The organism is Flavilitoribacter nigricans DSM 23189 = NBRC 102662, from assembly GCF_002646595.1.
Lineage (GTDB): Bacteria > Bacteroidota > Bacteroidia > Chitinophagales > Saprospiraceae > Flavilitoribacter > Flavilitoribacter nigricans.
In genome coordinates this window covers 1-115,343 of sequence record NZ_PDUD01000030.1, presented here as the reverse complement: position 1 = coordinate 115,343, position 115,343 = coordinate 1, and the positions used below count along the sequence as shown (strand labels likewise).

Here is a 115,343-nt window from a genome sequence, read left to right as displayed (position 1 = left end):
GCCCTGGTAATTGATCTCCCGCACGTGGTGGATGAAATTCTCCAGCGTTTCCTGCGGAACAAAGCAGTAATAACCATTTTCCAGGTTGATGTAATCGGGTTTGAGACGATAGCCGCTGCGGATCTGCGCCCAGAAAGTTTCATCCTGAGCGGCTGCGTCCGGGCTAAGATGGGCGATGCCGTCCACCAGTTCATCCAGCTTGGTAAACAGAGCCGGAGAGCCAACACTCAGGGCGGTAAATTTTTTGAGAAATGTTCGTTTATTCATACTAATCCTGATTTGTGCGCTTGCCGGGTTATACGTAGACGGAGCGACGGTAATTCACCGGCAACGCTTAATAATGTACCTGGATGGAAGATACAAATTAATCCTTTAGCCGAACGGCTTAACACGCCTGGTAGACGTCATTGCATAAGCATTTCGGTAACCGGATTAGTACGTCGAAATAGGTGGGTAATCAGAATTGAAAAGTACATAAAGAGAATGGGTGTCTGAAGACCATTAATCCAACTGCGCCTGCATTTTTAAAAACATCTCCCGGTGGGCCGGCTGGTTGCCCCCGAACCAGGGGCCGATCTTACGGATGCTCCAGGGTTTGGGAATGGCATAGCTGAAACTCAGGTTACCGTATTCGTAATAGACGGTATCTGATGCCCATTTGATCTCAGCGTGCAGCGGCCGGTTAACGGGAATCTGCAGTACCGGCCCCGTAACGAAACGACCTTCTTTGGGGTTGATGTAAGCGGTAACTTCAATGGTATTTGCTGTGGCGGCCGGACGCCATCCGAGCATCACGGAATGAGTGGAGTTACTGTTGAAAAAATTGGTCATGCCTCCGATCTTGTTCCAGTCGTAGATATCCCTTCCGCCGGTATAGTCGGTATCCTCCTGACTCCACCAACAGGAGGGTGTGAACGTCAGATCGGCGGTATAATGATCCGCCCCGAAATGAGGCGCCGGAAAATCATTCGGACGAAAATCGTGATTGCCGGCCTCCACCCGGTATTCCGTCCAGTCTTCTTCCTGGACAGGTACCAGAAACAGCAACAATAGTGCGGCTATTACTGCTGCTTCTGATCCGTACCGAATGAGGTGATGCATAATGCTTTTGATTGCTCCCCGTGGGAAAGGAATAGGAATTAAAAATTAAAAGCTGGTTAGCATTCCCGGGAAACATCAGAATATTAGTACTCATACTGTGCATCTAATTTCCGGAATCTATTCCATCTTGATCACCTTTTGAACAGTGGACTGCCGGCCCCGGTTCAACTCCAATAAATACATCCCTCCCGGTAGAGCAGAGAGGTCTAGTTGAAGGTTTGATCTGGTCAGGTGATCTTCTTCCATGATCACCCGCCCGCGCAGATCGAGCAACCGCACCTGTACTCGTTCATTGAGATGCTCATCGAAACTGACAGTCAGGAGCTGCACTACCGGATTAGGGAAAATTCGAACCCCAAAGGCTTCCGGATCAAGCGTAGGTACCAGACACTGCGCATCGCCGGCCCCAAGCACATTGAGTTGTAGCGTTCGAATGGTACGACAGGTGCCGGAATCATAAAGCGTATCGACGTATAAGCCGGCTTCGCCGTAGCCGTAGAGACTGTCTCCCGCGCAGATGGCTGTATCCACAGCAATGGTCTCCAACGGTATTCTGTGGTAGTTGACCGTAACGATAGAGTCACAGCCATTACTGGCGATAAAGGTGGAGATTTCAGTGGTCGTTTCCGGAGGGCCCTGTAGGGTTTCATCGCAAACAGTGATATCGAGCGTGCTTTGATGGACGGGGGTTAAACTCAGTACCAGTGTTCGGATAGAATCGCAGCCATTGCTCCCAATAAAAGTATCGGTATAAGTGCCGGGCGCAGCGTAACCCTCCAGGCTTTCCCCTTCACAGATCTCGCGCTCTATGGTAGTGCTGACCGGTGACAAAACGGTAAGTTGTAAGGTACGGATCGAATCGCAACCACTGGCTGCGATAAAAATATCTCTATACATTCCGGATGCATCGTATCCCTCCAGGCTTTCACCGGCACAAATTTCCCGACTGATGGTCGTGCTGATGTTGTCATTGACCGTGAGGACAAGTATTCTGGTGGAATCACATCCATTAGCTGCAGTGAAGGTATCGGTATAAGTGCCGGACGCATCGTATCCCTCGACATTCCCGCCGGCGCAGATCTCCCGACTGATGGTGGTACTGATATTTTCATTGACCGTGAGGACAAGTATTCTTGTGGAATCACATCCATTAGCTGCAGTAAAGGTATCGGTATAAGTGCCAGACGCATCGTATCCCTCGACATTCCCACCGGCGCAGATCTCCCGACTGATGGTCGTGCTGATGTTATCGTTGACCGTGAGGACAAGTATTCTTGTGGAATCACATCCATTGGCTGCAGTGAAAGTATCGGTGTAAGTACCGGACGCGTTGTATCCTTCTACGTTTCCACCGGCGCAGATCTCCCGACTGATGGTCGTGCTGACGTTATCGTTGACAATTAGGACAAGTGTTCGGGTGGAATCACATCCATTAGCTGCAGTAAAGGTATCGGTATAGGTGCCGGAAGCATCGTATCCCTCGACATTTCCACCGACACAAATTTCCCGACTGATGGTGGTACTGATATTTTCATTGACCGTGAGGACAAGTATTCTTGTGGAATCACATCCATTAGCTGCAGTAAAGGTATCGGTATAGGTGCCGGAAGCATCGTATCCCTCGACATTTCCACCGGCGCAAATTTCGCGGCTGATGGTGGTGCTGATATTATCGTTGACGGTGAGTACGAGTGTTCTGGTAGAATCACATCCATTGGCTGCAGTGAAGGTGTCGGTATAAGTACCGGAAGCGGCATATCCCTCGACGTTTCCACCGGCGCAAATTTCGCGGCTGATGGTGGTGCTGATGTTGTCATTGACGGTCAGAACAAGGGTTCTGGTAGAATCACACCCATTAGCTGCAGTAAAGGTATCTGTATAGGTACCGGACGCATCGTATCCCTCGACATTTCCACCAGCGCAGATCTCTCGATTGATAGTGGTGGTAATATTATCGTTGACAATTAGGACAAGTGTCCGGGTAGAATCACAACCATTAGCTGCAGTGAAAGTGTCGGTATAGGTGCCGGAAGCATCGTATCCCTCGACGTTTCCACCGATACATATCTCCCGATTGATGGTGGTACTGATATTATCGTTGACAGTGAGCACGAGTGTTCTGGTGGAATCGCATCCATTGACTGCGGTGAAAGTGTCAGTATACGTACCGGAAGTGTCGTATCCCTCGACGTTTTCACCAGCGCAAATCTCCCGGCTGATGGTCGTGCTGATATTATTGTTGATGGTGAGCAAGAGCGTTCTGGTTGAATCACATCCATTGGCTGCGGTGAAAGTGTCAGTATACGTTCCGGACGCATCGTATCCTTCGACGTTTCCACCGGCGCAGATTTCCCGACTGATGGTGGTGCTGATATTCTCGTTGACAGTGAGCACTAGTGTTCTGGTGGAATCACACCCATTAGCTGCAGTAAAGGTATCGGTATAAGTACCGGAAGCATCGTATCCCTCGACGTTTCCACCGGCGCAGATCTCCCGACTGATGGTCGTGCTGATGTTATCTTTGACGGTCAGCACGAGCGTTCTGATGGAATCACAGCCATTAGCTGCGGTAAAAGTGTCGATATAGGTACCGGAAACGGTATACCCTTCGATATTTCCACCAGCACAGATTTCCCGGTTAATGGTGGCGCTACTGGATTCCAAAACGGTCAGGATCAGCGTTCGGGTCGAGTCACAACCGTTGATGGTGGTGAATTGATCCACATAAGTTCCGCTGGTGGCGTATCCCTCAAAGGTTTCCCCCGCGCAGATAGTTTGTTGGATCTCCTCCCGCAGTTCGGTGCAAATGTAGGACACAAAGGTATTGATCACTTCGTTGGTCACGATGGGTTCGTTTCGATCAAAATAAATATTGGCCTGGTTGGTGATCTGGGCCCCTTCTTCCAGGTCCGCCAGCCTATTGATCCGGAACAGGACATAACCCTGACTACCTTCTAGGTTGGTGGTACTGTCCGGTAGTAAGATATCATCAAAAAAGAAGGTTAGCGTACGATCGGCGATCTCCGCGCGGTAACGATGACTGGCACTCACCACCTGGAAAGAACTAATATCCAGCAACGGATGCAATTCGTCTGTGATCCGAATATTGAAAGCCGTATCATTACCGGTATTTTGGAACCGGATCAGGTATTCCAATTCCTCTTCCTCAAAAAGCGTGAGATAATCCGGACCGTAGCCGACGGGGTCGACCTGTTTATCGTTCGGATCGAAGGAACAGCGGAGCAGAGAACGATAGTTATCCGTTTGACTGATAATATTAGCGGCATCCTGTATCCGGGCTTTAAAGGTGAGTGAATCTCCGATGAACTGAGCGGTAGGCATGTGTAGAAAAAATTCTATTTTCCTTTTTTCCAAAGGCGCCAGCCCGGAAAAATCCCAGGTTAAGGTTGGGCCGTCCATACTCGACGGAGGAATGGCCGCGGATACGAATTCGGTGCGATCGTCAATATTCAGTTCGATACTACCGTCGGTAGTGGCGTCGCCGGTGTTTTCGTAAATGAGCGAAAAACGAACCTCGTTATCACAGCGGGTGATACTACTGAACAGAGAAATGTCAAAATTTTTGGTGCCACCTGTAAAATTGAAAGCGAAGTCGACTCCGGTTAGTTGTTGTCCGTTGGCTATTTCAATAGTTTTGGGTTCCTCCTCTGCAGACTGAATATTGTTATCAAAAAAGCTGGCTTCCATTTGGTAAGTACCCACCGGTAGGGTAATCGAATAATCACCCTCTTCATTGGTGAAAACCTCAAAGTCAAAATCCGGACTGGTGATCCTCGCATTAGCTAAAGCCGGCTCCCCTGCGTCTCGTTGCTTATTACCGTTAAGATCGATAAAGGCAGTGCCCGCTACGTTGAAATCCTGGGCAAGATTTTCTATCCATGAAAATTTGCCCTGGTATTGGTAGACAATATCATCCCAACCATCATGGTCGATATCACCTTTAGAGACTTGTGATGCCTGCGTCTGATAATGTTGAAAGCTGGAGTTAAGAACATTGTTCGGGTCAAAAAAAGTGACTTCCAGAAATTCCGAATCAAAACCAAAGTTGACATGCACCTGGTCCTTAATACCATCCTTATTAAAATCGTAGAAAAAATAGTCTTCGGAAAGCGTTACAGAGGATCCGGTTACACTGGAAAGCGTACCATTTGCCAATTTATTGATGCGGTAATTCCCGGATTCCTGACCGGGAGGAATGTAGTAGCCTACGATCAGGGAATCATTGAGGAAAGTCGAATTAGGAGCAATACCTTGCTTTCGGGTGACGGAAGTTTCATTAACGAAATTTGCGTTACCATCGTTAAATCGGATAGAATAGGTGCCATCCCGATCAATTAGCATATCCGCCAGACCATCTTTATTGAGGTCCTGCATAAATATCATCGTGAATGTTAGATCCGTAAGTTCTGCTCTGATCGAAAAATTGCCGGCACCGTCGGTGTTTTCCAGTAGGATGGGGGTAGCGGTGCGACGGTAAAGAATATCTATGTCACCGTCCTGATCCATATCTTCCAGATGAAAAACCGGGTTAGAATAGACCTGGTCCCCCTCCGGGTAGTAGAAGGTATGCTGGGATTCGAATCGGTCCTGTTTCCCATTCCCCGCTTCAAAATATTTCATCCAGGTCACAAAAGCATCTTCGGAGGCCTCACTGAAAAGAATGAGGTCTTCAAGTCCGTCTCCGTCCAGATCTGCGTGTGTGATGTGCTCTATGGGAAGCTCAAAGGTGTTGGACTCTACAATTTGCCATCTATCCTTATCACTATTGAAAGGAGGGCGATTAATAAGACCAGTAAAGACAGAATCCTTTACCGTCAGTATATCATCGTTGCCATCAGCAGTAATATCGAAAAACACGAACTTTTCCGGTGAAAGCCAACTCAGGTCGAACAAGGATTGTGGTTGTCCAAACTGTTGCCCCAAAACTGGAAGTGAAAGCACCAAAGAAAACAGAGCGGTATACCCATACCGCCGGAGTGGTAAAGAAAAGGTCATATACATCAGATTAGCGCCTTCCAGTTCAGGAGGGTTTGGAGAGAAAGGCTTTATTCAAAAAATCGCTTAAATATAATATATAATTTTTCCCTAAAGCGTGGTTCTTCAATAGAATCTTCAAATTCAGGCTTGAATAATCATTAGCACCGAAACATCACTTGATCACCGGATTTTTATGATTTTGCTAAGCGTGGAACGATCTTCCATAACAATATGCAAAAAGTACATACCGGGATCAATATCGGGCCATTCCAATGAGATCTTCGGACTTACCAGTCGTTTTTCCTCAGCCAAAATACGCCCCTGCACATCCAGCAATTGCAGACGAACCGGTTCGTTGAGATGATCATCAAAACGAACCGTAAGTTGCCGGTAGAATGGGTTGGGAAAAATGGAGATCCCTAGTTCTGCCGGTTCGTACGTAGGTACCAGACACTGTGCGTCGCCGGCATCGAGAAAACCAAGCTGTAGGGTTCGGATGGTACCGCAGATGCCGGAATTATAAAGCGTATCGACGTATAAGCCGGCTTCGCCGTAACCGTAGAGACTGTCACCCGCGCAAATGGCCGTATCCACGGCAATGGTCGCCAGCGGAATTCTGTGGTAGTTGATCGTGACGATGGAATCACAGCCGTTAGTGGCGACGAGCGTGGACGTTTCGGTGGTCGTTATCGGAGGCCCCTGCAGGGTTTCATCGCAAATCGTGATATTGAGTGTGCTCTGATAAACGGGTAGTAATCGCAGTACCAGGGTTCGGGTTGAATCGCAGCCATTGCTGCCGGTAAAAGTATCGGTGTAGGTTCCGGGTACAGCGTACCCCTCCAAGCTTTCCCCTTCGCAGATCTCGCTTTCAATGGTAGTGCTGACCGGTGCCAAAACGGTAAGTTCTAAAGTGCGGATCGAATCGCAACCGCTGGCTGCGGTAAAGGTATCGGTGTACGTACCAGAAGCATCATAACCTTCGACATTTTCACCGGCACAAATTTCGCGGCTGATGGTGTTACTGATATTATCGTTGACGGTCAGGACAAGAGTCCTTACGGAATCACATCCATTAGCCGCAGTAAAGGTATCGGTATAGGTGCCGGACGCATCGTATCCTTCGACATTTCCACCGGCGCAGATTTCGCGGCTGATGGTGGTGCTGATATTCTCGTTGACGGTGAGCACGAGTGTTCGGGTAGAATCACATCCATTGGCTGCGGTGAAAGTATCAGTATACGTACCGGACGCATCGTATCCTTCGACATTTCCACCGGCACAAATTTCTCGACTGATAGAGGTGTTGATATTCTCGTTTACGGTCAGAACTAGCGTTCTGGTAGAATCACATCCATTAGCTGCGGTGAAAGTGTCAGTATACGTCCCAGACGCATCGTAACCTTCGACATTTCCACCGGAGCAGATTTCCCGGCTGATGGTCGTGCTGATGTTATCGTTGACGGTGAGTACGAGCGTTCGGGTGGAATCACACCTATTGGCTGCAGTGAAAGTATCAGTATAGGTACCGGAAGCATCATAGCCTTCGACATTTTCACCGGCACAGATCTCCCGGCTGATGGTGGTGCTGATGTTATCATTGACGATTAGTACGAGCGTTCGGGTGGAATCACACCCATTGGCTGCAGTGAAAGTATCAGTGTACGTACCAGCCGCATCGTAACCTTCTACATTTCCACCGGCGCAGATCTCCCGGCTGATGGTGGTGCTGATGTTATCGTTGACGATGAGTACGAGGGTTCTAGTGGAATCACACCCATTGGCTGCGGTGAAGGTATCCGTATAGGTACCCGAAGCATCGTAACCTTCGACATTTCCACCGGCGCAAATCTCCCGGCTAATGGTGGTGCTGATATTCTCGTTGACGGTCAGAACTAGCGTTCTGGTAGAATCACATCCGTTGGCCGCAGTGAAGGTATCGGTATAGGTGCCGGAAATGGAATATCCTTCTACGTTTCCACCGGCACAGATCTCCCGGTTAATGGTAGCGCTACTCGATTCCAAAACGGTCAGGATCAGCGTTCGGGTCGAGTCACAACCGTTGATGGTGGTGAATTGATCGACATAAATACCGCTGGCGGCGTATCCTTCAAAAGTTTCACCCGTGCAGATGGTCTGCTGGATCTCCGCCCGCAGTTCGGTGCAAATATAGGATACAAAGGTATTGACCACTTCGTTGGTCACGATGGCTTCGTTTCGGTCAAAGTAAATATTGGCCTGATTGGTGATCTGGGCCCCCTCTTCCAAATCCGGCAGCGCATTGATCTGGAACAGCACGTATCCCTGGCTACCCGTGAGATCAGTGGTGCTGTCCGGGAGTAAAATATCGTCAAAATAGAACGTCAGCATCCGGTCCTCAATCTCCGCGCGGTAGCGGTGACTGGCGCTCACGACCCGAAAGGTGTTTATGTCCAGTAGCGGATGTAATTCGTCGGTGATCCGGATATTGAAGGCGGTATCATTACCAGTGTTCTGAAAACGGACCAGGTATTCCAGTTCATCCTCGTCCATTAGCGTGAGATGGTCCGGGCCGTAGCCAATGGGATCAACCTGTTTATCGTTCGGGTCGAAAGAACAGCGAAGCAGTGAACGGTAGGTGTCCGTCTTACTAATGATATTAAATGCGTCTTGGATACTGGCCGAAAAGTAGAGGGAATCTCCAATGAACTGAGCCGTAGGCATGTGCAGAAAAAACTCAATTTTCCTTTTTTCCAGCGGAGCCAACCCGGAAAAATCCCACTTTAAGGTCTGGCCATCAATACTTGACGGAGGAACGGCCGCGGATACAAATTCGGTGCGATCGTCAATATTGAGTTCGATGCTACCATCGGTAGTGCCGTCACCGGTGTTTTCGTAGATGATCGAAAAACGGACCTGGTTATCGCAGCGGGTGATATTACTGAATAGCGCAAGGTCGAAATTTTGGACACCATTGACAAAGTTAAACGCAAAATCAATGCCGCTAAGCTGCTCGTTTCCGCTTATTTCTACGGTCTTGGGGCCCGCTGCTGTGGATTGAATGTTATCATCAAAATAGCTGGCTTCGAGCTGATAAGAACCCTCCGGTAAAATGATGGAATAATTGCCCGCCGCATTGGTGTACACATCAAAGTCGAAATCCGGACTGCTGATCCGGGCATTGGCTAAAGCCGGCTCGCCTTCGTCCCTTTGTCCATTCCCATTTATATCAATGTAAGCAGTGCCCGATACATTAAAATCCTCGGCCAGATTTTCGATCCAGAAAAATGCAGTGCCATCAAAGTACACGATATCGTCCCAACCATCATTATTGATGTCACCTTCCCCGGCAAGTACAGCCTGGACCTGATAGACCTGGGTGTCGGCGTGAAAGAAAAAGTTTTCCTCTTTGAATAGTCCAACTTCCAGAAATTCCGAACCAAAACCCAAATTATAATGGACCTGGTCTTTGTTCCCGTCCTTATCGAAATCGTGGTAAAAGAATTTTTCAGAAAGTATAACCTGTGATTCAAATAGCCTGGTTAGTGAATCATTCACCAGCTCGGTAATATGGTAGACGCCCGTTTCCTGCCCGGTAAAGAAATAATTTCCTACGATCAAGGTGTCATTGATAAATACGGAGTTGTCAGCAATCCAATTATCTCTGGATATGGGGGTAGGATCAATAAAGTTGGCATCGCCATCATTGAAAAATATACCGTAGTTCCCATCCCGATCGATCAATATGTCCGCCAGACCATCCTGATTAAGATCCTGCATATACATCAGCCCGAAGTCAAAATCCGTAAGTTCCGTAATCGCAAAATTGCCGGCACCATCGGTATTTTCCATGAGTTGCGGGGTGGAGTAAGGACGGTAGAGAATGTCGATATCACCGTCTTCGTCCATATCTTCAAAATGGACCAGCGGATTGGTGTACACTTCGCTTTCCAGCGAAACATAAAATGTTTCTTGAGCTTCAAAATGAGCGGTGGCACCAGTCCCCTCCTGAAAGAACTTGAGCCAGGTCAGGAATTTATATTCCCCTCCTTTTCCCAAAAGGATCAGATCCTCTACCCCATCACCATCCAGGTCGGCGTATTGTATAGCTGTTAAACTGTATTCACTGCTATTGATTTCCAGGTCGGTATTGCTAATGAGTTGCCAGCCGTTATTGGCCGGTCTGTAGATATAGGCAAAGACGGTATTACCCTGGATAGTGAACAGGTCATCATATCCGTCACCATTGGCATCGAATAAGCGGAATTGTTCCGGTGGTGAAAAACTCTGATCCAGGAGGAACTGCGGTTGCCCGAATTGACCAAGAGCGGAAATGGTAAATACAAATAAGAACAGGACAGTATGCGCATACCGTCGGAGCTGGGTAGCATATTTCATATACATCAGATTGGCGCCTTCTTTAAAAGAGGGGAAGGAAAAAGGCCTTATTAAAAAATTCAGAATAAATATAAGGCTTAGTTTCTCCTTTCCGGAAGCTTTTCCAATAGAATCCTTAAATTCAGGCTTGAATAAGCATTAGTATCATGGAAAAAGGAACCCGCCGGAGCGAACTGGCGAAATGGGTACGACTGTATACAAAAGACTTACTGCTATGGGCAATCAATAAGACCGCCGATCGTCATCTGGCGGAAGATCTGGTACAGGAAACTTTTCTGGCGGCTGCCGAAAACATGGAAGCATTTAAGGGCGACAGTCAGGTCCGCACCTGGCTGCTGGGTATCCTGAAGAATAAGATCGCCGAGTATTATACCCGCACACTGCGTAAGTACGTGGGGCGCCCCTTACCGATGGAAGACCTGAGTACCTATTTCGTAGCCGGAGGGCACTGGACAAAAGAAGCTCAGCCCAATGCCTGGGGCGCTTCTGCGGAAAACCTGACCGATATTCCGGCTTTCAACCGCATACTGGATAACTGCATAGAACATTTGCCCGAAATAATGAATGCCTGTATCCGGCTGAAATTCCTGGACGAAAAAAAAGGTGCACAAATTTGTCAGGAATTAGGAATAACTGCTACCAATTACTGGCAATTGATCCGGCGGGCCAAGCTCCAGCTGAGAGATTGTCTGGAAAATAACTGGTTTAAAGCTAAGTAATACGATCCATGATCAGAAAATTAATGCTGTCGTGCCGTGATGCCACGGCATTGATGGAAAAGAGATACCGGGAAGAGATCTCCTTTGCAGAGCGGATCCAGCTTGCTGTTCATGTGACTTTGTGCGCTGCCTGCAGACGGTATCAGAAACAAAGTGCCTGGCTCGAAGGGATCTTTCGATCCAGAGATCAGCAGATCATGGAGGAAGAGGTAGATCAGCAGGCCGGTGAGTTGGAAGAAAAGATCCTCCGGCAATTGGAGGAAAATGAATAAAATACCGTTCTTGCTGATCATTGGTAGATAACTTGTGGTTATACTATCGTTGCCCGACACAAAAGCACCGGTTATGAAAAAAAATAACACCTTTTGCGCACTGGCTTTTCTGGTGTGCTGCAGCCTGATCAATGCACCGGTTTTTGCCCAGACGGATCTACAGCAAAGAGTCTTTATCCTGGGAAATTTTGCTGATATCCCCGACAAATCCGAATTTCTTACCCAACTCGAACGGATCTTCAACACATCTTCCGCTCCCTTTACGCTGGTATTGAACGGAGACATGGTTTCCCAAAAAGTTAAGAAGGAAGGAGCTGCCGACCAGCTCGCTCCCCTGCACGCCGTGATCGACCTGGTCAATCGCCATCCGGAAGGAACATTGGTGATGGTACCCGGCGACCGCGACTGGAATGCCGGCCAACGGGGTGGAGAGAAAAGCGTAGTCCGACTGGAAGACGATATCAAAGATTACTGGGATGATATGGACGGCGACCGCTTTCACTGGGCGGGCGATAATGCCTGTCCTGGTCCCGAAGATTACGAAGTGGCCGAAGGTCTCGTGATCGCAGCCATCAATACCCAGTGGTGGAATCATCCCTACGATAAACCACAGGAAGCGGATGCGGAATGCGACGGACTTACCGCCGATAATCTCAAAGAAGCGATCGATGATATCATTGAAGAAAACAGAGATAAAAACCTGTTGATCGTCGGGCACCATCCCATCGTTTCGCTCGGCAACTACGGAGGATATTTTTCGCTCTGGGACCAGCTGAGTCCACTGCCGGTAATCGGTAGTTTTCGTACCGCTTACCACGCTAATGCGGGTAACCAGTTTGACCTGGCTAATCCTCGTCTGCAGGTCTATATCAACCTGATGGAAACGCTTTTGCACGCTCATGATAACCTGATCTATGCATCCGGGCACGAGGTGAACCAGCAGATCCTGACTTTCGGGAATAATTATCTGGTCAACAGCGGGGCACCGACCAAAGCAAAATTTGCTACCAGTAATAAGAATACCGTATACAGCGCCGCCGAAGCGGGTATTATGGAATTGGATTACGCCGCGGACGGCCAGGTGGAAGTCGTGCTGTGGACCGCTAAATCCGGGCAGGATATGCAGCGCGGTGAGGCCCGGACCTTATTTCAGTCGGCCTGCAGCCGAACGGCCGTGGAAACGGGCCTGGTCAATACCGCCTATGTACCCTGCAAGGATGTACTGGTGAAAGCGGACAGCATGGAACAGCACTACACCGAGACGGTCGAGTTTGCGGCAGGACCTGAATACAAGGCGAGTGCCTGGAAAAGACTCTGGTTCGGCGATCACTACCGCGATAGCTGGATGCAACCGGTGAAAGTGCATTATCTCGACCTGGATACGACTTTTGGTGGCCTGACCATCTACAAAAAAGGCGGTGGGCGGCAAACGACATCCCTGAAATTCAAATCCGGTAACGGCACGGAATTCACCTTCCGATCGGTCAATAAGGATCCGGTTAAGTCTCTGACCTACGATCTGCAGCAGACGATCGCCGCGGATGTCATCCGGGACCAGACCTCCAGTCAGCAACCCTACGGGGCGATGGCGGTTTCGTCGCTTCTGGATAAAGTCGACATTCTGCACGCGCATCCCAAGTTGTATCTCCTGCCGGATGATCCCAAACTGGGACCATTCCGACCAAAGTACGGTGGCCTTTTCGGCATGCTGGAAGAAAACCCGGGTAAAAAGAATAATGAGGATCAACTGTTCGGACAGGCGGACGAAATTGATAAAAGCGCGGCTATGTACCGCCATTTTTACAAGCACCAGCGGACAAAGATCGATCTGGAGGAATTCGTCCGGGCCCGCCTTTTCGATATGCTGATCGGTGACTGGAGTAAACACGAAGATAACTGGAAATGGGCGGGCTACGACCGCGATGATTTCCGGGTCTACCGCCCGATACCGCGCGATCGGGATCATGCCTTTTCCCGGCAGGACGGAATTATCAACTGGATTGCCGACCGACCTTTCGGTATTCCGACCATCCAGAATTTCGGCTATCACTTTCACGGGATCCGCAGCCTGACTTATCAGGCCCGGTATATGGATCGCTTTTTGTTGCAGGAAGCCGGCCGCGATATTTTTCTGGAACAGGCCCGATACCTGCAGGAGCATATTTCGGAAGCAGATATCGATTACGCCGTCCGGCAGATGCCGCCGGAAATTTACGAACTATCCGGAAAGGTCATTGCCGCCAAGCTGAAAAGCCGGATCGGTGAATTGGAGGAAGCTGCGCTGGTATACTACGATCAGTTGGCCGACGAAGTGGACGTAACCGGCTCCAACGACCGGGAATTCTTCGAGATAAGCTATTTACCGGAAGGTAATTTGAAAATAACCGTGTACTCCGTGGAGGATGACGAGAAAGGGAAGGCCATTCTTTACGACCGGACCTTCCTGCCGTCCGAAACCGACGAAGTACGGCTTTGGGGACTGGGTGATGACGACATCTTTTCCGCTACGGGCGGATCATCGCCGATACGGGTACGGGCTTTTGGCGGGCCGGGGGAAGATCATTTTCACGATCAGGCGCAGGCTACTACCCTGATGTACGATAAAGGAGATGGCACAGAATACGACCTGCAGGGCGGTGCCCGCAATGCCCATTTCTGGAATAAGGATATGTACGAATACAGCCGAATGCGCTTCGGGTACAACTATTCCTCACCGGTATTGGGCCTGGGATACAGCGGTGCTCTGGGCGTTGGCCTGAACCTGGGATATTTTTTCAAGATCCGCAAATTCGGGAAAGAGGATTACGCCAGTACGCATACCATTACGGTGGGAGCCACCACGGAGGGAAATAAGCGTGCCAGTTATCAGGGCCGTTTCCACCAGGTGATTCGCCGGTGGGACCTATTGTTGGGGGCGGATGTTAACGATACCAGTGTACGGAATCGCTTTTTCGGGATCGGGAACAATACGGAGAATTTCCAGAATGAATTTGGAGTGGAGTACTTTCAGCCGAAGTTGAGTAGTTTCCTGTTTTCGCTGGGATTGAGACGGGACTTCTGGCAGCAAAGCTACTTTTCCGTCCGCCTTGGTGTAGAACAGCAGGATTCCCGCGAGGTGGAAAATACGCTGCTGGCGGAAAACTTCGAAAATATTTACGGTGCACACCAGAAGTGGAAAATGATCCCGATGAGCCTGACGCTCGATCTGGATTTTCGGGATGAACCGGGGCTCCCCTACCGGGGTATTCGCGCCCTGGTCGGTTACGATCATTACAACATGCTGAACGAGGTGCCCGGCAGCAATACCTTCGGAACGGCTACGGGAGAGATTGAATACTACGTATCCAGCCGGAACCGGCATCCGGTCACGATCGGACTCCGGGTAGGTGGTGCATTTAGCTACGGAGATGTTCCCTGGTACAAACTCCCTACGCTGGGATCCACCAACGGTTTGCGGGGTTTTGTGGAAACCCGCTTTGCCGGTACTTCCAGCGCTTATTTCAATTCAGAGATCCGCTACCAACTTGCCGAAAAAACGACTTCCATCGTGCCGGTGAAGATTGGCATCAAGGCGTTTTATGATCGCGGCCGGGTATTTGTACGGGATCTGGAAGAGCGTCGGGACTGGCACGCCGGGTACGGTTTCGGGGTCTATCTGGTACCCTTGGATGAGTCTCTGGCGATCTCGCTCTCATTAGGTTTTTCCGAGGAGGAATCGGCTTATCCGATCTTTAGTATCGGTACTCCTTTGCGGTAATTTTTTAAAAAAAGTAAAATATTTTGTCAGGATTCGGAGGTGACGGTTACTAAAGGGTAAACAAAAGAATCCTGAATCATGATAAGCCTAGATTTCAATCGCGAAAACCTGTCCCCTACGATGCCCATGGTGTTCAATCAGGCCAACTGTGCGGCCCTGTTTGATAAAATGCCGGAGGAAACTTTTAAAAGAGGGAAAGTCATTTTCTGGAACAGACAGTCTTCTTTTAAGTATGTCTATCTGGTCACCGAAGGAATGGTCAAGATCTCTTCCTTACACCAACAGAAAGAGTTGTTGGAGGACTATTTTCAGGAGGGCGAGATCCTGAATTGCCAGGCCATATTCGGCGATCAGCCCACTTCGCTTTGTGCCGTGGCCATGGTCTCGAATACGACGATCAAAAAAATTCCGCTGCCTCTGTTCCGGCAGGCGATCCGATCCAACCATCATCTCTACGAGGAAGTGCTCGATAACCTTTCTGCTTCCCTGAAACGCACTCAGGATCGACTATTGCGCATGACGCTGCTCAGTGCGAATCAAAGGGTTTACCATTTCCTGGCCAGTCACGCTCTGAAATCCGGTCGTAAGGTAGGTTTCGAATACGTGATCAAGCCGGTACTAACCCATCTGGAGATCGGCAATATCGCCGGCGTGGGCCGGCAAACGGTTACCACCGTACTGAATGATCTGCGCCGTGACGGTATCATCCACTTCAATCGCCGTTACCTGATCGTGCGGGATCTGGAAGCGCTGTTGGAAAGATCCAGAGTAGAACAATAAGGAAAAGGATCGTGATCCCGGGACAGGCATAAAGGCAATGTGTTGCCATTTACTGTTTAATGGTTTTGTTTGCTCCCCACTCGGGAGCTACAGATTTCCCGGTATTCTTTGTCTCAATTGTTTCGTCGTAACGGCGGTGCCAGCTCAGCGGTCTTGCAAAATTCTGACCCGAGCGTAATACCCGGGCATCCGGATGATTTTCGAGTACATCGCCCCAGGTGGTCTGTTTCCATAATGCCTCATCGAGGACGATCATTTCGGTGCCCTTCATTTTTCCGGAAACGGCTTCGCCGATGAGGGGCCACCAGAGACTTTCCGTTTCCCGGTCCCACATAACGAACCCGTCCATACCGTCCCAAACCTTCGGATCAAAATAGGTATAGCCGCTCAGGGCAAAAGTGTATTCCCGTCCGCCGATCGTACGATCGTACATCGCCCCGAGATCCGCCAGAATACAGTAGGCGGCAAACACCGGTCTGCCGTCAATAACATCATTGACCACTTCGTGACGGGTGAGGTCTTTTATGGAGTAAGCCCGGGTGTCGTTACCGATCCGGGCCACCAGGAAGCGGTCATTTTTTTGCCAGATTGCATTGGCGGTCTCGACCGAAATAAACTCCGGTTCCAGCAATGCCGGAAAAGCCTCCCGTCCCAGACCGTAATGAAACTGTTCGATCTTCAGGTCGCAGTTGGTTACATCGAAATGCTGATCTGCCCGTTCTCCACCGAAGAGATATTTACGATCATCTTTAGTGAAAAATTTACCGTTCAGTAATGCGGAAGGGCGGTTGGGTTTGGAGGCCACGGTTTCGGTTTCACCGGGTGACTGTACCGATCCGGCCGGATTGCAGGCTATCGTCCAAAGCAGACCGCTTAGCAGGAATAGTAGAGGGTATAATTTCATCGTAACTCATCATGGTTGATGCGTGCTGTACGCAACGGTGAAGTACACTAGTTCCAGGATGAATAAATTACGAATTTTTGTGAAAGCTGCCGGGACAATGAAAGCATTATGTCCCGGCAGCTACAGATCAGCAGTCGTTATTCATATTTTAAGGCTTCTACCGGACTTCCCATCGCCGCCCGCAATGACTGAAAACCGGACGTCAGGAAAGTCATGAAAATGGCTACCAGTGCCGCCACGGCAAAGGGCAGCCAGCCGATCTGAATGCGGTAGGTGAAATCCTGCAGCCAGCCTTCCAGCAACCAGTAGGCAATTGGCGCTGAAATCACAAAGCCGATCAACAACAGCTTGGAAAATTCCCTGGTCAGCAGCAGCACTAGATTACCGGTAGTTGCTCCGAATACCCGCCGAATACCGATCTCTTTGGTGCGCTGTTCGGCCATAAAAGCGGATAGTCCCAGGATGCCCATTCCCGCAATAAAGATAGCGAGCAGCGTGAAGAAGGTAAAGATGTTGAAAAATCGTTCTTCGGTGCGGTACATATCATCGATGCGATCGTCCAGAAAGCTAAAATCGTACAATTCTTCGGGCGCGAACTGTACCCATTTTGCCTTTACATCCGCGAGGGTTTCCCGGATGTTGTTGCCGCTCAGGCGCAGGGTCATCCAGTTGAGCCAGGTTTTCGATACGTAGTAGGCGACGGGTTGCACATCGTTGTACAGCGATTCGTGGTTGTAATCCCGGATCACCCCGATCACTTTGCCGGTACGCGGCACCCAGCTTCCGGCGTTGAACTCGCTGGTCTCAAACCACTTCCCGACGGGGTCCTCCCAGCCGATAAGGTCCACAGCCGCCTGGTTGAGGACAAAAGCGCTGGTATCATCGCTGACAAATTCGCGGGAAAAATTGCGGCCTTCGGCAAAATCTACTTCCAGCGTACGCAGGAAATCGTGGTCGGTAGTGACGATCTTGATGCTGTTCCGTCCGTTGGGGTCCGGTTCGTACTGCTCCGCTTTGAAACCCAGGTTACTGCTCAGTCGGCCGGTCAGTTGCTTATTGGAGGCACCGACTTCCAGAATATCGGGGTTGGCCTTCAATTGGGTTTTTAGCGCTTCGTATTGATCCAGGTCCGGAATGGGAACCATGATCAGGTTTTCCTGATTCATCCCCAGATCTTTAGATTTCAGGAAGTCCCATTGTTTGAAGACCACTACCGTTGCGAAAATGAGGATCACGGAAATGGCGAACTGAAAGATCACCAAAAACCGCCGCAATAAACCGCTAACACCCTGCGTGAAATTTTCCCTGAACACGCCAATAGCCTGGAAAGAGGAAAGATAAAATGCCGGATAGCTGCCCGAGATCACGCCTACCAGCAGGGTGATACCCAGAAACAGCAACAGGACCTCCGGGTTGACCAGCGGATTGAGCGTCAGGCTTTTTTCCATAAAACCGTTGAAGGCCGGCAGTGCGATCAGGGCCAGCACAAAACCTACAACGAGCCCGAAAAAGGCAATGAGCACAGATTCGCTCAAAAACTGACCGATCAGTGCCGAGCGCGGTGCGCCCAGGGTTTTGCGAACGCCGATCTCCAGGGCCCGTTTGATAGAACGGGCGGTAGCCAGGTTCATATAGTTGATGCTGGCCAGCAGAATAATAAAGATGGCAATAGCCGAAGAAATATAAATGTAGCGGATGTCACTATTGGCCTGGATCTCGCCGGGTAAGTTCGAATGCAGGTGAATATCGGTCATCTTTTGCAGTTCGATCCCTACGCCTTCGGATGAACCTTCTCCCATGTTCTTTTCGATAAATTCCGGAAAGCGGGCCTCAATATGTTCGGCCGTCATGCCTTCGGGAAGCAGCAGATAGGTGTAGGAACTTCCCTCTCCCCAGTTGTTCAAGACCAGCTGGTTGAAAACCGACTTACCCGTTTCCATGGAGATAAAAATGTTGGCGGAAAGGTGGGTATTGGTCGGCGGATCTTTAAAGATACCGGTCACCTGCACGTTGTGCTGATCATCGACGATCAGGGATTTTCCAATGGGGTTTTCCTGCCCGAAGTATTTTTCGGCAATACTTTCCGAAAGTACCGCTGTAAAGGGTTCCTTCAGTGCAGTTTGTTCATCTCCCCGGATCAACTCGTAATCAAATACCTCAAAGATCTCCGCATCCGCCAGAAACATCTGATCTTCCTGAAAATCTATTTCATTGTAGGAAACCAGTGAGCCGGGAGATGCTACGAAGCGCACAACCTGTTCCAGTTCCGGAAAATCCGTTTTCAACGCAGGCTGTAAACGATACGGATTGATGGGGTGGCGTTGTCCCTGTCCGTTTTGGTTGCCCCATACCATGAGGGTCCGGTAGATGCGGTCCGCTTTAGTGTGGTGTTTGTCATAGCTCAATTCGTCCTTAACGAAAAGCATGATCAACAGGCAGATGGCCAGTCCGATAGCCAGCCCGAGAATGTTGATGGCCGAATAGAATTTCTGTTTGGAAATGTTGCGTAAGGCAACTTTTAGGTAACTGTAAAACATCGTTCGGGTGATTTTGGTAATGAAGTTATCCGTGAAACTGATCGCTTCACCGGATTCGATCTGCTGTATTCGACGTGTAGTGGTTGGATCCTCGCGGTGTTTAAGACGACAGGTCCCAAACCACGACAGGTGAATATTTTGGTTGGTTTTTTGGGATCAGAAGGCGCCGGATCATAACCAGCCGGTAGCCGAAAAATGGGGAAAGACCGCAGGTATCTGAATGAAGTACGTAACCGGGGAAGCGCTTTAGCAGAGCCTTTATACCGTGGATTATTGATCCGTTTTTTTAGGCGGTCTATCCATCAGCAAAGACTCCTGGAATTTGAAAAGGTTTCTTCCGGAAGGACAATTTTGATCGTAAAAACTTAAAAATCAATTGCTTTTTGCCTATTTGCTAGACAGTTTCGCGCATTTTATAGACAGATGAGCAAATGGTGGTATTTTTTAAATCCTACCTTTATCGAATTCAGGACGAACAAACCACCTAAGACAAGCCAATGCAAAATTTCAACATACCCTTACACCTGTTGCCTCTTCTGTTATTGTGCTTATGCCCTCCGTTATTCGGACAGCAATTGCCCGATATCGTGATCTACCTGGCCGATGATCTGTCGCGGTCGGATATCTCCGTGTACAACCCAAAAGGTATCCCCACTCCGAATCTCGAACAATTGGCCGGGGAAGGAATGGTTTTTGACCGGGCTTTTGTCGCTTCTCCGTCCTGTGCACCCAGCCGAGCAGCTCTGCTTACCGGACTGATGCCGGCACGAAACGGCGCAGAACGCAATCACTCTTATCCGCAGGCATCGACCCTCAAGCTGACTACCCTTCTGCAGGATCTGGGGTACGAAGTGCTCTCTTTCGGAAAGATCGCCCACGGCGGTAAACGGGAATTGATCGAACCCTATGGATTTGATTACATCGAGCCCAAACCAACCGGCCTGCCGGATCTGGTGAAAGCCTATTTTGATAAAAGGAAAAGTGAGCAACCAGTTTGCCTGATGGTGGGCGACCGGCGGCCGCACGTGCGCTGGACGACCGAAATGGATTTTGATCCCGCTGAACTGGACTTACCGCCCTTTTTACTGGATACTCCGGAAACCCGGGCGCACTGGGCGCGCTACGCTACGGATATTAAAGGAATGGACGAAGATCTGGGCTTGATCCGCCAGTACGCCCGGGAATGGTTCGGAGAGGATCATATTTTCCTGTTTTCCGGAGATCACGGGAGCCAGTGGCCGTTCGGAAAATGGAATCTTTACGATTACGGTATCCGGGTACCGTTCCTGATCTCCTGGCCGGAACGGATCGCTGCCGGTAGCCAGACGGACGCCATGATCTCCTGGGTGGATATTTTTCCCACATTGATCGATCTGGTCGGCGGGCAATATCCGGATACTCTGGACGGCCGGTCTTTCCGCAACATCCTTGCGGAGCCGCAACAAACCCACCGGGAAATGATCTTCACCACCCACAATGAGGACGGACAGTTCAATGTTTATCCAATCCGGTCCGTGCGCGGGGAGCGCTATAAGTATATCATCAATCTCATGCCTGCCAATTACCACAGTAATCATTCCGACATCAATCGTTTTGACGGGGCGGGAGCCTATTGGGATTCCTGGGATGCAACGGAAAAAAGCAACCCGATCGCGGCGGATCTCATTCATCGGTACTTCGTCCGGCCGCAGGAAGAATTATACGATCTGGCCACCGACCCGATGGAACAGCACAACCTGGCCGGCCAGCCGGCATACGAGGAACTGCTGGCGGAGATGCGTGCCCAACTGAACGTCTGGATGGAAGCACAACAGGATAGCCAAAAAGTAAAAGGAACGCCTTATCCGGTATCGGGGCCACGGCCAAGCCAGGCTATGGTCCGTGAGCACCGGGAATAGGAATGATCCAACGTAACTCCCCGAAAAAACATCCGTTATAAACAGGAAGAAAAAACCGTACCTATGCCCTATTATCAGTACCTGCGCAATGTATCTCCGGCAGAAAGAGTGCGGACCTGTGATGGTCTGCTGCGTCTGAAAACTGCCCTCGGACAACAGATACCCCGAAAAACCACCGCCGAAAACCTGTTGATCGCCACCTGGAATATCCGGGAGTTCGACAGCAATCGCTACGGCAAACGCATGGAAGAGGCGATCTACTACATCGCGGAGATTATCGACCATTTTGATCTGGTGGCCGTTCAGGAAGTGAATGAGGATCTGGAAGGGATCAACCGCGTGCGGCGGGTACTGGGTTCTGCCTGGAAACTGATGTTTTCGGATGTAACGGAAGGTAGTTCGGGTAACCAGGAGCGACTGGCATTTCTGTACGACAGCCGTAAACTTTCCTTTACCGGTTTGGCCGGAGAACTGGTCGTACCACCCCTGGAATTGAAAGATGAAGCGGGTAAAACCGTTTATCAGGCCCAGAATCAACTGGCCCGGACGCCCATTATCGTCGGACTGCGCACCAGCTGGTTTAAATTCATGATCGCCACGGTGCATATCCTCTACGGTAAAAAGGCCAATGAAGATCCGCTGCGAGTGGAGGAAGTGCGGGTACTTTCGGATTTTCTGGCGCAGCGCGCCGACAATGTGCACGCCCATTCGAATAACCTCATCCTGCTGGGCGATTTCAATATTTATAAACCGAATAATGAGACCTTCAGCGAGATCACCCGTAACTTTTATATCCCGCCGGCCCTGCAGAACCTACCCAGTAATGTAAGCCAGAATAAATATTACGACCAGATCGCCTTCCGCGGCTATGTGCCGAATTACCTGATCCACGGAGGGATATTCAACTATTACGACTACGTATACCGGGTAGAAGATGAAAGCGAGTATGCCGTCAACATGCCCGATACTTATCATCACAAAACGGAAGCGGAGGATAAAGCCCGCTATTTCAAAACCTACTGGCGCACCCACCAGATGTCCGATCACCTGCCGATGTGGGTCGAGTTAAAGATCGATTTTAGCGTTAGTTACCTCAATAACTTAAAAGATCAAAGCGAAGATTTCCTGAATAATGAACCGGAAGACGAGGATTAAAGACCCTAGTTACAACTTGGTGCATATTCACCCTGGGTGGTCCGAAAATAGCGCGTTCCGTTCAGATAGAGTTTTTGATCTTTGTAGGTAAGAGTATAGGAGGATGTGCTCCCGTCGTTAAACTGCAGGACCAGTTCCGGATCGCCGGCCGGGCCCACGCGAATATCCCAACTGCCGTTTCCTTTGGAGTTGGAGTTATTGTAGGCTGAAGCGCTATCACTGCCCGTGCTGATGTTACTGGATCCGTAATAGTTAAAATAACCTGCCCCGCAGAGATCGAGCTCCCGACTCAGACTGTATCCTCCACCGGTCATGCCGTCCGCTCCCGGAGAGACCGATGAATAGGATTCCATGTAGGTGAGTTTCACATTTTTCATCCAATCTTTCCATTCGTTGATGTCTTCTTTGGATTCAGGTTTAATAAAAGTTACACTCTTCATGATGCTTTTAGCGTATTCGGGATATTGGTCGCTGTATTGCTCGGAAGTGGTAATGGAGAGGATCGTGATGCCGTAGCCGTGCGGGTTACTCATGCCGATGATATAAGCTTTGGCGGGTTGCCATTCCAGTGTGCCGGTGAAGGTGCCGCCGACGGCATTTTTGCTCAATTCGGTCAGCGGTCCCGACAATTGCAGATTGGTGCCGTTGGCTTCGCTTAGGCCGGCCTGCGCCTGCTCTTTGAGCTGTTGCAGAGAGTAGGGTTGATCGTGCGGCAGTAGCATTAAGAGTCCGGGAATAGTATTGGAAGCTATCAGATAGCCCATTTCTGCTTCCTGGCCCATCCAGCCGGCAGGAACGGTGAAGGATAAACCTAAATGTTTGTAGTCTACCCGGCCGGTAGCCTGCGCGGCTAGGGAAATGGTAGCCAGAAGGGCTAAAAAGGTCAAGCAACTTTTCATGGTAACTGGTTTTAAGCGGTGCCGGAACCGTTCCGGTGAAAAACAAGATACGGTAAACCGGCCTTTTGACGTATTAATACCAGTAAGAAAGGAAAAGTTACGGACCGAAGGACCGTCAGCGCACCATCAGTACGGAATTGACATAGCCGTGCCGGTCGGTCTCCTTCAGGTGATTGGCGGGATCGGTCATCCATTCGCCGTCTACGATGAATTTATAGAGGTGCTTGCCTCCGGTCAGGTTGAGCGTGATCGTCCACATGCCATCCTGCCGGGCCATCTTCAGGTCCTGCTCATTCCATTTGTTAAAAGTGCCGGCCAGGATCACCTTGCGGGCGTCGGGGTAATCTCGCAGTCTAAAGGTGATCGCTTTCTTTACCTGTAGTACGGAATTGAAGGTATTGTGTTCGTTCCTTACCTTTTCAGGATTAGCGGGATCGTGCAGCCAGTTTCCATCGGCGATGAATTTGTATTCATAACGGCCGGGCGGAAGTTCGATACGCACCTGCCAGCCGCCCGCTACTTTCTGCATTTTGAGGTAGTGTTCGTTCCAGTTGTTGAAGCTGCCGGCGAGGATCATCTCTTCGGCCCATTCGTAGCCGTCTAGTTGAAAGAGGGTGTTACCGTTCTCATCCGGATCGATCTTATTGAAAGTGAGGTTAAAGGTTTCCTCCCAGAAGTCATTGGAAAGTACTTTTTGTTTCGCGGACCCGGGAAGCGGTTCTATCCAGTATTCACCGTTGACCAGGAATTTGAACTCCCAGGTGAAGGGATCGTCAAAACTTTCGATGGGTTTGCGTAACTGGAATTTGTAACGCCCTAGTTTTTTCATTCGCCAGCCATCTTCCGACCAATCGTTGAAGTTGCCGGAAATAACCACCTCATTGATCTTCAGATCAGCGAAATCCAGTTTGTTCAACTTGTTTTCCGCATCGGCTTTGGCATAGATCCGGCTGTCGAATTCGAAAACTACTTCGTCTTCCTCGAAGAAATAGATTTGCGCATTGGCGAGATACCCGATCGAGGAAAATGCCAATACCCAAAGAAGATGCCCAATTTTTTTAAACCAGCTTTTCATACTATCAGGGCCTTTGTTGCTGGAAAAAGAACAGCTTTTTCCGCTTGTAATTGATCAGGGTCCGGCGGGAACTGAGAAATTCATAGCCGACCACTCCGTCGATCCTGGTGCCAAAAGTAGTACACATTTCCAGTAAGTTGGTGATCAGCGTACGCATACTCTCGTCACTTTGGTTGCCGTAGGTCACGTTATGGAGTACACCGGCCAGCACTTCGATCTCGTTCTGACCGACTCCTACCATTTTTACGCGCCGGATGATCTCAAAGTCATCCAGCACCTTTCTTTTGACTTTCCGGTCCAGTAGATTGACCTCCGCGCCGCTATCCACATTAAACTTCAGTTTCCTGCCCTGCACTTCGGCTTCGATCATGATCAGGTGCCGCACGAGTTTGAAATCCATACTGTCGTAGGGAGATTCCCAGATCGCTTCCGGGTCCAGTCGGTAACCGTCTTTATCCAACCGGGTGAGAACGACCTGCTGGGATTGGAAGTCGATGAATATTTCAAAATCTTTAAACACATTGTAGCCGATGATGCCCACCAGCCGGATGTGCTTTTTTTGTTCGATATGGGTTAGGTCCACAATATTAGCCCGGACATTACTGAACGTTAGATTGTCCCAGTACAGGCTATCGACCCAGCGATTGCTCACAGATTTCACGGTGCCGGTATTGCCAATGGAAACAAACTGTTCCACCTGCCGTTCCTGGTAGTGGTTACTGTTCAGCAATAGCCGCTCCGCACCTGTATCCAGAATGAAGGTGCCATTTATAGAATCCGCCTGAGCTTCTACGGCGATCAGCCGGCCAACCAGTTTAAAGGGAATATAGATGGTGTTGGGATTGGGTTGTATGGCCAGCGGAAAATTCAGGCTGCAGGAAAAGAACCAGTCCTCCGGTGGCGGGTGCACTTCGGTGGCGCGTCCATCAGGCAAACGGATAAACAGCAAAGCCCATATCAAAAGGATTTGATACCGGTAAACAAACTTCATATTACAGTCGGGTTATCTTACGTGTTGTAAATTCACCCTAATCCCGGATTAATGCAAATTGAATAGATAGAATAGCGGCAATCAGCAGACGAAACGGCAAATTATGCACTCCTGTCGATGGATAAGATCCGGAGTTTGAGGAAGGAGTGGATGATTTTTTCGGTAAAAACCAACCGGCATTTTTACCGTTCGTATATTCGTAGAGCTAAAGTGCCGTATAATTACCGCTTATCCCCCCGTTGAGCACCAATTGTTTGACGGGTGTTGTAGTGCAAAATACCGGATCCTGAAAATGGTTCGTCCGCGACCCGGAGAATGAAAATTACCCGGCAAACTTGCCAGGGCGGAAAACCGGAATCTCGGAGGAGCACTGCAGCAAACTAAAAAGTGAAATAGGTGACTTGGCAACGACCTACTTTTGGTGCAGTGGTCGCATTGCTGGATAAGGAAAAGATGTATATTGCTAAATATGAGGAAATTATTACTTGGGGTGAGTTTGCTATGGGTGATCTGGGGCAGCATGGAGGCGCAGCAAACGGTGAGGATCAACGATATACAGATACAGGGCAACCAAAAGACCAGGGATCGCATCATTCTGCGGGAAATACTGTTCAGTAAAGGAGATATTCTGCCGGATTCTATATTTGCAAGCCAGCTGGAAAGGAGCAAACAACTGGTGATGAATACCGGACTTTTCAACGAGGCCATTTTTACCGTTGAAGAACCGGACGAAGGAGCGGTGGACATCCTGATCAAGGTTGCCGAAGCCTGGTATATTTATCCGGTGCCGGTCTTTGAGCTGATCGATCGTAACTTCAACGTTTGGTGGGTGGAGCAAAATCGCTCTCTGGACCGCATCAATTTTGGTATTGAATTTGCCCATCTGAATTTTACCGGGCAGAAGGATAAGCTCAAACTCACCGCCAAATCCGGTTATACCCAAAGCTATTCGCTCAAGTATTCCCTGCCTTTTATTGATCGGGCCCAGACGCTGGGCATTCTCACCGAGGTGGGCTATTCGCGTAACCGGGAACTGAACTATAATTCCGTAGACAACAAGCAGTTGTTTTTCCGGGATCCGGACGGGCGTTTTATTCTGCAGCGTTTCCAGGCGGTCAGTGGTCTGGTATACCGGCCGGGCCATCACCTGACGCACAGCCTGCGACTTCGATACCAGCAAAATCAAATTGATAGTCATATTGCCAATGAGCTCAATCCGGACTTTTTTCTGGATGGTAAAAAACTGCAGCGGGCCTTTTTCCTGAATTATCACTTCATCTATGACTTTCGGGACGTGCGCTCTTATCCTCTGAGCGGTAATTTATTTAGTGCAGAGATCCGCAAGGAAGGCCTGGGCATATACAAGGATCGAAATGCGCTTACGGTGAATCTGCATTATGACCACTACTGGCCGCTGAGCGATGCCTGGAGCACCGGTTTCAATATCAGCACCAAAGCATCATTGATCCGCCGCCAGCAACCTTTCAATGAATACCGGGCACTGGGTTTTGGCCGCAATGTGTTGTATGGCTACGAGTACTATGTAGTCAACGGAATGGATATGGGACTGGCCAAGGGTTTCCTGCGTTTTCGTTTGACGGAGGATGAACTGAAGTTCGGTAAATTCATTCCCATCAAGGCCTTCCGGAAAATGCCGATTAAGGTGTACCTCAATCTAAACCAGGGAGTAGGCTATGTGAACGATCCCTATACCCGGGAGATCAATCCGTTCAGCAACCGGCTGCTGTGGGGTGGCGGACTGGGAGTGGATGTGGTGCTCTACTACGATAAGGTCTTTCGCGTTCAGTACAGTTATAATCATTTGCTGGAGCATGGACTTTTCCTGCACTTTAATACGAACATTTGAGTTGGAGTTGTTTGTTGTGATGTGTTGGAGTGTTGAGGTGATCGTGTTTTGATCGTTGATCCAATACAGGTGAAAATTATCTTGAAACCTGCACACTTCCTGTTTACCACGGCCTTAAAGACCAAAGATCATGGAAACTTTTGAATTACCCACCGGACTACAAAACCGGATGATCCACCGGATCGAGAAAGACGGTGTGCATCGCTCCGAAGATCAGCTCGTGGAGGAGTCTCCGCTGGAGATCCGCCTGAAATACGGGGCGAGAGGTCAACAACGTCAGCAACCGATCGCCGTGACCATGCGCACCCCCGGAGATGATGTGGAACTGGCTTTGGGCTTTTTGTTTACGGAAGCGATCATTGGCAAAATCCAGAATGTGATCGAAACCCGGCACCGGCCGGTACAAAATCTGGTCACGATCACCCTCGACCCGGAACTGCGTATTGACCTTTCCCGCATGGATCGCCATTTCTATACGACCTCCAGTTGCGGTGTCTGTGGAAAAGGCTCCCTGGAAATGGTGGAATCCGTAAGCTGTTATTTCCCACGGCCGGGTTTGCCCCAACTGGAGGTGGAAACGCTGGCGGCGATGCCGCAACAATTGCAACGGGCACAGTCCCTTTTTGCGGCCACGGGAGGTATCCACGCGGCGGCCCTGTTCGATCCCATGGGCAAACTGCTCGTTTTGCGGGAAGATGTGGGGCGGCACAATGCCGTGGATAAACTCATCGGTTGTGCACTCCAAAAAAACAAGCTACCACTGCGCGACCAAGTACTGGTGCTAAGCGGACGGATCGGCTTCGAACTGGTACAAAAAGCTACCATGGCCGGTATTCCGATGATCGCGGCTGTAGGGGCTCCCTCCTCCCTGGCGGTGGAGCTGGCGGAGGCCAATGATATTACCCTGATCGGTTTTTTGCGCGATCATCGCATGAATGTATATTGCGGGATGGAGCGGATAATTACCATGATGGAATAAGCCCTTAAATAAGGAATGATGGGCAGATTAAAGCTGTTTCAACCGACCGATATTGCTTCGCTGGTCTTTTTTCGGGTAGCCTACGGGGTGCTCGCACTCATGGATATCCTGAGTACCTATATCTATTACCACCTTCAGAAAAACGCTTTTGATCCCAAGGCCTTTCAATTTACGTACTACGGTTTCGGCTGGGTACAACCATTACCTGAACCGCTGATGTCCGGTTTGTTTATCAGCCTTATCCTGGCGGCTGTAGCCATTATTCTTGGGCGTTGGTATCGCACGGCCACACTGTATTTCGCTGTAGGTTTCACCTATGTTTTTCTCCTGGAGAAAGCGCACTATCTGAACCACGGCTACCTCTTCTGCTGGCTCGCCTTCATTATGGTCTTTTTGCCGGCGGATCGGAACTGGAGCTGGTCGGTTTGGAAAAAACCGGAAAGGCGATTGGAGACCATACCGTTCTGGTGCCTGCTGGTCCTGCGCTTTTTGATCGGAGTGGTCTATTTTTTCGGGGGTATCGCCAAGATCAACGGGGACTGGCTCCGGGGCGTACCGCTGGTAGACTGGATGGCGTATAAATCCAGTTTGCCGATCATCGGTCCCGTGCTGGGCCTGAGCTGGACACCCTACCTGATGGCCTATGTAGGATTATTCCTGGATCTGACCATCGTCCTGTTTTTAATCAATCGCCGCACCCGTCCCTGGGCTTTTGGCATGGCCATCTGTTTCCACCTGCTCAATATGCTGATCTTCAATATTGGCATTTTTCCGTACCTGTCGGTTTCACTGACGGCTTTGTATTTCTCGCCTTCCTTCCCGCGGCGGATCGGCAACTACCTGGCCGGTCGTTTTTCCTGGCTGGCTCGCCTCTCGGAGCGCTGGCAGCAACGGATGCATCAGGCACCGGCAAATACTTCCTACACCTGGCAGGCTGATCCGCGATTTCGAAAACCAATTTTAACGGGGCTGGTAATTTTGGCAGCTTTTTATATTTTAGTCCCTTTGCGGCATCATTTGTTTCCCGGCAATGTCGCCTGGACGGAGGAAGGCCATCGGTATTCGTGGCGCATGATGCTTCGTTCCAAACAGGGACGCGGGCATTTTCGGGTGGAAGATGACCGGGGTATGAAAGAGATTGTCCGGCCGCAGGAATTTCTGAGCGACCGGCAGGAGCGCAAGTTGTATACACATCCGGATATGATCCTGCAATTTGCCCATTTCCTGCACGACCGCTACGAGCGGGAAGGTAAACCGGTAGCGGTATTTGCGGAGATCGAAGCCCGGCTGAATGATCGGCCATATCAGACTTATATCGATCCTTCGGTGGATCTGGCCAAAGAGGAATGGTCACACACCAAACCTTCGGACTGGATATTACCACTGGCAGAATAATTGGGGAACGGAGCATATTTTTAAACACGTCAGAAAAAATTGCATGAAAAGAAGAACTGCGAACCGAACGATAGCGGCCGCTCTGGGCCTGCCCCTGCTAGCCCGTAGCGGACAAACCTCACTGCCGGTAAAACCGGTGCACAAGACCGTTAAACCCAAACGACTGCGGGAAAAAGACCTCATCGGACTGATCTCCCCCGGCAGTTATGTCGATGACAAGGGCCTGGAACAGGCGGTGAGTAACCTGGAAAAAATGGGCTTCCGGGTAAAACTGGGCAACCACATCCGCATGGAGCGGGGTTATACGGCCGGTACGGATGAGCAACGGCTCAATGATCTCCACGATGCGTTCAATGACCCGGAGGTAGCGGCCGTCTGGTGTGTGCGCGGCGGATACGGCTGCAGTCGCTTGTTGCCGGCCATTGATTACCGCATGATCGCCCGCAATCCCAAGGCGCTGATCGGTTACAGTGACGTGACGGCATTGATTAACGCCATTTATTTCAAAACCGGGCTGGTCGGATTTCACGGACCGGTGGGAGCGTCCCGCTTTACCGACTTCAGTGAACTGCACCTGAAAACGGTACTGATGGAAGGCCCCGATACCTGGAAAATTACCCGTCCGGATACATTTAAGGAACAATCCGGTAAAACCTTTGACTTCAACACCATTCAGCCCGGGCAGGCGGAAGGTACGCTCCTGGGTGGTAATCTGTCCCTGCTGGCCGCCATGGCCGGTACCGGTTATTTGCCTCCGTTTGATCAGTATTTGCTTTTTGTGGAAGAAGTAGGCGAAAAACCCTACCGGGTGGATCGGATGCTGACCCAGTTGCGGCAATCCAATGCCTTGGGACAGGTAGCTGGGATCGCGCTGGGCATTTTTGCGGACTGTGAGCCGGATCCGGACGATCGCTCGCTGAGTCTGGCCCAGACCCTGGATGATCGCCTGGGCGACCTCTCGGTACCCGCTGCATACGGTTTGCCTTACGGTCATATCGGAGATCAGGGTACCCTGCCGGTTGGGATCCGGGCGCGTTTTGATGCCAACGAAGGATCGCTTACCCTGCTCGAACCCGGTGTTGTCTGATCAGCAACCTGCAATATTCACAACAATAAGTATTCACGATGGAGTTACATCTACATCCGTTCAATCTGCAGCTTCGACACACTTTTCGGATCGCCCACGGTGCCCGAACCCACCAGCCGACATTGATCGTAGAACTACGGGACGGCGAACTTTCGGGTTTCGGAGAAGCGACGGCGACTTCCTACTACGGCCAGTCGGTAGAAAAAATGCAGGAGACCCTGGAGCAATTAAGGTCCAAGATCGAAAGCAGTCAGTGGGAAAAAGCGGAGGATTTTTGGGAGATCATGCGACCGGACCTGGAAACCAATCCCTTCGTGCAGTGTGCGCTGGATGTGGCCGCTCACGATCTGGCCGCCCGGCGTGCCGGTGTGCCGCTCTACCGGCACTGGGGTCTGGAACTGACGGAACTACCGCTCACCAATTATACCATCGGCATCGCTTCGGTGGAGGAAATGGTCGCTAAAATGGAGGAAACGCCCTGGCCTGTTTATAAAATTAAGCTGGGCACCGATCACGATCTGGAGATCATCCGGGCTCTGCGTGAACACACGGATGCGGCGTTCCGCGTAGATGCCAATTGCGCCTGGACGGCGGAGCAGACCATTGCCCTCGCTCCCGAACTGAAAGCACTGAATGTAGAATTTATCGAACAACCGCTGGGCATGGATGACCGCGCCGGCATGGCCCTGGTCCATCGCGAAAGCGTGCTACCGGTGATCGCCGATGAAAGTTGCCAGCGGGAACCCGATGTGGATCGCTGTGCCGGCTTGTTTCACGGGGTCAATATCAAACTGATGAAATGCGGCGGACTTACCCCCGCCCGCCGGATGATCGAACGGGCCCGTAGCCTGAAACTGCGGGTAATGGTGGGCTGCATGACGGAATCTTCGGTAGGCATTGCGGCCATCGCACATCTGCTGCCTTTACTGGATTATGTGGATATGGACGGCGCCCTGTTATTGAAAGACGAACCGGCCACCGGCGTCTGCATTGAGAACGGGGTGGTGCATTTTGTCGACGGTCCGGGTACGGGCGCATCCCTGAGATAAAAGGCAACAGTTTCCAGCAAATGTGGGCTGGATGTCCCCATAATATCGGCAGTTGATTTTGACCGTATCGGGAATTCCGTTGCCGTAAATCATTGTTTTTGGATAATCGCCAAATTATGAAAAGCATTTCCCTCTTATTCTTACTGCTTACCGCAGCCATCTCTTTGCAGAGCCAGGAAAATCCGCTGGAAACGATCATTACCCGGCAGAAAAAGGATTTTGGCGCCTGGGCGCAGAACCCGCAACAGTATGAACTTCAGGTGATCTATACGCAGATCGACCGCGATGCGGAAGGGAAGCCTACATTCACCAGCTATACTTTTGGCATAGAGGCGGACCGGTATTTTTATCCGGCCAGTACGGTGAAAATGCCGGTGGCCATCCTGGCGCTGGAAAAGCTCAACGAACTGGGGATTGTCGGTCTGGACAAATGGACTCCCCTGAAAACGGGCGCTGCCCGCTCACCCCAAACGCCGGTAGTGACCGATACCACGGCGGAGCAATCATTACCATCCATCGCCCATTATATCCGGAAGATCTTTTTGGTGAGTGATAATGATGCTTACAATCGACTCTATGAATTTTTAGGTCAGGGGTACATCAATCGCAAATTACAGCAGAAAACCTACGTGGATACCCGACTCATTCATCGCCTGTCGGCGCCGGGATTTGATGTAGAAGAGAACCGCCACACCAATCCGGTAACCTTTTACCGTTACGATACGACCCTCTATTACCAGGGACCGGTGTACAGCCGGGCGGCCCACGAACTATCTCTGCAAAATGAACTCCGCGGCAAGGGTTTTAAAAACGGTGCCGGGGAGATCATCATGGAACCTTTTGATTTTACGCAGAAAAATTACTGCTCACTGCAGGATCTGCACGATATTCTGCAGGCGGTGATCTTTCCGAATGCCGTGCCGCCGGCCCGACGGTTCAACCTCACTACTTCCGATCATGCTTTTCTGCAACAGGCGATGTGCGAATTGCCGCGCGCCAGCCGCTATCCCGATTATTCCGACAAGGCGGACAATTACGTCAAATTCTGGATGTACGGCGATCAGAAGGAGGATACGGACATCCCGAAACACATCCGCATCTGCAACAAGGTGGGCTGGGCGTATGGCTTCCTGACGGATGTGGCCTATATCCGCGATCAAAAGAACGGAATTGAATTTATGCTGGCGGGAAGTATCCACGTCAACGATAATCAGATCTACAACGACGGGCAGTATGAGTACGAGGAGGTCGGGCTGCCGTTTTTTGGCGAGTTGGGACGGGCTATTTACGCATGGGAACAAAAACGACGTGGGAAATAGTACCTGAAATACTGCACTTTTTCGCCGGATGTCCAAAAATTACTATCCTATCCGTCCGGAGCTTTCGAGTTTTGAGCAAAAAATACGATGATCAGATCTATAATCTGTGGGTTTTTGCTCTTATCGGCCAGCGGACTGCTCGCTCAGCTCAGCGTAAAGGGCGCCGTGCAGGATGAGACCGGTAATGGCCTGCCTTTTGTGAATATCCTGGCTTACACCGCCGCCGATTCCAGTTTTGTCAAAGGCTTTTTAACCGATGAAGCCGGGCGATTCGATGTGGCGCTGCCGGACGGCACGTACCGGCTGACCATCAGTTGCCTCGGCATGCAGGAACACGAACTCACCGTTTCCCAATCCATGGAAATAGAGCCGGTACAATTACAGCCGGTAGCCGCGGAATTGGAAAAGGTGACCGTTACGGCAAGTAAGCCGATGGTGCAGCGCCTGCAGGACCGACTAGTGGTGAACGTAGAGGGAAGTATTCTCAGCAGCGGGAACAATACCCTGGAAATTTTACAAAAGTCTCCCGGGGTGATCGTCGATCAGGACGGGGGGATCTCCCTGAACGGTCGTACCGGGGTACGCGTATACATCGACGGCAAAGATACCCGCCTGGGCGGGGATCAGTTGGCCGCCATCCTGGAAGGAATGCCGGCCAATGCTATTGAACGCATCGACATCATTACCAATCCTTCGGCCAAGTACGAGGCCCAGGGGAATGCGGGCATCATCGATGTGATCACTAAAAAGGGGAAGCTGTTCGGCACCAACGGGCAGATCAATCTGAGCCCGGGCTACGGAAGATATTTTCGCTGGGATAACAATGTCAGTTTCAATCACCGGACGGAAAAAATGAACCTCTATGGTCAGTATGCTTTTGCCAAGCGCAATCAGTATATGGAGATCATCATCGACCGTATCTTTCTGGAAAACGGGCAACCGGAGGCGGTAATCGATATGCAAACCTTGTTCCGCCTGCCGATCGAAACCCATTCACCCCGCCTGGGACTGGATTATACCCTCGGTGAAAAAACGACCCTCGGCGTACTCGTCTCCGGCTTTGCGAATATTACCGGACAGGATGCGGATAATGAGATCCTGACGCGCGACGGAGAGGGCAGTTTCGTCCAGGCGCAGAACACGGATATGTACACCCGTACCAATTGGTTTCAATACACCGGCAATGTCAATCTGCGACACGAGTTTGCCAATAGCTCCTCCCTGGATGTAGATGTGGATTATGCCCGCTATGATAACAATTCGGACGAACGATTCGCCTCCGAATTTTTTAATGAAAATGGAACGTCCACCCTGGAAAATGCCCTACTAGGCGATGTTCTGGGCACTCTTAACCTGGCGGGACTGAGCATCGATTACAGTCTGCCCCTCTCCAAGCAATATACCCTGGAAACCGGTTGGAAAAATACCCTGGTGAAAACGGATAATGACCTGACCTACTACGATGAATACGACGGCAACACTACCCTGAATACCGGGCTGAGTAATCGCTTTATTTACCGGGAGGCTATCTATGCGGCTTACACCAATCTCAATATGTCCTTCGGGAAGTGGAACGGTGCGCTGGGACTGCGCGCCGAACAAACTTTCATCCAGGGTGATCAGAAAACGAGTGAGGAGTCATTTGATAATGACTATTTCAATTTATTCCCTTCGCTTTCTTTCAACTATGTGTTCAATCCGAAGCATACCCTGGGTTTCAATGTGAGCCGGCGGCTCAACCGGCCCGGTTACAACGATCTGAACCCTTTCCGGTTTTTTGTGAACAACTATACCTTTCGGGTAGGGAATCCTTTTCTGACCCCGGAGTTTACCTGGTCCGCGGAGGTGAACTATACGCACAAGCAGCGCTATTATTTTGCCCTCAATGTCGGGCACACGCAGAGCCATCTGACGCGGGCGATCTTCCAGGAAGAGAACGAGGATTACGTAGTGGTAAAACCGCTGAATGTGCGTACCCTCAATAGCCTCGGATTCACGGCCAGTCTGCCCGTAAATATTGCGCCCTGGTGGAACAGCCAGTGGAATATCAACGGCTCTTTAAATGACTTTGACGGCGAGATCGGTGGCTTCCGGTTCAATCAGCTCAACCCGGTGGTCGTATTCAACACGAACCATGTCCTGCAGCTCGGCAAGGGCTACCAATTGCAACTTAGCGGATTTTATCTGCCGAGCCATTACGGCAGCATCAGCAAGATTGAAGATATCTCGCAGATCACCTTAGGATTGCAGAAAAGGATACTGCAAAACCGGGGCTGGCTGCGCCTGAATTTTAATGACATCTTTTACAACGGTTATCCGGCGGGTAGAACCGTACACGGCAATATTGACGATAAATTCATCAGCAAGCGGGATACGCGCTATGTGACCTTTTCCTTCTCCTACTCGTTCGGTAAACAGACGGTGAAATCACAATCGCGTCGGCGTACGGGTATAGAAAATGAGCTGGACCGGGCCCGGCAAAGTAACAATTGATCTTTTGAGCCACAGTTTAAATCAAGTTAGGTAGGCAAGGGGGGCGATCATTATTGGTTGCCCCCTCTTTTAGGTGCCGGATGGTACTTCTTTCTCAGCAGTAAACTGGTCGGCGATAAGATAGGGTTGCTTCGTATCGTGATCGTGGGGAGACACATCGGTATTACCTAACAGCATCAGCCGGGCTTTCGGACGGTTATAGATTCCCTTACTTTCGCCGGAAATGACATTAGTAACTTCTATAGTCAGTCCGAATTTCCCCAAAAGTTCCCGGAAGATCTGGTAAGATCGCAGGCTCATAGAACTCTCGATCTTCGGGCGATCGTTGATGTGGTGAATTCCGGAGACCTCCCATTGCCAGTCAATCCAGCCGCCGGTCCACTTTTTGAAGGTAAGGTGGATCGCCCCGATCAGTGCGGTAACCGATTGGCAGTGACCACTGATCCGTACCTCGACCTGATCAAAGTGGTACTTCCAGAGTAAAGGGTGATCATCCAGGAGCGCAAATTTCACATAGGGCAGATAGATCGGTTGGAACAGGTTGCGCTGTTCGAGCACATCGTAGGCCGTCAGCGTCCATTGTTCTTTATGGGTAGACCCGGGAAGCGGATTAGTCTCAACGATATCCAGTTGCAGGCTCAATTGATTTTTTGCCCATTCCATAGTGCCCTGGATCGCGCTTAGTTTGAGGTCGAAATCGTGATAGAAGTCCGGGTGGTTAGTTCTGGAGATGAGCTCTTGGAGCATCAGTTAGGAATTTTTGGCAGCAGGTGCATCGGCACCTGCCGGGTTCAGTACTAAGAAGACGCCCTGGATAGAACGTCTTGGGGACAGCAATCACCGGCGTTTTTGGGCCAGATTCTGGATACACTGTTCCCGGACGGACCAGACTTCATCGAACGACATTCCGGTGTCTCCTTCCTGTAACCATGCTTTGATGAAATCCTGATGAAAACGGACCTTGAAGTCCGACACCTCTTCCGGCTGAATTTCCCGCTCGCTGATCACATCCGCACCTATGCGGGCAAATTCCGAATTTGGTCCGGTAGCATCCAGTCTTTCCCCCCGCACCTGCAGGTAGCAGTGAGCTTCGGGAATGAAATCAAGCGGATAGTCATCAAGAGCGGTGCCGATACCCGGCGTATTAACGGCATTCATCCGATACATGCCGAGGATCAGTTGCACGTCTTCCAGCTGATTTTCGTCGGCAATCTTTTTGAGTAAGGCGTGTTTGGAACTACAGGTGCCCCGGCCTTCCCGGAGTACCAGCGAAAGGTCGCCCCGTGTTTCATTCCTACCGTAGGAAAGATTACGGACGCAGTGCACCAGTTCGTCCCAGCTGGCAATTCCCCGGCTGCGGGCTAAACTACTGAAGGGCGTATCCGCATCTATCGCAATGGAGTCCGTTGTTTTTATACCCCGGACTTCGTTTAGCTTCATCGTCATGGATACGGCTCGATCGGCCACCCACTGGTCGTAATCGGAAATAGCCTGTAGCCGGGTAGCGTCATCGATATAAGCTTCCTCCACCATTTGGGTGGAACCGGCTACTTTCGACCAAATACCGACTTTGGCGGAAAAATCCGGTCGTTCCCGGTGGTAATGTTCATCTGAATTGTGCAATTCAACGGAGGAGAAACCCGCTGCCCGCAGTAAGTCCGGAAGGTCATCGGCGATACGGTTATTCATACCCGCATCGGCCCGCCAGCGCAGAAAGGACGTATAAAACTGCCGCATCGATTGCGGCGGTTCGGGCACCCATTCTATCGCTTCGTGGTTGTAATCCAGGATCGAAAGCCGGCCATTGGGCCTGAGCAGGTGTTTCATCTTCAGCAGGGCCCGCTTTGGGTCGGATAACCACTGGAGCGTGCGGGCCGAAGTAATGAGGTCGAAACGGGTATCGGTGGTGTATTCAAAAAGGTCCGCATGCACCAACTCCAGATTAGTGACAGAACCGTAAGTGTCTCTGCCGCTTTCGATGAATTTTTCCGTATTGTCAATGCCGGTCACCCGTCCCCTATCGCCTACCATCAGGGCCATTTCGCTGGAAAGCGCTCCCGTTCCGCAGCCGACATCGAGGATCCGCATGCCGGGTTGGAGTATAGACTTCAGGTGCCGATAATCGGAATCCAGGGTGCGGTTGTTGAAAATGCGGGAAGTTTCCTTCCCGTCCCTTTCGATATGTTTGTTACTTTTCATCGGCCTGTACCATCTTTTTGATCAATGCGATCTGCCCCAGGTGATAATGGGTGTGTTCAATGATACCGATGAGATTGCTGTGGTAGGTACCATATTTTTCGTCCACAAAGGCTTCTTCGAGTTTGGCGTCGGGCAATTGCTCGATCGCGGCGGCAAACTCTTCCCCTTCCTGCAGCATCTTTTCCAGCAGGTTTTGCCAGTCTTCCGCCGAGGTGATCGCGGAGTGGTCGAAACTGAATTTATCGCGAATATCCAACGGGCTACCGCGCAGTACCTGCAAAACCCCGCCTACGTAGTAGTTGATGTGGTAAGTCAGCGCCAGTATGGTATTCAGATCACCAATTTTTTGATTAGCCTGCTGCCAGCTAACGTCGGACAACTGATCCTTGAGATTGGAATCGGACCAGTTCCCTCCGAAGTGGACCCCGCGGACGTGTTTGGCCAGTTTTTCGCTTAAATTCATAGTTGGAAACGGTTGAAAAGTTTGCAGTACAGAGATACAAAACTCTGTGCGGACGGAGTTAGTTCCCTGAAATGAAAATTACCTGAAGGAGGACGGCAAGAGTCATTTTCTGCGGATTAGAGGAGTTATATGGGATAGCCTACCAGAATTTCCACCAGGCAGAATTTCCACTCTGCACCCGGTAATAAGCGGTTTCTGTGGCACCGAATTGCCGGGCCAGATCACCCGTTCCCTGGGCGTTAAAATCCAGTATGAGTGGTCGCCCGGCGTGGGAGCGCAGTAAGATGTCAAACAGATAGGGCAGCGCGGCCCGGGAGCTGCCTTCCGGGGATTGCATGGGCACCAGACTGATCACCTTTTTGTGGCTGTAGAGGTAGAAGTTGCTGGCCAGCAATTCGCCTTCCCGCGTCTGCACGCCGGAGGCAAATCCCCAACCCCGATGCAGTGCATTGTACATGATACGCTGCAGTGCGTGAAAATTCTGATCCACCCGGTGGCGATCGGTGGTGTGTTTCCGGTACATCTCGGCGACCTGCTCCGGTTTCAGGCTGGTGGTGGGTAAGAGATCTTCTTCCTCCGCCTGTTTTAGTTTTTCCTGCATTTCGGGAGCAAAACCGGCGCTCATTTTCTCGTAGCTGTCGGTCAGCAACATCTGATAATTGGGAATTTCTTCAACCTTGAAAGGCGAATCTGCCGGAAGTTTATTTTGCTCGTTGAGGTGAATGTCCATCCGGCGGTATTCAGAAGGGATGGCTTCCAGGAAGGCCCGCAGCCTTTTGGTGGACAGCACGTGGATGGAATAGATCCCCAGTTCCCGCATCAGATCGGGCTGATATAATTCCTTCCGGCCGAAGACATCTTCACGCCACACCAGCGGAAATACCGATTCGTAATCGCCCTCCACCAGGGCATCCCAGTCCTTGGCGACATAATCCAGAAACCAGATGTATCCGAATATATTACCGTTGGTGGCGTAGTGAATACAACTATTGAATTTAACCTTGTCAATTTCTGCTCTGGGGACGAATCGAATATCCATATAATCTTCTTCAAATTTTAAGCGTGTGCTGCCGGTATTACGGTTTCTTATCGCCCAGCGAAAGCCGCAGGCCGATATAAAAATTCCGTGGCAATCCGGGATAGTAGTAACGCGGAGCAGCACCGCCGAAAGATCCTGCATTTACCTGGATCATTGCGGCGTATTTTTCATCCAGCAGGTTATTGATCCCACCAAATAGATTGAGCTGTACCGGGTGTTGTGCCTTCATACCAACAGTTTTTTTGTAACCTAGTTTAAGGTTCATCGTGCCGTAGGCTTCGGAATAGGCGGTATTATCGTCCCGGATCGGCATGGCGTCCACAAAACCGTAGTTGAGGTGGCTGTAAAAACCTTCACCGGAAGGATTGTAATCCAGTCCGATGTTAAACAGGTGCGGCGGCGTACCGGTCAGCTCGTTGCCGGAATAGTCGTTCTCTCCATCCACAAAAGTCTGGAACCGGTAATGGGCATAAGTGTAATTAGCGAACACGGAGAAAGGATCGGATAACTTGTACTGAACGTAAGCCTCCACTCCCTGGTGCAGGGTTTTTCCAGCATTGATGCCCACGTACTGATCGAGGGCCGTACGACGGGCCACCAACAGGTCCCGGACCGGCATGCTGTAGGCAGTTATTTCGAAGTTCAGTCGGTAAGCCGGACTGTTCCGGCGCAGGCCCAGTTCAAAGTTCCAGCCTTTTTCCGGTTGGATCTCGGGATTGATGCTTCCTTCCGGTGTGAGGGTCTCTTCCAGCGTCGGTTGGGCGAATCCATGGCTGATATTTCCGAACAGATTGAGTTCCCGGGGGAGGCGGTAAAGCAATCCCAGCCGCGGAGAAATGATGTTCGCAAAGCGATAATCTCCGCTGATGTCAATGTTATCCACCAAAAAACGGTCGGTGAGTTCATAACGCGTCTGATTCACATTGACGCCGGCGGCAATCCGAAAACGACTGCCCAGTTGCAGGTGTGATTCCAGAAAAAGATTGTAGTAAGTACGCAGTTCGGTATTGTCGCTCAGCAGGGTATCCTGGCGGCCACCGTCGGTTCGATAGGTCTGCCAGTCGTAATTTTCGACAAAGAGTTCGGCACCGGCCTGGAGCGAAAAAGCCGGATTGGCCGATGGGTGAAAAACGAAACGCGTTCTTCCACCTACGGCTTCATTTTTTTCCGAAAGAATGTTGAAGGGTCGGCTTTCGTAATTTTCGTACCAGGTACCGAATACGCTGCTGGTATTTTCCAGCACGGACTCCTCATTGCCGTTGCGTACCAGATGGTGTTTGTGCGACACACCGACGATGAGTTTTTGGGAATCTTCAAAACCCATCACCTGCGCCCAGGTGAATGCCGCTTTGGTCGGTTCGTTCAGGTAATCGTCCCGGTTGAGCGAACTGGGAATAAAGGCTTTCAGGTCGATGTAATTAACCAGCAATGTGGTGGTGTTCTCCCGCCGGGTCTGGTGATTGGCGAGAAAGGCGAGGCCCTGCCGGTCGTACTGGCCGTTTGCCCGGTAACCGTCGCTGTGCATGTTGTGGTAGTGTAACTTAGCGTTCCACTTGGTTTCGCTTTGGGGATTGTCGGGGGTAAACTGTAGACCTGCGGCCAGCCTTCGGGTACCGAACGATCCGTAGGTGCCTTCCACCTGTCCCCGAATGCCGGTAGCCGCATAATCCGGGCTGGATTTCAGGTGGATCATGCCGCCCAGGCCCGCGCCGTAGGTACTGGCCGTCGGGCCTTTCCAGATGCTCACTTCGTCCACCAGGCTCAGGTCAATATCTTCCAGAGTCGTCTCACCCACTCCGTTCGTGAGGGGAATATCGTTGAAATAGGCCCGGATCTTGGCGGTGGAGAACGGCGAACGGTTACCGATGCCGCGAATGGTGATGCGATTGGTATTGAGCGCTCCGCTGTGCATGAGTACTCCCGGTACTCGGTTGAGCGCCGGTCGGATGGAGGTGCGGTCATCCCGCAAAAGGTCTTCCGGGTGAAGCGTCATGATGGGCGCCGGCGTATTGGCTTCTACCGGGATGCGCGCTCCCTGTACCTCGAAATCAACATCCAGCAGCGTCGGCGTGGCACTGAGCCGGATGCGCAAAGGAAGGTCCATTTCCGGCTGCCAGACCAGATCGTAGCCGGAGTAGCCGAGGAAGGAAAATCGAAGCGTATCTCCCCGGGTCGCATCTACGGAAAAACTACCTTCCGGGTCGGATACCGAACCCGCAGCCGTGCGGATATTCACCACCGTAGCGCCGATGAGGGGGGCGCCTTCTTCGGTTAGTATCTTTCCGTAAACCTGATCCGCTTGCTGGGCCAGGGAAAAGTGGGTAAAAGACAGTAAGAATGCCAGCGGGTAGATGATCTTCATCATAATTTTAGGATCGTAAGTTGTTTCCCGACAACCAATATTTGTTGTACGGTGTTCTACAGTAAATTAAATTGAAATGGAAACGCTGAAGTTTAAGACTAATATAAATTGTGGCAGTTGTATTCGCTCGGTAACCGGTTTTATCGAGGACGTAAAAGGGATTGATCACTGGGAAGTTGATACGGCAAATCCGGATAAGATACTGACGGTGAAAGGTCAGGTGACCCCTAAGGAAGTCATCGATGCCGTTGAAGATGCCGGTTTCGATATTCAGCCGGTAGCGGAGGCTTCGTAACGCCAGAAATAACAATCCATACCGGCTTCCTCAACCTGTTCGACCAGCTCGAACCCGCAATTGGTCAGTACTTTTTGGGACGGGAGATTATCAACGGGGGTAAAAGCGACCATACTGGTACATCCATCTTGTTGCAGGGCCCAGTCGCGTAATCCCGCCAGCGCTTCCGTCCCAAAACCCTGCCGGTGCTCCCTTACATCAATATGGTAGCCGACGGTCACCTGCCCGTGGCTATTGGGCGGTCCGCCCATTCCGATCCCTCCGATCGTTCGATTTTCCTCATCCAGCACGATCTCCCAGTTGGTTCCCCAATAAAAATCTTCGGGGTGCTCCCGGGTAAAATTCTGCCAGAATTCCAGCGCCTCCGCTATTTCTTCTTCCATGCCGGAACTTATCTGCAGACCTGACGGTTGTAGCCCCAAAATTTCTTCCAGTTGATCCCGCCCGTTGCCGAGCGCCTTCAGCATGGCGGCGTTTAGAGGGATGAGTCGGAGCCGGGGAGTTTTTATTGGAAACATGATAATTTTACCTTCGGATTAAAAATCGATATACCTAAATCTCTACCTTTGCCGCCAAAGCTAGCAAAAATCCGTACATGAAAGTCACTGAATATTTTGAAAAGGCTAACGGTCAGACATTGATCTCATTTGAGGTGTTACCCCCGCTTAAAGGAGGTAGCATGCAAGCCATTTTCAATACCCTTGATCCCCTGATGGAGTTCAAACCGCCTTTTATTGATGTCACGTACCACCGGGAAGAGTTCATCTATAAAAAGCGATCCAGCGGTTATTACGAAAAAACGGCCATTCGCAAACGGCCGGGAACGGTCGGGATCTGTGCGGCGATCATGCACCGCTACGGAGTAGATGCCGTCCCGCATCTGATCTGCGGCGGTTTTACTCTGGAAGATACGGAAAACGCGCTGATCGATCTCAACTTCCTCAATATAAAGAATGTGTTGGCCCTGCGGGGTGATGCCCGCAAATTTGAGGGGCGCTTCATCCCAGAGGAGGGCGGACATTCCTACGCCATTGATCTGATCCGGCAGATCAAGGAGATCAATGGGGGGAAATATCTTGACACGAACATTGAAAATGGAGAGCCGACCGATTTCTGCATCGGGATCGCCGGTTATCCGGAGAAGCATTTCGAAGCTCCGAATATGGGTACGGATCTGGAATTCACCAAAGCCAAGATCGATGCGGGGGCGAATTACATCGTTACCCAGATGTTCTTCGACAACAAGAAGTATTTTGAATACGTCAAGGCCTGCCGCGATATCGGTATCGACGTACCTATCGTGCCCGGGCTGAAGCCGATCACCAAGCTGTATCAGCTCAACTCCCTACCCCGTCTGTTCCACATCGATCTGCCGACTGATCTGGTAAAGGCACTCGAGCAGGCCAAAAATGCGGAAGCCCGTCGTCAGGTCGGTATTGAATGGTCCATCCAGCAATCAAAAGAACTGAAGGAAGCCGGGGTGCCCTGCCTGCATTATTACACCATGGGGGATTCGGATACGATCCGGCAAATCGTAGAGTCAGTTTATTAGATGATAAGAGGTACGGACGGTCAATTTCTTTTTTTCAGTAAGAAGAAATAGAAGAAACCGGCCACTACCAGCCCGAGCATTACCCACTGCCAGCGCCATTCCGCACTGAGCGATTCCATATTGCCGGTAGGGATAAAGGCCGCCCAGTATTTGGGGTGGGTACGGGCATTGTCCGGGGCATTTTCCAGATAACTCAGCTTGGCCTGACGAAGCGCTTCGTCCTTCGGCAACCCGGCACTTAGTTGCCGGTAGAATTCCGCCATCAACTGCTGGCCGGACTGGTCATTGATATTCCAGAGGGAGGTGACCAGGCTACGGGCTCCCGCGTAGCTGAAGGCGCGGGCCAGACTCATGATCCCTTCTCCTCTCACCACTTTACCCACACCGGTTTCACAGGCGCTCAGTACCACCAGATCGGCCGGAAAGGACTGGGCCAGGATCTCGTAGCTGTACAGCCGGGAAAAGCCGGCACTGCTATCCGGTGGCGATGCAAAGGCGATGTACGAGTTATTCGGAGCCGCATCGTCTACAACGGCGTGCGAAGCAATGTGGTAGATCCGGTAGCGGGAGGCCAGCGCCAGGAACTCATCTTTGGTGGCCTGTCGGTCGGCGACCAGACGACCTTCAAAAGATTGCAGCACCGCTGCTGCTTCTTCCTCATTGAACAGCAATTCGCCCAGTACCGCCCGGTCGCTGCGTTCGGCAATGGCGTTGCTGCCGGAAAAACTCGGGGCAAAGGCCAGTACTTCATCGGTGTCGTTTTTCGGTTTGATCTGCATCTCTCGGAGCATGCTGAGGGAAAAATTCTGACTGACGGCCAGTTGACGAACCAGGAACGGATAATCCCGGAAATTAGTAGATGAGGAAGGCGCTACCGCTTCGGTGAGAAGAATATCAAAAGGCAGGTAACCGAGTACGCCATCGGGAATAATAAGGATCCGGCGGAGATCATCCGCATCGGCCAATATCGGTGCCAGTAGCGCTTCGTACAGGGCGAATGACTTTTCGGCAAAAGCCTGATCGTTCTGACGGTAAATATCGTTTTTCAATTCTGCCGCCCATTGTTGCAGGTCGGCATTCCAGGGCAGTTGTAAAAGCCGGAGAACGCTGCCGCTTGCATAAACGAATGCATACAGATGCTGGTCGCCAACAAAATACTCGACCAAAAGCTGATCGTCGGACAGGTCGATATCCTGCAGATCAACGATACTTTGATCGTATTTGAGGCGGTAATAATCCGGATATTTCTGCTCAAAAGAACGGATCAGGGCGTCGTATTCCTGCTTGATCGCCAGCTTCTTTTCCCGCCGGGTGATCTGTTGTTCTTCCGTAGTGGCCTGATCCAGTTGCGCGTCGATCCTCGCCAACTGGTACTGGAGCCGGCGCACCTTTTCCAACTCCCGTTCCGGTACTTTCGCGTAGTTGCGGGCGTGCAGATCGCGTACGGCGGCGTAGAGGGCTACGGCCTTACTGCTTTCCATGACCTTGAATGCCGCTTCGGCCCGATCGCTCCCCTGCCGGTGGATAATCTCCAGCGCCAGTTCGTACAATTGATAACTGTCTTCGAGCAGATACTGCTTGTCGTAATCTGAGGTGTAACTCAACTTGATACTGTCCACCAGTTGCATACCGGTTTGGGCGGTGACCCAGGCTGCCGCCAGCCAGTCTGCTGTATTTTCCGGGGGGTGATGAAGTAGGATCCGGGTCTTTTGCGTCAGGGTATAGAGTAATTGCTGGGGAGCAGTTCCGGCGGTGACCAGGGGATTCTGTGCGGGATCTTCGGCGGTGAAATCATCGCTTAGGAAAGTCAGGGCCCGTTGGTAAGCCCTAAGGGCTTCGGCGTAGGACTGCCGGGCCGAATAGATATCTCCCTTTTCGTTGTAGAGTTGACCGAGCAGGAAATCATTGCCCCGGTTTTGGGTACCTTCTTCCAGTTTGGCAATGGCTAACTGGAGCGTATCTCGGGCTTTGGCAAACTGTCCCATCTGACGCCAGACCTTGGCTTTTTCCAATCTTATTTCCTGGGAAACCGGTTCGTCCGGCAGCGCATAGGGGGCGACGGCATCCAAAAAATACAGTGCACTGTCGGCCCGGGACAATTCCCGGTAATAGCGGCCCAGTTCCTGGCCCATATTGATCAGGCGCTTGCGTACCCGGCTTTTCCCGGCGGGGTCGGCAAGGTAAGCCTCCCGGGCCCGGCGGAAAGCCGGTCGATAAAAACTCAAAGCGCGGGCCCGTTCCCCCATCAGCCAGTAGGCGTTGGCGATCCGACTGTAGGCCAGACTTTCGTCTCCTTCCGCTTCGCCGCGGGATGCGTAGTATTGCCGCTCATAATTGAGCGCTCGGAAGGAATAGTCGATCGCTTCTTTGTAGCTTCCCCGAAGCCGGTGGATGGTCGCAAGATACTGGTAGGAAATCACGAGGCGCTGGAATTCCTCGTCACTGAGCGCTGCTTTGTCTTCCAGCGCCATAGCCAGGCTCTCGTAGATGTCCAGGGCACCGTTGTAACCACCCGTTTCCATATAATAGTCTCCCCAGTGCATGCGCAGGTCCAGGGCGATCGCTGCCTGGGTCTCGGGTGTGAGTTCAGCGCCTTTTTCCGTAAGCAGTTGTTCTGCGTTCGACAGGAATTCGTATTTCAGATCGATCTGATCGTGGTAGCCGGTACAGAGGATGCCCCATAGGTAGGCGTAGGATTCCTCTTCCGTCCAGCCCAACTCGTGGGTCTCTTCCAGCAGCAGGTCCAGGTAGTGGAGTGTGCTGTCGAGATTGGTATAGCAGTGCTGCCCGAGTTGTTGGTAGTAGCCCTCGATACGAACGGAATCGGGATCAGTTTGTTGGGCGGATAACGATCCGGTCACGAGCATAGCCAGCAGTATATACCAGTACGGTTTTGGGTTTTTCATTATGGGACGAAATGGACAGCGGCTCCCTATCCTGGAGGCCAGGTATTGCAGCCATTGTGATCTGAATGGAAAGAAGCGTAAGCAGGGCTTCCACCGCAAAATGCCGGTTTTGCGTAGCTACAGGTTGACCCGGTCGGTTTTACGGTGGAAGTTTTAGTGATTGATTATTGCAGGTATACCAATACTTCGGTTGATCCGTCACCCAGGGAAATAACTACATTAACGGCGTCGTCATTGATCTCTTTCTGGGGCAGATTAACAACGGCAAACTGGCCGCCTTCCGGGGAGTAAATGATCTCTGCGTCCGCGCTGGAACTGATGATCTCACCGTTCACGGTCTGAATGCTGATATCCGGTAAGCGCTTGTATTTTTTTACATCTACAAAGTAATTAAATACGGCCAGGCGCTCCCAGAGGCAACTACCGGTCTGGCAGGGGCAGGGCGGTGGTGGAGGTTTTATACCGCCGATCACTCCGAGGAGTAGGTCTTCCATGGCTTTTACTTCTTTCTCCGCTGCGGAGACGGCTTCCTCCAGCTCGCCGCAATTTTCCTGACAGGCATTGAGGTCCTGCTGGGCCGCAAAGTATAGCAGGTCCTGCAGACCGTTAACCCGGGTTTCCATTCCGGTAGTCAGGATCTCTTCTTCGACAAACTCCGCTTCGGTTTGCGGTTTTTTCTCGCAATCGGCAGAGGACAGGGCGATAAGGCCCAGGAGGAGCATAGGGACAATTTTTTTAGCTGTAAACATGTGCTCGGTTTTAGATTTGTGGTTTAAGTTAAGGAATTATGAGTTAATTACGCAAGAATGCTTCTGCGCTGCGGGGGAAGGAGGGGATGGAGATGTTAGCCAGGAAATACAAGGGGCGGCCGGATAAAACTGTTTTCGGAAGGCAGTCTGTATCGCTCCGAAAAAAGCACGTTTACCGGCTTGGTGTTCCCTGGTCAGAGATCGGCTAAGGCTTTTTTGTATAAGTTGAAATTCTCTTCATCAAAACAAACGAAAGTAACTGCTTCTATAGTCTGATGGGCGCTCAAAAAATCGACGGTGGTCGTTATGGCAATCCGGCAGGCTTCGGCCTTTGGGTACCCATAAATGCCGGTGCTGATATTGGGGAAGGCAATCGTCCTGATGTCCTTATCCACGGCCAGTTGCAGGGAATTGCGGTAGCAGTCGCCCAGAAGTTCGGCTTCATTTTTGTCGCCTCCCTGCCATACCGGACCGACGGTATGGATGACATAAGTGGCGGGTAGATTGCCGGCCGTAGTGATCACCGCTTCGCCGGTGGGGCACCCCCCTTGTCGCTGTCGGATCTTGTAACATTCGGCCAGGATCTCCGGGCCACCGGCACGATGAATGGCTCCATCAACGCCACCTCCTCCCAGGAGAGAGCTATTGGCTGCGTTGACTATGGCATCTACCTGGATCTTAGTAATATCTCCCTGGAGGAGTTTTAGTTTAGAATTCATGAGGTTTATTCGGTTTCTATTGTTCGACTGCTGGTCCGGGGGACCTTGGAGGTGTTTGCCGTGTTTTTCCGGTTGATCCGAATGCGTACTATGCCGTCGCAAAAGAGACTGCACCCCGGCGTGTTCAATACCGCCAGGAGTGTACCGCTTTGTGTCGGGCATAATTTACTTTGATCAATTGCCGGTTCGTTTGCTTGTGGCCATCACTTCTTTTATTCCATTTCAACCGGAAACGTTACCACCGGATGTTCATTAGGGGCAATTATTGCGTTGAGCACCCGGAATTTCAGATTGAAGGTATCCTTCAGGTCAACGGTTTTTACTTCTAAAGTAGTCTTTTCGTGTGCTTTTAAAGTAACCAGGTTGGCGTGGCGATGCAGCGTATACGGACTGAGATTTTCCAAAATCAGATCTGCATCCGAACGATTCTCGATGGTTACATCGGCAACCGTTTTATCGGTTTGGTAAGTCGCTTCTTGCAGTTTCAGGCAGCTGTGTAACAAAGGTAATAGATTTTCTTCTTTTCCGATAAGGGTATTATTAAACCAAACGGCGGTCCGTCGGGCCAGGAGCGCTTCCTTGACCGCACTTTCGCTGCGATCGGTTGCAAATACCAGGGTTACGGGCCGGTGCCCGGTGCCGTCCTGCACCTGGTAATCCCAGTCGATGAGCCCGTGAATATCCGAAGTGCCCATGATGGTCAGATCGTTTTCCAGTGCGATCTGCAGCGCCTCGGCGGAATAGGTATGTTCGTTGACCACTTCAATGCCGTGGAGCAGATTGTCCGAGATCAGTTTTTTGTGGAATGGAGTGAGGCGGGATATCCCGTCGGGCCGTTGGGAGGTCCAGTTTGGGTGATTCCAGAATACGAAAGCATTCTGCGCTTTAGCGGCCCGGAAAACCTCAAGGCTGTCGTCGACCAGCAGCTTATTGGCGTCTTCGATGAAGATGGCATTGCAGTGGCCCGGCGGCATACGCCGGGTGATCTCCGCCCCGTGGATGATCAGGATGTCATTTGCGTTCGCGAACTTTTTGACAATCTCAAAAGACCGGTTTCGGTCCGGATGGGGAATATCTTTCCCATGGGGCTGGTATTCGAGGTGTTCGGTCAGGGAAATGGCATCGATGCCGTCCCGGAGGGCTTCTTCCACCCGGATGGTAGGCCAGACGTTACCGTCGGAAAATACCGTATGCTGGTGGAGGTCGCAGACGACGGTGAGATAATCGGGAACGTCCGGAAATTCAATATGGCGGTGTGGATGCCCGTGGGCATTTTCGGTTTGAGCAATAAGGTTCAGGCTTCCGGCTAGAAGCAAGATGATAAGAGTAATTGATCGCATAATTAGTTGGTTTGTCTGCCCAACAAGGTAAGGAGTGATTGTTAAGAGCGGGTAAACTAGATGAGAATATTCCTATTTCCGGAGCGATCCGGCAGATTAAAAACCGATCCGGATGATCCAAACGATCAGCAGTCGCCAAAAAAGAGGGCATCCGTGCTACCTGCAGCACGGATGCCCTCTGACTTGCCGGATATAGCTTAAGCGGTTGGAAGCTTAAAACCGGAGCCGGCTATCAATACGCCAATCATTCCAGATCGATCGGCTCAAATTTCTTAAAGAGGGAATACTGCACGGCCTCTACCTTCTTGCGGTAATCCGCAAAATCTCCGGTCATAAAGGCATTGATCTTCTCCAGTACCTCCTGGGTTTCCTTTCGGGCCGCAGCCATCGTTACATTGGCCATCTGGCTGGGCGTACCGGATACTTCGGACAAATACCGCCGGGCGCTGCGCAGGGTATTGCTGAGGTTTTGGGCGGTGCGCTGAATCCCCTTCAGGCCCTCGGGATCCATATACAGCTTTTCGAGTTCGGCGATGCTGTCCTGCAGCGCTTTGCCGGTTTTGGCAAGTTCCTTTTTCGTGTCTTCCGGTGCGTTGACCAAGGCATCATCGACAAGTTTGATGGTTTTGCTCGCATCCTGAAGGCTTTTGAACCCATCCGTGGCGGCACCGATGACCGCTTCGAAATCCTTCATCAGGGCATCGGCCGCTATCATATCGTCCATATTAGTCTCCAGTCTTGGATCAGCTAATACTTTGACCATGCTTGAATCCTTATGCTCGCCGAAGGTGGCTACCAGCTTGTATTTGCCGGGTAGTACACTGCGCCCACCCGGAGTGTCTGAACCCGGTCGGCGTTCTCTGCGGGATGGGAAGCTTACGCCGTCCCGCTCCATAGACCAGGTAAAGCGGTTCATTCCGTCTTTCAGCGTCTCAGTGAAAGTCCGGATGGTGTCCCCCTGGCTGTCGATAACCTGGATCTTTGCTTTCGTCGGTCGCTTTTTCTTCTTTTCATCGGTGTCTTCCGAATCGGTGCTTTCTTCTTTTTTCGGTTCCGGTTTTACCCACATCGTGAGCAGGGCACCGCCGGGGCGGGTGGCTCCCTGGAATTCGGCATTGGCAATGAACCGGATACCCTGATACGAACGGTAACTGGCCAGGTAGGCATCCGGCGCTTCGAAGAATTTGAAATCAGCGGCCAGTACTTTGCCCTGTGAGCTGGCCATGGCCCTAAAGGGACGAATGTCATCCAGTACCCAGAACGAACGTCCGAAAGTGGATAGTACCAGGTCGTGCTCCCGCGGATGGATCTTCATATCGGTCACCTGAACGGAAGGGAAACCATTGTCGTATTTAGTCCAGTTCTTACCGCCGTCAATGCTGAAGTACAGGCCTGTATCGGTGCCCAGCCAGAATAGGTTAGGTTCCTCGATGTCCTGAACAATAGATAGGGCAAAACCGCCGACCTGGCGGTCGTCAACGATCCGGGTCCAGCTCTGACCGTAATTGGAAGTGCGATAGACCATCGGGGTGAAATCGTTACGACGGTAATCATTCACCACCACAAAGGCTTCACCGGCCCGGTGGGGAGAAACTTCTATGTAGGGGAACCAGCTCCCGGCCTTTACCCCCGGGAGTTTACCCGATAGTTCGGTCCAGTTTTGGCCCCGATCCCGGGTTACATGCAGTTTCCCGTCGTCCGTTCCTACCCAGATCACATTTTTATCGTGTGGGCTGGGGGCAATCGCCAGAATTGTAGTGTGGTTCTCCGCCTGGGTATTATCGATGGTAAGCCCGCCGCTGGTGGCCTGCTTTTGTTTTTCGGGATCGTTCGTGGTCAGGTCCGGGGAAAGGATCTCCCAGTTTTGGCCGCAGTCGTCGCTGTAGTGTACGTACTGACTACCGTAATAGATGCCGCAATCCGCAAACGGATCCTGCGCCATGGCTGCGTTCCAGTTGAAGCGAAGCCAGGTGCCGTCGGGGTGTACCGGGCGAATGAATTTGGTATCTCCCGTTTCGCGATCTACTTTGCCTACATTCCCGCCCTGGGACATAGCGTAGACGTAGCGGTTATTGTCGGGCTGGAACAAGACGTCAAAGCCGTCGCCAAAGAATACTTCCTGCCAGTCGTAATTCGTGATCCCGCCGGAACGCCACACATTGCTGGGGCCTACCCAGGAACCGTTATCCTGCATACCACCACCAACGTTATAAGGATAATCCATATCCACATTTACGTGGTACAACTGCGCCAGGGGCAGGTTATTGATAAAGCGCCAACTGTTGCCACCGTCGCGGGAGATGTTCAATCCACCGTCGTTGCCGTCGATCATATAATCGGGATCGTCCGGATGGATCCAGAAGGCATGGTGATCCGGGTGGACCGCCGCTCCGTAATCCAGTAACACCTTAAAGGTCTTACCGCCGTCTTCACTGCGGGATACGTAGGAATAGAGGTTGTAAATGCGGTTCTCATTCTTGGAATCCACAAAAATATCCGCGTAGTAAAAAGGCCGGTTGCCGATATTTTCTTTACTGACGAGTGACCAGGTACTTCCACCGTCGGTGGTTTTGTAGAGGCCGTTCTCTTTGGCTTCGACCAGAGCGTAAACGATGTTGGGTTTGGAGGGAGCAATGGCCAATCCGATCCGGCCCAGTTCGCCTTTCGGCAGACCGTCATCGGCACTGACTTTTTTCCAGCTGTCTCCACCGTCGTAAGTGATGTGGAGGCCGGAACCGGGACCTCCGGAATTGAAAGTCCAGGGTTTGCGACCGTATTCCCACATCGCAACAATGAGTTTATCCGGATTGGTCGGATCAACGACCATATCAGCTACGCCGGTCTCTTCGTTGGCATACAGGACCTTTTCCCAGCTTTTTCCTCCGTCGGTCGTCCGGTACAGTCCGCGCTCTTCGTTCGGCCCCCAGATCGAACCCATAGCACCGGCATAGACGATATCCGGATTGTCCCGGTGGATGATGATGCGGTGAATAGTTTTGGTATTTTCCAATCCCATCAGCTTCCAGGTCTTTCCACCGTCGAGACTTTTGTAAATGCCCCCACCGCTATTGTGAGAATTCCGTGGGTTACCTTCGCCGGTGCCGACCCAGATCACACTCGGGCTTTTCTGGTTAACGGCAACGGCCCCGATCGAAAGCGTCGGCTGATCGTCGAAGATCGGCGCCCACTGGATGCCCCCGTCGGTAGATTTCCAGACGCCGCCGGAAGCCGTACCGGCGTAAATTATTTCCGGGTCGCTCAGGTCCACATCAATGGATGTGACCCGGCCGCTCATGCCCGCAGGACCTATATTGCGCATCTTGATGTCCTTAAAATGCTCGAGGTCAACCGTCGATTGCCCCGGCAGGCTGATACTCAGCAAAATGGCTGCGAGGAGTAGTAGTGAGTTTCGCATACTAGTGAATGAATTTTGAGTTTTTTCTTAATATCGAATAAAGATAGAAATTTAGGTTTTGAACTGGTTTAAACTTATTGTCTGCCGATGAGGCCAAAGTATTGGATTTACTGGCGAAGCGCTTTTTGAGTTTCGTACTGGGAAAGTACGGAACGAGAAAAAGCTGAAGTCCAGGAGGTTCAAGACTTTAGGCCACAGTCCAGATGAATAAGTTTAAACCAGTTCTTTATTTAAAAGTTTCCTAAAATCCGAGAGCTGGGAGCGATTAGTGAGAAAAGTTGATAATTTTGAACCCCAAATTTGGGCAAAACCAAGGAGCCGGGATGTTTCGCATTTCGGATACAGGCGGTTGTTTCAGCTTGCCTTCCGGTTTTGTGCCCGCTCTGCCATCGACTTTAATCAGATAATAATTTACGGATATGTCCATTTCAAAGCTCTTCCTCGGTGCCGCTCTTTTCTGTCTATTGTGCTTTCATACCGCCTGCAAACCGGAGAGCCAAAAGATCCCACAGGAACAGATCCAGGTCAAGGTACCGGTATTTGATGCCGATGCGGCCTACGAACTGGTAAAAAAACAGCTCGAATTCGGACCGCGTTATACCAACTCTGCCGGTCACGCGCAGATCCGCGACTGGCTGCTGGAGCAGGCCAATACCTACGCGGACGAAGTGATCCGGCAGGATTTCACCGCACAGGCCTACAACGGAGAAACACTCAACGGCACCAATATCATTGCCCGCTACAAACCGGAGATCGCCGAGCGGATACTCCTCTGTGCGCATTATGATACCCGGCACATTGCCGATAAGGATACCGTAGATCAGGATCAACCCATCCTGGGGGCGGATGATGGAGCGAGTGGGGTGGCCGTGTTGCTGGAGATTGCCCGGCAACTCCAGACCAATCCCATTCCCATGGGGGTCGACCTGGTTTTTTTCGATGCGGAAGATTACGGCGCAGATACCGGAGGACAGACGGAAAGCTGGGGCCTGGGATCGCAGTACTGGGCCAATAATTTGCACGAGTCCGACTATCAGGTGAAATACGGTATTTTGCTGGATATGGTCGGTGCCCGGAATGCACGCTTTACCAAGGAGGGAAATTCGCGCGCTTCGGCCGGTCCCGTTGTGGATAAGATCTGGGAACTGGCCGCGAGGATGAACAAACAACAATATTTTGTGGACGTCAATACGGGGTCCGTGGTTGACGATCACTACTTCATCATTCGGGAAGCCGGTATTCCCATGGTGGATATTATCAATCATCCGGTAGAGAATATGTTCGGCTTTTATCACCACACTCATCAGGACAATCTGGACGTTATTGATCCGACCAGTCTGCAGGCTGCCGGTCAGGTGGTGTTGGCGGTCGTGTACAACGAATCGAACGGTAAATTGTAGGTCACCTGTGCCCGGAAGCCCTTTCGGTGCAATAAATATTGAATAAGGCAAGCTGATCATTCCGCTTAGCGAAGGGGCGATGCCGGTAAATTGCCCGCGAGCTTAAGATAAAGATGAATTACAACAATGTGTTTACGGATTGCCGTATGGGTGCTCATTTGTCAGGCAGTCAAAAATAACGCTCAACTCCGTCCCGGAATAGCTTAGCTCCCACGGACGCAAGTCACTAATAATCAATTGCGTTAAGCCCGCTAATTTTCTCAACACTTTTCAGAATATTGTGTTAAATTTGGATAAGTGCCAACATCACCAATTGAAGTATCCTCCCGGAGTGGATCAGGCGGCCACTGGCTGTACATTCGCCGTAAAGGCCCTGGGATATCCATTCTGAAAAGTAGAGCTCCTAATTCATAAAACAGTACTGACTATGACTCGACTGATCTACCCTTTCTTTACTGTGATGCTGGTTGTCAGCTGGTTCGCTTTACCGGCACAAGATCTGATCCTGGATGATTTTACCATGAGTGGGGATACTTATGTGGTCGGCGACGAATGCTACCGGCTAACCGATGAATACAATTACTCTTCGGGATCTATCTGGTACAAATATCCGGTGAGTCTTTCCAATCCGTTCGATATCGAGTTGAAGATCATGATGGGCTGTAAGGACGACGAAGGAGCCGACGGGATGGTGTTTATCTTTACTTCGCGTCCCAACCGGGTCGGCGGAGCGGGGGAAGGTATCGGTTTCGGCGGGCTGCGCCCATCGTTTGGAATAGAGATCGATACCTGGGAAAACGATCACCTGATGGATCCGGTCGATGACCATCTGGCGCTTTTGTTCAACGGACATGTCGGGCACTACAGGAGTGAGATCAAACCTACCATCATCCCGAATCTGGAAGACTGCCAGCGGCATCGCTTTGCCGTTCGCTGGGATCCGGGCTCCCAAACGATCACCATCGAAATTGACCGCAAAAGAGTCATGCGGGCCCGCTTCGATCTGATCGGCAGCGTCTTCGGGGGGAATGAAACCGTATACTGGGGTGTTTCCGCCGGTACCGGGCGCTACAATAATATCCACGAAGTATGTTTCGAGAAAATGTCCTTTTCGCCCCCTTCTAAAATGCCGGATTATTATCCCGGCGTGCTGCCGCGGCATTGGGGCGGCAGAGATTGATCCGGCTTTCGTCAGCTCGAAAAAGTAAACTTTAGTACTCTATGCACAATTACGCAAAATAGTTGCGTAGTTGTCCTCCATCTTTGTTGCATCTTCCTTATTTCGCCGTTTCGGAACTATTGACGACGCAGCGGAATTGAAACCTTCACCGGATCTCCGGTCTTGAACAAAGTGGATGTAACATGTTTTTAGAAATTTCAACAACTCACCAACCGGCAACAGATCTAGGCTTTTTACTGGGCAAACACCCGGATCGCCTGCAGTCCCGAGACCTGTCTTTTGGCAAAGCCCATATTTTCTACCCGGAGGCAACTGCCGAACGATGCAGTGTGGTCTTATTGCTGGAGATCGACGCTATCGCCCTGAGCCGGAATATGACCAAAACCTACGCAGATTCCTTCCAACTCGGACACTACGTAAACGATCGGCCCTATACCGCTTCGTCCTTTATGACGACGGCTATTTCCAAAGTATTCGGCAGTGCCCTGAACGGCAATTGCAAAGAACGTCCCGAACTCGTTGAGCAACCGCTCCCGCTGGAGGTGACGATCAGTGCCTTGTCCAGCCGGGGCGGGGAGACGCTGATCCGCCGGTTCTTCGAGCCGCTGGGTTACGAGCTGGCGCTGAGTACGCAGTTGCTCGACCCGGAGTTTCCCAATTGGGGAGATAGTCCTTACTTCCGGCTACAGTTGCGGCATCACATCAGCCTTCAGGAACTCCTGATGCAACTCTACGTGCTGATCCCGGCTCTGGATAACAACAAACATTATTTCGTGGGAAGTCCTGAGGTAAACAAATTGCTGGATAAAGCCGGCTCCTGGCTGGAAACGCATCCCGAACTACCGCAGATCGCCCGGCGATACCTGCGCCACCAGAAAAGCCTGACAACAATGGCTTTGGAAAAGCTGCAGGACGAGGACAGCGCGCCCCACAGCTTCGGCGCTACGGAACCGGAAGCCAGGCTCGAACAAAACATGAGCCTGCACCAGATCCGGCACCAGGCCGTACTCGCCGTTTTGCAGGATGCCGGCCTCAACAGTATTCTGGACCTGGGCTGCGGAGGGGGTAAGTTCTTAAAGCTCCTGCTCAGTCAAACGGCTATTCCCAAAGTCACCGGTGTGGACGTGAGTTACCGCTACCTGGAAATTGCGAAAAAACGGTTGCACTGGGATGTTATGCCGCCGATGACCAGAGCCCGTATTGAGTTACTGCACGGCGCACTGACCTACCGGGACGACCGTTTGCAGGGCTATGATGCCGCGGTGGCGATCGAAGTGATCGAGCACCTGGATCCGAACCGCCTCCGGGCTTTCGAGCAGTCCGTGTTTCTGTACGCTCAACCGGGAATGGTAGTGATCACGACCCCGAATATTGAATACAACCGCTTATTTGAAAATATGAAACCCGGCAGCCTGCGTCACAGTGACCACCGTTTTGAGTGGACGCGAGCCGAATTTGCGGACTGGACGCAAAAGGTGGCGACTACCTACAGCTATCGGGTAACCGTGGCGGGCATCGGTCCCGAAGATGCCCGGTACGGTTGTCCTTCCCAAATGGCTATTTTCCAACGCTAGATCCCTGTAGACTTTAAAGAAAAAAGAACATGAATAAAATTGAGATCCCAAACCTTTGCCTGGTCGTTTTGATGGGGGCTACTTCCTCCGGGAAGACCAGCTTTGCGAAAAAGCATTTTAAAAGCACAGAAGTGATCAGTTCGGACTTCTGCCGGGGTATTGTCGCTGATGACGAAAATGCCATGGACGCAAATGCGGATACGTTTGATCTATTGCACTATATCGTAGCCAAACGCCTGAAACGAGGCCTGCTGACGGTGGTGGATGCGACCAACGTGCAGGCGGAATCCCGAAAAAAACTGATCGCTCTGGCGCGACAATACCACGTATTCACCATTGGCATCGCCCTGAACCTGCCGGAAAATGTCCTACTGGAAAGAAATGCCCAACGGCCCAACCGGCAATTGGGAAAACACGTCATCCGGCAACACCGTCGCCTGCTGAAATCCTCTTTTCGTACACTGAAGAAAGAGGGCTTTCGTCGCTTTTATGAGCTGAGGAGCCTGGCGGAGATCGATGCGGTAAGCGTGGAACGGCGAAAAGTTTGGTCGGACAAAACCGAATTACAGGGCCCCTTCGATATCATCGGGGATGTACACGGCTGTTTTGCCGAATTGCAGGAGCTGCTTCGGACATTGGGCTACCGCATCACCAAACACCGGGATCGCCAAAAGAACTTCGGCTATACGGTAAAACCGCCGGCTAATCGCAAGGCCATTTTCGTGGGCGACCTGGTAGACCGCGGACCGGCCTCCAACGAAGTACTCCGGCTGGTGATGTCCATGCAGGAGGCCGGGAATGCGCTCGTCGTATGCGGCAACCACGATGACAAACTTCTGCGTAAACTACAGGGACGGAACGTACAGATCAAACACGGCCTGGGAGCAACGCTGGCGCAACTGGAGCAGGAAAGCCCCGAATTTCTGGAAGCGCTTCCGGTGTTCCTGAAGGGGCTGATCAGTCATTATGTGCTGGACGGTGGCCGCCTGGTGGTGGCGCACGCCGGCCTTGGTGCCGATATGCAGGGCCGTACCTCCGGAGCCGTTCGCTCATTTTGCCTGTACGGGGAGACGACGGGTGAAGTAGACGAATTCGGTTTGCCGGAGCGCTACAACTGGGCCAAGGACTACCGGGGCAGTGCCACTGTGGTCTACGGTCATACGCCCGTACCCGCAGCGGACTGGTTCAACAATACGATCGATATCGATACCGGCTGTGTTTTCGGAGGGCATTTAACGGCTTTGCAGTATCCGGAACGGGAACTGGTCAGCGTACCTGCCAGTGAGGTCTATGCCGAAACCAAACGGCCTATCAAAGTAGAGCAAATGGCCGTGGATGCCGCCGACGATCTGCCCAATATTGAAGATGTGATCGGTCGCCGGGCCATTCAGACCCGTTTGAATAAACTGATCTCCATCCGGGAAGAGAATGCCATTGCGGCCCTGGAGGTAATGAGCCGCTTCGCGGTCAACCCCAACTGGCTGATCTATCTGCCGCCCACGATGTCTCCGGTAGAGACCGCTTCCCGGAAAGATTTTCTGGAACACCCGGCGGAAACCTTTGCCTATTTCCAGCGGCAGGGGATCGATGAAGTCATTTGCCAGGAAAAACACATGGGCTCGCGGGCCGTCGTGGTACTGGGCCGTGACGAATCCGTGATCGAGCGAAGATTCGGCATCACCGGTGAGGGCTTTGGTACCATCTATACCCGTACCGGCCGGCCGTTCTTTTCCGAAAAGGAGACGGAGCAGGCGCTGCTGGCCCGGCTTCGGCAGTCACTGGATCAGACGGGATTCTGGGAAGAATTTGCTACCGACTGGGTACTGTTGGACGCGGAATTGATGCCCTGGTCGGCCAAAGCGCAGGTATTGCTCAAAGATCAGTACGCCGCGGTCGGCGCTTCCGGAGAACTGGCCCTGGCGGATAGCCGGAACGCCCTGGCCCGGGCGCAGGCCCGGGGGATCGATACGGGCAGCCTGCTGGATAAGGCGACCGGTGCTCAGGAAAGACTGGCCAAATTCCGCCAGAGTTACCGGCAGTACTGTTGGGAAGTAGATACCCTGGATCAATACCGGCTGGCGCCCTTTCATTTGCTGGCCACGGAGGGCAAAGTACATACGGACCGGCCCCACCGCTGGCATATGGAGCAGATCGCCCGGTGGTCCGCTAAAGATCCCGTTTTGCACGCCACGAATTACCGCGTGGTGAATCTGAACGAACCGGAAGCGGTGCAGGCGGCAACGGACTGGTGGTTGCAGCTCACCGGCAACGGAGGGGAAGGAATGGTGGTTAAACCCATGGATTTTGTGGCTTACCACAAAGGCCGTCCGATCCAGCCAGCGCTGAAGTGCCGGGGCCGGGAATACTTGCGTATCATTTACGGTCCGGATTATACCTTGCCGGAACAGTTGAAGAAACTGAAGAAGCGGGGACTGTCCCGCAAACGCGGTTTGGCCATCCGGGAGTTTGCGCTGGGGGTTGAAGCAATGGAGCGATTTGTGCGGAAAGATGCGCTGAGAAAGGTGCATGAGTGCGTTTTTGGCGTTCTTGCCCTGGAAAGTGAGCCGGTAGACCCCCGACTATAGTGGCAGAACCACTATATTTGGAACATGGCTCTGCAAATTCAAACTGCTTCCACAATTTCGGAAGTCATCGATCAGCTGGATCGCATCATTGACTGGTCGATCCGGGAATCTAACCGCATCGGGTATTTTGCCTGTCTGTACCGCAAAGTCACGGTAGCGGTACAGGCGGGCATCCAAAACGGCACTTTTGAAGACGGTCCGCGTATGGAACGTCTGGATGTGCTTTTCGCCAATCGCTTTCTGGAAGCTTTCCGGCAACACCAGAATCTGGAAAACTGCACGGGAGCCTGGCTCCTGGCTTTTCAGCAGGCCCGGGTGTGGAGGCCGCTGGTGCTACAACATCTGATGCTGGGTATGAATGCCCATATTAATCTGGACTTGGGCGTGGCGGCGGCAGCAACCATGCAGGGAAAACCCATCGAGAATATAAAGGATGATTTTTATAAGATCAACGATATCCTGCTGGATATGATCGATGAGGTACAGGATCAGTTATCCCTGATCTTTCCCCTGCTCAAACGCATCGATCTGATCGGACGGTTCGATGAGATACTGGCCGGTGCGGGTATCGATATCGCCCGCAGGCAGGCCTGGAAGATCGCCCAGGCATTTGCCGCTCATCCAGCCGCCGAATGGGACGACAAGATCCTGGAGCTGGATCAAAAAATACTGAAAACCGGGCAGCGGATCCTGCAACCCGGAAAAGGTGTGTGGATCAGTCTGGGACTTTTTGTGATCCGGCTGGGCGAATACCATACCGTGGGCAAAAAGATCAGTTTGCTGCGGTAGGATCATGGGGCCGGATGACTTACCTCGGCACCTCAATTTTCTGAACAATATCTTTAATGACATCTTTGGCCAGATAACCTTCCATTTCCCGCTCGGGGGTCAGGATGATCCGGTGGTTGAGGGCCGGATAAGCGACGTACTGGATGTCATCGGGTGTTACAAAATCCCGTCCCTGGATGGCAGCGTAAGCTTTAGCTGAGCGGAGGATCGCCAGAGAAGCTCTCGGCGAAGCGCCCAGATAAAGATCACCACTATTACGGGTATGGTGGACCATGGCGGCAATGTAATCGAGCAGTTCATCTTTGATGTAGACCTGTTCCACCAGTCTCCGGCATTGCTTTAATTCCTCCGGATGGAAGACCTTTTGCAGGGTTTCGGTCTGGCCCGGTTTGAAATCATTGCGGAAGCGACGCAGAATGGCCTGTTCCTCGTCCAGCGTAGGGTATTCCAGATTGATCTTAAGTAGGAAACGGTCCAGTTGGGCTTCGGGAAGTTTGTAGGTTCCCTCCTGCTCGATCGGGTTCTGGGTAGCCATCACGAAGAAAGGGAACTCCATGTGGTAGGTGTTACCATCCACCGTAACCTGCAGCTCTTCCATGACCTCAAAAAGGGCAGCCTGGGTTTTTGCCGGAGCCCGGTTGATCTCGTCGATCAGCACGATCTGGGAAAAGATCGGACCGGGATTAAAGGTAAACTCGGAACTCTGCATATTGAAGACCGTCGTACCGACTACATCACTGGGCATCAGGTCCGGAGTGAACTGTATCCGGGAAAAACCCACATCGATGGTGTGTGCGAGTAGTTTGGCCGTCAGCGTTTTCGCGATTCCCGGGACCCCTTCCACCAGTACGTGCCCACCGGCGTAAAGAGCAATGAGCAATTCATCGATGAAGGCATCCTGTCCGATGATCACTTTGTGCAGTTGCTCGCGAATGCGGTCACTGGCCATTTGTACTTTGGTCAGATCCAGGCGCGGGCGACTCCATTCCTCGTGGGAAGAGGGCACCATTTCATTTTGTTCAGATAACTGGGAAGGATCCATTTCCGGAGATGTTTGTTCTGGATCGTTATTTTCGTTCATCATTCATTATTGTTTTCCATGGATCGCAACGCAGGGCGATCATTTGCAATGCCGGTAAAATTGTTCCATCGCCTTATGAAAGTCGATCAGGGTATTCTCGGTAACTATACTGGCATTTTTAATATTGTTGTACATCAAAACGATCTTATCGATAATGGTAGCTTTCACTTCCGATCGTTGTTTGAGTTTCTGCTTAAATTCTTCGTCGAGTTCCAGACCCTGAACGTTGTATTTTTCTCTCACAAAATTGCGGAAGTACTGCATCTTTTGAATCGCCAGTTGTTTGTGATTATTCTGCAGAAAATAAAGATGTCCGATCGTGGTCAGAAACTCCAGGGACGTATTGGTATTCTTGCGCAACACGGGAATGATCCGCTGGCGTCGCCGGGAGAGGAACAGCATATACAGCAGAATGCCGGCCAGCAACAGGTACCAGGCCCAGGTCAGCGCCGGTTTGGACAGGATGAACTGTAATGGGCTTTCCGCACTCAGCAGCCGGTTGCGCGAACCGCTGGGGTTGCGGTCGTTGATGGCCTGGCCCATTCTTTCGGAAACCCGACTGTATTCGTCCCAGTAAATAGGGCCTTCCTGTAAATGGGAAAAGACCTTATCCACATATTCCAGGTTGTTTTCATCCAGCAGATGATAGTTGGTAAATACCAGTGGCGTGCTGTGCAGGTAGAAATTACCCCGGCCGTAGGGCCGCTGGGCGAAATTGATCAGTCCGTCGTTAAAAGTACCGATCGGGACCAGCCCTTCTTCCAGTCCGCAGAAGTAATAATCCTCAAAGTATTTCCACTCGTAGGGTACGGGCGTTCCCTTATCGTAAAATCGGTAGGGATAATCCCGGGAGGCGTGCAGCCCTGGATGTTCAAAATTGGCGCGGATCAGCGTATCGTATTTACTCGAAAAACCGTCCCACCATATGCTATCACACTCTTCAAAATACAGCTCGAACATCAGGTCGAAAGGCAGCACATTGGTTGCAATGACGGCCTGATTACCGTTAGCTACAAAATCCAGTAGCCGCTGGGTATCCGAGGGGCGCAGGTACATCCCGCCGCCGACGAATACGTAATTCGCCCGTGCGCTATCGCCACCCGAAAGAGGAAGGCTCATCGTGAAACTGTCGGTGAGCACCTCGTATTCTTCGTCGGGATAATAGTCCGACAACAATTCGGACATCAGAAAGGTACCATAGGGATCTTTGGAATTGCCCCGGTAACTGACGCTCCAGTCGTGCAGGTCAGAACTGAGGAAATAGGCCAGTACCAAAAGCAGTAGCAAACCGATCACAATGAGCCATATGGTGCGGTTCCCCTTCATGAGCTAAGGGCGGTTTTGGTGACGGAAAGCCGCTCGATGAACTGTTGGAAATCGGGCTCCAACTGCTCGAATGCGGCGGCCGAAAGTGTCCGGTCGCCGTACCAGCAACGCTCAAAAATGCGGGTAACCTCCCGAAATTGCGGAAAGTATTCGTTGCTGCGCATTTCCCGGAGGTATTCGTTGTTGGTTTTGTCGGTTTTCCATTTGATATCCCGCCTTAGGGAGAGTTCCTTCAGAATGGCCAGATAATACAGCCGGATCGCCAGGTTGTAATTTCCGTCGGATTTGGCCCGGCCGATGAAATCGTCCAGATCCGCCTCGTGAATATTTTCTTCTATCTTTTGAATGTCGATATTTTCTTCCGTCGTCCGTTTGATCTTTTTATTCTTGGCCCGCCCGTATCCCAGCATGGATCGCACCAACAGGGCGATGGCGATCGCTCCGATGGCGATCAGGAGAAAACGGGCAATTGCGGTGCCGACACCTTCGCCGAACATGGGGTTATTACGCTGACGATTCGGAGCGTTATTGCGGTCGGGTTGTTGCCGCTGCCGGCGTTGCCGCTCGGTATAGTCGATACCTTCCGTCAGCTCGGACCATTTGCTGCGATCGATCTGCCTTTGCTCAATTTCCGAATCCAGATACCGTTCTTCCGGCGTATTGCTCTCCTGGGCCTGCCCGGTCCATTGGACGAGCAGACTAAGTAACAGGATGGAAGCAATTTTCTTTATCAAATTGAACGGCTTTTTATTGAGCAGTTGAGTTGATTTAAACGTGTATTTTTCAAATGGATTTTCCACTTTGGGCGCTATTCTCTGGCCATTCCCCGGATCTGATTGTTCTCACCGAAGTGTTCCAGACGTTCGCGCAGGTCTCTGGCTTCCTGCACTTCCAGGCGGCTATGGTAAAACAGGGCTATGGAGGCCGTGATCATGCCCATTACCCCGTACAACAGAAATAGGTAGAGGAAAGTAAGAATGATCACGCTGATGTTATTCATCGTATCCTGATCAAAGTTAATGATCCAGCCAATAAGCTCAAAGAAAATCTGGGCCAGGGCCGTATCCGCCAGTGATACAAAGATCATTCCCGTTCCGAAAGTAAGCAGCAGGAGTCCCAGCGATTGCCAGTATCCGGCCCCGAGTAGAGAAAAGCTGCGACCCAGACCGGAGAATAAGTTCCGATCTTCCTGATAGCAGGTATACATCCAGAACAGGACGATACTAAAAACAAAAGCGAACAGCATTAAACTCAGTCCGCTGGATAGATGCAACGCCCCCGCCATCAACAGGCCACCCGCGAGGCAGGCGATCATGCCGGGCACCCGGATCTTCCGGGCTGTTTTATCGGGTTGCATGCGATCGAGTTGCCAGTAGATAAAATAGGCGATCGCCGCAAAGGCCAGGCCGTTGTAGATCCACATCCACGCCGGCTGACTTCCGGTGATCAGAGGGTCGAGTGCTCCGACGATGGCGAATGCCTGAGCGGTATAATACATGAGTTCCTGGGGAGGATCATTACTCAGTGAAAATGCGAGCAGACAGTAGGCCAGACTGAGCCCCGCTAGCAGTACCGTGAGTTTGCCAAAGGCCGTGCGGAAGATCAAAAATGAATCCGCGAAAATGGTGCCGCTGCTTTTGATGGCCCGAAAATCGATCCGCATGGCGCCTTCCGGAGGTAATTCCGTATCCCGGTTCCGGTCTTTCGGCAGCAGCTGGGCCCGTAAAGCCGGGAACCAGACAAAGTAAAGAACCACAAAGATCAAACAGATCAAAATGAAAACAGCCCGGATAAAATCCGGCGTTTCGGTATTTCTCGTCAAAAAACCTTCAATGAAACCGGCAATGATAAAGAGCGGTACGGTGCCGACCATCATTTTCACCCCCCGCCGGGCGGATCGCTGGAAAGCCTGGGTGCGGGTATAGGTGCCGGGGAATACCAGGCCGCGGCCCATGGTCGCTCCCGCCGCTCCGGCAATGATGATGGCGGAGATCTCCAGGGTGCCGTGGGTCCATATCGTCAGAAAGGAATCCCAGAATAAGCCCCGTTCGATGAAAAAATACTGGAAAGCGCCGATCATAAAGCCGTTGCGGGCAATAATGACCAGTGATCCGATGGAAAAGAACACGCCCAGCACAAAAGTGAGCAGGGCGACGAATATATTGTTGACCGTAATACCCATTGACATGCCGAAAGGCGCGAGCTGTTTGTAAACAGCCATCGGATCCCCGGATTCAATGTTGGAAAGCGTCATATCTATGTAGGACTCTCCGAGCACAACTTCGGCAAAGCCGGCGTCCAATGCCGATGAAAGGGCACCGATACTAAAAGTCAGCGCAAATACCAGAAAGGAGACCAGCAGGTCCTTCCGGGCTTCGTACATCAGCAGGGGAAGTTCATCCATCCAGAACTTCAGAAAACGCCCCCAGCGGGAGCGCCGGTGTTTATAGATGCTGATGAAGATCCGCTGTGCGAGACCGTTGAGATACACCCGTACCGATCGATTGGGATAAAATGTGCGGGAGTAGGAGAGGTCATCGGTGATCTGCACGAACAGGTCATTGAGCTTATCGGCGCGCTTGTGCTGGCCGTCGAGGAACCCTTCGAATTCCTGCCACTTTTCCTGGTTTTGCTCAATGAATTTGGTTTCGCGCATGATGGGGAAATGATAAAAAAGTATAAGTTGCGTTATTTTAGGGAAATATTTGAATAAATTCAATTCCTTTGACTTTTTTGTACGATAATTCTGCTATCGATGGCGAGTATTGAAATACGTACTACCCAGAATGTGACGATCGAATACGACGCAGCAACGCTTTGGGAGCGGCTGATCGCCAGTTTGATCGATGGCATTATCGTCCTGGCCATGTATCTGCTGCTGAGCCTGCTTGTGATCAGTGCGGGTGACAGCAATCTGATCGAAGCCGATGAGGGATGGCATATGTTTCTGGGATTGATGCCGGTGGCCGGCTTTATGCTTTACAACTTCCTTTCGGAGATCCTGAACAACGGACAAACCTGGGGCAAAAAGGCCATGGGGGTAAAGGTGATCCGGCTCGATGGAAAAGAGGCCGGACTGAGTGACAGCCTGCTGCGAGCCGTTTTCTATATCGTTGACGGCTTGTTGACGATCGGTATCCTGGGCTCTATCCTCATCGCTTCCACGGCAAAAAAACAACGGCTGGGAGATATGACGGCCAACACGACCGTCATCAAATTGAAGCCTAATCTGCGTTTCGGGCTGGAAGATATTTTACGGATCAATACCCTCGATAATTACGAGCCGCAGTACCCGGGGGTACGCCAGTACAGCGAGCAGGATATGCTTTTTATCAAAAATGTGCTTTCCCGCTATCGCAAGCACCCCAATGCCGCCCACCGTCAGGTGATCAATGAACTGGTAGCCCGGATACAACAGCAACTGGCCCTGCCGCAGATCCCGGCCGATAAACCGGAATTTCTGAAGATACTGATCCGGGATTATATCGTACTCACCCGTTAGGATACCGAAGGTGTATGAAGCGAGAATTTCTGTTAAATATCGGTTTCCTGATCGTAGTGAACCTGCTGATCAAACCCTTCTATATCTTCGGTATTGACCGAACGGTGCAAAATACCGTGGAGGCGCGGGAATACGGCCTGTATTTTACGCTGTTCAATTTTACTTTTCTCTTTCAGATCATTAACGATTTCGGACTGCAGAATTTCAACAACCGGCACTTATCCCAGCATCGGCAGTTGCTGGCGAAGTATTTTCCCTCTTTTCTTATGCTGAAATTTTTGCTGGCCATTTTGTATCTATTGGTGCTGTACGTAGCCGCCAATCTAGCCGATTATCCGGACGAATATTTCCACATGCTGTGGCTAATCGGCGTCAATTGCATTTTGCTGAGCCTGGTGCTTTATCTGCGTTCCAATGTTTCGGGCCTGGGTTGGTACCGGACGGACAGTCTGCTCTCTGTTCTCAACCGAAGCCTGATGATCGTGGTGTGTGGTATTTTGCTGTGGAACCCCGCCTGGAAAGGCGATTTTCGAATTGAATGGTTTGTGTACGCCCAGACTTTTACGCTGGTATTAACCGCCCTGGTCGCCTTCGCAGTGATCTTCCGGGAACTAAAAAACTGGGTATTCCGCCTGCGTCCGGTATACCTGCTCCTCATTCTGAAGAAAAGCTATCCCTACGCTTTGGTCATCTTCCTGATGACGGTCTACACCCGCATCGATGGCGTGATGATCGAGCGTTTGCTCGCCGATGGTACCCGGGAGGCGGGGATCTACGCCATGGCCTACCGGTTGCTGGATGCCGCCAATATGTTCGGCTTCCTGATCGCGGGCCTGTTGTTGCCGATGTTCGCCCGGATGCTGCGGGACCGTCAGTCCGTTTTTCCACTGCTGAATCTGAGTTTTCGCATCGTCTGGGTGGTAAGCATCGGGCTGGCTTTTGCTGTGTTCTTTTTTCGCGAACGCATTATGACGGGCCTGTACGTAGAAGGCGATGCCTACAGTGGAGATGTGCTGGGGTATCTGATCCTGAGCTTTATCGCAGCTAGTGGTACCTATATCCACGGTACCCTGCTTACAGCCAATGGCAGCATGTTGAAAATGAACCTCATTTTTGTGATAGGAGTCATATTGAACGTATTGCTCAACTGTTGGCTGATCCCCGAAATGCAGGCACTGGGGGCGGCGCTGGCCACCTGTATTACCCAATTTGTGGTTTGGCTGGCCCAGGTCGAATTGGTACGTCGGATATTCGGCAAACCCTTACAGTGGCGTCTGCTGGGCCAATTTGTATTGTTCGCAGTCGCCTGCCTGCTGTCTTTCCAGTGGCTGGCCGGCTTGCAGGGCAAGTGGCTGTGGTATTTTCTACTCTGTTTTCCGCTTACCGGAGCGCTGGCCTTTGTATTTGGTCTGGTGACGCGGCGGCAAATTTTGGAATTACTCTCCGGAAGGGATAATTTTGGTTGGTGAGATAAGCCCGACGCGGAGTAGTTTAGGGAAAATCCTAAACCACTTCGATCAATATGATCGCGTTCGGCCGGCAAAATCAGACTGTATGAATTTTTCCGTATGGATATCGCTTTTGGTAATGATCTTTCCTTTTTCCGGGGAACCAGTACCGTCCCACGGTTTGTACCTCGGTGTGGTGCAAATTGATCATAGCGATGCCGGAACCAATGCCCGGATCATGGTGAAGGTATTTACCAATGACCTGGAGGACGTAATCCGGGCGGCCCATCCGGAAACTTTCGAACGCGGAAGCACGGAAACTTTTTGCGATCGCAACCGCGATCCGATCGAAGCTTATTTTCGGGAAAACTTACAGTGTCAAATCAACGGTGTGCTAAAGGAGCTTAAGTTTTTGGAAGGAAGTCAGAAGAACGATGTTTTTTGGTTGCAATTTGAATTGCAGGCTCCGGAGCAATGGGAAACTATTTCCGTCAGGGCTTCTTTCTTTATGGAGATCTTTTCCGATCAGTCCAATATCGTACAGGTGATCAACGGAACCGATAAGCGATTCGCCAGATTGACAAAAGCCGCCTCCCTGGCAGAATTTACCTTCTAATCGCATTTTGTCGACGGCTCACTTCCTATTTGATGAGATACTTTGTCGGTGAGTTTTCATAAAACAACAAAGGCCCTCTCGGTGACAAAAGTGCGCACCGAGAAAGGGCCTCTGATGAAGGATTTTTGTTAATTAATTGCTCTAACAATTAAATTCCTATATGGTCTAAATTTTTTGCAACCCGTCGGAGAAAGTAGAACCAAGCGGCGCTGAGCCCGTCAATTTTCTGAAGGGCAGACTCCAATAACCGAATGAATATTTGAAGCAGTCTTTTTGCGTGCTATCTCCTCCTCTTATTATCCGGACAAGTTGCTGAACTTGAACTATAAAAATACCTAAACCTAATTCTCTGTTTTTCGTTTCGTGGTTATATTATACCGGGAAGGTAACCTGGATGGACTTAGACAGTTCGTCCAGGAGATCCGGTGAAGAAGCAGGTACGGTCAGGATCGTTGTGATATAGGAATCGTTCAACAGATTGATTTGTACCAGCTGTATTTCGTAATTATATTTCATTTTGGCCCATCCGTAGGCTTCATCGGTATATAGCTCTACCAATTCCACTTCCATGGGTTTTTCTTTGATCGTTTTGAAGTAGTTATCGAGAATACCCTCTACGGACCAGTCCATCACGTTGTAGGCACCGATAATATCGGCTTCAATGACGCCTTCCTGGGCGTACATGGTGACTCCGTCTCCGTTATCCGAGTAGACTTTTTCGGAAAAGTAGCCACTTGGATAAGTAACACAGAATTCAAATCGTTCATTACAGTATTCCTCCTGCTCTACGGGTGTGGCGAAAGTGCCGTTAAACCCCACCAGGGGAAGGATTGCGAATATTAAATTGAGGAAAAACATAACTTTGTTTTTTATTATTGAAACCCTGAATGGAGGGTTCATGTTCGTTTTTTTACTTATCCGACAGCCAGAACACCATGAATAAGAACCCGATCGGACTGCATATTCTTTTTGCTTTTTTAGGGCTAGGTATCAGTCTGTTACTGCTCGGAGTAGGTGCACAGTTTATCATTGAGATCCAGCGATATGATACCTATAACGACGATGGCGACCTCCTTGCCGGCACGGCCTTTTGCATCGGTGGGATCGTTTGTCTGATCTTCTCCATTGCGCTTATCCTGCGTCTGGACTGGGCACGCATTGCTTTTCAGGTTTTACTCATCCTCGGAGGGATTGTCTGGCTTACTTTTATGGTTTTTTTAGCGGCGGACAGCCCCCGGGCCTGGGCGGTGATAACCGGAATGGCCGCCGCCGGAGTGATGGTGGTGATTTTTGGAGTATTATTTTTAGAAAGCGCCTATTTTCAGCAAGATCTGCGCAAAGGACACCCACCGGGAAAAGATCATTGGGATATTTTGGATCAATAAATTGTAAATAACCGCGGTCTGATTGCGAACGCCCTTTTTAGTTTGTTTTGTAAGTGATTGATATATAGCATTTTGCGAAATAGCCTGCGCGAGCGTATTTTCTCCATCTTTTTACATTTTTTTGTCTGAAAGACAACAAATTACAGGAGCAATTTCCTCCTTTTCCTCCTATGTATTACCTTCGTTATTAGGATTAGTATAAAAACTCAACTAGTGAAAGCATCTGACTTGTTCCGCTGGGTGGCCTTTGGCTGCTCACTCCTACTCTCTATTTCCCTTTCTGCACAAGCTGCACTTGACCTGAGGATCAACGCAACCATCAAAGACCAACCCATCGCCAGTGTTCTGGAAGCTATTGAAGGCCGCCACCCGGTCCGTTTTTTCTTTAAAGCGGATGAACTCCCGGCGCGCAAAATCAATACCACCTTTACGGATACGCGGCTGGAAGACGCCCTGAAAGAAATGCTGAGCGGTACCCCGGTCAGCTTTTTTCTTTATCGGGACGGAGCAGTGATCATCGCTCCGGAATGGATGATCAATGAGGTCTTTTCCGCCAATTACTACAAAGCGTTGGAGGAATCCATCAGTGGCCCGGAAACGCAGGAAGCCGAACAAAAAGAAATTACCATCGGTGATATCGCCCAGTTGCGACCGTCCGGAAAAGCGACCGTCCAGGGAACGGTGGTGGATGCCGAAAGCGGTGAACCCATTATCGGCGCCACGATCCTGTGGACGGAGCTTGGCTCCGGTACCGCAACGGATGCCGACGGTTCCTTCTCGGCTGAATTGCCCACCGGCAAACTGGAAATGAAGGTCCAGTACGTCGGCTACCAGGAAATGGTCCGGCAGGTTACCGTGCTGAGTGACGGTGAACTGAACATCAAACTCAATACCGAAGCCGTCAATCTACAGGAGATACTGGTGCGAGCCGACGCTCCGGATGATAATGTGGAAAGCGCTCAGATCGGGGTTGCCCGTCTGGATGTGCAGGAGATCAAAAAGCTGCCGGCTCTGCTCGGTGAGGTGGATGTGGTCAATTCTCTGCTGCTGTATCCGGGAGTAAGCACGGTCGGTGAAGGTGCATCCGGTTTCAACGTGCGCGGTGGTGAAGTGGATCAGAACCTCATTCTGCAGGATGACGGTTTTATCTTCAACGTCTCCCACGCCCTCGGCTTTTTCAGCACCTTCAACGCGGACCTCATCAGTAGTGTGGAACTGTATAAAGGAAACATCCCGGCCCAGTTCGGTGGTCGGCTTTCTTCCGTACTGGACGTTGAGATGCGCGACGGTGATTACGAAGATTTTCACCTGAAAGGAAGTATCGGGGCCATTTCCAGTAAGATCAGTCTGGAAGGACCGGTCATCAAAGGGACCAGTTCATTTATCGGTGGTTTCCGCTCTTCCTATACCGACTGGATCCTGAAACGGATCGATGTGCCGGAAGTACAAAAGAGTTCGGCTTTCTTCTACGATGCCAACTTCCGTTACTCGCACCGCCTGAACGATAAAAATACGCTGACCCTGGCCGCTTACTCCGCGCAGGATGAATTCACTTATAATGAAGATTTCGGGTTTGAATACGGCACCCAGATGGGGCAATTCATCCTGCGTTCCATCTTCAACGATAATTTTTATTCCCGCTTTTCCTTTACGGCCAGCAAATATACCAGTAGCCAGTTCGACTTCGGCGGGCTGAACGCTTCCCGTCTGGATAATGACCTGAGCTACTTTAAATTTAAGGAACAGCTGACCCTGACGCCGAGAGAAGGCCTGAAACTGGATGCGGGGATCTCCTCCGTGCTCTATCAGGTAGATCCCGGCAGCCGTTCGCCTTATGGAGCGGAATCGCAATTGGTAGCGAGTAGCCTGGAGGATGAAAAGGGCCTCGAATCAGCGGCTTTCGCCAATGCAGAATGGGAGGTAAGTCCGGCTTTGCTGGTATCTGCCGGTCTGCGCTTCAGTCTTTACCAGTTCCTGGGACCCCAAACAGTATTCGAATACCAGAACGGCATACCGACAAACGCCGCGGCGATCATTGACAGTACCCGCTACGACGGCGGTACGATCGCCAGCTATTCCAGTCTGGAACCGAGGGTGTCCATGCGTTACCGGATCAACTCCAGCCTGTCGGTAAAAGCGGGCTACAGCCGTACTTCCCAGTTCATCAATCAGATCTTTAACTCCGCTTCCCCGACGCCAACGAGCCAGTGGCAGCTGAGTACGAATTATATCCAGCCGAACCGGTCGCACAACATGTCATTCGGCGTTTTCAAAAACTTCAACGACAATATCTGGGAAACCTCCGCCGAGGTATTCTACCGGGCGATCGATCAACTGTATGATTATAAGGATTTTGCCCAGCTGACGGTCAATGAGCATCTGGAAACGGAACTGCGCAACGGAGTCGGTCGCGCCTACGGTCTGGAACTGAGTGTCAAGAAAAAAGAGGGAACGGTCAACGGTTGGATCAGCTATACCTATTCGCGCTCCGAGCGGCAGATCGAAGGCATCAACAAGGGCGACTGGTATCCGAGCAACTTTGACATCCCACACGATCTGTCCCTGGTGGTCAATTATCAGCCCAACCAGCGAAATACCCTGACCTTCAATTTCAATTTCAGCAAAGGGCGTCCGGCAACCTTCCCGCTGGGTAATTACGAAACCCTGCGCGGTTCGGTCATTCCGATCTATTCCGAAAGGAACCAGATCCGTATCCCGGATTACCACCGGCTGGATGTAGCCTATACCCTGGGTAAGGGTTACAACAAAACGAAAAAGATCAAGACCAGTTGGACGATCTCGGTGTATAACGTTTACGGCCGCAAAAATGCATTCTCGGTTTTCTTCACGCAGGGACCATTCCAGGGCGTACAGGCCAACAAATTGTCGATTCTGGGGAGTGCGTTCCCATCGGTTACGCTTAATATCGAATTGTTGTAGGATTTTCGGGCTAACGACGGAAAAGGACCCGTTCCCATCCGCGACCGCTTATAAAAATGAATGCTATGTATTCGCGAAAAAGCAAAATATTTGGGATCTCCGGTATTTCCGGAATCCTGGCGGTATCCATTATCCTGTTAACTTCCGGATGTCTGGATACTATTGATATCGAAACGCCCGCCAGTAATGCGGAAAGTCTGGTGATCCAGGGTAAGCTGGTATTGAGCAACCCCGCTACGGTGGAGGTGAAGATCAGCCGGCTTTTCAATTTTACAGCGGAAGGTAAACGGCCGGTAAACGCCCAGTCGGTTACGCTTTTTGATGAAGACGGCAACAGTATTGATCTGGAGGATAACGGCCTGGGGGCATACCAACGGACCCTTCCGGCGAATGACCCCGGTTTCCCGGTAGATGTAGACCGCTCGTACGGTATCCGGATCCGCACCTTTGACAACCGCACCTTTGAGTCGGCTATGGAAAAAGGTAGCGCCGTGCCCGAGATAGAGGGTTTAAATTTTCGCATCGTTGAGCGGGAACTGATCAACGCCGCCGGAACCACCAATAAAGTAGACTTTCTGCAGTATTCCGTGACCACTCCCCTGCGTACTTCCGAAGCTTCGGGCAACGTTCGGCTGGGCTGGGAATACATGCATACTTTCAAAGTGAACGATACGCCCATCAGCCAGAATGTCGATCAGAAGGTTTGCTACGTGACCGAGAACCTGAATGTAACGGACATATCGGTGATCGATGCTGCGGCCCTTTCTGCCGATCGGCTCAGTGATTATGCCCTGTACGAAACGATGACCAGCCGGGTGTACGGCGAGGGGCTTTATTTTACGCTCATTCAGGAATCGTTGAGCGAAACCGCTTATGAATATTTCAGCCAGGTGGCGGAGAATACCGGACGTACCGGTAATATGTTTGAATCTCCTCCGGGAAAGGTGGTTACCAATATCAGGAACGTGAACGATGAATCGGACGAGGCTTTCGGTTTCTTTTACGTCACGCAGCAGGACACGATCCGGCAATACATCAATCCGGAACTGGTGGGTGCGCCGCCCGCTTATTGCCCGCCTCCGCAGGGACTGACCCGTGAAAATGGCAGCTGCGCGGATGCGCTGTGCTGTGATTGCCTGAGCGTACCCAATAGTACGGTGCAGAAGCCGGCTTACTGGACGGAATAATTTGAACTAATACCCCGGGAGATCTAAAAAAACTTGATATGCCCTTTTTTAAAAGATCAAAAGTGCTCTTGCGGGTACTCAAACTGGCTTCGGTCTTCATGCTGAGCTCCTTTTTTGTGGTAGCCTGCCTGGATAAAATTGAGGTCAACGTACCCTCCAGTGGCCCGGAACAATACGTTATTCAGGGAAAGGTCGTGATCGGCCAACCGACCCAGGTACACGTACGACTCAGCAAATTATTTGACTTTACGGCTAATACCCGTAGTCCGATCAAAGCCCGCTGGGTGCGATTGTACGACGAGGACGGCAATTACCTGGAAATGGAGGACGCCAGCCAGGGGAACTACCGGCTGGAGCTCGATCCGGACGATCCGGATTTTCCGATCCGTCTCGGACGCGGCTATTACATCGAACTAGCCACCTTTGATAACCGGACGTACCGATCGGATCTCGAAGAGGGTATTGCTGTACCCCGTGCCGACGAGCTGAGCTACCAACTGGTTGACCTGCCGGCTTTCGATCCGCTGGGACGGGTAGTGCCGACGGAACATGTGCAATACCGGATCAGTACTCCGCTGACGACGGGCGAAAATAACCCCAGAGCCTACCTGAACTGGCTGACGGAATGGACTTTCAAAGTGAATGATTCTCCCTACCAGGCGCATATTGAACAAAAGGTATGTTACATCACCGAGCAATTGGGGGTGACGTCTTTCAATTCGCTGGATCCCAATGCCCTGGCCAAGGACTATCTGGAAGATCAGATCATTTTTGAAAATCTGGTACTACGGAATTATTCCGAGGGGGCTTATTTCACGGTTATTCAGGAGTCCCTGACCGAAACAGCCTACGAATATTACCGGCAGATCGGTCAGAATACCGATCGCAGCGGCAGTATGTTCGACGAGCCGCCGGGATCAATTATTTCCAACATCCGAAATGTCGAGGACGAAAAGGACGAAGCCTTTGGATTCTTTTACGTTACCCAGCAGGATACCATTCGGACGTATGTCAGCCCGCAGTCGGTAGGATCACCGCCCCGCTACTGTCCGCCGCCCCAGGGGATCGTAACCCAGAGTGGAAACTGTGCGGATCTGATCTGCTGTGACTGCCTGAGCGTAGCCAATAGCACCACCAGTTTACCGCCTTTCTGGGTAGAATAAGGAAAGCGGTACGATCAGTGCTTTGTGTTTTATTAAAATGACAAAAATCAAACCAGTGTATAAAAACGGTCTCATTTTAGTGGTTGCCCTTTTGGTGAATCTGACAGCTTTCGCCACTACCTGGGCTCCGGTGAACGGTACGGCTGAAGCGGCCTACTACATTCACCTGGATAAATCCTTTTACGTCAACGGTGAAGTGATCTGGTACAAATTCACCATGCCCGCCGATCCGCAGCACCAGTCTGCCGCTATCAAGATGGTATTGACGGATCGCAACGGCCAGACCCTGTTCTATACCTTTCTGAAAAATCGGGAAGGAGCATCTGTAGCCGGTTATTACAAGATCCCGTTTGATCTGCCGGGCGGCAAATACCGGATCAGCTTTCTGGGTACGGATGCTAATACCGGTCAGCGTATCAAACTGGCCCATGCTGATCTTCCGATCTACAACGACAGTGAAAAGATCACCGCTCCACCAGCCGGCAGTGGTAACATGGGTTCGGCTCCGACCGGACTGGATGATCTGAACGTAGAGATCAGCTTTAGTAAGGATACTTTGCGGAGCCGGAGTGAAATGGAAACCACGATCATGGTGACCGATGCTAACGGCCGGCCGGTGGAAGCGGAAGTTTCCGTGGCGGTCAGTGATCAGGCATTAACGGAAATGGGAGGTAGCCGTTCGGCAACCATCGTTCCCGGATTGCCGGTCCCGATCACCGAAAAACTGGATACGAGTATAACGGTCAAGGCCCGATTGAGTGATTATTCCGGTAAACCCCTTACGGCCAATGTACTGGGGGTATTGATCCCGGACCAGAACCGCATCCAGTATACCCGTACCCTTTCGCCGGGAGTGGTGAACCTGCGACTGCCCGATTTTTACGCGCAGCAACCGATCCAGTTTCTGGGTTTTCCGGACGAAGAGGACAGCATCCGGGTGGAACTACAGGCTGATGAACAACTGGCGGCAGAAGGTACGCTCTCCTACACACCTGAAATACTGGAATACCTAGAACTAAGCCGGAAGCGTAAGAAAATCTTCCAGCTGTATACCGATCTGGAGTTCAATTTCCAACCGGAAATTCCACAGATCGCACCGCAGATGCTCAAACCGGAGCGTACGGTCCAGGTAAAAGACTACGAAGCTTTTGATAATGTCTATCTCTTCTTCAAGGAAATCCTTACCCCACTGGTATTCCGCCAGGTCACCGGTGAGATCTTTGAGGCTAAAGTATTTACCGATAAGGGGAACCGGGTTTACGAAATGTTGTCCGGATCACCGCTGTTCATCATCGATGGGCAGGCCACCCGTGACGGTAACTACGTCGCCCACATGAAAATGGATATGATCGAGACCGTAGCTATTTTCACCGACCGTGGAGAACTCCGTAAGCAGTTCAACGTAATGGGGCGCAGTGGCGTAGTGATCATCGAAACTTCTTCCTCGGATATTACCGTGCCGGAAACGGATGCGGATGATATCAAATCCATTCGGGGACTGCAGGCGCCGGTCGATTTTCCGGCTTTCTCTCCGGAGCAATTTCAGTCGGACCGCCACCGGCCGTTTTTCCGGCCGCAGTTGTACTGGAATCCCGAGTTGAAGACGAATACGGCCGGACGGGCTGAAGCCACTTTTTTCCAGTCGGATGCTACCGGTAATTTTCAGGTACGCGTGATGGTCAAAGATAAGCAGGGCCGGGTAGGTTATGCAGAAAAGACCTACTACGCAGCCTGGTAATGAATCCTTTCTCCGGAGCCGGGCGTCCTCAAGAATGCCTGGCTTCGGACTACTTCCCACTTCCCGCAATTCGTATTAATTTTTCACCTCTACCCGCTGAGTACCCAGCCATTGGCGGATATCCTGCTTTTGGATAGCCGCCGCCATCAGGTCGGGAAAAAGATCGGGCGTACAGGCAAAAGCCGGTATACCGAGGACGGCCAGATCCTGGGCGACATCCTTATTGAATACCGGCGCTCCCTCATCGTTCAGTGCCAGCAAGGCGATAAACTGACAACCGATCCGGTTGAGATGGGCTATCCGCTGCATCATCTGCTCGCTGGGGCCGCCTTCAAACAGGTCACTGATCAGTACAACGATCGTATCCTGGGGATTGGTGACCAGGTCCTGGGCATAGGCCATCGCCTGGTTGATGTCCGTACCGCCTCCCAACTGAACGCCGAACAGCAGATCCACCGGATCGTGTAATTGTTCACTCAGATCCACGACAGAGGTGTCAAAAGCGACCACCCGCGTTTTGACCGATCGTAACGAAGCCAGAATACAGGCGATCACCCCGGTATGCACCACCGATGAGGCCATCGATCCACTCTGATCCATCAGCAGAATGATGTGTTTGAGGTGCGGCCCTTTGCGGCCGTATCCGATCAGTTGTTCAGGGATGATGGTTTTCCATTTGGGTTGGTAGTGCTTGAGATTGCGCCGAATGGTCCGGGGCCAGTTAATCTCATTGTGCCGGGGGCGCCGGTTGCGTACGGCCCGGTTGATGACGCCGTTGATGGCGGTTTGCAGGGCGGGACGCAGCCGTTTTTCGAGTTGCTCGCAGACGCGCCGCACAACTTCCCGGGCCGTTTCCCGCGATTCGTCGGGCAGCACCTTATTGAGTGAAAGTAAGGTAGCCGCCAGGTGCACATCCACTTCCAGGGTGCCGAGCAATTCTGGTTCCAGCAGCAGTTTTTCCAGTCCCAATCGGTCCAGCGCATCTTTCTGGATGAGCTGGACGACCGGCCGCGGGAAATACTTGCGGATATCGCCCAGCCAGCGATTGACATTGGGCGAGGAACTGCCCAGACCACCCCGACGATCGCTGTCGTAGAGCGCGGTCAGGACGCGGTCCATACCGACTTGCTCCTCGCTCAGACTGGTTTCTTCCGCCGGATCGGCAGATTGACCAAGGATGAGCCGCCAGCGTTGAAGATGTTCTTCTGTGGATTTGTCTTTGCTCAAAATATTTTGGATAATGCTTTGATGCGGATTAAGGAAAAGCTTTTTCTCCTGTGTGATTTTAGCTTGTATGACCCAGGAGCTTATTTTTTGCCTCTAGATCTTCCCGGTTGGAGATCAGGTCATATTCACGACTGAATGCCGCAAGGCTCATTGAAAAATAGCTGGATAACTTGATCATTAGATCTTTGCTTATATTTCTTCTGTATCCGAGCACATCACTGATCAATTGCTTTGAGACCTGGATTGATTTAGCCAGTTCGCTCTGAGTTATACTACCATCTCGAATCAGAGAACGCAGCAACTCAACCGGATTTAGTTCTTCCGCTTTTGTATGCATTATCCGCTGATCATAGTCCTCAATCAATAATTCCAATAGCTCAATTTCATCTTTGAATTTCGTGTCGTCTTTCGTCATCAAGGACTCATGGATATTGCAGTACTCGGTGTATTGAGGCAAACTTTTAATGATGGTATATTTTAATTCTTTTTCCATTCAAAATATATTTACCTGACAAATATCAACTTTATCATATTCTTTGTGGGTTCCGGCAAAGCGCACATAAAGAACTACTTTACTGGTCCCGAATTTGTACCCGCATATCATCCGATATTTGTTGCCTCCGATATTGAATACCAGGCGATTAAATGATCGGCCCTCACAGTTAATGAGATCAGCGGTTCTAAAGCTTTTCATGATATCGCTGGGAATTTCCCAATCACAATATTCGAGTTGATGGTAAAAATCCTGAAATGCCTTAAGCATGATCACATCCTGACCACAGTGCTCAATCACGTTGGCCCATTTGAAGATCTTTACTTTCATGCCTAAAATTAGGGATAATTCCTGTTGTACGCAATATGCGTACTTGTTTTTCGATGAGGATCTTGATTTTAGCTCTCTCCTACATCTTTGCCTTTCGCTGTCCGGCGTACCTTTTTCAATAGAAACCAGGTTTTATCAGATGAAGGAATAATACAACCTGTAGGTTAGACTATGCCTAACAGCTTAGATTCGACTTTTTCCAATTCAGCAAATCCGGAAATCTGAGAGATGTCACTTTTTCTACTTATTACAGACTTTACGTATCAGTCTTTAAGTCAGTATCTTTTATGAAAGTAGAGGACCTACAATTTCAATTTTTTACTCAACCAGATCAAAACCAGCGCCCCAACAAAAGCAGTGAAAATAGCCCCGTAAAAACCTCCGGCCTGTACGTTGAATAACTTGAATAGCCAGCCCCCGATCAGACCCCCGAAAATACCTACAATGATATTACCTAAGATCCCAAAGCCACGCCCCTGGGTGATCAGACCACCCAACCATCCGGCAATGGCTCCCACAATGATGATGTATAACCAGTTCATGAATTAATATTTATAGTTCTATTTTTTGATTATGGTCTAAATCCCGACACCTCCGCTCAATCCCGGCTAAAAACACCCAAAACTACAAAATCTCTCCGCTGATTTGGTGCTAAAACAGTAACTTCGCTTATACGATGCAGCTATGGGAGAAAATACTACAACTGGCATTGCTCGGTAGTGAGCGTTCGCACTTGGAACCCGTGGTGGAAGAAAACCTGCGTCAGTACCGGGTAGACCCGGAAGATCCGCTGCCACAGGTCATATTATCCGGTGCGGCTGCTTTACACCAGGTGCGCCGTTTGCGCATGCCAACTTCGGCCTATACGGATCCACTGCCCGAACCTTCTGCTGACGAAACGGCCTACGAGGAATTGCCGTCTCTTTCCCTTCAACACCTAAACCAGATCCTGTCCGGCCGTTTCCGGCCGGCGCTGCCTGAGTTCGTCCGGCTTTTGGTGGACCACCGCCTGTTGTTGCCGGCGGAGTTCCTACCGGAACTACTGAGTGATTGTCTGACGGACGCGGCCTTGTGGCAGGATGTTCAGCCTTTACTGGGGGATCGTGCCGACTGGTTGATCGAACAGCATCCGCAATGGCGGATCCTGAAGCCCCGGGGACTGCCCGAACGCTGGCCGGAAGCCGGACACGAAGAGCGCCGCCTGATCCTGGGTTACCTCCGGGAGCGGGAGCCGAAAGGGGCGCTAGACCTATTGGTGGCGGACTGGGAACAAACACCCTATCGAAAGAAACTGGACTACCTGGAGATCCTGACCACCGGACTGGGATCGGAAGACGAAGTCTTTCTGGAACAGGCTCGAACGGATAGCCGGAAGGAGGTACGGATGAAGGCGGCCGATCTGCTGGCAATGATCCCGGATAGTCAGTTGATCCGGCGGATATTCAACGAGCTGGAGCCGGTTTTCACCTTAGATAAGGCCAGAAATCGACTGGATATAGCCATGCCCAAAGAGGTGTCGGAAGCAACGGCTGCCGACGGTATTCAGCCGGGAGTGAGGAAAGGTAAGCGGGGCGGTCTGAAAGCAGACTGGTTATTCCAGTGCGTCAGCCGGATCCCGGCCCGGCACTGGATGGAACGGTTCGGCTGGACGAAGGAAGAATTGATCCGCTATTTTGATACGACCGGTCGGGGCGACCTGTTGCTGGCGGCTTTGGGAAGTGCCGGTCTACGATTTCGGGATGAGGAGCTGATAACCGATCTGATCCGCTACCTGGCGTTCAAAAACGGCGTGGTGCCCGAAGATCTGGACTGGCAGGCGCTGACGAGACGTATTCCGGTGGGCGATTTTCAGGATATGGTGGAAACTTTCCTGCGACAGCAACCCGGATTACTTGAAGAAAAGCACCTCATCACACGCATGCTCGAACTGGGCAAGCAGCCCTGGACCGAAAGTATGAGTCGGCAGATCATCCACGGGCTGAAACAATGGATGGCGGAATCCAAGACTTTCCTCTGGAATCTGTGGCATTATAAGCGACTCCTGGAAACGGCCGGATACTGCAGCCCGGTAGCGCTCCTGGACGAACTGGCCGCCGACTGGCCGATGCAATCGCCGGTCTGGAATCAATGGGCGCCGGACGTCGAACGCATGCTGCGGATCATGCGGTTTAGAAAAGAAATGCGTACTCCTCTGGGAGAACTCCGCTAGAACGGGAATCGCTACTGATCGGTTATTTCGCCTAGATGCCCGGATCAGTGAACCGCAAATACACGGCGGATATCGTAAACATGCTTTTACTAATCAATTGAAGAACGTTAAGTGGCAAAGCAAAAAAAGAGTACCAAGGCGGAACAGCCTCTAAAGGCCGATCAGCTTTTACGGCTGCCGGCCGAAGAGGCTTTTGCGGATGAGTTGCGGATGATCGCCGAAACGGACGATCGGCCGAAACCGGAGAACTGGCAGCTGTCTCCCCGGGGGGTGGTAACCTATATCCTGGGGGGGAAACTCGAGAACGGAACGGAGATCCAACCCAAATACTACGGCAAGCGCCGCATCATAGAAATAGCCGTTGCAACCCTCGCTACGGACCGGGCCTTATTGCTGACCGGAATTCCCGGTACGGCCAAGACCTGGGTGTCCGAGCACCTGGCGGCGGCCATCTCGGGCAATTCCCGGCTGCTGGTGCAGGGTACGGCCGGTATGACGGAAGAAGCGCTGCGGTATGGATGGAATTACGCCAGCTTGCTGGCCGAGGGCCCTTCGGCGGCGGCGGTAGTGGCCAGTCCGGTAATGACCGCCATGCAGGAAGGAAAGATCGTACGGGTAGAAGAGCTGACCCGGATACCGTCCGATGTACAGGATGCACTGATCACCATCCTTTCCGAAAAAGTACTGCCGATACCGGAACTCAACACCGATGTGCAGGCCCGAACGGGCTTCAATCTGATCGCGACGGCAAATGATCGGGACCGGGGCATCAATGAGTTGTCGAGCGCCCTGCGCCGGCGATTCAATACGGTGGTGATGCCGCTGCCGGAAACCCTGGAAGAGGAAGTCAACATTGTTCGGAACCGGGTATCTCAGCTCGGGCAAACGCTGGCCCTGCCGGAAGAGGCTGCTCCCATCGCCGAAATTCAGCGGCTGGTAACGATTTTCCGCGAATTACGTAACGGTAAAACGGAGGACGGTCGTACGCGGGTGAAATCTCCGTCGAGTACCCTAAGTACCGCGGAAGCCATTTCGGTGGTGAATAGCGGACAGGCACTGGCTACCCATTTCGGCAATGGGGTGATCTCCGCCCGCGATCTGGCAACCGCACTCAGCGGAGCCATCGTCAAGGACCCGGTAGCGGATGAAAAAGTGTGGAGAGAATATCTGGATACCGTTGTGCGTTCCAGAGCAAATTGGCGGGACCTTTACGATGCGGTGTTGGAAGTGAGGAATGAAGAGTAAGCGTGGAACCGGACCGCTCGTTTGCTCAATATCCAAACACAACTGCGCTAATAAAATTTTACGATGAGGTGGATCTGTTTGTGTATTTGTTGGCTTAACATCGTTGGCGTTTGGGCCCAGGGCGATCTGGTATTCATCGAGCGCATCACCATGGAAGGTAACCAGCGGACGCGGGATGAGATAATCCTGCGGGAGTTGAAGTTTCAGGAGGGCGATACCGTTTCCATTGGCCAACTTGATAGATTGTTGGAAGAAAGCGAGCAACTGGTGATGAATACTGGGCTGTTCAATTCCGCCAACATCACCATCAAGAACTGGCGCGGAGCGGATAATCACGTACACTTTCATCTGGTACTGGCGGAAACCTGGTACATCTACCCGGTACCGATCTTCGAACTGGCGGACCGCAACTTCAACGTCTGGTGGGTGGAGCAAAACCATTCCCTGCAGCGGATCAATTTTGGCATCGAATTCACTCACCTCAACTTTTCGGGACAAAAGGATCGCCTGAAGCTAACGGCCAAATACGGATATACCCGCTCCTATTCGATGAATTATACGCTGCCTTTTATCAATAAAAGTCAGACGATCGGGATTGATGCCAATGTCTCTTTTGCGCGCAACCGGGAGATCAATTACGCTTCTATCGATAATAAGCAGTCCTTCTACAAGGATGAAGAAAGCAAGTTCCTCTACCAGCGATTCCAGGCGCAAACGGCGCTGACCTACCGACCGGGCTTTCACCTGTTCCACGACCTGGAATTTGGGTTCCGGCAAAACTGGATCGATCCCATTGTGGCCGAAGAGCTCAATCCTGACTTTTTTCTCAACGGGCGAAAACTACAACGGGCGCTGACCCTGACCTACCGTTTTGCCTACGACCGGCGCGACGTCCGCGCCTATCCGTTGAAAGGCTCGCATTTTACTGCCGAATTGCAAAAGACCGGTCTGGGTTTTTACGGTGATCAGGATGCCCTGACGCTGAATGCGTATTACAATCTCTACCATCCGTTCTCAGAAAAATGGAGCAGTGGGCTACGTCTGGGCAGCAAACTTTCTTTTATCCGCAAGCGCCAGCCTTTTAATGATTACAAGGCATTGGGTTATAACCAAAACAACCTCTACGGCTACGAATACTACATCGTCAATGGGATGGATATGGGGATCGGAAGGGCTTTCCTGCGGTACCGAATTCTGCAAAAGAACTGGGAGTTCGGCAAGATCGTACCGATAAAGGCTTTTCGGAAAATGCCGATAAAGGTCTACCTTAGCCTTAATCAGGGGGCCGGTTATGTCAACGATCCCTACACGAAAGACCTGAACCCGTTTGCCAATCGCTTCTTGTGGGGCGGCGGACTCGGACTGGATATCGTCCTGTATTACGATAAAGTGTTGCAAATTCAGTACAGTTATAACCACCTTTGGGAAAAGGGAGTATTTTTACATTTCAGCGCCAATATTTAAGACCCAATGCAAGTAGTCGTATTCAGTAAACTCGCAAAAGAGGAAGACCTTCCTCATATCCAGGAATTATTTGACGTACTGCACGACGAGAATATAACCAGCTACGTACATGCTCCCTTTCTGCACCAACTGCGCGATAATATCCAACTCCGGCGTGATGTCGGCGTTTTCGAAGGATACCTGGATCTGACCGTTAAAAAATTTGATTTCTTTATTACGCTGGGCGGAGATGGTACCATTCTGGAAGCCTTTACCTACGTACGGAACAGCGAAGTGCCCGTCGTGGGCATCAATCTGGGACGACTGGGCTTTCTCGCCAGCATTGAGAAAAAACGCATCCGCGAAGCCATCATTCTGCTGAAAAGGGGGATGTATACCGTGGAAGAGCGCGGGTCGATCTATCTGGAATCGAATTTCCCCCTGTTCGACGAAACGCCCTTTGCGCTCAATGACTGTACCCTGCTCAAGCGCGATACCTCCTCCATGATCACGGTGCATACTTATATCAACGGTGCCTATCTCAACTCCTATTGGGCGGACGGGATCATTGTGGCAACGCCTACGGGATCGACCGGCTATTCGCTGAGTTGCGGTGGCCCGGTTATTTTCCCGGATTCCGGTAACTTTGTTATTACACCGGTAGCGCCCCACAACCTGAATGTACGCCCCATCGTGATCTCGGACGACTCTATCGTTTCTTTTGAGATCGAAGGGCGCGCGGAGAATTTCCTCTGTACGCTGGATTCCCGTTTTGAAATGGTGACGGCGGCTCATCAACTGGCGGTGCGGAAAAATGATTTTAAACTGAAGCTCGTACAACTGTATGATATCGGTTTCCTGGAAACGATCCGGAATAAACTGGCCTGGGGGGTGGATACGCGGAATTATTGAGGTGGGAGGAGGGAGGTGCGAGGTGTCAGATGCGAGGTGTCAGAGGGCAGGTGCGAGGCGTCAGGTGTCAGGAAGACAGGGGGACTAGGAGTTTGGGAGAAGGGGAAAGGGCGTTGCTTCTCCCTTTCTCCGAAGTCTTCTGGTCTCCCCCTCCTGCTTATTTTGAAAAAAATGTCTGCTTGTGTGGTAGGGTGTTGGATTTCAGGTGGGAGGTGTCAGGTAAGAGGTGTCAGGGGACAGGTGAGAGGTGTCAGGGGAGAGAAGGTAACCTTTTGGGCGCTGAACAAATTATTCCTGATGGTGCGCGAATTTTGCCGAGGCATTCAAAAAACCATTCCTATGAGAAGTTTCCTTTTGTTGTTGATGATCTGTTTGTGCGGGGGAGCGGTCTGGTCGCAGTCCGGAACTTTTGCTTTTGCCAGTAAGGCATCCGGGCAGGCGGAAAAAGGCAAGGCTACTGATTATAAGTATACAACGGCTAAAAAAGTCTTTGACGCGCTGGTGGACGGACAGGGCGATTTTCGCCAACGACGGCCCGAACTGGTTATGAAAAACAGCGAACGCTACGTGGCCTGGGCGATGCCCGGGAAAGCCGAGATCGGATTGGAGGAACTGGCCTATGATATCTGTGCCTCTTTCGGTGCCGACTCTCTGAATGCCCTGGCGGCATTGCTGACCCACGAGCTGGTCCACTACTACGAAAAGCACGACTGGAGCCGCCACTTTGTCAAACAGAACGAGGATCTGCCTACGGCCCAAAAACTGGAAAAACTGGAAGAGGGACTTAAGCTCGAAGCTCAGGCCGATTACCTGGGAGGGTTTATGGCTTATTCCGTCGGCTTCCAGGTGCACGGCGTCATGCCGGAATTGCTGAAAAAAGTGTACGCCGAAACGGGCTACGATCTGCCCGAAGAAATAGAAGGATACCCCAGCCTGAAGGACCGCATTGCCATGTCCGAACAGGCCATGAGCCGTCTGGCGGAATTACAGGTCGTTTTTGAAATGGCCACTTATCTGAATCTGTTAGGGTACTACGAAGATGCGGATCTTTACTACCAGTATATTCTCGGAGATTTTCAAAGTAGGGACATTTACAATAATGCGGGAGTAACTGCTCTGCTGACCGCTTTACCGCATTTTACCAAAAAGGAGATGCCCTACGGACTACCCATCGAGCTGGATCCGAAATCCCGCCTGGAAACTAACAATACCCGCGTAACGGACCAGGAAAGAAAGGAGCGTATTCAACGGGCACTCGACTATTTTGACCGGGCTCTGCTGCTGGATCAGCATTATGCGCCCGCTTTTCTGAATAAGGCCGCGGCATATGTGCTGCAGGAAGATTGGGAAGAGGCAAATTACTGGATCCGCAAGGCGAGTAAAGAAGAATTGAACGAAAAAATGTCCGCTGATCTGTTGGTCCTCAAAGGCATTATCGCCGCTCGGCAGGAAGATCCGGAAGGAGCCCGCGAGTGGTGGGAACAGGCTGCCGAAAAAAATAGCGACCTGGCCGGAATTAACTTACAGGTACTGAAAGATGGCCCTCTGCAAGAACAGTCGAATGCGGTGATGGGATTTGTAACTAAAACAGAACAGATCGAGGATCTGGAAATAGAACAATACCTGGTGGATACGGCTCCCGATCAGGTCATAGAGATCAATGTACACAAAGCCTGTGGATTTCATCTAAGGGAACATTCCCGGATCTTTTCCCATTTGGTGGATGGTGGTAAGGAATACCTGATCGTACAGGTAGTGGGGCCCGATTTTACCGGTAGCACCATGGAGGGCATCGAAATTGGTGAGGATTTACAGTCTTTAGAGGAGAAATACGGGGTATCCGATCAGCGGGTACAAACACCGGAAGGGGTATTTGTGGTTTATCCGGAGCGCAGCATGTTCTTCCAACTCCACGCCGAAGATGGTGTACAGGGATGGGGGATCTATCGTTTGAAGAAGAAATAATTACCGCCTATTCCTACATCCAGTCCGGCTTATCATCCGAAGTCTTTTTCGGACCGGATTGTTGCGGACGCACCCGGGCGAAGTCCCAGTCGAAGCGGTCCAGTTGGGTCATGCCCGTTCGGAGCAGACCAATACAGTCTTTAATATCGGCCTTATGGGCCAGTTCGATGGTCTGGTGGATATGGCGAAGCGGAATGGAGATCGCCCCGCTGATCGCGCCTTTTTTACCGTAGCGCTGTACTCCGGCGGTATCCGTGCCACCGGCCGGCAGAATTTCCGGCTGCCATTTAATACCTTCCTGGTTGGCCACCTGTTTCAGGTAATTTACCATTCGATAATCGCTGATCACGGAACCGTCCATGATCTTGATGGCTGCTCCTTTTCCCAGCTTGGTAACGGAATCGTGGCCGTTGGCGCCCGGTACATCGAAGGCGATGGTAACATCCAGGCCAAATCCAAAATCCGGATCGATCAAGTGAGCGGCAGAGATGGCTCCCCGCAGGCCTACTTCCTCCTGAACCGTAAACACGCCGTAGATATCGTAGGGTACTTCCTGATCTTTCAGCTCCCGGAGGGCTTCCAGCAGAATGAATACTGATACGCGGTTATCCAATGATTTGCTGTTGACGCAATCGCCCATTTCGATAAGCTCCCGGTCCCGGGTTACGGGATCACCGACGGAGACGATCTGACTAACTTCATCCTTACTCATACCCAGATCGATAAAATACTCATTGATGGGTACCTGCTTGGTCCGTTCCTCCGGCTTCATCAGGTGGATGGGTTTGCAACCCATGACACCGATCACATCCTTAATACCGTGCACGATCACCCGCTGGGAAGACAAGGTCTTGGGATCAAACCCGCCAAGGGGATGAAAACGCAAAAAACCATCGTCATCAATGTGCGTTACGATAAATCCGATCTCATCCATATGGGCGGCTACCATGACCTTTTTGTCGGTCTTCCCTTTTTTGACCGCAATCACGTTGCCCATATTATCGACGGAAACTTCATCAACCAGAGGCGTCACCTCTTTGATTACCAGTTCGCGTACGCGTTGCTCGAAGCCCGGCGCACCGGGTGTTTCACAAATGGTTTTGAGTAAGGATACATTGATCATCGCCGTGAAATATTAGGCATTATAAAAAGTTGCGCGAAAATAGCATAAAATGTTGATCCTTTGAAATTTATTGAACCACATTCACTCCGAAAGGATCAGCCGGTCGGCTATATGAAAAATTTTTATCGTAAAATTGCGAAGTTTTCCATGCCGCCGGTATGGTCACCGTACAATTACGCCGTATCAGATCACCACACCATCAGTTAAATGTCCATTAAGCGTCTAGCTAAGGATACCGCTATTTACGGGCTGAGTTCCATACTCGGTCGGGCCCTTTATTTTTTACTCACGCCGCTGTATACCCAGATATTCGCTACGGAGGAATACGGTGTGGTCAGCGTGATCTTTGCGTTTACCGCCATCGTGATGGTGCTGTTCACCTATCGGATGGAAACGGCGTATTTTCGTTTCGAATCGGACAAGGGAGAAAAGGCACAACCTTATTTTGATACCGCCATGATCTCGATCGTAGTGAGTACGCTGGTGCTCGGTACGGTTTTCTGGTTGCTGGCTCCCCAATTGGCCGCTTTCCTGGAATATCCAGATCAGGTCTATTTGTTTAGGATCGCCGTACTGATCCTGGCTTTTGACGCTTTGAGCGAAATCCCGCTGTCACGTCTGCGTCTGGAAGGGAGGCCGATCCGATTTGCGGTTGTACGGCTGACCGGTATTATTACCAATATCGGGCTCAATTTGTTCTTTCTCGTATTCTGCCCCTACGCCCTGGCCCGGGCTCAATGGAGTTGGCTGCACCCTTTCCTGGAATCTGTTTACAATCCCGATCTCGGTATCGGTTACATCTTCCTGGCCAACCTGGCCTCCAGCCTGCTGGTTTTCCTTCTGTTGTCTCCTTTCGTCTGGAAGATCAAGTTGAAGTTCGACTGGGAGCAGTGGCGGAAAATGGTGTACTACGCGGCTCCCCTGGTCATTGTCGGGTTTTCCTACGTGATCAACGAAGTACTGGACCGGGCCTTGTTCAATCGGCTGTATCCCGGCGAGGAAGCCCGCTCCCAATTGGGTATATACGCCGCAAACTACAAATTGGCCGCCCTGATCGCATTGTTCATCCAGGCCTATCGCTACGGTGCGGAACCTTTCTTTTTTAAACAGAAAAATTCGGCCAACGCGAAACAACTTTATGCGGACCTGGCCGGTTTTTTTGCCGCCATCGGAGGTATCGCATTTCTGGCCATTACGCTATTCATCGATTTTACGAAGTATTTCATTTCCAATGAAGATTACTGGGCGGGTTTGCAGGTAGTGCCCATCCTGGCGATGGCCAATATCTTTCTCGGGTTATACTACAACTTTGCCACCTGGTACAAACTGGCCGATCTCACCAAATGGGGCGCATACATTTCCGTCGGCGGAGCGTTGATCACGATCGTCCTGAACGTCTGGTGGATCCCGATCTACGGTTATCTCGGTTCGGCCTGGGCGACACTGATCTGTTACGGCAGCATGGCCGCCGCCACCTGGTGGTTCGGTCGCCGGTTCTATCCGATTCCCTACCGGGTTCCCATTATTGTACTTTACCTGATCACGGCGGTAGGCGTTTGGGGACTGGCGCAGATCTGGCGCAGCTTCCTGCCCGATCAACTGTGGTTGCGGAATCTGGGTAACATCGTATTCCTCCTAGGCTATCTGCTGTTTATTTTCCGGATGGAAAGAACGAAGATCCAAAAATACTTCGGGAGATAGGTACAAAAAAAATCACCGCAAAGACGCCGGTTGCAAAGAAAACTCCGCAAAAATGGCGACCTCGCGGTGAGGAATAACCAATTATAAATTCAATTACTGTTTACACTTTGGGTGGCTCCCAGCCTTTCTCGTAGTCGCGGGACCAGAATTTCTTCATCGCCTTCTTATTCTTCAGATGCCCGTTGTTTGCGTCGATCTCCAGAGCAGCATTACCCATGCGGTAGGAGATGTTGGCGTAGTGGCAGAGGTGCGTACTGATGGCACCGTCCTCGATGTTGGAATTCTGTTTTACTTTTCCGCGAACGGCGTCCAGGAAGTTGCGTACGTGCAGGGTAGTCATATCGCCACCTCCGCCGAGTGCGGTTCCGGCTTCATTTCCGCCTGATTTGCGTTCGCGTACCATTTTACCGGCCCGGTCGTACAGACGATATCCGCCCCGGTTGACAAAAACACTTCCTTCCGAACCGTAGATGATCGTACCCCGGTCACTTCCGTAGGTGCTGTAGCCGTTGCGGCTCTTACCGTCCCAGGAAATAGATTTTCCGCCGGGGAAATTGTAGGTGACCATCATGGTGTCGTACATCGTCCAGGGGTCATCCTTGAAATGGGCTTTTTTACCGTTGGCGTGTACCATTTCCGGATATTTCACCTGTAGGGCCCAGCGGGCAACGTCCAGTTCGTGGGTAGCGTTATTGCCGGTTTCGGCGGTTCCCCAGTTCCAGAACCAGTGCCACATATAATCACCGAGGATATCGACGAACTCGGTGCGTGGCGCCGGTCCCTGCCAGAGTTCCCAATCCAGATAATCCGGAACCGGTACTTTTTTGGCTTCGGGCACCCGGTCACGACTATTGGAATAGAAGGCCACTGCGTGGTACACATCGCCGATACCTCCGTTGTGTATCTCTTCGACGATCTCTCTGGATTCGGGAGCAGATCGTTGCTGGTTGCCCATTTGTACCACCTTGCCGTAGTATTTCTGGAGGGCGATCAGCAGTTCTCCTTCTTTCGGGTTATGACTGGCTGGTTTTTCTACATAAACGTGCTTACCGGCATCCAGGGCCAGCCAGGTGCCGGGAGCGTGCCAGTGGTCCGGCGTAGCGTTTACGATCACGTCTACGGACGGATCGGCAATGATCTTCCGCATATCCTTCTCCCCTTTGGGCGCTTCGCCCATGAGGTCTTTAATGCGACCCATGCCCTTTTCCTGGCGCCGGGAGTCTACATCGCACACGTAGGAGATGGTTATATTTTCGCAATCACTCAGGGATGGGGCTAAGGCTCCGAAGCGCCGGTAGCAGCCGAGGATGGCTACATTCAGGCGGTCATTGGCGCCAATGATCCGGGCGTAACTTTTAGCGTTCATACCCAGCGCGAGCCCCGCAGTGCCTATCGCCGCTTTTTTGATAAATTTCCGTCTTGACTTAGATCCTTGTGGCATATAGCTTTGATTTTAATGGTCAAAATTTGTGCATGAGAAGCACAGGCCCATGAAATTACATGATTTTAAGTATACTGCAGTTGCGATGGAAGCGGATAACTGGTAAAACGCAGGACGTAATGCGGATAAGTACGGGCAGGGCCGGTCATTTGCTATTCCGGTCACGCTGCGCTCCACCGTCTCCACGCTATAACGCAACTTGCGTTAAACCCTTGACGGTGAAAAAATGGTTTGACCATTATTCGCCACTTTTAATTCGATAAACTTTTGGAAAGGCACTGCAGGTCGCTGATGGCGCTTTCCTGAAATTTGGGCCCCGGAGCGATACACAGGCACGGCCTGACCGCGGATTTACTGACGCCCTGCGGCATTTTTATGCTCTTGTTGGCTTTGTCTTTTTCAATGGCGTAAGCCTCGCTGTCCGAAAATTCGGTGGCGGTCCAGTAGCCGTTGGCGTTGAAATCCAGATTGGTGGCTTCGATCTTCTGAACCATATAAGAATAGGATTTGCGCAAGTCGTTCTTGTAGAATTTCTCCAACAGATAGCGCACCTGACTTTCACAGATCAATTTGTATCCCTGCGGGCATTGGGTATGGGCATTCGACCAGGGAACCGGTTCCAGGGTAGCGGTAAGGAAGCAGATGTCCCCCATGGGTAGCGGGCAGTTCAACTGCTGCAGTTCCTGTAAGGCAGTACGAACGTCACCCGCGCAACGGCCATCCCGGCCGTAAGTTTTCAAATAGGCTTCGTACGTATTGCAGTCTCCCTTGGCAAAAGCTTCGTTGCAGGCGCACTGCTCCAGGGCGGTTTTTTCGGCCGCGTTGAGTGAGCCGTTGTTGCCGGCTTTGGCCCGCAGTTCGGTGCAGGACAAAGTCGTATTGGACATTTCTGTGGGTTGTGCACAGGGGATCTCGGTCTGTAGGTCAGCCAGTACCTGAGCGCAGCTATTATCGGCTCCGAAGGCAGCAATGTATTCTTCGTAAATGAGACACAGCATATCCGCTGGCAGTTTGCTTTTGGGGAGCACCTCCGTGAGTAACTTGCAGTTGCTGACCACGGAGGTATTGGCCGGCAGCAGACAGCCCTTTATGATGGCGTTCAGAAATTCATCGGAGCAACTACCGTTTGCCTTATATTTTTCGAGGTATTTGATGTAGGTTTCGCAGGATCCCTCTTCCTGAGCGATCTGACAATCTGCCCATTCCTGACAACGGTAAGAGGCCAGCTGTTGCCGGGAATAGTCGCCGAAAGGCGCCGATAATCCGAATTCGGTGATATACTGCTCACACTGGGCGCAACTGGTGGGCTGTTCGTTGAGCGATGCATTCGGTACAGCCGGCCAGGGCCAGAAGAGCAACAATAACAGGAGCAGCAAAAGCCCCCAACCCGCCCAGGAAACCCAGGCCGGGTAGGCCGCCGGCGTAGGTGGTGGGCTGCAGTTACAGCGGTTTTGCACATCTTCCAGTTCCTGCAACTGCTGCCGGACCTGCGCCTGGTCTTCCGGCGTTTCGGATTTTTGCTGGCTGATCTCCATCCGCCGGGCATCCAGGTAGCCGGCGATCATCGTTTCCGGGGGATCGCAGCTATCGATCAGTTTTTTGTCGATCAGTACCTGGCCGTTCTCTTTTTTCCGGCAGGCCTCCTGTTGCAGTTCGTTCAGGTAGATCTGCATACAGGCTACCTCGATCTGATCCTTCCCGTTACTCATACGCTCCATAATGGCTTCCGTGGCCACCTTCGGATCGGGTACCTTGAGCGAGTTGATATTATTGAGCATATCGAGGCAATCCACCAGGCCGGAACTGATACCGCGCACCGACATTTTTTCCAGTCGGTAGCGATGCTCAAAGAGATTGGGAACGACGGTTTCGTAATTCGTCAGGTGCGCCAGATAGGTCTCGTCGATGATGAGAATAGCTTTGATCGTTCCTTTTGTCTGCATGATCTCCTGGAGCAGTGCGAAGAATTGCTGCTGCTCTTCGGGATCGGGCTTATCGGAAAAGAGCTCCTCAATATCGTCGAAGATCAGAAAAATGGGTTTGTCGCTTTCGTCCTGAATTTCCTGAAGGCTTCCGAGTGCGGTATGCACGGTGTGCTCCTCGGGAGAAAGGGAAAGCCTTTTCCGTTCGCGATTGAGCTGTTGGTCAAAACTTCGATTGATGTTATCGCGTCGTTCCACCACAATACCGTGCCATTCCGACTGCCGGTGGTAGTTGGGTAATCCGCAGCGAACCAGACTACTTTTACCGCTCCGGGCCGCTCCGTACAACAGCAGCAGATTGCTGTTCAGCACCAACTGATAAATATCCTTCAGCTCCCGGTCTCTGCCCCAAAACAGGGAAAAGTCCCCAGCGGTAAGCGGCTCCATCGGTTTGAATACCTTACCGCACGGACCATCCTGCGGGATAATACCGGAAGAAAATTTAGGATTCAGGATGCTCGCCGGATTGATCATCAGACCGCCGCCGCCGTTCTGTTTTTCGGGTAGTTTGCTTTTGAAGTAAATACGCAGCCAGAATATTGCGCGCATAATCTCCTTTTCCTCATCGAATGACCGGCTGTGGGCCAGCTCGACCTGCTGATCATTTTTGAGTCGAAAACGGTATTGCTCTTCTTCATTTTCGACCTCATACTGCTCCTTATGGATACCGTGCAGATAGATCTGCTCGATGGTCTGATCGCGTTCGGCCGCTGCGTCAAAAGCTTTACTGAGCAAAAGCGGATCACCGGAACGATCCAGGAAATGAAAGAAAAAGCGTTCGTTGGCATCGACCTCTTCCGAAAAAGAGACGAAACCGGTTTGATCTTCGGAAACGGGAAGCTCTTCCGAAATGCTCTGTATGGGCTGAATGTCCGTTTCCGGAACGAGGGGTTCCGGAGCCGCAGACAAGGTGTTGGCATCCGTGAGCGGAGCGGTGGTCTTATACTGCGAGCGCTCTTCGGGAGCTACGTCAATCAGTTCAATCTGATCTTCGATGGACTCCAGAAGGCGGGCTACGATACGCTCGGCTTCTTCGGAATCCTGGCAATTGCCCGGTTGTACGAGCCGCAGTTGGTACTGGTCGGAGATATTCAGCACCCAGTCCTGTTTGTACCTGGAGAGATACACTTCCTTTGCCGGTGCCTGGCTGTTGCGCAGGAACATCAGCAGACCGTAGGCATTTTCCACACAAACCGTCCTATCCGGGAAATGACGACTTTCCACGATCACGCCATCCGTGTACAACTGGAAATTATAGCGGTAAGCTTCGGTATGTTCTGCAAAATGGTGTACCAGTACCTTCATAAAGGACGATTGAAGTTGGCTGCGAACTCATCTCCAAATCCCGGACCTGAGTCTGAGTTTTAAAATTAGATCAATCTATGGTTTTGGGGAAAACAAAAATTGAAACGGCTGGTGACGGTCGCGTACAGCCGGTTGCACCTGACCGTTGAACATTTAGAACCGGTTGATAATGATGCGGGTATGTCTTGCCGCTTAAAGGTAAGTTATTTTTGGTTTTCTTCAATTTTTACCTTGCTCAATTTCTTCAACTTACTTTTTCTCTTTCACCTGTGCCGTGCCGTCGGAATGGAAGGCTATTTTCTGCGTATTACATTTGTTGGGTCCGGGCGCTCTGGTACCAGGGAGTGTCACCTGTACGCAAAAATCGGGTATGAGCCCGACAACTGCTACCTACCATAAGGGGCATTTTTCTACTTTTGCGAAGATTTTTGAATGGAGTGGTATTCACTCCGTTTTAGACAAAAGTTCCAATGAGTCAAAATAAGGATAATCTGCTTGATGTATTGCGCACGATATTCAGGTGGAAAAAGCCCATTATTTATCTGTGTCTGGCTGCGGGCCTGATCGCCGCCGTGGTGGTGATGTTGGTGCCGGTTTACTACCAGGCGACGACGGTGTTTTTTGTGGCTAGCCCCGATCAGTCCAAACCGGAACTGATCTTCGGCAATACACAACTGGAACCGGAAATATACGGTAACGAATCGGATATCGACCGGCTGCTGACGATTGCCGAAGGTAATGAGCTGGTGGAATACCTCATCGATACCTTCCAGCTTTATCAGCACTACGATATCGATACGGCGAATGTAAAAGCCCCTTATTATATCAAACTGAAATTCTTCGACCTGTACGAGGTGCAGAAGACCAAGCGGGATGCCATTCAGCTTTCCGTAGAGGATAAGGATCGCAAACTGGCGCGCGAGATCACCCGGGCGGCCCGGGAAAAGATCAATGTCATCGCCCAGCAACTGGTTAAGGCATCGCAGGAAAAAAAGATCCGGACTTACGAAGCCAGTATTCGCAGCAAGGAAGAGTTGTTGCGCTCTATCGGCGACAGTCTGATCAACCTGCGGACTGAGTACGGCATTTTCAATACTCTGGCTCAATCGGAGATCCTGACTTCCGAACTGACCAGCGCGGAAGGAAAACTGGCCTTTACCCGGGCCCGGCTCAATGAGCTGAAAGGGTTTTCCAACACCCAGCGGGATACCTTGTCCAAGCTGCAATCCCAGGTGGCCGGCCTCGAAAAACAGGTGGAAAGCCTTTCTTCCAAACTGGAGTTATTCAATACCGGGGTAGCTGAAGTGGATATTTACACTTCCCAATATAAGGAGGCCACGCAGGCCCTTAGCGAAGAACAGGAAAAGCTCAAACAATACCGGGCTACCTTCAACGCCAATATTCCCGCTCTGATCCTGGTGGAGGAAGCGGAGTTGCCGATCATCAAATCCAGACCCCGCCGGACGCTGATCGTCCTGGCGTGCGTGGCCATTGCCTTTTTCTTCGGAGTGATCGGCGTACTGCTTTTCGACAACTACCGCGATGTCAACTGGCGGGAGGTATACCACGGCCGCTAAACCCGACCGGTATAAACCAATATTTTGAAAAAACTGCTGACATATCTTCAGGTTCCGGATGAGGCGTCGGGGAATCTCTTTCTCGGCCTGGGTATCCTGGTATTGGTATGTCTGGGAGTCGGCATTGCTACCGGATGGTATTTTTTGGCGGGCCTGCCGGCGTTTTTTCTGTTGATCTACCTGACCTTTGTGGATTTCCGGGCGGTATTTTTTCTCCTGCTGGCCTGTTTGCCGCTCTCGACGGAGATCCAGCTCCCCAACGGGTTTGGTACCGACCTGCCCACCGAGCCCCTCATGATCGGGCTCATGCTCGTATACGGATTGTACGTGATCCAGCACGGCCGGCAGATGGACAGCCGGTTTGTCCGGCATCCGATCAGTTTGTTACTGATCCTGCATGTAGCCTGGGTGCTCATCACTACCATTACTTCCGAACTGCTTCTGGTGTCCGTAAAGTTTTCGTTGGCGAAGATCTGGTACGTCACGGTCTTTTACTTTCTGGCCGGAGGCATATTGCGCAAGCAACGCGACGTGCGCACCTATTTCTGGGTAATCTTCATTCCGCTGATGTTTACGGTGCTGGTTACGCTGGTGCGGCACAGTACCTACAACTTTTCCTTCCGGGATGTTCATCGCGTATTGCACCCCTTTCAGCGCAATCACGTCAATTATGCCGCTACGATGGCCCTCTTCTTTCCCGTCGTATGGCTGGCGGTAGCCTGGTACCGGCGCTGGTCGCTGCGCTGGTGGATACTGGTTGGTTCGATCGCGGTTTTAGTGCTGGCGATCTATCTCTCGTATACCCGCGCGGCCTACATCGCAGTGATGATGGCATTTGGGGCCTATCTGATCATTCGCCTGCGACTGATGAAGGTCGTGCTGGCGGGAGGTCTGCTGGTGGCGGTGATCGGCGTGGGCTATATGGTGCAGGACAATACCTACCTGGATTACGCACCGAATTACGACCGCACCGTAAGTCACTACCAATTTGATAACCTCCTGGAAGCTACCGCTAAGGGGGAAGATATATCCACCATGGAGCGGGTGTACCGCTGGGTGGCCGGTTTTCATATGTTTCGGGATAAACCGGCCTTTGGTTACGGGCCTGGTAATTTTGTGAACTTCTATCGGCCCTATACCGTCACCAGTTTTACGACCTATGTAAGTGATAATAAGGAACAGTCCGGGATCCACAGCTATTATCTGCTCGTTCTGGTAGAGCAGGGCGTATTGGGGCTGATCCTCTTTTTAACCCTTAGTTTTTACGTGCTGATCCGGGGGGAAGAGATCTATCACCGGGCTCGCGACGCGGGGCGTCGCCGCATCGTACTCATGGTGCTGCTCAGTACGGTAGTGATCGATGCGTTCCTGATCATCAACGACCTGGTGGAAACGGATAAAGTAGGGGCATTTTTCTTCCTGGCGATGGCTATTCTGGTGAATCAGGACCTGGAAAATGGTAAAGCTGATTAAGCTTTGTATATTGTTGTTCGATCAATGAGCTCCGAAAAGTGCCTAAGCGATGCTCCTCTGCTATGGCCAACGAGAAGAATATGCAAAATACATTACGTCGAATTCGCTCCGTCTGGTATCCCGATCGGTATCACGGCTGGGGGAGACAATCCAATTATTTTGAAGGCTGGTATTTTAAGATCGTCGACCCGACGGAACAGTACGCTTTTGCCCTGATCCCGGGAATAGCTATGGATCAGGCCGGTAAACAACAGGCTTTCATCCAGCGTCTGGATGGCAAAGCGGGCACTTCGGCTTTCCATGAGTTCAAAGCGGCGGTATTCCAACCCGAGTTTGATCGTTTTGCCGTGCGCATCGGAACGAATTTTTTCTCCGCCGGGAAAATGCAGCTCGATCTGCCGGAATTACAGGGTACTCTTCATTTCGATAACCTTTATCCCTGGCCCAAAATGCTGGGCGCACCGGGTATTATGGGCTGGTATTCCTTTGTGCCGTTTATGGAATGTTACCACGGGGTAGTCAGTGTAGACCATGCCATCAGGGGCGAACTGGAAGTATACGGCCGGAAGGTGGATTTCACCGGCGGGCGAGGTTACATTGAGAAAGACTGGGGGCGATCTTTCCCCAGTTCCTGGATCTGGATGCAGACCAACCATTTCGGCACAGACCGGCGGATCTCCCTCATGGCATCCGTGGCGAACATCCCCTGGCTGAAAAGTCATTTCATCGGCTGTATTGTCGGGTTTTTACTAGATGACCGCCTGTATCGGTTTGCTACCTATACCGGAGCAAAAATGAAAGTGGATATCCGGGAGCATGGCGTAGATCTGGTCTTCAGCGATCGCAAATACCGTTTGGAGATCAGTGCGGAGCAGGGGCATACTGGTAGCCTGGTATCACCCATATCGGGAAAAATGACCGGCAAGGTTAATGAAAGTATGCAGGCTACGGTGGCAGTCAAATTGTACGAGGGCAAGGAACTGCTCTTTGAGGGCACGGGGAAAAATGCCGGTCTGGAGCTGGCGGGAGCAGTAACGGATCTGGTCTGATCAATATGGATAGAGCGCATCTCAGGTCAGCGGCCCGGGATTGAATAAAGTCAGATCATTGTACAGTCCCAGCTTGTCACTGGCCACCTGCATGCGGCCACTGGCTACTTCCAGCATCATATGGAATAACTCCCATCCCATTTCTTCGATCGTTTTAGTCCCGTACGCGATCGGCCCGGCATCGAGGTCGATCAGGTCAAACCAGCGATCACTCAATTTGGAATTGGAACTAACCTTAATGACCGGCACCATTGATAGGCCGTAGGGCGTGCCCCGGCCGGTAATGAATACATGCAGGTTCATACCGGCGGCCAGTTGGAGGGTGCCGCAGACGAAATCACTGGCTGGGGTCGCTACGAAATTCAGACCTTTGCGGCGCACTTTTTCACCCGGCCCTAAGACATCTACGATCGGGCTGGTGCCGGACTTGGCAATAGAGCCGAGCGCTTTTTCGACCACGGTGCTCAGGCCGCCCCGCTTATTGCCCGGTGAAGGGTTGGCGCTGCGGTCGGCTTTTCCCCGGGCCAGATAATCATCGTACCAATCCAGTTCGGCAATGAGTTTGTGGCCCACATCCGGATCGGCAGCCCGCGGAACGAGCAGGTGGGCGGCGTCCCGCACTTCGGTAACCTCCGAGAAAAACACCGTCCCGCCGGCCCGCACGATCAGGTCCGCCGCGAAGCCGGCCGCCGGGTTCCCGGTCAGTCCCGAAAATGCATCGCTGCCGCCGCATTGCATGCCCACCACCAGGTCGGCGGCGGCACAGGTTTCCCGTTTTCTCCGGTTCAGTTGTTGTAAGCGCCGGTCGGCCATTTGCATAATGCCGTCAACCATTTCCGAAAAACCGCGAAATCTTTCGTCCTGCAGATAAAGTATCTGTTCGCTTTTATCCTGCTCTGGATGATCGCTGACCAGTCTTTCCGGTCGCAATTTTTCGCAGCCCAGACCGATGACCATCAGCTCATCGCCGAAATTTGGGTGCTGCCCCAGGTGTTGAATGGTTCGGATCGGAACGATCGCAGCGGGCGCATCGATAGCTACGCCGCAGCCATAGGAATGATTGAGGGCCACTACCTCATCCACATTGGGATAGCGGGGTAGCAGTTCCCGCCGGATCTTTTGTTCAATAAATTGGGTGATACCGGCCACGCACTGAACGCTGGTGGCTATACCCAGTATGTTTTTCGTGCCCACGCTACCGTCGGCATTCCGGTAACCTTCAAAGGTATAGCCCTCCAGGGGCGGGAGGGAATGCTGTTGCTTTACCGTGGGGCGGATCTCTCTGAGATCGGGTGGAGCGGGCAATTCCAGTTTTAAGGTGTCCACCCATTCTCCGCGGGCAATATTTTCCCGGGCGTATCCGATCGTTTCTCCGTAGCGGATGATCGCTTCACCCTGTGGAATATCGGCCAGAGCAACTTTGTGGCCCATCGGGATATCCTCGGTCAGCACCGTACCGTCCTGCACGGTCGTTCCCTTGGGTAATCCCTGCCTTTGTGGAACGATGCCCACATTATCCCACTCGGTGGTATGGATGATTCGTTGTGTTTCCATCTGATGATAAGTCTGATCCGAAGGTAATAAGCCCTTCGTTCCCGGGAGTAATTCGGGACGAATATTTTGCTTATTCCATACGGCTTAAACAAAAGGGAAGAGCCAGGCCAGGATCATGATACTGATCAATCCCGCAAAAGCCATGACGAGCAACAGAAAAGAGAAGAAGCGAATCGTTTCTTTTTCCTTCATGCCGCTCATTTGGGTAATGATCCAAAAGGCGCTGTCGTTCATCCAGGCGAATACTTTGGATCCACAACCGATCACCAGCGCGAGGTAAACCGGATGAAAAGCTAAGCCCGAGGCTTCGCTAAAGGCGCTCATCACCCCGATGGCGGTAACCATGGCTACCGTGGCCGAACCCTGGGCAGTTCTGACCACCGCCGTTATGAAAAATGCCAGTGGGAGAATTGCCATTTGGTAAGTATCGGCGAGTACGCCTACCCGGGCACCGATATTGGTTTGCTGCAACATCTGACCGAATGCACCGCCGGCGGAAGTAATCAGAATGATCAGCCCGGCACTCATGATCGAATCGGAGAGATACTTTTTGAATAAAGCGACATCCCGGATCCGGGTCCAAAGTAAATACATGGCGATCAGGGCCGCGATCAGGAGCGCCATATTGCTTTCACCCAGTACGGAAAAAACGGAAAGCAGTGATTGCTGGAACGGTTCGAGTGTGTCACCCTGCTTGCCCAGCGTCATGTTCAGAAAGGTATTTCCCGTGATCAGCAGAATGGGCAGTACAATCGGCAGCAGGGATATCCAGATGCTTGGTAGCACTGCCGGTTCCTGTTCGGAAAGGGATCGCAGTTCTTCAGTACTGATGTCCGGAGTGTCACACATGGGCAGCTCCCATTTTTTATTGGCCCACAACGCATAAGCGTAGCCGGAGAGCACGGTAATTGCCCCGATTACAAGGCCGCCCACGATCATGATACCCAGGTCGATACCCAGTTCCTCAGCGACAAAGAGTGGCCCGGGCGTGGGTGGGATCAGCGAATGCGCCATGACGCCACCGGCAATAATGGTCATCAGGTAGAGACTAAACTTCTTGGGCTGGCGAATACTGATCGACTTGACGAGTGGGATCATCAAATAAAAAACGGTATCGAAAAATACCGGTATGGCCAGGGTGAAACTACCCGATAGAAAGGCGAAGGAAGTATTCTTTTTGCCGGAAAGCTTCAACAGGCCACGGATGATGCGTTCCGCGCCGCCGCTTCTCATTAGCGAAACGCCGATGATGGAAGCCAGCGCGATCAGAATACCAATTTTTCCGGCGGTGTTGCCGAAAGCTAACGCCAGTCTTTTGCCGATCGCCTGACCGGCCATGGCCCGGGCTTCGCCTTCACTCAGGCCTTTTTGTACGGCAAATTCAAAAATGTGCAATTCGGAAGTGAGCAAACCGGTGACCAGAGCGGCCAGCAACAGCGCTACGAAAGCATGGAGGCGCAGTACGATGATGGCAAAAAGCACCACGGCGATACCGGCCAGAACAATTAGGATAGGGTCCAAGGTCTTTTTGAAAATAAAAGATAGTAAATAATTTTTGGAAACCGGGGAAATATAATTTCACAGCGAAACTTTCAGCCGGCTGGCATGGTTGTCGTAGCTTTATGCAACGGATAATGCCCGACTTTAGCCAGGATGAGGGCAAATCATTTTCAAATACCTGATGTAACCATGCGCTTTACCCATCTATTCAGCAAAACCCTTCGGGAAGAACAAAAAGATGCCGACGCGGTTTCTCACAACCTGCTGCTGCGGGCCGGATATGTACGCCAGCTGGCGGCCGGTATTTTTTCCTACCTGCATTTTGGACTCCGGACCATGCGGAAGATCGAGCAGATCCTTCGCGAGGAAATGGATCGGATCGGCGGCGATGAGATCAGTATGCCGGTGGTGCATCCGGCGGAATTATGGCAAAAGACCAACCGCTGGTACGATATCGACGAATCACTGGTGCGCTTTAAGGATCGCGGCGATCGGGATATGGTACTGGCCATGACCCACGAAGAAGTCGTCGCCACCCTGGCCAGCCGGGAGATCGATTCCTACAAGCACCTACCCAAACTGGTCTACCAGATCCAGACTAAGTTCCGCGATGAAGCCCGGGCCCGGGGTGGATTGATCCGCGTGCGGGAGTTCACCATGAAGGACAGTTATTCCCTGGACACGGATATGGGGGGATTGCAGAAACAGTACGATGCGCATTACCACGCTTATTTTAAAATTTTCGAGCGGATCGGCCTGCCGGCAATCGCTATTCTCAGCGACACGGGTATGATGGGCGGTCAGGTGGCCCACGAATACATGTACGTGACGCCCATCGGTGAGGATACAATCTTTATCTGTGAAGAAAGCGGCTATATGGCCAATAAGGAAGTAGCAACCATCCGGAAAGTATACGAAGATAAAGCGCCGCTGCCGCTGGAAAAGGTTTTTACCCCGCAAAAGAAAACCATCGCCGATCTGGCCGATTTTCTGGGCAAGGAAGCCCGGGAAACCGGGAAAGTCGTCTTCTATAAAGGGCAGGTCGGAGAAGACGAAAAAGTCATCATGGCGCTTGTGCGCGGAGATATGGAAGTGAATCCCATCAAAGTACAAAAACTCGGAAAGATCATGAAAATGGAGCCGGCCACGGAAGCAGATATTGTCGCTATCCAATCGGTTCCGGGCTACGCCTCTCCCATCGGGATCGACCGCTCCCGGGTACTGGTCATCGCCGATGAACTCGTAGCCAAAACCAACAATCTGGTGGTAGGGGCTAATGAAACCGATTATCACCTGATCAATGCCTGCCACGGCCGCGATTTTACAGCGGATATGGTCGGCGATATCGTTGCCGCATTCGACGGCGCTTTGTGTCCGATCTCCGAACCGGACTCCGGGCATACCCTGCACTCAGTGCGCGGTATTGAGATTGGAAACATCTTTCAGCTGGGTACCAAATATACCGAAGCTCTTGGGGCTATGTTCATGGATGTGAGTGGTCGTCCCCAGCCGATCGTCATGGGCTCCTACGGTATTGGCGTCGGACGGCTGCTGGCCTGCCTTTGTGAGGAACACCACGATGAAAACGGGCTGATTTTGCCGATCAGCGTAGCGCCCTATCAGGTACATCTGGTCGGCCTGCTGGAAGGGGAAGCGACGGAACTGGCCGCCGAACAGCTATACCGGGACCTCCAGGCCGCCGGCATTGAAGTCATTTTTGATGACCGGCACAAAAAAACCGCCAGTCCGGGCGTGAAATTTTCGGATGCGGACCTGATCGGCATTCCGATCCGGGTTACGGTGTCGAAGCGATCCCTGAAGGAAGGAGGAGTAGAGTTGAAATTGCGGCGGGAAGAAGAGCGTTCCATTGTCCCGCTGGAAGAGATCCTGGACCGGGTAAAAACTGCGATTGACAGCCTACAAATTTAAGCTTGAAAAGATTGGCCTTGCCGGGTTCATAAGCGATAACTCTAAACCCGGCAAGGCCATTTTTATCTAAACTTTGAATTACGCCGTTTCCATACTCAGTGCCCTGCTTTCCCGCGTGAACAACTGATACAACACTGGTACCAGTACTAGCACGAAAGTGGTAGAGGTCAGCAATCCACCAATAATCGTCCAGCCCATCGGAGCCCAGAGGGAACCTCCGCTCAGGGTAAGTGGCAATAGGCCGAGAATGGTGGTCAGGGTAGTTGCCAGTATGGGCGTGAAACGCACTTCCGCCGCTTTTTTGGCCGCTTCCGTTACCGTAGCGCCTTCTTCCATGAGGGTATTGGCATAATCCACCAGCACAATCGAGTTATTGATGGCGATACCGATCAAACTGGTCAGTCCGATGAATGCCGTGAAGGAGAAAGAGATCCCCGTAAATAGCAGCGCCAGGATCGAACCGATAATTGCCAGCGGCAGGGCCGAAAAGATGATCAGCGGCTGGGTGAACGAACGAAACTGAACGATCAGTACGCCCATGATGAGCAGCAGCGCCATGACCGAAGCCGTTCCCATTCCTCCGAAAGATTCGTTCCGACTTTCCAGATCTCCCTTGAAGGTGTAGAAGTATCCGTCATTCCATTCCAGTTCATTCATGCCGGTCTGAATACCGGCAATTACTTCGTCCAGATTATAGCCCTGTTCGAGGTCGGCCAGAATGGTGGCCGTCCGGTCGTTGTCGAGGTGGGTGATCAGGCTGGGCGTTTCCCGAAACTGGATGGTGGCCACCTGGTTCAGCGGAACAAATCTACCGCTGAGCGACTGCACGCTCAGTTCGTCAAAATCCGACAGTTGAAATTCATCACCGGCGGTATACCGGAGTACGATATCGTAATCTTCCGCCTGCTTGTCCCGGAAGGTGCCGATGGTGGTACCGTTCACAAAACTGCGGATCGTTTTATCGATAGCGAATACCGGGACGCCCAGCATCATGGCTTTATCGCGATTGATCTTGAACTGGAGGTCCACCGCTTTGTTCCGGATCGGATTCTCCACATTGATGGCACCGGGTGTAGTGCTCACGATATTTTCCACCTTTTGGGCGTAAGACTGGAGCTGGTCCAGGTCGTCTCCAAAGATCTTGATCGCTACCGGAGCCTCCGAGGGTGGGCCCTGGACGAATTCCCGCACATCGATCCGCGCGTTGGTATAGGTCGAAAATTCGCCCCGTAGTTCATCCAGTGTCTGGTAGAAACTTTCGATATCGTATTCCTTAAGCACCACGAATACCTCACCGAAGGTATTGGAGTAGCTCTTGGGCATGATATTGTAATAGATCCGGGGGTTACCGTGACCGATATTTGCCGTGTAGTGCTTTACCTCGGGACGGGCGGCCAGTACTTCCTCTACATAGTGCACCACTTCATCGGTAGCTTCCAGATTGCTGCCTTTGGGTAAGGAAATGGTCACCCGGAACTGCGGTTTTTCCGCTTTCGGAAAAAAGCTGACGCCTACCAGGGGGAATAAGGATAGCGCACCAACCAGGCTCAGTACGGCCAGACTCACGGTCAGTTTGGGATTGTTGCTGACCCAGTTGAGGGTATTACGGTATGGTCCTTCAATGAACCGGTTCAGGGTGCGGAATGCAAAGGTCGGACCGCTATTGGTACTTTTCTCCCGCAGTAATTTACTGGCCACAAAGGGCGTCAGCGTGATGGCAACGATCAGCGATGCGGCCAGCGTAGCGATCACCGTTACGGGCAGCGCTTTGATGAACGCACCGGTAGTTTCCGGCATCATGACGATGGGTACAAAAGCCAGAATGGTTGTCAGGGTGGCACTGGCCATCGGAGCCAGTAGTTGCTGGGTACCTTTTATGGCGGCTTCCTTGCGGGAATAGCCCTCTTTCAGAAAACGCTCGATGTTTTCAATGATGGCAATGGAGTTATCCACGAGTAGCCCCAGGGCTACCACCAGTCCGGCGATGGACATTTGCTGGAGGGCAAAACCACTTTGGTCTACTACCCACAAACCCATCAGTATCGATAACGGGATGGCCATCATCACCAGGGACGCGGAGCGCCAGCCCAGCAGCATGAAGATGATCACGCCCACCAGGACGATACCCTGCAGCAGGTTGTTCAGGAAGCCGCTAACCCGCTCGTGGACTCCTTCCGACTGATCAAAGACATATTCGGCCCGGATCTGTTCCGGAAAATCCAGATCGGCAATACCCGCCTTGATCGGATCGCTTACATCAAAGATATTGTAGCCGTCCTTTTGCTGTACGCTCACAAATACCGCTTTTTCTCCCCGATAGCGGGCCAGCCAGCGTTCGTCTTCGTAGTCGAAATAAACGGAAGCAACATTTTTCAGATAGACCACTTTGCCTTCGTAAACGCCGACAACGGTATTGGCGATCTGGTCCAGTTCATCGTAGGCACCGGACGTTTTCAGGTTGAATAGCTTATTGGAAACCTTGATCGCTCCACCCGGAATATTGGCATTATTACTCTGAATGGACTGTTCGATATTATCCAGTGAGATATTCATTTCGGTCATCTTCACCGGATTCAGGGCAATGCGCACCTGTTGTTCGGGATAGGCTTCCAGCTCTACCTTTTTCACGCCACTGACGTCCTCGATCAGGTCTTTCACCCGTTCCGCTTCCGCTTTGAGCATGCTGTAGGGCGCTTCTTGGGATACCAGTGCGATCTGCAGAATGTTGACGGTGTTCGTCGTGATCTGACGGGCTTCGAGCGAATAGAGGTCCTGGGGCAGTTCGGCCCGCACCTGGTTGAGTTGCCGTTGCAGCTCGTCGTATTTCTCATCGGAATCCACCCCGAAGTTGAATTCCACTTCCGTTACCGCTACCCCATCCCGAATGTTGGTCTGTACTTCTTTGATATCATCCAGTTCATTGATCGCATCTTCTATGGGATCCACTACCTGACTTTCGATATCTTCGGGGCTTGCGCCCGGATAGACCGCGATCACAATATTGTTGGGAACGTCCAGTGCGGGATCCTCCCGCTGGGGCATATTCAAAAAAGAGGCCAGGCCCATAAACGCCAGGAAAACGAAGATCGTCAGGGTAAGCTGGTAATTGTCGATGGAAAACTTGGGAATATTCATGTTTGCAGATATTAGGGGTCAGGAGTCTATTGATTGATGGATACCAGATCATTCTCTTCCAGATAGCCGTTGCCACTGACGACAACTTCGGTACCCGGCTGCAGCCCGTCGCTCAGCAGGATCTGATCCGCATCGATCTTAAAAATGTTGACGGTTTGGGAGGTGGCTTTTCCGTTCCGGACGGTAAATACCTGGCCTTCCTGCTCGTGTGCGCCGACCAGCGCATCAATCGGTACGGCAACCAGATCTTCCTTCATTTGCGTCTGGATCAATACCGTGCCGATAAAGCCGGTGAGCAGTCGTTTTCCGTCGGGCCGCACTTCAATTTCTACTTCGAATGTGCCCGTGTAGGGATCAGCCATGCTGGCCAGTTCCCGTACTTCTCCCCCAAATTCCGTATTGGGATATGCGTCGAAGGTGATCTTGGCCTCATCGCCGAGCTGGACAAAAATGACATCCTTGTCCGTCACATTTACCCGGATGATCTGCGCTTTGTCCCTGGAGCCGAACAGGAATACTGGCGTGCCGGGACCGACCAGTTCGTTTACTTCGGTTACTTTTTTCAGGATCACACCGTTGGCCGGGGCGATAATTTTGGAATGGCGTAAATTGAACTGGGCAATGTCTACATTTTGCTGACTGAAGCCCAGTCCTTTTTGGGCGGCCTCCAGTTGATTGCGGGCATTGTCGAGTTGAATTTCGGCGTTCTGCAGTTGTTCGAGCGTAGCCACGCTGTCCTGGTACAGACCCTGAGCATTCTTGTAGTCGCGTTCGGCCAGACGTAGGGCCAATTTGGCGTTTTCGATCGTGATGGCGGCCTGTTCCTGGCCGATCTGTGCCTGCTGGGTCTGGGCGCGGATCTCATCTAGTTCCAGTTCGGCCAACAGTTGTCCTTTCTTCACCTGTTGTCCTTCCCGCACGTAGATCTTTTTGACGATACCGCCGGTTTTGAAACTCAGTTTAGCCTCTTCACTGGAAGAGAGCCGGCCGGTGGCAAAAACGGTGTGGCGGTATTTTACCGGTTCTGCTTTTACGGTATTGATGGCCTTGGCTACAGAGGCGCGCGGTGTTTCCTCCGTCTGGGTTGGTTCTCCGCAACTGGCGATAAAAATACTCAGAGCCAGAGTTGATAACAGTAGGGTGCGAATATTGAGCGTCATGATCGTTTTGATTATGTGATGATTCGATGATGTTAATGATTGCAGGAGGTGTACTTTTCGGGACTGTTATTGAGCCACCGCCCTGGCCAGTTCGGCCTGCCGGATGTGATAATCGTAGCGGGCGATGACCTCACTTTCCTGAGCGTTGGTCCACTGGGTGCGCGCATTGGTCAGTTCTACCAGATTGGCCTGTCCCTGCCGGAATTTTTTGTCCACCAGTTGGTAAGCCTTTTCGGCCGCCTCCTTTTCCGCTTTCGCCTGATCAATCTGGGCGCGTGCCGCTTCGATGGCGTAGTAAGATTGCACCACCTGCAGACCGATCTGCCGTTGCACTTCTTCTTTTTGCTTTTCCAGTTCCAGTTTAGCAATTTTTGATTGCTGGACTTTCGCGGAGGTGGGAGCATCGAACAAATTCCAGCTCATGACGGCGGAACCCATGACAAAATCGGCATCGCGATCGATCTCATAGGTAGTACCCTGGATGCCGTAATCGACCACCAGATTGATCTGGGGCAGGCGGTTCCCTCTATTCAGGCTCACCTGATCGTCCGCTACGGACAGGTAATGATTAAGTTGTTGGATCTCTTCCCGGTTCTGACGGGCCTGCTGTTGCGCTTCGTCCAGCCTGAGGGTAGCGACCGGCAGGGTATGGATCGGATCGATCTCGATCTCAGCTTCGTAGTCGCGGTTGAGCAGGAAATTGAAATAAGCCTGAGCGACTTTTTTATACTTGACGGCCTCGGCGAGTTGTTGATTGACTTTTTCCACTTCAGCCTGGGCCTGATAGACCACATCTACCGTAGCTTTATGATTGCGCTGCAGACTTTCGGTTGTGCGCAGGTTTTCCTGGGTAAGGGCTAAGGCATTTTCGTAAATGGAGACGGCTACCTCCGCTTTGGCAAAATTGTAATATGCGGTTTTCACCTCTTTGGATAGTTCCCGGCGATAGATATCAACGGAACTTTTTTCCACTTCCGTCAAATGCTGTTTAATGCGGTGATTGGCCAGAATGGACGTATTGAATACCGGCATGGCCACCCTCACTTTGGTTTCCTGCTCACTCTGGCGCAGGAAATTGATCGATTCGTTCGCGATGGTCGGATAGGCGGGGATCACGGGATAGTCCGGACTGGCCGAATGGGCGGCGCTGTTCAGCAGGTTGAGGTTTTCGTAAGCCGGATTGACCAGGTCGCCCACCGGCAGGTCAATCGTCCGGCCGCCGCGGGCCAGGGAGTAGCGGGCCTCCAGGGAAAGCCGGGGCAGGAACAGTTGCTTGGCTTCTTTCAGGGCGGCAAGGCTCTTTTCGTAGGAGTATCCTTTTTGCTGCAGCGCCAGGTTGTTATCCAGCGCCTGCCGGACGTATTGATCCAGAACGGTTTCCTGGGCCATAGCGGTCCAACTGATCAGGAGTAAGGCAACAGTCAGTTGGGTGATTCGGTGTATCATCTTGGATGTTTTTAGCTTTATGATGATACAAAGGTGGCGTCTGCAGCTACGCCAGTCCAGCGGATCCGGCTGAATCGTCAGAATGCGGGGTTGAATGGTAGATGCGCCCGGTTGGGGCGAAAGTGGTTAGTCAGAGTGGCCTCGGGTAAATCAGATGCCGGCCCGACAGATCAGATAGTCCGGTAAGTTGGAAAACTGACAGCCCCAAGGATAGCCTGCTCAGTTTCAATACTTTCAATTTCCCGGTAGATCTACCGGTGGGGTGCAAATGCCCAGCCTACAAATTATCTTTCTGTAAATATTACCGAAAAGCGAGTGAATACCAATTAATATTCTGTTAATACTGCCTGCCAGCGAACAATCATTCTCCGATCTGCTAAATTGGCCAACCCAAGGCGAAGGATAGCCCACTTTTGCCTCATAACTGCTTGTCTTTCAACCGATCAAAAATGATCATTCCTATGTAAAAAAAGATAATTTCCGTTTTTTTTAACGAAGCAAACGCTTTACCTTTGCACCGGTTTTACAGAAACGCTAAAGCAAGGACTTGTGAAAGGAACATTCAGATACGCTTCGTTATTGGTATTGATGCTGGTATTTGCCGGCTTTCAACCACTGGCTGCCCAGGATGAACACGGACAGGAAGATCACGCTACCGAAGAGGCCCACGGCGCTGCCGGTCACGGCGATTCTGCCTGCTGTATAGTTGAAGATGAAGATCACGGATACGATCCGGTGGGTACGGTGATGGAACACATTGCCGACCAGAACGAATTCCACGTCTGGTACAATGTACATATTCCCCTGCCGCTGATCCTGTACGCTCCCGAGCATGGCTGGTCCACTTTCCTTTCCAGTAAATTCCACCACGGCACCCAGGCAGTTGACGGCTACGTATTGAACCACGGCCGCGTAAACCGGGTAGCCGATCCGTCTTTCCCGCAGGGCGAAGTGCACATCGAGTGTGTATCGCACCAGACGGAGATGGTAGACGAAAAAGAAAAAGACGTATACTACGTTTGCTACGAAGGCACTGCCTATAAACTGGATCCTCCCAGCACCCTGGACGGTGGCGTTCTGGGCGGAGGTATCACTTCCTTTTATGATTTCTCGATCACCAAGAACGTTTTCACCATGATCCTGGGCGCTATCGTCCTGATCCTGCTGTTCATGGCGGTGGCCCGTGGCTATAAAAGAAACGAAGGCAAAGCACCTTCGGGCATCCAATCCTTTATGGAGCCCTTCTTCACCTTCATTCGCGACGAAGTAACCGTCCCGATGATCGGTGAGAAACACTATGAGCGCTTTCAGCCGTTTATCATGACGCTGTTTTTCTTTGTGCTTATCTGCAACTTGTTCGGCCTGATCCCATTCTTCCCCTTCGGTGCGAACGTCACCGGTAACCTGGCGGTAACGCTGGTACTGGCGGTTCTCACTTTCATCGTTACCAACATCAACGGTAACGGTCACTACTGGGAGCACATCTTCTGGATGCCGGGTATCCCGGCCTGGGTAAAAGTGATCCTGACCCCGGTGGAAGTACTTGGGTTGTTCATCAAGCCTTTCTCTCTGATGATTCGTTTGTTCGCCAACATTTCGGCCGGACACATTATCATCCTGAGTTTGATCGGTCTGATCTTCCTGTTTGGCAACAACGGCGAAAGTGTCGGTGGTGCCGCTACGGGTGGTATTATCGGCGGTCTGTTCACGGCTTTCATGAACCTGATCGAGTTGCTGGTTGCCTTCCTGCAGGCGTTCATCTTCGCCATCCTGTCCGCTTCCTACATCGGAGCGGCCGTGGATGAGGGACACGAACACCACGACGAGGCGCACGCGCATTAATCAAGTTTGTAATTATTTTATCTAACATAAATTTTTGAGACATGGGTGCTATTGGAGCTGGTATTGCAGCACTAGGTGCAGGTATCGGAGTAGGTTTGATCGGTAGCAAAGCGATGGACGCTATTGCTCGTCAGCCGGAAGCTGTAGGCGACATTCGTAACAACATGATCCTGACTGCTGCCCTTGTAGAGGGTGCAGCACTGTTTGCGATCGTTGTTGGTCTGTTGGCTAACTAATCACTCTGTGCCTACCACGCACACACAAGAATCAGGCCGGTGATCGTAGCGGTTGGCTACGGGACCGGCCTAATCAGGAAAAAAACAATTCAAATATAAATAACAACGATCGCGAAGATCCTGCGCTGAGCAATTTCATCGTCGTTGTTCTTGAAATTTAAATTTTACGTGATCATGGCCGAAACGCTTTTCTTAGCTGACTTTTCCGTCATCAAACCCGATCCGGGCTTAATCCTTTGGACTTCCCTTATCTTTTTGATCGTTTGGGGTTTGCTGGCCAAATTTGCTTTCCGTCCGATCCAGGAAGCGCTGAAAAAACGTGAATACGATATCCAGAGCGCATTGGATGAAGCGAAAAAAGCCCGCGAAGAGATCTCTAACATGCAGGCGGAAAACGACCGTTTGCTGGCAGAAGCTCGCGAAGAACGCGCTATCATTCTGAAAGAAGCCAAAGCCCATAAGGACTCTATTATCAATGAGGCCAAAGGCAAAGCCAAAGAAGAAGCGCAAAAGATCGTTGCTGCAGCCCGTCAGGATATCGAGAACCAGCGTATGGCAGTAGTTACCGACCTGAAGAACCAGTTAGGTATCATGGCCCTGGAAATCGCCGAGCAGGTGATCCGCAAAGAGCTGAAGGGAGATACCGAGCAGGAGGCTTACGTCAAGAAACTGGTTGACGACGTAGAGTTGAATTAAGCCTTGGGCGCCGGCTATCCGGATCCCCGAGCGTTGCCGGTCTACCGCACGGATCAAGGTGGTAGATCCTATCAAAAGCAAAAATGCCGTTTGGCAGTAGCGTGACAGTTGACTTTACGACTGCTGACTTACGACTAAATATTTATACAAATGTCCGTACAAAGAATCGCATCGCGTTATGCAAAGTCCCTGATCGAACTATCGCAGGAGCAGGGCAAACTGGAGCAGACGCTGGAAGATGTAAGATCTTTTAAAAAGGCTACCGAGAACCGCGACTTTTATCTGCTGTTGAAAAGTCCGGTTGTATCTACCTCCAAAAAGCTGTCCATCCTGGACGCTATTTTTCAAGGTAAATACGATGAACTGACCATGGCTTTTCTCCGCATCCTGGTGAATAAGGGACGGGAGATGTATCTGCCGGAGATCGCCGACGAGTTCATCGATCAGTATAAGAAACTGAAACACATCTCCACGGTAACCGTTCGGACCGCCACGCCTTTGAGCGAAGCTACACTGGAGCAGATCCTGGCCAAGCTGAAAGCAAGCAAAGCCACGGACGATGAGATCGAGCTGATCGCAGTTATCGACCCCAGCCTGATCGGTGGTATCGTACTGGAATTTGACGACCAGATCTACGATGCCAGTATCGCCCACAAACTGGATAAGATGCACCGTGAATTCGGTGACAACCTCTATATTTCCAAGATCGTGGCCTAAGCGCCGGATCGCACCGGTTGCCGCAAGGTGCCGGAACTCTTTATTTTCGACTAATTGACTTACGACTAAATAATACTTAATTATGGTTGATGTAAAACCTGATGAAATATCAGCGATACTAAAGCAGCAATTATCCGGCTTTTCCAGTGCCACTGAGCTGGAGGAGTACGGTACCGTACTGCAGGTAGGTGACGGTATCGCCCGTGTTTATGGTTTGAACAATGCCCAGGCCGGTGAATTGGTAGAATTCGAGACTGGCGTGGAAGCGATCGTATTGAACCTCGAGGAAGACAACGTAGGTGTGGTACTGATGGGCCCTGGCGATGGCATTCGCGAAGGTAGCCGCGTACACCGCACCGGCCGGATCGCATCTATCAGAGTCGGCGAAGAATTCGTTGGCCGGGTAGTAAACCCACTGGGTCAGCCGATCGACGGTAAAGGTGAGATCGGAGGCGAACTGTACGAAATGCCGCTGGAGCGGAAAGCTCCCGGTGTTATCTACCGTCAGCCGGTAAACGAACCGCTGCAGACCGGTATCAAGGCAATCGATGCGATGATCCCCATCGGCCGTGGCCAGCGGGAACTGATCATTGGTGACCGCCAGACCGGTAAAACGGCAATTGCAATTGACACCATTATCAACCAGCGCGAGTTCTACGAGCGCGGTGAGCCCGTTTTCTGTATCTACGTAGCATCCGGACAGAAATCTTCTACGGTAGCGCAGGTAGCTAAAACGCTGGAAGACAACGGCGCCCTCGATTACACCGTAATCGTTTCCGCTTCTGCTTCCGATCCCGCTCCGCTGCAGTTCTACGCTCCTTTCGCAGGTGCTGCCATCGGCGAGTACTTCCGGGATACCGGTCGTCCGGCACTGATCATTTATGATGATCTGTCCAAGCAGGCGGTTGCTTACCGTGAGGTATCGCTGCTGCTGCGTCGTCCTCCGGGCCGCGAAGCCTATCCGGGTGACGTATTCTATCTGCACTCTCGTTTGCTGGAGCGCGCGGCTAAGATCATCAACAACGATGAGATTGCCCGCCAGATGAACGACCTGCCCGAGACCCTGGCCAACGCCAAGGACGCCAATGGCGAACCCCTGGTAAAAGGTGGTGGATCTTTGACGGCACTGCCGATCATCGAAACGCAGGCTGGTGACGTTTCTGCCTATATTCCTACTAACGTGATCTCCATTACGGACGGTCAGATCTTCCTGGAATCCAACCTGTTCAACGCAGGTGTGCGTCCGGCGATCAACGTAGGTATCTCTGTATCACGGGTAGGTGGTTCGGCTCAGATCAAATCCATGAAGAAAGTTGCCGGTACGCTGAAGCTGGACCAGGCTCAGTACCGTGAGCTGGAAGCTTTCGCTAAATTCGGTTCTGACCTGGATGCGGCTACCAAATCCGTACTGGATAAAGGACAGCGCAACGTGGAGATCCTGAAGCAACCGCAATACTCTCCGATGTCAGTGGAGAAGCAGGTAGCGATTATTTACCTGGGTACGCAGGGTCTGCTGCGTAACGTACCGGTCAGCAAGGTGAAAGAATTCGAAGAGACCTTCCTGGTTTCTCTGGAACAACGTCACCCCGAAGTTCTGTCGAACTTCAAAGCCGGTAAACTGGAAAAAGACGATCTGGAGACGGTGAAAACACTCGCCGCGGAAATCTCCGGTCAGTATAAATAAGCAAGAGAAGAGGAGCGTGAATAACGCACGAGGAGATGAGGCCATTCTCTGCCTCGGTACCCGTAAGGGAAAAGAGAATAGATGAGAAAAAGCGTTGAGTGGGGAGACGTTTCGGCGTGCTCCTCCGCTCACACACTTTAAACTTGCTTGTCGATCAATTAATTTTTTTGATTTATGCCGGGCTTCGGGCCGGTATAAATGATCCGACGGGAGGTCGGAAGTTAGATATATCTATCTATGGCTAATTTAAAGGAAGTTCGGGACCGGATTAAGACGGTAAATAACACGCAGCAGATCACCAAAGCGATGAAGATGGTGGCAGCTGCAAAGTTGCGGAGAGCCCAACAGGCCATCCAGCAAATGCGTCCTTATTCTGATAAACTGGATGCCATGCTGCGCAATATCCTTTCCAATCTGGAAGGAGACGCCGAAACGGTTTTCGGACAGGAGCGTCCCATCGAGCACGCCTGTGTGGTGGTGGTTACCTCCAATCGTGGCTTGGCCGGTGCCTTCAATACCAATGTGATCAAAGCCGCCGTACAGGTGATCAACACCAAATACGCGGACGTGCTGGCAAAAGGCAATCTGAGCGTTTTGTGTATTGGTAAAAAAGGGAACGACTTTTTCCGTAAGAATTACAAAAATATCCACCTGATCAGTGACTACGTGGATCTGTTCAGTGACCTGAGTTTTGACAACGTGGCTTACGTATCTCAGCATCTGATGCAGGCTTTCGAAGACGGTGGATACGATGCGATCGATGTAGCTTACGGACGTTTCAAAAATGCGGCCATGCAATTTCCCGAGGTAGCCCAGTGGCTGCCCGTTGCCAAGATCGAAGCAACCGAAGACGATAGTAAACTGAAGGCCGATTACATATTCGAACCTACCAAAAAAGGCCTGCTGAACTATCTAGTGCCAAGTATTCTACAGACTCAGTTCCAAAAGTTCCTGCTGGATACCCACGCTTCCGAACACGGAGCCCGGATGACCGCAATGGATAAGGCGACCGAGAACGCCGAAGAACTGCTCGGAGACCTGAAACTGAGTTACAACAAAGCCCGCCAGGAAGCGATCACCAACGAGATCCTCGAGATCGTAGGTGGTGCAGCTGCTCTGGAAAATGGCTAAGTTCTTTTAAGACACTTAATCAAAGTTTTATATCAACCATTCAAATGGGGAGGGCCTCGTACCGAGGTACTCCCCATTTTTTATTAGCTCAGGCTACCCTGTGAGTCCCCACCATCGACTGTGCGCGCCTAACATAGGTTGACACAAAACGAGTGTACATTCCACTCGCTTGATAAATAAAAATTAGGTTATTTTTTTAAATAACTCCACCGGTCTTTGACATAGCGGAATTTGTT

Annotated in this window: 81 protein-coding genes (1 of these 81 running past the window's edge); 44 read left to right on the top strand and 37 right to left on the bottom strand. The window is 51.4% G+C overall.

Translation table 11 applies throughout. The features are described from left to right. The 4 genes from CRP01_RS25640 to CRP01_RS25625 all read right to left on the bottom strand — a co-directional run. A protein-coding gene (locus tag CRP01_RS25640) for an aminotransferase class V-fold PLP-dependent enzyme (RefSeq protein WP_099152975.1) crosses the window boundary here: on the bottom strand, window positions 1-267 show its 5' portion. Its footprint begins 996 nt before the window's first position; only the first 267 of its 1,263 coding nucleotides appear in the window; its start codon is at window positions 265-267; its stop codon lies beyond the left edge, outside the window. A gap of 234 nt (window positions 268-501) precedes the next feature. Continuing rightward, window positions 502-1,101 carry a hypothetical protein gene (locus CRP01_RS25635; RefSeq protein ID WP_143473534.1) on the bottom strand — a complete coding sequence of 200 codons (600 nt, stop codon included), beginning with the start codon at window positions 1,099-1,101 and terminating at the stop codon, window positions 502-504. 117 nt (window positions 1,102-1,218) lie between these two features. Then, window positions 1,219-6,015 carry a T9SS type A sorting domain-containing protein gene (locus CRP01_RS25630; protein WP_170110539.1) on the bottom strand — a complete coding sequence of 1,599 codons (4,797 nt, stop codon included), beginning with the start codon at window positions 6,013-6,015 and terminating at the stop codon, window positions 1,219-1,221. Between the two features lie 264 nt (window positions 6,016-6,279). Then, window positions 6,280-10,473 (bottom strand): T9SS type A sorting domain-containing protein, encoded by a 4,194-nt coding sequence (locus tag CRP01_RS25625; RefSeq protein WP_170110538.1) that lies wholly within the window; start codon window positions 10,471-10,473, stop codon window positions 6,280-6,282. Window positions 10,474-10,619: 146 nt separating this feature from the next. On the opposite strand from CRP01_RS25625, the gene CRP01_RS25620 reads away from it, so the two are divergent. The 4 genes from CRP01_RS25620 (at window position 10,620) to CRP01_RS25605 (ending at window position 16,001) form a co-directional block, all read left to right on the top strand. Then, window positions 10,620-11,192, top strand: coding sequence for a sigma-70 family RNA polymerase sigma factor (locus CRP01_RS25620; RefSeq protein WP_099152971.1), 573 nt, complete (start codon window positions 10,620-10,622; stop codon window positions 11,190-11,192). An 8-nt stretch (window positions 11,193-11,200) separates the two neighbouring features. Beyond that, window positions 11,201-11,464: an anti-sigma factor family protein gene (locus tag CRP01_RS25615; protein ID WP_143473533.1), complete on the top strand. Its 264-nt coding sequence runs from the start codon at window positions 11,201-11,203 to the stop codon at window positions 11,462-11,464. Between the two features lie 73 nt (window positions 11,465-11,537). After that, window positions 11,538-15,221, top strand: a complete 3,684-nt coding sequence (locus CRP01_RS25610; protein ID WP_099152969.1) for a BamA/TamA family outer membrane protein — start codon at window positions 11,538-11,540, stop codon at window positions 15,219-15,221. 78 nt (window positions 15,222-15,299) lie between these two features. Continuing rightward, window positions 15,300-16,001, top strand: a complete 702-nt coding sequence (locus CRP01_RS25605) for a Crp/Fnr family transcriptional regulator (RefSeq protein WP_099152968.1) — start codon at window positions 15,300-15,302, stop codon at window positions 15,999-16,001. Window positions 16,002-16,050: 49 nt separating this feature from the next. Here the strand turns inward: CRP01_RS25605 and CRP01_RS25600 are convergent, their stop codons facing one another. Together CRP01_RS25600 and CRP01_RS25595 are read right to left on the bottom strand one after the other, a co-directional pair. Next, a complete protein-coding gene (locus CRP01_RS25600; protein ID WP_099152967.1) occupies window positions 16,051-16,905 on the bottom strand; it encodes a DUF3179 domain-containing (seleno)protein in 855 nt (284 codons plus the stop codon). A gap of 137 nt (window positions 16,906-17,042) precedes the next feature. After that, window positions 17,043-19,442, bottom strand: a complete 2,400-nt coding sequence (locus CRP01_RS25595; protein WP_099152966.1) for an ABC transporter permease — start codon at window positions 19,440-19,442, stop codon at window positions 17,043-17,045. 497 nt (window positions 19,443-19,939) lie between these two features. Here CRP01_RS25595 and CRP01_RS25590 point away from each other — a divergent pair, with 497 nt between their 5' ends. After that, window positions 19,940-21,340: a sulfatase family protein gene (locus CRP01_RS25590; RefSeq protein ID WP_099152965.1), complete on the top strand. Its 1,401-nt coding sequence runs from the start codon at window positions 19,940-19,942 to the stop codon at window positions 21,338-21,340. Between the two features lie 63 nt (window positions 21,341-21,403). Further along, on the top strand, window positions 21,404-22,495 hold the full coding sequence (locus CRP01_RS25585) for an endonuclease/exonuclease/phosphatase family protein (RefSeq protein ID WP_099152964.1): 1,092 nt from the start codon (window positions 21,404-21,406) through the stop codon (window positions 22,493-22,495). A 5-nt stretch (window positions 22,496-22,500) separates the two neighbouring features. Here the strand turns inward: CRP01_RS25585 and CRP01_RS25580 are convergent, their stop codons facing one another. The 3 genes from CRP01_RS25580 to CRP01_RS25570 all read right to left on the bottom strand — a co-directional run bounded on the left by CRP01_RS25580 (window position 22,501) and on the right by CRP01_RS25570 (window position 25,430). Then, entirely contained in the window at window positions 22,501-23,394 is an 894-nt protein-coding gene (locus CRP01_RS25580; RefSeq protein ID WP_099152963.1) for a hypothetical protein, read from the bottom strand. Between the two features lie 115 nt (window positions 23,395-23,509). Continuing rightward, window positions 23,510-24,469, bottom strand: coding sequence for a hypothetical protein (locus CRP01_RS25575; protein ID WP_099152962.1), 960 nt, complete (start codon window positions 24,467-24,469; stop codon window positions 23,510-23,512). 4 nt (window positions 24,470-24,473) lie between these two features. Beyond that, the gene (locus CRP01_RS25570) at window positions 24,474-25,430 is read right to left on the bottom strand and encodes an aspartyl protease family protein (RefSeq protein ID WP_170110537.1); all 957 of its coding nucleotides are present in this window, start codon (window positions 25,428-25,430) and stop codon (window positions 24,474-24,476) included. 499 nt (window positions 25,431-25,929) lie between these two features. Here CRP01_RS25570 and CRP01_RS25565 point away from each other — a divergent pair, with 499 nt between their 5' ends. The 7 genes from CRP01_RS25565 (at window position 25,930) to CRP01_RS25535 (ending at window position 35,649) form a co-directional block, all read left to right on the top strand. Further along, a complete protein-coding gene (locus CRP01_RS25565; protein WP_099152960.1) occupies window positions 25,930-27,327 on the top strand; it encodes a BamA/TamA family outer membrane protein in 1,398 nt (465 codons plus the stop codon). 130 nt (window positions 27,328-27,457) lie between these two features. After that, on the top strand, window positions 27,458-28,306 hold the full coding sequence (gene fdhD, locus CRP01_RS25560) for a formate dehydrogenase accessory sulfurtransferase FdhD (RefSeq protein WP_233752761.1): 849 nt from the start codon (window positions 27,458-27,460) through the stop codon (window positions 28,304-28,306). Window positions 28,307-28,321: 15 nt separating this feature from the next. Then, entirely contained in the window at window positions 28,322-29,701 is a 1,380-nt protein-coding gene (locus tag CRP01_RS25555; RefSeq protein ID WP_233752760.1) for an HTTM domain-containing protein, read from the top strand. A gap of 43 nt (window positions 29,702-29,744) precedes the next feature. Further along, entirely contained in the window at window positions 29,745-30,788 is a 1,044-nt protein-coding gene (locus tag CRP01_RS25550; RefSeq protein ID WP_099152958.1) for a S66 peptidase family protein, read from the top strand. A 38-nt stretch (window positions 30,789-30,826) separates the two neighbouring features. Further along, on the top strand, window positions 30,827-31,837 hold the full coding sequence (locus tag CRP01_RS25545) for a dipeptide epimerase (protein WP_099152957.1): 1,011 nt from the start codon (window positions 30,827-30,829) through the stop codon (window positions 31,835-31,837). Window positions 31,838-31,953: 116 nt separating this feature from the next. Next, a complete protein-coding gene (locus CRP01_RS25540; protein WP_099152956.1) occupies window positions 31,954-33,156 on the top strand; it encodes a serine hydrolase in 1,203 nt (400 codons plus the stop codon). Window positions 33,157-33,243: 87 nt separating this feature from the next. Continuing rightward, window positions 33,244-35,649, top strand: a complete 2,406-nt coding sequence (locus CRP01_RS25535) for a TonB-dependent receptor domain-containing protein (protein ID WP_099152955.1) — start codon at window positions 33,244-33,246, stop codon at window positions 35,647-35,649. Window positions 35,650-35,718: 69 nt separating this feature from the next. Here CRP01_RS25535 and CRP01_RS25530 read toward each other — a convergent pair whose 3' ends face one another. The 5 genes from CRP01_RS25530 to CRP01_RS25510 form a co-directional block, all read right to left on the bottom strand. Then, window positions 35,719-36,396 (bottom strand): hypothetical protein, encoded by a 678-nt coding sequence (locus CRP01_RS25530; protein WP_099152954.1) that lies wholly within the window; start codon window positions 36,394-36,396, stop codon window positions 35,719-35,721. A gap of 90 nt (window positions 36,397-36,486) precedes the next feature. Continuing rightward, window positions 36,487-37,848, bottom strand: a complete 1,362-nt coding sequence (locus CRP01_RS25525) for a methyltransferase domain-containing protein (protein WP_099152953.1) — start codon at window positions 37,846-37,848, stop codon at window positions 36,487-36,489. After that, on the bottom strand, window positions 37,838-38,311 hold the full coding sequence (locus tag CRP01_RS25520; RefSeq protein ID WP_099152952.1) for a DinB family protein: 474 nt from the start codon (window positions 38,309-38,311) through the stop codon (window positions 37,838-37,840). The genes CRP01_RS25525 and CRP01_RS25520 overlap by 11 nt, the downstream gene beginning before the upstream one ends. A gap of 139 nt (window positions 38,312-38,450) precedes the next feature. After that, window positions 38,451-39,350 (bottom strand): hypothetical protein, encoded by a 900-nt coding sequence (locus CRP01_RS25515; protein ID WP_099152951.1) that lies wholly within the window; start codon window positions 39,348-39,350, stop codon window positions 38,451-38,453. A 37-nt stretch (window positions 39,351-39,387) separates the two neighbouring features. Next, entirely contained in the window at window positions 39,388-41,715 is a 2,328-nt protein-coding gene (locus CRP01_RS25510) for a TonB-dependent receptor family protein (protein WP_099152950.1), read from the bottom strand. A gap of 73 nt (window positions 41,716-41,788) precedes the next feature. Here CRP01_RS25510 and CRP01_RS25505 point away from each other — a divergent pair, with 73 nt between their 5' ends. Further along, a complete protein-coding gene (locus CRP01_RS25505) occupies window positions 41,789-42,007 on the top strand; it encodes a heavy-metal-associated domain-containing protein (RefSeq protein WP_099152949.1) in 219 nt (72 codons plus the stop codon). Here the strand turns inward: CRP01_RS25505 and CRP01_RS25500 are convergent. Next, window positions 41,983-42,525 (bottom strand): GNAT family N-acetyltransferase, encoded by a 543-nt coding sequence (locus CRP01_RS25500; RefSeq protein ID WP_099152948.1) that lies wholly within the window; start codon window positions 42,523-42,525, stop codon window positions 41,983-41,985. The two genes, CRP01_RS25505 and CRP01_RS25500, sit on opposite strands and share 25 nt — an antisense overlap. A 77-nt stretch (window positions 42,526-42,602) precedes the next feature. On the opposite strand from CRP01_RS25500, the gene metF reads away from it, so the two are divergent. Beyond that, window positions 42,603-43,559: a methylenetetrahydrofolate reductase [NAD(P)H] gene (metF, locus tag CRP01_RS25495; RefSeq protein WP_099152947.1), complete on the top strand. Its 957-nt coding sequence runs from the start codon at window positions 42,603-42,605 to the stop codon at window positions 43,557-43,559. A gap of 20 nt (window positions 43,560-43,579) precedes the next feature. Here metF and CRP01_RS25490 read toward each other — a convergent pair whose 3' ends face one another. From CRP01_RS25490 to CRP01_RS25470, 5 genes are all read right to left on the bottom strand, one after another. After that, window positions 43,580-46,465: a CHAT domain-containing protein gene (locus CRP01_RS25490; protein ID WP_099152946.1), complete on the bottom strand. Its 2,886-nt coding sequence runs from the start codon at window positions 46,463-46,465 to the stop codon at window positions 43,580-43,582. A 164-nt stretch (window positions 46,466-46,629) separates the two neighbouring features. Beyond that, entirely contained in the window at window positions 46,630-47,214 is a 585-nt protein-coding gene (locus tag CRP01_RS25485; RefSeq protein ID WP_143473532.1) for a hypothetical protein, read from the bottom strand. 194 nt (window positions 47,215-47,408) lie between these two features. Next, the gene (locus CRP01_RS25480) at window positions 47,409-47,933 is read right to left on the bottom strand and encodes an O-acetyl-ADP-ribose deacetylase (protein ID WP_099152944.1); all 525 of its coding nucleotides are present in this window, start codon (window positions 47,931-47,933) and stop codon (window positions 47,409-47,411) included. 212 nt (window positions 47,934-48,145) lie between these two features. Then, window positions 48,146-49,273, bottom strand: a complete 1,128-nt coding sequence (locus CRP01_RS25475; RefSeq protein WP_099152943.1) for an Sb-PDE family phosphodiesterase — start codon at window positions 49,271-49,273, stop codon at window positions 48,146-48,148. Window positions 49,274-49,517: 244 nt separating this feature from the next. After that, on the bottom strand, window positions 49,518-52,688 hold the full coding sequence (locus CRP01_RS25470; RefSeq protein WP_099152942.1) for a VPS10 domain-containing protein: 3,171 nt from the start codon (window positions 52,686-52,688) through the stop codon (window positions 49,518-49,520). Window positions 52,689-53,107: 419 nt separating this feature from the next. Between CRP01_RS25470 and CRP01_RS25465 the strand changes: the two genes are divergently transcribed. The 5 genes from CRP01_RS25465 (at window position 53,108) to CRP01_RS25445 (ending at window position 60,216) form a co-directional block, all read left to right on the top strand. After that, window positions 53,108-54,088, top strand: a complete 981-nt coding sequence (locus CRP01_RS25465; protein WP_099152941.1) for a DUF4910 domain-containing protein — start codon at window positions 53,108-53,110, stop codon at window positions 54,086-54,088. Between the two features lie 427 nt (window positions 54,089-54,515). Beyond that, window positions 54,516-55,268, top strand: coding sequence for an L-type lectin-domain containing protein (locus tag CRP01_RS25460; protein WP_099152940.1), 753 nt, complete (start codon window positions 54,516-54,518; stop codon window positions 55,266-55,268). A 182-nt stretch (window positions 55,269-55,450) separates the two neighbouring features. Beyond that, window positions 55,451-56,842, top strand: coding sequence for a 3' terminal RNA ribose 2'-O-methyltransferase Hen1 (locus CRP01_RS25455; RefSeq protein ID WP_099152939.1), 1,392 nt, complete (start codon window positions 55,451-55,453; stop codon window positions 56,840-56,842). Window positions 56,843-56,871: 29 nt separating this feature from the next. After that, a complete protein-coding gene (locus CRP01_RS25450; RefSeq protein WP_099152938.1) occupies window positions 56,872-59,427 on the top strand; it encodes a polynucleotide kinase-phosphatase in 2,556 nt (851 codons plus the stop codon). Between the two features lie 24 nt (window positions 59,428-59,451). Continuing rightward, window positions 59,452-60,216, top strand: coding sequence for a DUF5995 family protein (locus tag CRP01_RS25445; RefSeq protein ID WP_099152937.1), 765 nt, complete (start codon window positions 59,452-59,454; stop codon window positions 60,214-60,216). A gap of 19 nt (window positions 60,217-60,235) precedes the next feature. On the opposite strand, the gene CRP01_RS25440 is transcribed toward CRP01_RS25445, so the two are convergent. The 4 genes from CRP01_RS25440 to CRP01_RS25425 all read right to left on the bottom strand — a co-directional run bounded on the left by CRP01_RS25440 (window position 60,236) and on the right by CRP01_RS25425 (window position 65,279). Further along, on the bottom strand, window positions 60,236-61,300 hold the full coding sequence (locus CRP01_RS25440) for an AAA family ATPase (RefSeq protein WP_233752759.1): 1,065 nt from the start codon (window positions 61,298-61,300) through the stop codon (window positions 60,236-60,238). 36 nt (window positions 61,301-61,336) lie between these two features. Beyond that, window positions 61,337-62,623, bottom strand: a complete 1,287-nt coding sequence (locus CRP01_RS25435) for a DUF4350 domain-containing protein (protein WP_099152936.1) — start codon at window positions 62,621-62,623, stop codon at window positions 61,337-61,339. Continuing rightward, window positions 62,620-63,357, bottom strand: a complete 738-nt coding sequence (locus CRP01_RS25430; protein WP_143473531.1) for a DUF4129 domain-containing protein — start codon at window positions 63,355-63,357, stop codon at window positions 62,620-62,622. The genes CRP01_RS25435 and CRP01_RS25430 overlap by 4 nt, the downstream gene beginning before the upstream one ends. Window positions 63,358-63,431: 74 nt before the next feature. Beyond that, entirely contained in the window at window positions 63,432-65,279 is a 1,848-nt protein-coding gene (locus CRP01_RS25425; protein ID WP_099153037.1) for a stage II sporulation protein M, read from the bottom strand. Between the two features lie 99 nt (window positions 65,280-65,378). Here CRP01_RS25425 and CRP01_RS25420 point away from each other — a divergent pair, with 99 nt between their 5' ends. From CRP01_RS25420 to CRP01_RS25410, 3 genes are all read left to right on the top strand, one after another. Beyond that, complete coding sequence (locus tag CRP01_RS25420; RefSeq protein WP_099152934.1) at window positions 65,379-66,125, top strand: RDD family protein; 747 nt, start codon at window positions 65,379-65,381, stop codon at window positions 66,123-66,125. 14 nt (window positions 66,126-66,139) lie between these two features. Then, window positions 66,140-67,594: an oligosaccharide flippase family protein gene (locus CRP01_RS25415; RefSeq protein WP_099152933.1), complete on the top strand. Its 1,455-nt coding sequence runs from the start codon at window positions 66,140-66,142 to the stop codon at window positions 67,592-67,594. Window positions 67,595-67,679: 85 nt separating this feature from the next. Then, window positions 67,680-68,189 (top strand): DUF6702 family protein, encoded by a 510-nt coding sequence (locus tag CRP01_RS25410; protein WP_099152932.1) that lies wholly within the window; start codon window positions 67,680-67,682, stop codon window positions 68,187-68,189. A 372-nt stretch (window positions 68,190-68,561) separates the two neighbouring features. On the opposite strand, the gene CRP01_RS25405 is transcribed toward CRP01_RS25410, so the two are convergent. After that, window positions 68,562-69,047, bottom strand: coding sequence for a hypothetical protein (locus CRP01_RS25405; RefSeq protein WP_099152931.1), 486 nt, complete (start codon window positions 69,045-69,047; stop codon window positions 68,562-68,564). Window positions 69,048-69,124: 77 nt separating this feature from the next. Between CRP01_RS25405 and CRP01_RS25400 the strand changes: the two genes are divergently transcribed. From CRP01_RS25400 to CRP01_RS25380, 5 genes are all read left to right on the top strand, one after another. Then, entirely contained in the window at window positions 69,125-69,574 is a 450-nt protein-coding gene (locus CRP01_RS25400) for a hypothetical protein (protein ID WP_143473530.1), read from the top strand. A 213-nt stretch (window positions 69,575-69,787) separates the two neighbouring features. Continuing rightward, a complete protein-coding gene (locus CRP01_RS25395) occupies window positions 69,788-72,514 on the top strand; it encodes a TonB-dependent receptor (RefSeq protein ID WP_143473529.1) in 2,727 nt (908 codons plus the stop codon). A gap of 65 nt (window positions 72,515-72,579) precedes the next feature. Further along, entirely contained in the window at window positions 72,580-73,701 is a 1,122-nt protein-coding gene (locus CRP01_RS25390; RefSeq protein WP_170110536.1) for a DUF4249 family protein, read from the top strand. A gap of 38 nt (window positions 73,702-73,739) precedes the next feature. Next, window positions 73,740-74,864 carry a DUF4249 family protein gene (locus CRP01_RS25385; protein WP_099152927.1) on the top strand — a complete coding sequence of 375 codons (1,125 nt, stop codon included), beginning with the start codon at window positions 73,740-73,742 and terminating at the stop codon, window positions 74,862-74,864. A gap of 55 nt (window positions 74,865-74,919) precedes the next feature. Further along, window positions 74,920-76,602 (top strand): hypothetical protein, encoded by a 1,683-nt coding sequence (locus CRP01_RS25380; RefSeq protein ID WP_143473528.1) that lies wholly within the window; start codon window positions 74,920-74,922, stop codon window positions 76,600-76,602. A 75-nt stretch (window positions 76,603-76,677) separates the two neighbouring features. Here the strand turns inward: CRP01_RS25380 and CRP01_RS25375 are convergent, their stop codons facing one another. The 4 genes from CRP01_RS25375 to CRP01_RS25360 form a co-directional block, all read right to left on the bottom strand. Continuing rightward, complete coding sequence (locus CRP01_RS25375; RefSeq protein ID WP_099152925.1) at window positions 76,678-77,829, bottom strand: VWA domain-containing protein; 1,152 nt, start codon at window positions 77,827-77,829, stop codon at window positions 76,678-76,680. Window positions 77,830-77,887: 58 nt separating this feature from the next. Then, window positions 77,888-78,322 carry a helix-turn-helix domain-containing protein gene (locus CRP01_RS25370; protein ID WP_099152924.1) on the bottom strand — a complete coding sequence of 145 codons (435 nt, stop codon included), beginning with the start codon at window positions 78,320-78,322 and terminating at the stop codon, window positions 77,888-77,890. Then, window positions 78,323-78,652, bottom strand: a complete 330-nt coding sequence (locus CRP01_RS25365) for a type II toxin-antitoxin system HigB family toxin (RefSeq protein ID WP_222845813.1) — start codon at window positions 78,650-78,652, stop codon at window positions 78,323-78,325. 302 nt (window positions 78,653-78,954) lie between these two features. Continuing rightward, entirely contained in the window at window positions 78,955-79,194 is a 240-nt protein-coding gene (locus CRP01_RS25360) for a GlsB/YeaQ/YmgE family stress response membrane protein (protein WP_099152923.1), read from the bottom strand. Window positions 79,195-79,328: 134 nt separating this feature from the next. Between CRP01_RS25360 and CRP01_RS25355 the strand changes: the two genes are divergently transcribed. The 5 genes from CRP01_RS25355 (at window position 79,329) to CRP01_RS25335 (ending at window position 86,426) form a co-directional block, all read left to right on the top strand. After that, on the top strand, window positions 79,329-80,861 hold the full coding sequence (locus CRP01_RS25355) for a DUF5691 domain-containing protein (protein ID WP_099152922.1): 1,533 nt from the start codon (window positions 79,329-79,331) through the stop codon (window positions 80,859-80,861). A gap of 210 nt (window positions 80,862-81,071) precedes the next feature. After that, window positions 81,072-82,106, top strand: coding sequence for an ATP-binding protein (locus CRP01_RS25350; protein ID WP_099153035.1), 1,035 nt, complete (start codon window positions 81,072-81,074; stop codon window positions 82,104-82,106). Window positions 82,107-82,169: 63 nt separating this feature from the next. After that, on the top strand, window positions 82,170-83,570 hold the full coding sequence (locus tag CRP01_RS25345) for a POTRA domain-containing protein (protein WP_099152921.1): 1,401 nt from the start codon (window positions 82,170-82,172) through the stop codon (window positions 83,568-83,570). Between the two features lie 6 nt (window positions 83,571-83,576). Further along, on the top strand, window positions 83,577-84,461 hold the full coding sequence (locus CRP01_RS25340; RefSeq protein WP_099152920.1) for an NAD kinase: 885 nt from the start codon (window positions 83,577-83,579) through the stop codon (window positions 84,459-84,461). 339 nt (window positions 84,462-84,800) lie between these two features. Next, a complete protein-coding gene (locus CRP01_RS25335; RefSeq protein WP_143473527.1) occupies window positions 84,801-86,426 on the top strand; it encodes a tetratricopeptide repeat protein in 1,626 nt (541 codons plus the stop codon). Window positions 86,427-86,439: 13 nt separating this feature from the next. Here the strand turns inward: CRP01_RS25335 and CRP01_RS25330 are convergent, their stop codons facing one another. After that, complete coding sequence (locus CRP01_RS25330; RefSeq protein ID WP_099152918.1) at window positions 86,440-87,549, bottom strand: M42 family metallopeptidase; 1,110 nt, start codon at window positions 87,547-87,549, stop codon at window positions 86,440-86,442. Between the two features lie 207 nt (window positions 87,550-87,756). Here CRP01_RS25330 and CRP01_RS25325 point away from each other — a divergent pair, with 207 nt between their 5' ends. Beyond that, a complete protein-coding gene (locus CRP01_RS25325; RefSeq protein ID WP_099152917.1) occupies window positions 87,757-89,250 on the top strand; it encodes a lipopolysaccharide biosynthesis protein in 1,494 nt (497 codons plus the stop codon). A 100-nt stretch (window positions 89,251-89,350) separates the two neighbouring features. Here CRP01_RS25325 and CRP01_RS25320 read toward each other — a convergent pair whose 3' ends face one another. Together CRP01_RS25320 and CRP01_RS25315 are read right to left on the bottom strand one after the other, a co-directional pair. Further along, window positions 89,351-90,691, bottom strand: coding sequence for a Gfo/Idh/MocA family protein (locus CRP01_RS25320; RefSeq protein WP_099152916.1), 1,341 nt, complete (start codon window positions 90,689-90,691; stop codon window positions 89,351-89,353). Window positions 90,692-90,942: 251 nt separating this feature from the next. Then, window positions 90,943-93,978, bottom strand: a complete 3,036-nt coding sequence (locus CRP01_RS25315) for an ATP-binding protein (protein ID WP_099152915.1) — start codon at window positions 93,976-93,978, stop codon at window positions 90,943-90,945. A 470-nt stretch (window positions 93,979-94,448) separates the two neighbouring features. Between CRP01_RS25315 and CRP01_RS25310 the strand changes: the two genes are divergently transcribed. The 3 genes from CRP01_RS25310 (at window position 94,449) to CRP01_RS25300 (ending at window position 98,077) form a co-directional block, all read left to right on the top strand. Further along, a complete protein-coding gene (locus CRP01_RS25310; protein ID WP_099152914.1) occupies window positions 94,449-95,555 on the top strand; it encodes a Wzz/FepE/Etk N-terminal domain-containing protein in 1,107 nt (368 codons plus the stop codon). 24 nt (window positions 95,556-95,579) lie between these two features. After that, window positions 95,580-97,028 carry an O-antigen ligase family protein gene (locus tag CRP01_RS25305; protein WP_233752757.1) on the top strand — a complete coding sequence of 483 codons (1,449 nt, stop codon included), beginning with the start codon at window positions 95,580-95,582 and terminating at the stop codon, window positions 97,026-97,028. Window positions 97,029-97,108: 80 nt separating this feature from the next. Next, window positions 97,109-98,077, top strand: a complete 969-nt coding sequence (locus CRP01_RS25300; protein ID WP_099153033.1) for a tocopherol cyclase family protein — start codon at window positions 97,109-97,111, stop codon at window positions 98,075-98,077. 21 nt (window positions 98,078-98,098) lie between these two features. Here CRP01_RS25300 and garD read toward each other — a convergent pair whose 3' ends face one another. Beyond that, window positions 98,099-99,631 carry a galactarate dehydratase gene (garD, locus tag CRP01_RS25295; protein WP_099152913.1) on the bottom strand — a complete coding sequence of 511 codons (1,533 nt, stop codon included), beginning with the start codon at window positions 99,629-99,631 and terminating at the stop codon, window positions 98,099-98,101. Window positions 99,632-99,715: 84 nt separating this feature from the next. Continuing rightward, window positions 99,716-101,152, bottom strand: a complete 1,437-nt coding sequence (locus CRP01_RS25290; protein ID WP_099152912.1) for a GntP family permease — start codon at window positions 101,150-101,152, stop codon at window positions 99,716-99,718. A gap of 168 nt (window positions 101,153-101,320) precedes the next feature. Here CRP01_RS25290 and CRP01_RS25285 point away from each other — a divergent pair, with 168 nt between their 5' ends. Beyond that, window positions 101,321-103,060, top strand: coding sequence for a proline--tRNA ligase (locus CRP01_RS25285; protein ID WP_099152911.1), 1,740 nt, complete (start codon window positions 101,321-101,323; stop codon window positions 103,058-103,060). A 78-nt stretch (window positions 103,061-103,138) separates the two neighbouring features. Here CRP01_RS25285 and CRP01_RS25280 read toward each other — a convergent pair whose 3' ends face one another. From CRP01_RS25280 to CRP01_RS25270, 3 genes are all read right to left on the bottom strand, one after another. After that, window positions 103,139-106,195, bottom strand: a complete 3,057-nt coding sequence (locus CRP01_RS25280; RefSeq protein WP_099152910.1) for an efflux RND transporter permease subunit — start codon at window positions 106,193-106,195, stop codon at window positions 103,139-103,141. 26 nt (window positions 106,196-106,221) lie between these two features. Continuing rightward, complete coding sequence (locus CRP01_RS25275) at window positions 106,222-107,355, bottom strand: efflux RND transporter periplasmic adaptor subunit (RefSeq protein ID WP_099152909.1); 1,134 nt, start codon at window positions 107,353-107,355, stop codon at window positions 106,222-106,224. Between the two features lie 66 nt (window positions 107,356-107,421). Beyond that, window positions 107,422-108,801 (bottom strand): TolC family protein, encoded by a 1,380-nt coding sequence (locus tag CRP01_RS25270; RefSeq protein ID WP_099152908.1) that lies wholly within the window; start codon window positions 108,799-108,801, stop codon window positions 107,422-107,424. A 549-nt stretch (window positions 108,802-109,350) separates the two neighbouring features. Here CRP01_RS25270 and atpB point away from each other — a divergent pair. From atpB to atpG, 6 genes are all read left to right on the top strand, one after another. Continuing rightward, on the top strand, window positions 109,351-110,643 hold the full coding sequence (gene atpB / locus CRP01_RS25265; RefSeq protein ID WP_233752756.1) for a F0F1 ATP synthase subunit A: 1,293 nt from the start codon (window positions 109,351-109,353) through the stop codon (window positions 110,641-110,643). Between the two features lie 41 nt (window positions 110,644-110,684). Next, window positions 110,685-110,879 (top strand): ATP synthase F0 subunit C, encoded by a 195-nt coding sequence (gene atpE, locus CRP01_RS25260; RefSeq protein ID WP_099152906.1) that lies wholly within the window; start codon window positions 110,685-110,687, stop codon window positions 110,877-110,879. 150 nt (window positions 110,880-111,029) lie between these two features. Then, window positions 111,030-111,575: a F0F1 ATP synthase subunit B gene (gene atpF, locus CRP01_RS25255; RefSeq protein ID WP_233752755.1), complete on the top strand. Its 546-nt coding sequence runs from the start codon at window positions 111,030-111,032 to the stop codon at window positions 111,573-111,575. Between the two features lie 150 nt (window positions 111,576-111,725). Continuing rightward, a complete protein-coding gene (gene atpH, locus CRP01_RS25250; protein ID WP_099152905.1) occupies window positions 111,726-112,292 on the top strand; it encodes an ATP synthase F1 subunit delta in 567 nt (188 codons plus the stop codon). Between the two features lie 82 nt (window positions 112,293-112,374). After that, window positions 112,375-113,976: a F0F1 ATP synthase subunit alpha gene (atpA, locus tag CRP01_RS25245; protein ID WP_099152904.1), complete on the top strand. Its 1,602-nt coding sequence runs from the start codon at window positions 112,375-112,377 to the stop codon at window positions 113,974-113,976. A 237-nt stretch (window positions 113,977-114,213) separates the two neighbouring features. After that, complete coding sequence (gene atpG, locus CRP01_RS25240) at window positions 114,214-115,107, top strand: ATP synthase F1 subunit gamma (protein WP_099152903.1); 894 nt, start codon at window positions 114,214-114,216, stop codon at window positions 115,105-115,107. Window positions 115,108-115,343 lie beyond the last annotated feature (236 nt).

Coding starts and splice junctions, on each gene's coding strand:
- CRP01_RS25635 (WP_143473534.1), bottom strand. CDS start 1,101: ATGCATCACCTCATTCGGTACGGATCAGAAGCAGCAGTAATAGCCGCA.
- CRP01_RS25625 (WP_170110538.1), bottom strand. CDS start 10,473: ATGAAATATGCTACCCAGCTCCGACGGTATGCGCATACTGTCCTGTTC.
- CRP01_RS25620 (WP_099152971.1), top strand. CDS start 10,620: ATGGAAAAAGGAACCCGCCGGAGCGAACTGGCGAAATGGGTACGACTG.
- CRP01_RS25615 (WP_143473533.1), top strand. CDS start 11,201: ATGATCAGAAAATTAATGCTGTCGTGCCGTGATGCCACGGCATTGATG.
- CRP01_RS25610 (WP_099152969.1), top strand. CDS start 11,538: ATGAAAAAAAATAACACCTTTTGCGCACTGGCTTTTCTGGTGTGCTGC.
- CRP01_RS25605 (WP_099152968.1), top strand. CDS start 15,300: ATGATAAGCCTAGATTTCAATCGCGAAAACCTGTCCCCTACGATGCCC.
- CRP01_RS25600 (WP_099152967.1), bottom strand. CDS start 16,905: ATGAAATTATACCCTCTACTATTCCTGCTAAGCGGTCTGCTTTGGACG.
- CRP01_RS25595 (WP_099152966.1), bottom strand. CDS start 19,442: ATGTTTTACAGTTACCTAAAAGTTGCCTTACGCAACATTTCCAAACAG.
- CRP01_RS25590 (WP_099152965.1), top strand. CDS start 19,940: ATGCAAAATTTCAACATACCCTTACACCTGTTGCCTCTTCTGTTATTG.
- CRP01_RS25585 (WP_099152964.1), top strand. CDS start 21,404: ATGCCCTATTATCAGTACCTGCGCAATGTATCTCCGGCAGAAAGAGTG.
- CRP01_RS25580 (WP_099152963.1), bottom strand. CDS start 23,394: ATGAAAAGTTGCTTGACCTTTTTAGCCCTTCTGGCTACCATTTCCCTA.
- CRP01_RS25575 (WP_099152962.1), bottom strand. CDS start 24,469: ATGAAAAGCTGGTTTAAAAAAATTGGGCATCTTCTTTGGGTATTGGCA.
- CRP01_RS25565 (WP_099152960.1), top strand. CDS start 25,930: ATGAGGAAATTATTACTTGGGGTGAGTTTGCTATGGGTGATCTGGGGC.
- fdhD (WP_233752761.1), top strand. CDS start 27,458: ATGGAAACTTTTGAATTACCCACCGGACTACAAAACCGGATGATCCAC.
- CRP01_RS25555 (WP_233752760.1), top strand. CDS start 28,322: ATGATGGGCAGATTAAAGCTGTTTCAACCGACCGATATTGCTTCGCTG.
- CRP01_RS25550 (WP_099152958.1), top strand. CDS start 29,745: ATGAAAAGAAGAACTGCGAACCGAACGATAGCGGCCGCTCTGGGCCTG.
- CRP01_RS25545 (WP_099152957.1), top strand. CDS start 30,827: ATGGAGTTACATCTACATCCGTTCAATCTGCAGCTTCGACACACTTTT.
- CRP01_RS25540 (WP_099152956.1), top strand. CDS start 31,954: ATGAAAAGCATTTCCCTCTTATTCTTACTGCTTACCGCAGCCATCTCT.
- CRP01_RS25535 (WP_099152955.1), top strand. CDS start 33,244: ATGATCAGATCTATAATCTGTGGGTTTTTGCTCTTATCGGCCAGCGGA.
- CRP01_RS25530 (WP_099152954.1), bottom strand. CDS start 36,396: ATGCTCCAAGAGCTCATCTCCAGAACTAACCACCCGGACTTCTATCAC.
- CRP01_RS25525 (WP_099152953.1), bottom strand. CDS start 37,848: ATGAAAAGTAACAAACATATCGAAAGGGACGGGAAGGAAACTTCCCGC.
- CRP01_RS25520 (WP_099152952.1), bottom strand. CDS start 38,311: ATGAATTTAAGCGAAAAACTGGCCAAACACGTCCGCGGGGTCCACTTC.
- CRP01_RS25515 (WP_099152951.1), bottom strand. CDS start 39,350: ATGGATATTCGATTCGTCCCCAGAGCAGAAATTGACAAGGTTAAATTC.
- CRP01_RS25510 (WP_099152950.1), bottom strand. CDS start 41,715: ATGATGAAGATCATCTACCCGCTGGCATTCTTACTGTCTTTTACCCAC.
- CRP01_RS25505 (WP_099152949.1), top strand. CDS start 41,789: ATGGAAACGCTGAAGTTTAAGACTAATATAAATTGTGGCAGTTGTATT.
- CRP01_RS25500 (WP_099152948.1), bottom strand. CDS start 42,525: ATGTTTCCAATAAAAACTCCCCGGCTCCGACTCATCCCTCTAAACGCC.
- metF (WP_099152947.1), top strand. CDS start 42,603: ATGAAAGTCACTGAATATTTTGAAAAGGCTAACGGTCAGACATTGATC.
- CRP01_RS25490 (WP_099152946.1), bottom strand. CDS start 46,465: ATGAAAAACCCAAAACCGTACTGGTATATACTGCTGGCTATGCTCGTG.
- CRP01_RS25485 (WP_143473532.1), bottom strand. CDS start 47,214: ATGTTTACAGCTAAAAAAATTGTCCCTATGCTCCTCCTGGGCCTTATC.
- CRP01_RS25480 (WP_099152944.1), bottom strand. CDS start 47,933: ATGAATTCTAAACTAAAACTCCTCCAGGGAGATATTACTAAGATCCAG.
- CRP01_RS25475 (WP_099152943.1), bottom strand. CDS start 49,273: ATGCGATCAATTACTCTTATCATCTTGCTTCTAGCCGGAAGCCTGAAC.
- CRP01_RS25470 (WP_099152942.1), bottom strand. CDS start 52,688: ATGCGAAACTCACTACTACTCCTCGCAGCCATTTTGCTGAGTATCAGC.
- CRP01_RS25465 (WP_099152941.1), top strand. CDS start 53,108: ATGTCCATTTCAAAGCTCTTCCTCGGTGCCGCTCTTTTCTGTCTATTG.
- CRP01_RS25460 (WP_099152940.1), top strand. CDS start 54,516: ATGACTCGACTGATCTACCCTTTCTTTACTGTGATGCTGGTTGTCAGC.
- CRP01_RS25455 (WP_099152939.1), top strand. CDS start 55,451: ATGTTTTTAGAAATTTCAACAACTCACCAACCGGCAACAGATCTAGGC.
- CRP01_RS25450 (WP_099152938.1), top strand. CDS start 56,872: ATGAATAAAATTGAGATCCCAAACCTTTGCCTGGTCGTTTTGATGGGG.
- CRP01_RS25445 (WP_099152937.1), top strand. CDS start 59,452: ATGGCTCTGCAAATTCAAACTGCTTCCACAATTTCGGAAGTCATCGAT.
- CRP01_RS25440 (WP_233752759.1), bottom strand. CDS start 61,300: ATGATGAACGAAAATAACGATCCAGAACAAACATCTCCGGAAATGGAT.
- CRP01_RS25435 (WP_099152936.1), bottom strand. CDS start 62,623: ATGAAGGGGAACCGCACCATATGGCTCATTGTGATCGGTTTGCTACTG.
- CRP01_RS25425 (WP_099153037.1), bottom strand. CDS start 65,279: ATGCGCGAAACCAAATTCATTGAGCAAAACCAGGAAAAGTGGCAGGAA.
- CRP01_RS25420 (WP_099152934.1), top strand. CDS start 65,379: ATGGCGAGTATTGAAATACGTACTACCCAGAATGTGACGATCGAATAC.
- CRP01_RS25415 (WP_099152933.1), top strand. CDS start 66,140: ATGAAGCGAGAATTTCTGTTAAATATCGGTTTCCTGATCGTAGTGAAC.
- CRP01_RS25410 (WP_099152932.1), top strand. CDS start 67,680: ATGAATTTTTCCGTATGGATATCGCTTTTGGTAATGATCTTTCCTTTT.
- CRP01_RS25405 (WP_099152931.1), bottom strand. CDS start 69,047: ATGTTTTTCCTCAATTTAATATTCGCAATCCTTCCCCTGGTGGGGTTT.
- CRP01_RS25400 (WP_143473530.1), top strand. CDS start 69,125: ATGAATAAGAACCCGATCGGACTGCATATTCTTTTTGCTTTTTTAGGG.
- CRP01_RS25390 (WP_170110536.1), top strand. CDS start 72,580: ATGTATTCGCGAAAAAGCAAAATATTTGGGATCTCCGGTATTTCCGGA.
- CRP01_RS25385 (WP_099152927.1), top strand. CDS start 73,740: ATGCCCTTTTTTAAAAGATCAAAAGTGCTCTTGCGGGTACTCAAACTG.
- CRP01_RS25370 (WP_099152924.1), bottom strand. CDS start 78,322: ATGGAAAAAGAATTAAAATATACCATCATTAAAAGTTTGCCTCAATAC.
- CRP01_RS25365 (WP_222845813.1), bottom strand. CDS start 78,652: ATGAAAGTAAAGATCTTCAAATGGGCCAACGTGATTGAGCACTGTGGT.
- CRP01_RS25360 (WP_099152923.1), bottom strand. CDS start 79,194: ATGAACTGGTTATACATCATCATTGTGGGAGCCATTGCCGGATGGTTG.
- CRP01_RS25355 (WP_099152922.1), top strand. CDS start 79,329: ATGCAGCTATGGGAGAAAATACTACAACTGGCATTGCTCGGTAGTGAG.
- CRP01_RS25350 (WP_099153035.1), top strand. CDS start 81,072: ATGATCGCCGAAACGGACGATCGGCCGAAACCGGAGAACTGGCAGCTG.
- CRP01_RS25345 (WP_099152921.1), top strand. CDS start 82,170: ATGAGGTGGATCTGTTTGTGTATTTGTTGGCTTAACATCGTTGGCGTT.
- CRP01_RS25340 (WP_099152920.1), top strand. CDS start 83,577: ATGCAAGTAGTCGTATTCAGTAAACTCGCAAAAGAGGAAGACCTTCCT.
- CRP01_RS25335 (WP_143473527.1), top strand. CDS start 84,801: ATGAGAAGTTTCCTTTTGTTGTTGATGATCTGTTTGTGCGGGGGAGCG.
- CRP01_RS25330 (WP_099152918.1), bottom strand. CDS start 87,549: ATGATCAATGTATCCTTACTCAAAACCATTTGTGAAACACCCGGTGCG.
- CRP01_RS25325 (WP_099152917.1), top strand. CDS start 87,757: ATGTCCATTAAGCGTCTAGCTAAGGATACCGCTATTTACGGGCTGAGT.
- CRP01_RS25320 (WP_099152916.1), bottom strand. CDS start 90,691: ATGCCACAAGGATCTAAGTCAAGACGGAAATTTATCAAAAAAGCGGCG.
- CRP01_RS25315 (WP_099152915.1), bottom strand. CDS start 93,978: ATGAAGGTACTGGTACACCATTTTGCAGAACATACCGAAGCTTACCGC.
- CRP01_RS25310 (WP_099152914.1), top strand. CDS start 94,449: ATGAGTCAAAATAAGGATAATCTGCTTGATGTATTGCGCACGATATTC.
- CRP01_RS25300 (WP_099153033.1), top strand. CDS start 97,109: ATGCAAAATACATTACGTCGAATTCGCTCCGTCTGGTATCCCGATCGG.
- garD (WP_099152913.1), bottom strand. CDS start 99,631: ATGGAAACACAACGAATCATCCATACCACCGAGTGGGATAATGTGGGC.
- CRP01_RS25285 (WP_099152911.1), top strand. CDS start 101,321: ATGCGCTTTACCCATCTATTCAGCAAAACCCTTCGGGAAGAACAAAAA.
- CRP01_RS25280 (WP_099152910.1), bottom strand. CDS start 106,195: ATGAATATTCCCAAGTTTTCCATCGACAATTACCAGCTTACCCTGACG.
- CRP01_RS25275 (WP_099152909.1), bottom strand. CDS start 107,355: ATGACGCTCAATATTCGCACCCTACTGTTATCAACTCTGGCTCTGAGT.
- CRP01_RS25270 (WP_099152908.1), bottom strand. CDS start 108,801: ATGATACACCGAATCACCCAACTGACTGTTGCCTTACTCCTGATCAGT.
- atpE (WP_099152906.1), top strand. CDS start 110,685: ATGGGTGCTATTGGAGCTGGTATTGCAGCACTAGGTGCAGGTATCGGA.
- atpH (WP_099152905.1), top strand. CDS start 111,726: ATGTCCGTACAAAGAATCGCATCGCGTTATGCAAAGTCCCTGATCGAA.
- atpA (WP_099152904.1), top strand. CDS start 112,375: ATGGTTGATGTAAAACCTGATGAAATATCAGCGATACTAAAGCAGCAA.
- atpG (WP_099152903.1), top strand. CDS start 114,214: ATGGCTAATTTAAAGGAAGTTCGGGACCGGATTAAGACGGTAAATAAC.